The organism is Cupriavidus sp. 05N38 (genome assembly GCF_056397345.1).
The window spans coordinates 1-112361 of sequence record NZ_JBFTNF010000030.1 but is presented as its reverse complement, the minus strand read 5'-3'; the positions used below and the strand labels follow the sequence as shown (position 1 = coordinate 112361).

The following is a 112361-nucleotide window of genomic DNA, read 5'->3' as shown; positions in this document are numbered from 1 at the left end:
GCACGGCCGATACCGAAGCCTACGAGTTCCAGGAAATCTACGGCCTCGAAGTGGTGGTGATCCCGACCAACCGGGCCGCCCAGCGCAAGGACTTCCAGGACCAGATCTACAAGACCTCGAACGAGCGCTACGACGCCGTGGTGCGCGATATCCGCGACTGCTTCGACCGTGGCCAGCCGGTGCTGGTGGGCACGACCTCGATCGAGACTTCGGAATACCTCTCGGGCCTGCTGAACAAGGCGCAGCTGCCGCACCAGGTGCTCAACGCCAAGCAGCACGAGCGCGAAGCCGAGATCGTGGCCCAGGCCGGCCGGCCCAAGATGATCACCATCGCCACCAATATGGCGGGTCGCGGCACCGACATCGTGCTGGGCGGCAACGTGGAAAAGCAGGCCGGCTTCATCGAAGCCGACGACAGCCTGTCCGAGGCCGACAAGGCCGCGCGCGTCGCCCATCTCAAGGACGAATGGCAGTCGCTGCACGACCAGGTCAAGGCCGCGGGCGGCCTGCATATCGTCGGCACCGAGCGCCATGAGTCGCGCCGTATCGACAACCAGCTGCGCGGCCGTGCCGGCCGCCAGGGCGACCCGGGCTCGTCGCGCTTCTACCTGTCGCTGGACGACCAGCTGCTGCGCATCTTCGCCGGCGATCGCGTGCGCGCGATCATGGAGCGCCTGAAGATGCCCGAAGGCGAGCCGATCGAAGCCGGTATCGTCACGCGCTCGATCGAATCCGCCCAGCGCAAGGTCGAAGGCCGCAACTTCGACATCCGCAAGCAGCTGCTGCAGTACGACGACGTCGCCAACGACCAGCGCAAGGAAATCTACAAGCTGCGCAACGAGGTGCTCGAGTCGCAGGACGTCGGCGAGATGATCAAGAACCTGCGCGAGAGCGTGCTGGTCGAGATGTTCCGCGACCACGTGCCGGCGGATTCGATGGAAGAGCAGTGGGACATCGCCGGCCTGGAGGCCAAGCTGCGCGACGAATGGTCGCTCGACGTGCCGCTGGCCGCCACCATCGAGGCGGCGCAGAGCATCGAGGACGAGGAACTGCTGAACCAGATCGTGCGTGCCGCCGACGAACGCTATGAAGGCAAGGTCGGCCAGGTCGGCCGCGAATCCTTCGCGGGCTTCGAGCGCTCGGTCATGCTGCAGAGCATCGACACGCACTGGCGCGAGCACCTGGCCGCGCTGGATCACCTGCGCCAGGGCATCCATCTGCGCGGCTACGCGCAGAAGGATCCCAAGCAGGAATACAAGCGCGAGTCGTTCGAACTGTTCGCGCGCCTGCTGGACGTGATCAAGGTCGAAGTCACGCGCGTGATCTTCAACGTGCAGATCCAGTCGCCGGAAGAACTCGAGCAGGCCTCCGAGCAGATCGAGGAAGGCCTCCAGCACCTTGGCAACGTGCAGTACAAGCACGAGGAGTTCGACGAGGTCAGCCAGGCCGCGGAGCCCACCAGCGCGCCAGAGCGTGCCGGCATTGCCTACGCGGCCGCCGCCGAGGCGGCCGGCATGGCCAAGGTGGGGCGCAACGATCCGTGCCCCTGTGGCTCAGGCAAGAAGTTCAAGCAGTGCCACGGCAAGCTCAGCTGAGCCGCGCACGGTGAAGTCAGCAAACATGCCCGCGCAAGCGGGCATGTTCGTCAGGGGAGGGGCAAACGGCATGCCATGCGGCATGCACCGCGCCGCCGCCTGACACCAGAAACCAGCAACGACGAACGCATCGAGGAACGCAAATGGCCGTCAACCTGCCCCTGCCGCTGGCAGAGAACCTGAAACCTGTCGCCGGCGTCGAGCTCGGCTGGGCCGAAGCGGGCGTCCGCAAGGCCAACCGCAAGGACGTGCTGGTGGTGCGCGTGGCCGAGGGCAGCACCGTGGCCGGCGTGTTCACCCGCAACCGTTTCTGCGCCGCGCCGGTTCAGGTCTGCCGCGAGCACCTGGCCGCGGGCAAGGGCATCCGCGCGCTGGTGGTCAACACCGGCAACGCCAATGCCGGCACCGGCGAGCCCGGCCTGGCCGCGGCCCGCGCGACCTGCGATGCACTCGCCGCGCAACTCGGCATCGCCGCCGACCAGGTCCTGCCGTTCTCGACCGGCGTGATCCTGGAACCGCTGCCGGTGGACCGTATCGTCGCCGCGCTGCCCGCCGCCATCGCCGGCGCGAAGCCGGACAACTGGCTGGCCGCGGCCGAGTCGATCATGACCACCGACACCCAGCCCAAGGCTGCCTCGCGCACCGTGCAGATCGGCGGCAAGACCGTCACGCTGTCGGGCATCAGCAAGGGCGCCGGCATGATCCGCCCGAACATGGCGACCATGCTCGGCTTCGTCGCCACCGATGCCACGGTCGCGCAGCCCGTGGTGCAGGCGCTCGTGTCCTACGCGGCTGACCACTCGTTCAACAGCATCACCATCGACGGCGACACTTCGACCAACGACTCCTTCTTGCTGATCGCCAGCGGCAAGGCCGGCGCGCCGGCCATCGAGCGTGCCGAGGGCGCCGATTTCGAGGCGCTGCGCGCCGCGCTGACCGAGCTGGCGCAGGAACTGGCGCAGATGATCGTGCGCGATGGCGAAGGCGCCACCAAGCTGATGACCATCCGCGTGGAAGGCGGCAAGGACGTGGCCGAATGCCGGCAGATCGCCTATGCGGTGGCGCATTCGCCGCTGGTCAAGACCGCCTTCTACGCCTCGGACCCCAATCTCGGCCGCATCCTGGCCGCGGTGGGCTATGCTGGCGTGGACGATCTCGAAGTCGAGCGTGTCAACCTGTGGCTGGACGATGTCCTGGTGGCGCGCGACGGCGGGCGCAATCCCGACTATCGTGAAGAAGACGGCCAGCGCGTGATGAAGCAGGCCGAGATCACCGTGCGCATCGCGCTCGGCCGCGGCGCTGCCGCCGCCACGGTGTGGACCTGCGACCTGTCGCACGACTACGTTTCGATCAACGCGGACTATCGTTCGTAAGCCATGCCGCGCGGCGGCTCCCGCGCAGGGAGCCGCCTGGTCCTGCATCCCCGTATTTCCGCCTTCCTGCCCAGCTGCCATGTCCGACCTCGCCTCCCGCCTCGACAGTTTTCTCGCACGCCTTGAACAATGGTTGCCGCCCCAGCTGACCGATTCGGACTGGGAGCAGGCCGTCGCGTTTCGCTGGCGCAAGCGGCAAAGCCTGTTCGGCAACATCGGCTACCTGCAGGCGATCCGCCAGCTGCCGCCGATCCATCTCGACGACCTCAAGAACATCGAGCGCCAGAAGGACGCCATCGTCGCCAACACGCGCCAGTTCGTGCAGTGCCTGCCGGCCAACAATGTGTTGCTGACCGGTGCGCGCGGCACCGGCAAGTCGTCGCTGATCAAGGCCTGCCTCAACGCCTTCGTCAAGGACGGGCTGCGCCTGGTGGAAGTGGACAAGGATGACCTGGGCGACCTCGGCGATATCGTCGAGCAGCTGTCCGGCCGGCCCGAGCGCTTCGCCATCTTCTGCGACGACCTTTCCTTCGAGGAGGGCGAGTCGGGCTACAAGTCGCTGAAGTCGGCGCTCGACGGCTCGGTGGCGGCGCAGTCGGACAATGTGCTGATCTACGCCACCTCCAACCGCCGCCACCTGCTGCCCGAGTACATGAAGGACAACGAGACCTACCGCCACACCGACGACGGCGAGATCCATCCCGGCGAAGTGGTGGAAGAAAAGATCTCGCTGTCCGAGCGCTTCGGCCTGTGGCTGTCGTTCTACCCGCCCAAGCAGGACGAATACCTGGCCATCGTGGGCCATTGGCTCGGCCACTTCGGCTGCAGCGCCGAGGACGTTGCCGCGGCGCGCGGCGATGCGCTGGTATGGGCGCTGGAACGCGGCTCGCGCTCCGGCCGCGTGGCCTGGCAGTTCGCGCGCGACTGGGGCGGCAAGCATGGCAAGCCGTTCGTCGCCTCGCCGGAAGGCCAGGCATGAGCGAGACCGCGCAGGATGGCGCCGCGGCAGGCGCGGCACGGAAGGTGACCGAGGTAGCTGTCGGCGTGATGGTGCAGCCTGGCGGCCGCTTCCTGCTGGCGCAGCGCCCGGCCGGCAAGCCCTACGAAGGCTACTGGGAGTTTCCTGGTGGCAAGCTCGAGCCGGGCGAATCGGTGGAAGAAGCGCTGGCGCGCGAGTTGCACGAGGAACTCGGCATCGAGGTCTCGCAATGCGTGCGCTGGCATGTGCTCGAGCACGACTACCCGCACGCCTATGTGCGCCTGCATTTCTGCAAGGTCACGGCGTGGTCGGGCGAACTGGTAGGACGGGAGGGGCAGGCTTTTTCGTGGCAGTCGGCGCCGGTGGCCGTCGGGCCCTTGCTGCCGGCCACGGTGCCGGTGGTGGACTGGCTGGCCGAGGAAGGCAAGCGCTAGACATCAGGGCGGAGCCGCGGCTTGCGGCCCTCTTTGCCCTAGTCTTCGTCTTCTTCCTGTCCCGGGGCGGGATTCTCGCCGGGCTTGCCGCCGATCACGTACTTCTCCGAAGCCCACGCGCCCAGGTCGATCTGCTTGCAGCGCTCAGAGCAGAACGGACGGAATTTGTTCTCGGGTACCCAGGCCACGTCCTTGGCGCAGGTGGGGCATTTGACTGTTGCCATTGCTTCAGAAATTGCAGAGTTTGAGCAGGAAGGGAATGTCGGCATCGACCGAGCGCGGGCGCAGGTCGCCGTCCTGCTGCGTGAAACGGACCCACAGCATGTACTTGTTGGCGCTCATCTCCGGGATGAAGGCCAGCAGTGAGTCGTCCAGCAGCACCTGCATCAGCTGGTAGCTGCGGCCGGACAGCATCTGCTGGTAGCTGCCGCCGGTGGCGATCACCTTGCCGCTCTGGCCAGACTCGCGCAGCAGCCGCAGCACGGTGTTGGTGCCCATGCGCAGCGGCACCAGCGGACGCGCCCACTTGAGGATGTCCGAGCGGCGGTCGTCGGCGGGGCGGTGCTGCCAGGCGTAGTAGGCCGGCAGGTCGAATTCGCAGGTGCCGCCGGGGATGATGGCGCGGCTGCGGATGCTGGTCAGCCACTCGTTGTCGGTCAGCAGCTGGCCGGCCTTGCCCACCAGCTGGTTGAGCTGCGACATGGCCTGCTCAATCTCGCCGATGATCGCGTCCAGCGCGCCCTGGTCGATCTGCGGGTTGGCGCGCAACGCGGCCAGTGCCTGGCGCTGGCGCTCCAGTTCCTTGAGCAGGTCGGTCTTCAGGTCCGCGCGGCCGGCCACGTCGATGATCTCGAACAGTGTCGTCAGCGCCACGTGATGCTGCAGGGCGTGATCCTGGCCGAGGAAATAATCCAGGCGATCGAACAGGTCTTCCAGGCGCAGGAGGGTCCTGATGCGTTCGTTGAAAGGATATTCGTACAGAATCAAGTGATATGTCCGGGCAGCAGGGGCAGATTGGCAGGGAGTCGAAAGGACCGATCGGGGCGGACCCGCGATCCGGCCAGTATGCGGCCATTTCCCGCGTGTATCCAGCGCATTCTATGCGAGTCCGTGTATGGCGACAACGAAACGGCCGACTAAAGGTGCATCGCGCGCCACCGGGTATGGCCGGTGCTCAGCCGGGGGCGAGGCTGCGGTAGAGCCGGTCGAGCCGTTCCACTTGCGGGGCGAGGGCGTCGGCCGGGCCATCGTTGTCGACCACGTCGTCGGCACGGGCCAGGCGCTCGCCGCGTCGGGCCTGCCTGGCCATGATCGCCTCGACCTGTTCGCGCGTGAAGCCGTTGCGCGCCATCACGCGGGCCACCTGCGTGGCTTCGCTGCAGTCGACCACCAGCACACGGTCCACGCGCGCCGCCCATGAGCCAGACTCGACCAGCAACGGCACCACGTAGATGAGATAGGGATGCAGTGCCGCCGCACGGATGCTGGCGGCGCGGCTTTCGGTCAGCTGGCGGATCAGCGGATGGGTGATGCCTTCGAGCCGCGCCTTGGCGGCCGGGTCGGCAAACACCAGTTCGCGCATGGCGTTGCGGTCCATTGCGCCGTCCGCGCGCAGGCAGCCGGGGCCGAAGGCTTCGCGCAGCGCGGGAATGGCCAGGCCGCCCGGCGCGGTGATCTCGTGCGCGAGCAGGTCGGTGTCGATCAGGGCGGCGCCGCGCGCGGCGAACAGGTCCGCCACGCGGGTCTTGCCGGAGCCGATGCCTCCGGTCAGTCCGATTTGCAGCATGTCTATCTCGAGGCTTGCGTGGGTTGGCGGCGTGCCGGTCAGCCTGCGATGCCCAGCGGCAGCACATTGGCGCCGAAGAACAGCACCAGCATGCCGGCGCCGGCGATATAGGGGCCGAAGGCGAAATGCGTATCGCGATCCTGCCGGCGCAGCGCGATATTGGCAAGGGCGAATACCAGTCCCACCACTGACGACAGTAGTACCAGCGCCGGCAGCGCCTGCCAGCCGAACCAGCCGCCCAGCGCCGCCATCAGCTTGAAGTCGCCGTATCCCATGCCTTCCTTGCCGCGCAGCAGCTTGAACACCCAGTAGACCGTCCATAGCAGCAGGTAGCCCGCGGCCGCACCGATCACGGCATCGGCCAGCGGCGCGAACAGGCCACCCAGGTTCAGCAGCAGGCCCAGCCACAGCAGCGGCAGGGTGATCTGGTCCGGCAGCAACTGGGTGTCGGCGTCGATCAGGGTGAGGGCGATCAGGGCCCAGATCAGGGCGATGGCCGCCAGCGCCTGCCAGGTCGGCCCGAAGTGGGCGGCGGCCAGCGCGGTGAGCAGCGCGGTGCCGGCCTCGACCAGCGGATAGCGCTTGCCGATGGGCGCGCCGCAGGCCGAGCAGCGCCCGCGCAGCACCAGGTAGCTCAGCACCGGGATGTTCTCCAGCGCGCCGATCGCGTGGCCGCAATGCGGGCAGGCCGAGCGCGGCACCATCAGGTTATAGGTGTCGGGGTGGGGCAGCGGATCATCGCGCAGCGAGGCGATGTAGTTGGCCTCGTCGTACTCCATCATGCGCGGCAGGCGGTGCACCACCACATTGAGGAAGCTGCCGACCATCAGGCCGAGCAGCGCGGCGCCGGCAAGCAGGAACCCGGGCGGCAGCACCGCCAGCGTTTCGATGGCGTGCGCGGGCGCCGCCAGCGAGGAGATCGCGCCAGCGGCGCCGTCCGTCGAAAACAGCCACTGCATGCCTTAGACCACCTGTCCCAGTTTGAAGATCGGAAGATACATCGCCACCACCATGCCGCCGATCAGCACGCCCAGCACCACGATGATGAGCGGCTCGATCAGGCTGGAGATGGCGGCCACGGCGTCGTCCACCTCGCGCTCGTAGAACTCGGCCACCTTCAGCAGCATATTGTCCAGCGCGCCGGATTCCTCGCCGATCTGCGTCATCTGCAGGACCATGTTGTCGAACACATGGGTGGCCTGCATGGCGTTGGTCAGGCTGGTGCCGATGCGCACCGACTGCTCGATCTCCTTGGTGGCGTCGTAGTAGACCCAGTTGCCGGCGGCACCGGCCACGGATTCCATCGACTCCACCAGCGGCGTGCCGGCGGCGAACATGGTGGCCAGCGTGCGCGTCCAGCGCGCGATCACGGCCTTGCGGAACAGCGAGCCGAAGATCGGCAGCCTGAGCAGCATGCGGTCGCTGGCGCGCTGCACCTTCTCCGAGCGTTTCAGGCTGCGCACATAGAGCCCGATGCCGAAGATCGGCACGCCGATCACGATGTACCAGTTGTCGACGAAGAAGTCCGACATGGCGATCACGGCCAGGGTCGGCGCGGGCAGGTTGGCGCCGAAGCTCGAGAACACGCCCTTGAACGCCGGGATCACGAAGATCATCAGGATCACCGTCACGGCGAAGGCCACCGTCAGCACCGCGATCGGGTAGATCATGGCCGACTTGATCTGGCTTTTCAGCGCGATGGTCTTTTCCATATAGAGCGACAGGCGCTCCAGCAGGGCGTCGAGGATACCGCCCTGTTCGCCGGCATCGATCAGGTTGCAGTAGAGCGTGTCGAAATAGCGCGGGTGGCGGCGGAAGGCCTGCGCCATGCTGCTGCCGGATTCGATGTCGAAGCGGATCTCGGACAGCAGCTGGGTGAAGTTGGGGTTGGCGTGGCCGCGCGCGATGATGTCGATCGACTGCAGCAGCGGGATGCCGGCCTTGAGCATGGTCGAGAGCTGGCGCGTGAAGTACGCGATGTCCTTCTCGGTGATCTTGCGCCCGCGCGCGGCGCGCCGCTTCTTGAGCTTGACGACGGTGAGGCCCTGCTTGCGCAGCGTGGCGTTGACCTCGGCCTGGCTCTCGGCACGCAGCTCGCCCGAGAAGGCCTTGCCCTTGCGGTCCTTGCCTTCCCACTCGAAGATGTACTGCGTGGGCGCTTTACGCCCCGATTTCCCCTTGGGCGCAGCCGCCTTGCGAGCGGCGGCGGCTGGTGCGCGTGTCGCCATGATTGACCCCTAATGACATTCTTTGTTGTTTTACATATTGGTTGTGGCCAGCACTTCTTCCAGCGAGGTGACACCCAGTTTCACCTTCGCCAGGCCGGCTTCGCGCAACGATAGCACGCCATCGCGACGCGCCTGTTCGGCGATCTGCAACGCCGAGCCGTGCGCCAGGATGATCTGTTGCATGGCCTCGGTGATGGGCATTACCTGGTAGATGCCGCAGCGGCCCTTGTAGCCGCTGCCGTTGCAACGCTCGCACCCGACCGGGTGGTAAGGCTGCCAGCTACCGTCGAGATCCTGTTCCCGGAAGCCTGCATCGATCAGCACCTCGGGCGCCAGATCGCCGGGCCGCTTGCAGGTGCACAGGCGGCGCGCCAGCCGCTGCGCCGTGATCATGAGCACGCTCGAGGCGATGTTGAATGGCGCCACGCCCATGTTCATCAGGCGCGTGAGCGTGGTCGGCGCATCGTTGGTGTGCAAGGTGGAGAACACCAGGTGACCGGTCTGCGCGGCCTTGATCGAAATGTCGGCGGTTTCCAGGTCGCGGATTTCGCCGACCATGATGATGTCGGGATCCTGCCGCAGGAACGAGCGCAGCGCGGCGGCGAAGGTCAGGCCCGCCTTGTCGTTCACGTTGACCTGGTTGATGCCGGGCAACTGGATTTCCGCCGGATCCTCCGCCGTGGAAATATTGATGTCGTCCTGGTTGAGGCGGTTCAGGAAGGTGTACAGCGACACCGTCTTGCCGCTGCCGGTGGGGCCGGTTACCAGCACCATGCCGTAGGGACGCTTGATGACTTCCAGCAGCATCGCCTTCTGCGCCGGCTCGTAGCCGAGCTGGTCGATGTCCAGCTTGTCGGAGGACGACTCCAGGATCCGGATCACGATCTTCTCGCCGAACAGGGTCGGCAGCGTGGAGACGCGGAAGTCGATCGCCTTCTCCACGACTTCCTTCGCTTCCTTGCTGTCCTTGTCGGCGTTCTTGTCCTTGGGCAGCGCGATCAGCAGCTTCATGCGGCCGTCCTGCGGCACGCGCTTCTCGGAGATGTCCAGGCGCGACAGCACCTTGATGCGGGTGGCGATCTTGTCGCGGATGTCGAGCGGCGGGCGTGCCACTTCCTGCAGCACCCCGTCGACGCGAAAGCGGATCCGGTAGAAGGTCTCGAATGGCTCGAAGTGCAGGTCGGAGGCGCCGCGGTGGAAGGCTTCGGTCAGCAGCTTATGGAGGAAGCGCACCACCGGCGCGTCGTCGATATCGCCTGCGGTCTTGTTGCGCAGCGCGGCGGCGGAAGCGACCGGGTCGTACTCGATCCTCTTCTGCTCAGCCTGCACCGGCGTGAGCGACTTGAGCGTGCCGCCGCTGTCGTCGCTGGCCGAGCGCACATATTGCATGAGCTTGTCGTGCTCGACCACGACCGCATCCACCGGCAGGTTGTACTTCTGCTTGATGGCGTCGAGTCCGGCCTGGTTGCCCGGGTCGGACAGCGCCAGCAACAGCCGGTTCTCGCGCCGGCCCAGCGGCAGCAGCCGGTGCGCGTGGAACTCGCGGTTGCCCGCCAGCGTCGGCGGCACCTTGTTGAGGTTGTACTGATTCAGATCGATCAGCGGCAGCTGATATTTATCAGCCGCGAAGATCGCCACATCATGTGCAGTCATGGTGCCGCTGGCGATGATCTCGTCGATCAGCTGCGACTTTTTTTCTCGTGCCGACTGTTCAAGCTGGGCGAGCAGGGCCGGCGCGATGCGCCGGCTCTGTGCAAGAGCTAGACCAAGTGTCATGGCAAAAAACTAACGGCCGGCAAGCGACCGAAGGACCCCGAATCGGGGCAGTTTGCCGGCGGGGTCACTTTTTGTAAAGGCGAGGCGGGACCGGCGTTGGCGTTTGCGCGACACGGGCGCAACCCTACTTGCGCGGGGGGAGGGCAGGCTGGCCGGGAAATCGATGGCGCCGAATAAAGGCGCGCCAGACGGGGGCCAGACGAAAAAAAGCCGCACATTGCTGTGCGGCTTTTTCTCTTACGGTCTTGTCGACCGTGAAACTGGTCGGGGTGAGAGGATTCGAACCTCCTCATTCCCTTGCAAATCAAGGACTTAGCCTTGATGTGGTGTTACAGTTGGAACACTTTAGTGTAACATCGCAAGTCGGTCTTGCAAAGGGCCTGACGCGCAGCCCCCGACTGGCATTCCCACTACTACTTTACCAAGCATGGCAAAGTCTCAAAAACCTGATGTGATCGAGCGTCTCTACGATACGCTGTTGGATAAATCGACCGGAAACCTTTCGCGAACGGTCGTCACCAATGGGGACATTATTGAGGCCATCGCGTGGTGCAAAACCAACAAGGAGTCGACGCTGTCGGTAAAAAACCCCGCGAATTTCCTGAAGGACATTATTCGCGGGAAAAACGCATCAAACATGTGGCCGGATCGCTTGAAGGACTTGAGGATCGGGGCGCGGCAGGTTACCGGAAACGGAAATGTGTTTGAATTCGTGCCCTATGCGGCCGATCAGACCGAGCCGTTTCCAAGCCGATTTGGCTATCACGCAGACGTTTGGCACCATCAAATCCAAAGTATCTCGATGCCACAGGCAAGCAAAGCCTTGGGGCGCGATGATGAGACGTATTTGATTCAAGTGGCGGTGAAACTGGCCGTCGTCGAAACACATTTCGCCTTGCGATCACCGATTGATGTTGTCGAGCTTACTCACCTTCAAATCGGCATCAAACTACGTCTTTGCGAAGTGGACGCGCTTTTTGCTGCAACTTACCGAGACGAGCATGGTGACTTGCAGCGCATGATAATCACTGCCGAAGCGAAAAATAAGGATCAACGTATCTTGGAGGAGCAGATAATCCAGCAGGTGAAAGCTGCATTCAATGAAACGTCCGTTGATCTGGTTGTGCCAATCGCCTTGACGGCTGCTGCAACGGGCATCTATGTAGCCGAATTTAAAGGCGTTTATCGGGACGCCCTTAAAGACTTCGATGCCCTTGAGTTGGAGCAGGAGGCGCTGTACGAACTCAAGCCGTCTGTTCAAGGAGTTTGATCTCCTCCTCCGCTTCTGGCCTGTCGTCCCACTGTTTCCGCTTCGGTGCACCTTTCTTGTCGCGTTTGCCAATCGGAGTCACGATGCCGAAGTAGGTCGAGGCTTCGCCCATGTCCATCCTGAGCAAGTCTGGGTCGCCCAGGCGTACTACAGCGTCGGGTATTGAGGGCTCGTAGCCTGCGGCCTTAATAAGTGCAGAAGCGACGGCGCGTGCGAGGGGCGCGGGGACAGCGTTTCCGATTTGGCGGGCGCCGTGCCACTTCGTGTGGTGCAACCTGAACCAATCGGGAAATCCATGAAGGCGCGCCATTTCCCGCACGGTTATGCAGCGTTCGAATTCGTAGTGTATGGGGCGTGGTGACGTGAACGCTCCTCGGGCGCTGTCCGTCCCGGCGCGCAGAGTATTACTGACCCCGTTACGGGGGAGCTTAAAAAAGCGAGAAATAGGCTCGACGCTACCTTCCTCCGTCTCTCCAAAACGGCGACGGGAGATGGCAGTGTGGTCCGTACGCATGCTGCTTGTTAGAAGCGACCGATTCCACTCGCGGGGGTAAGAGAAATCCCACGCTGCACGTTTAGCACCGCGAAGATGCTTGGCATACTCGCTTGCCTTGCCCCATTTGACTTTTGCTGTGTCCGATACCAGCAATTCGTCAAACGCTTCTGCGTCCGGAATGTCATTGAGGGCGTCATAACAAGAGGGCCCTTCCGGTAGCCCGAGCAGTACTTTCTGCGAGCCGGCTGGGCGGAACAATTCCGGAGGGTACTCAGGGAGCGTGCAGCCCTTCTTGCACCCCATCAGGATCAGGCGTTCGCGGTACTGCGGCGTGCCAAAGTGAGCCGCATTGAGCACTTTCCATGGCAGGCGAATCTCATAGCCAATCGACGAAAATGCTTCGATCAACTCTTGTAAGAATTGGGCGTGCTTGCCGACTGTGATGCCTTTGACGTTCTCAAAGACGAAGGCCTGCGCATCAAGTTCGTGCACCAGTCGCACGAAGTGACGCACCAGTGCGTTGCGTGGGTCGTCTAGGGCGCGGCGCCCGATCATCGAGAAGCCCTGGCACGGAGCGCCGCCGAATACGACGTCCACCCGGCGTTTGCCGATGCCAGCAGCCTTTCGGATGTCTCGGCCCGATAGGTGTTCGACCGAGCGTGGAATCACCGCGCAGTGCGGGAAATTGAAAGCGTGGACGGCGGCATGGATGGGGTCGATTTCGACGGCTGCTACCACGTCAAAGCCCGCTTGCTCGAAGCCAAGGGACAGTCCCCCTGCTCCGGCGAACAAATCAATCCCAATCGGTCGGCTCATCTCTCTTCCTCTACGGCAATTTACTAGAGCCGAATCGTACCGGAATGTCATGCTGATGTCGATCGAATCTTGGACGGCGACCCCAAGAATGCGACAAGTCTCAACTCTAGCAGTTGGGTGTCTTTTAGTTCGCATTGCCATACCGTCAATACACGCCAGCCTTCATCTTGAAGCGCAGCGAGGTTCCTTGAGTCTCTCGCCCGATTGGCCTGGATTTTCGGCGCCCAGTAGTCCAGCGACGATTTGGGAAGCCTGCCCTTCTTGCACCCGTGTCCATGCCAGTAGCATCCATGGATAAATACAGCGACTTTTCGCCCTGAGAACACGATGTCAGGCGTGCCGGGCAGCCCCCGAACATGGATGCGGTAGCGGTAGCCCAGCCGGTGCAGAAGTCTCCGTACGACCAACTCTGGCCCCGTGTTTCGAGTGCCAACTGATCGCATGATCTTGCTTCGCTGATCTGGGGTTCGTGTATCAACCATTGATTGCGGGCTGCGGACTTCGTTTTCGCTAGCTTAGCGCGACGCGGCCCGACCCAAATTTTGATTGGCATTTCTGCGAGGCCACGCACCGCGCACGCGAGGCAGTTTTCCCCCGTATGCACCCTCCCTAACGCCTCCGCGAATCGACGCAGGCACGCACATGAAACGCGTAGCGCCCGCGCCCGCATGAAACGCGACACACGCGTAGGCCGCACCGGGCCGTAGTCTGCTCCGAATACGACCGATTACGGAGCAGCGCGAAACCGCTCCGTTGGTTGTCACGAAAGTCCTTGACGCGAGATTCGGAGCGCATACAATTCGGAGCACCTATTACGGAGCAACACCATGACTGCACGCACCTACCTCTACACCCGCGTCTCGACGGACGGACAGACCACCGAGAACCAGCGCCTACTGGCCGAGCAGGCCGGATACCGAGTCGAGCCGAAGCGCGTTCATTCCGAGGTAATCAGCGGCACGGTCCCGGCAATGGAGCGGCCTACGTTTGCCAAGCTGGTAGACAAACTGGAGGAAGGGGACGCCCTTGTAGTCGCCAAGCTGGACCGCCTGGGCCGGAATGCATCTGACATCGACCGCACGGTGGAGATGCTGCGCGGCATGGGCGTGCGGGTGGTGGTGCTGGACTTGCCTGTCATGGAAGTCACCAGCGCGGCGGGGGACTTGGTGCGCCGCATGTTCGCCGCCTTCGCGCAGTTCGAGAGGGACCAGCTTGTAGAGCGCACACACGCGGGCTTGGCGAGGGCAAAGTCCGAGGGCAAGGTGCTGGGCCGGAAGCGCGGCCTAGCCAAGTACGCTGAGGAGCACGGGCGCGAATTGGCCGATGTGGTGGCCGAGGTACTGGCCCGCAAGGCGGCAGGCGAGTCCCTGCGCGAGCTTGGCACGGCCTACGGCGTTAGCGGACAGACGATCCTGCGTGAGATTCAGCCTGCCGGCTGACGGTGGATAGCTCGCGCCCTGGATGCGGCGGCGGGCAGTGCCCGCGCTTGCGCGAACGGCTGCACCCCTCCCGTACAGACTATTGCAGGTCCGCCAACGCCCCGCGCTGTTACAAAAAAGTTAGGCAGGGGACACAAGCGGCGCACAGCAGCCGGACCGAAGTTGGTCAATCCGTCCACTTCGCCTACCCGAAAACCCTTATGGGGAGCCAATTCCTACATTTTTCCCGAATACATACAACGTCGAAGCGACGCGGAATCCAGCGTCACCTGCCTTGCAATGTGCCTGCGGTGGGTACGTAGAGAGACGTTGATTAGGGATGGCTGGGCCGCCTAGTATTCGGTCCTCGCGTAGACAGACGCGAACGGGCTTGGCCGCCTGGAACCCAAAGACGCACAGCCGCCACGCGCGGCGCTATCATCTGTGCGCTGCCTCCGCACGCCCCCCCCCTCAATGGCGGGCCGGGGGCGGGGACACCTTCGGGTGTGCCGGTATCCTTTGGGGCCGGTCGGCCAACCCCGCCTTCGGCCCGCCGCCCGTATCTTGGCCGATGCACGGCGGGCCTCCAACGATCCCAAAGGAGGCCGCACCATGCGCCACGCAGTAGCACAAGCACGCGAGCAAGTTACCCAGCAAGCCCCCAGCACATACAGCCAAGCCGAGTACGACGCCGCCTACGGCATCGGCCAATTCGGAGCCAAGTATTGGCCCGCCGCACGCAAGGCCATGCCCGAGGGCAGCACCATGCTGGACTGGCGGGACAAGTGCGCACGGGACTTCATCGCCAGCATGAGTGCGGAGGGTCACGGGCTGCTGCCGTCGATGCTGGCGGGGTTCTACGATGAGGCGGAGGACCGTTTTGGACTGAGCCGGACGGCCGGTGAGTCGCATTGCGTCATTTCAGCGGGGGATACGGTGCTGTGCATCGACGTGGAGGACGCCGAGGACTGGCTGACGCTGGGCAAGGCGTACCCGGTGCAGGCCGTTATCGGGACTGCGCTGGTCATCACCGACGACAGCGGCGACCCCGAAGCACGGCACCACGCCTCGCACTTCGTGGCCGTCTGAGACACCGGCCTTGCGCCGGGATGGATTCCATGGGGCTGGCCTGCGGGCCAGCCCATTTAGCTTTCTGAAGCGTACCGACAGGCGCATGCCGGCATTGATTCCCCGGATTCCATTCCGTCCTCTGACCGAGACAGAACCACCCGACCACTTTCCGGGCAGCGTGCGTCCGGCATCTGTTTTTCGTTTCTCTCGCCGCGTGCCAGACACCTCGACCCATGAAGACGCGCCTGCGGGGCAACAGATCCCTCTCTTTTGTTTTCGTCCTCTGACCGAGACAGAGAAACGCAGTACGACTGGCCCGCGTCAAGGGCACGACACCCACAGGGGGATGGCTGCGAGGCTATCGGGTGCGCAGGCAGGGCACTACAAGGAACACCAAGCTCATCTCAGGGTCAGGAATCCGCGTATCCCGCTTTCGATGCGAACAGGCAAGGAGAATTATCTGTTCGAGCAGGAGGCAGGCGAGGGATACAGGAAAAACCAGCTATCTAGGGTCAGAGGTGCTAACCCCGAGGAGTAGAGACTGGCGATTCCACGCTGTGGCGCTATCAATTGCTGCCATGTCTCGGTAGCCCATTTACCCATCCAACTGAAATTACGGCGCACAAGATGCGCCGCACGACCCCATTGAGGAGAGAGTATGAACACTCAGGTACACCCCCTTGAACATGACACGAGCGAGGCGGCCCGCTTTGCCGTGCAGTCGCACCCGAGCACCCGAGCCGAGTACCGCCGCCTGGTAGAGAAGCTGACCGGCCACCTGCCGACCTGGGCCGCACGAAAGAAACCGGGGCGAAAGCCCAACGCAGAACGGTCCCCGCTGAGCGTAGCCATCGGCGGGGCCGCTGAGTGACGGGCCGTACCGACAAACCAGCGTGGCCTAACGGCGAGGCACACTCGATGCGCGAGCATCAAGCACGACGATACAGGGCGAGACGGGCCGCGGAACTGAGCGTGTCGCTTCAGCAGGCGGCGCGGCGAAACGCCGCCATTATCGAGGACAGACTCGCGGGGATGAGCACACAAGAGATTGCAGGGAAATACAACGTGTCCGCCAGCCTTGTGTCCCTCATTACAGCCACCTGCGAACCGTTTCGTGCGTAGCCACCGCGTCGCCCCAATCGCCCCCTCAACCCACCTTCAAGCCCCGGCCCAGCGCCGGGGTTCTCATTTTATGGCGTTGCATCAACCGGCGCGCCTGACACAAGGAGATTCACAATGGCAATTCCCGATTCCTTCGCCCTCAACTCCAGTGGGCAGGTAGTTCTTCAGGACTCGGTGCAGGCGAGTGGTCTGGCCACCCAGCTAGACGGTAGCGGCAGCAATGCCGTACCGACGGCGGTGGGCGCAGGCGTCCCGACGACCGACTTCGCCGGCATCGCACAGACTGGCATGAAGACGCTGGAGGCAGTGAACAAGCTTGCGGAAGGCGCTCTGAAGCCGTACGTCGAGCGCATGGAGAAGCAGCAGTACTACGAGGGGATGTCCAAGGTCGCGCAGGGGCAGGCTCTCCAGCAGATCGAGAAGGACGACCCGTGGTACATGAACATCTTCGGCCCGTCGGCCACGGTGCGCGGCGCGCAGGCTATGACGGCCACGACCGCGCTCCAGCAGGCCGAGACGGAGTTCATGGGCAACATGGAATCGCTGCGCCAGCAGTCCCCGGATGCGGTACGGAAGTTCCTCGTGAACCAAGCTGCGACGATGGGCAACACTGGCGACCCGCTGGTGGACGCCACGGTACAGGCCAAGCTGGCCGAGTCGTGGGGACCCATGCTCAAGACGCACATGCGGGAGCACCTCGCGTGGCAGCAGACGGACATGATGGACAAGCAGACGAACCAGAACCTGTCCATCGGAAACGGGCTGACCGCGCAGCGGAAGGCTGCTTCCACCGGCTGGGACCCGACTGAGCAGGAGACGGCGTACGCCAACGCGGTCGCAGCCTCCTCGCCAGCCCCGGGCCAGACCCGTGACTCGTGGAATCGCGGCATGACGCAGTCGCTTGTGGCGAATCTCCGCAATGGCAACTTCGACTACTACAACGCGGTAAAGGCCAGCCCGCTGTGGGGCCAACTGGACGTGAAGGTGCGGGAGCAGATCGAGGACTCCATGCCGCAGTACGTGGCGAAGGATGCGCAGCAGAACCCGGCGACCACGACCATCACGAACAACATCGCCGGCTTCGAGTTCAACCTCGCACACGGTGCCACGGGCATCACGACCGAGCACGAACTGGATGCTCACATCGACGGGTACAACGAACAGTTCAAGAGCCGCACGGGCGCGAGCGAGCCGTTCATCAACAACACGAAGCGGGCCGCGCTGCACAAGCAGTGGCTAGCCGGCCAGGACGCGATGCAGAAGGCCACGGCCAAGGCAGGCGCAGCGGACAGCAAGTACCTCGACTCAGCGAACGTCGCCGCTATGGCCTTCACCACGGGCAACTACGCCAGCATCAAGGGTATCGAACTCGACCCGAAGGCCGTGGCCGACGTGATGAACGAGTCGTTCGACCGTGAGGTGGGCAGCGGGGACGCGGGGCGCACGACGAACTACTTCCGCCGCGCCGCACAGGCGTCCCCGGATGAGAAGCTGCAAAGCCCCAAGTTCAAGATGATGCTGGATTCCGGCATCAGCGGGTTCCTGACGGGCGGCAGCGCGGCCCCGTCCAAGGCGCAGATTCAGGCGCTGGGCTGGGCCGCTGAACTGTACAAGTCCGGCGAGAACGGCCCGGAGGCACTGACGAATTACCTCGGCGCGGAGAAGGCGGCGAAGGTGGCCGGTTTCCTGAGCAGCGGCGTGGACTTGAACGACCCGAAGGGCGTTGTCGAGTTCCGCACCGCGCTACAGAAGGGTCGCGCCGACCTGTCGCCCACCTCGGACGAGCGCAAGGCGGTGCGGTCGGTGATCTCTGCGGAGAACCCCGGCTGGCTCAAGCAAGTCGTCCCGTTCATGGGTCCCGGCCAGCTTACCAAGTACAAGCTGACGGACGAGGTGGTAGCCAACCTTGCGAAGACGGTGGCCCCGGATGCGGTGCGCTACGCCACGGCGTACAACGTGCCGCTTGAGACGGCCACCAAGATCAAGCTGGCCGACACGATCAAGAACGCCGACCTGCTGCCAGGCACGATCATCCCCGCGCAGCACAACGTGCAGGGCGAATCGTCGCTGAACGCCGCAGTCAACCGGATCATCCCGGGCGGCGGTGTGCAGTCCACTCAGGTGTACCAGTCCGCCGTGCAGAACGTCATCGACGCGCAACTCACTGCCGGCGTGAAGGCGAAGGGCGGCGACATGGCGAACTTCGACCCGAAGGAGTACGTCATCCGCAGTGGTCGGCAAGTCGGCAACGGCGTGCTCACCGTGTTCATGTTCCCGAAGGACGACACGAAGGCCGCGCTACAGGGGCCGACCATCGTGAATCTCATGCCGCAGCCGGTGGCTGATGAGATTACCCGACTGACCAAGGAGAAGGGGACCCGGAAGACACCCGCTCCGGGCACCAATCCCGGCCTCGACCCAACGTTCGAGGACCGCCGCAAGGAGGCCATGCGCAGGGCTGGTATAACCGACTAATAGAGCGACTCCAACAGATGGAAGCTGGCGGGTTTCTCTTCCCGAAGGAAATCCGTCAGTCATCGTGCGGCCTAGATTTGCGGGGAAGGGTGTGAGAGGGTCGCCCTTCACTGGGCGCAGTGCGGCCCGACTCAAGCTAGTGCTGTTGTATTCAGCAGTTCATCCATCCGGCTGTCTATTCTCGCCTTGAGTGCAGCATCCGTTTGTGCAGCGCTAGTGAATGCTGCGACGGCTCGGAAGTAGTCTCGGATGAGCGTGGCCACGCTTATCAAGACGAGATCACCGCCATCCGTTCGATGCGGCCCATTGTCAAGGTAGCCGAATTTCTTCGGCGGCGCTTTCTGGCGGTGTAGATCGGCAACTGTAGAGAACTGGTGCAGGACGGCGCAACGGGCAGCGTACACGTCTTTGCCGGCGTATTGGTATGCCCCGGTCGCATCCGCTTTTAGGTAGGAGTCTACCCATCGATAGAAGTCCGTCCTACCCTGTTTCTCCGTGCCCACAGGGAGCGAGAGCCATGCCATCGTGTCAATACCGACGTAGACCATCGCCAGTGCGGCTATCGTCGCCCCGCCATCTTGTGCCTTTCGCACTTGGTCGAGCATGTCCAGAATTGGCTTGTAGCCATTGTTTGGTGACGTTGCCATCGTGCGAACCCTCGTGCGACATCCGATTCGGAGATTCTAGCTGAGCAGCCAGTAAGCCCTTACCACTATGGGCGGCTGCCACCCGCCTGTAGTGGGGTGTTGGGGCTGCACAACGCGAGCGCGCAACATTCTCGGGTAGATTTGCAGCAGGCGCGCGTTTCATCCGCGTCTGCAGCGCTATCGCGCCGCTCACAGAACAATAAGAGGTAGGGGCAATGGGTCGAAGGAGAAAAGAGGCGGCGTTGAGCGATGTATTGCTGCATGCCCCTTGGTGGGTGTCCATCATGCTTGCCATAGCCAGCTACATCGCCCTCTATGGGCTTCTGCCCTCGATGTTCGCGGCGAATCCGTACCTACTCGGTATTGCCATGATGAGCCGAGGGTTAGCCTGGATTCCGGCGACGCTACTCTGTTTCATCGCGCTCTTGTCTTACATCCGCGAGCGACGGCAGAGCCAAGGAGCGACCACGCCACTCAAGCCATCGCCCAAGGCGCGGCGTGCACAGACTGCTCGAAGCTCTCAAGCGCCTTCCAGGCCCGCGTCGAAGGTCTCGCCCGCTGACACCGTGAGGGACATGTTGAGGCAGGGCGTCGATGGTGCGGCACAGGCGGTAGCGGAGCCAGTACGTCCGGAAGTCAATAGTTGGTCCCTTGATGCGCTCCGACTCCTAGAGTGGAAGCGATTCGAGTTACTTTGCGTCGGGTACTACGAGGCAATGGGGTTCACCGTCAAGACTGTCCCGCACGGCCCGGACGGCGGGATCGATGCCACCTTGTACAAGGCGGGGCTTGAGACTCCGGTGGCTGTCGTCCAATGCAAGGCATGGAACAAGCCGGTGAAGGTGGAGCAGGTCCGCGCCCTCGGCGGCGTTATGCATGAGCATAAGGTGAAGCGAGGCGTCTTCTGGTCACTGTCCGGCTATGTCGGGCGGCCTGTGCAGGAGTCGGCCGAGCGGGCCGGTATTCAATTGCTTGACGGGGATGCCATTGTTGAGCGGATTCGGGCACTCGATCATTACAAGCAGGCGACGTTGCTGGCGCAGGCATTCAAGGGCGACTACTGGACGCCGACATGCGCCGCCTGTGGGGTGAAGTTGGTTGAGCGCGAAGGGAAGGGCGGGCCGTTTTGGGGTTGCAGGAACTATCCCCGTTGTAAGATCAAGCTGGCCCGCGCCGCATGACTGCTGAATCAGTCCAGCTTGGCCGCCAAGTCTTTGACTTGCAGGTGCGTGTACCGAGCCAGCATTCGTATGTCCTTGTGGCCCGTGATCGTCGCCACCTCCATTTGTGACAGACCCTTCTCGAAGAGCCGGCTGGTGGCCTCGTGGCGCAGATCGTGAAAACGGAAGTTCTCCAGCCCGGCGCGCTTCACCATGCGTGTGAACGCGAGTTTGAATGCGTTGACCGTGAGGCCGGGGAAGACGGGGCCGGAGTCGAGTTCTCCAGCGCCGCCGAGTTCGTGGGCGGCGACTCGCCTCAGAGCGATGAGCACCTCCATTGCGCGCCTGGACAGAGGGACGCCGCGCGGCGTGCCGTTCTTCGTCGCGATGAGTTGGATTGACCGATGGGCGAGGCTGACGCGATTCCACTGAAGGTCGAGTATCTCGCTACGGCGCATGGCAGTTTCTAGTGCTAAGTCTAAGATCGAAACGATGTAGGGGTTCCGCGTCTCCTCGCCTGCCCGCCGCAGGGCTGTCTCCTCGGGCGGAGATAGTCGGCGCACGCGCCCCGGTGGGTTCTTGGGGCGGCGAACGGAAATCAGGACGCTCTTGCAGAGGGCTACATCCCACTCATAGACGGCCAGCTTGAACACCGCGTTGAGGATGTTCAGTTCCCGGTTGACTGTGCTTGGCGCGACATGTTGTAGCCGCTGCTCCGTCCATTCCTTGATGTCCCGACGAGTGAGGTTCTCAAGGTGGACGCGGGCGAGTGGGTACTTCAGGATGCTGCGCGTGTGGTTGACCTCGGCCTCTGCTCCCTTCTTGTGGGCAGTCTCCTCGTGCAGGTTCCGATGCAGCAAGTCGGCCACAATACGCGGACGCTGCTTGAACTCAGCTATTAGCTTTACGTGGGCTTGTTCTCTGGCGGCTTCACGCGAACGCGCCCTCAGTTCAGGCTCAGTGGCCCGCAGCCACGCCTCTGCCTCCTCCCGGCTGGGAAAGGAGCGTGAAATGATCTTGAAGCCTTTGAGGCGTATCTTGGCTTGATACGTGACGATGCCCTTGCTGTTTGTGCGCTTAACGAGCGTGCCCATTCGTTGTCATCCTTCTGAAAGTGGATGCACAGGTAATGGGTGCTTTGCGCTCCGGTCCTCGGTGCAGATTGTGTGCCCCGAGTTGTTGGGGGCCGCGACAATTGTGCCACCGGCCCAGGGCGCTGCAAGCGGCACTCGGAATCAGCGCGGCGCGGGCAGCACCAAGCCCGGTATCCTGTACTGCGACATTGCCTCTACCAGTGGCCGAAGCGGGTAGTTCACCCCACCATAGTTCCGGGCCACGCTTCCGTTGCTGTGCCCGGTCAGCGCATCGGACACATCCTCTGCAATGCCTGCCTCCCGTGCGGCATCCTTGAACTTGTGCCGGAAGCTGTGGAAGACCATCAGCTTGTCTGTGACCTTGACCTTTCGCAGGTATTTGCCAAACCACTTGGACCAGTTGCCGCTCTCTGCGCCCATCGTGTCGGGGCGTAGCTCATGGAAGATGCGTTCCCGGCCCTTGGCTTGCTGCGCGTACTTGATGAACCCAAGCCGCTGTAACTCGGCGTGTACTGGCACTCGGCGGCGGCTGGCAGCGTTCTTTAGCCCCTGACCCTCTCCCCTGTCCGTGATGGCGATAACCCATGCCGTGCGCTCTGTCCCGTCTGAGTCGCGGTACGACTCCGGGTAGACGTTTTCGGGCCGAAGCTGCGCCAGTTCTTCGAGCCGGGCACCGGTGAACAACCCGAGCAGCGGTAGCCAGTACGCCGCCTCGCCCGCTCCACCTTGGGGCCGTGCCCCTTGGGCATGAACCGGCCCGTCGAAGATGGAGGTCAGCGCAGGCAAGTCAAACGGAAGACGCGCCTCCTTGGCCCGCTTCTGTTCCAGTACCTTGACGCCAGACGCCGGGTTCGCGGGCAGTAGCAGATTGCTTGCCGCATAGTTGAGCAAGGTGCTTAGGTTCGTAAGCTGCTTGTTGGTGTTTGTCGCGGTCTGCCCCAAGTCGAGTAGCTTGTCCTTGAACTGGACGACATGCCGCCGCTCAATCTGCTCAACGGGGAGTTTCCCGACAAGATCATGGAAGCGACGGACTACGCGGTTCTGGATGCTGATGGTACGGGTATCGGGGTTACGTTCTGCCGCCCACTTGCCCACCAATTGCGGGAGGGGCGTCCCTGGCCCCTTAGACGGCGCGGCAGGCGCTTCCGGCACGGGAGGTGCGGACACGCTGCGCACGCTGCCGTCACCCGTCAGAAAGGCCCGTAGCGCGTTCCTGTGGGCCTCATGGACGGACGGCGGGTGATGGGGGTCCAGTTCCCCATTTAGGACCGCTTCCTGTGTGATCAAGCCCCAGCGCTGCCGATCCATGAAGTCCGTGACGGCCTCATGCCCCCGCGCAAGTGCGTCATCACGGCGGCGGCGGATAGCGGCGAGGGTTCGGGAGGCGACGGCGTCAACGTCGATCTGCGGGGCAGGTGGTGCGGCGGGCGGGGTATCGACAGCGCCAGCGGTTGCGGCGGCAGCCAGCCCGGCCCGAGCCTGTTCGAACTCGGCATCAAGGGCCGCACCGGCAACGCGGCAGAGGCGTTCGGCCTCTCGGCGGTCGGACGTGCCCAAGGCCCGCATGATCTCCATGCGCCCGTAATGCTGGACTAAATCAGTAGGGATTCTGCGGCGGACGTAGTAGCGGGAGCCGCGCTTGGAAAGATGAGTACACATGGCCTGATTATCTCCGGCTTGTGTAACACCCACATGAGACATAGCAATGAAAAAGCCTTGATCCACAACGTTTCCATTGTAAATCAAGGCTCTTGATTTGGTCGGGGTGAGAGGATTCGAACCTCCGGCCTCTACGTCCCGAACGTAGCGCTCTACCAGGCTAAGCTACACCCCGTTTTGTTTTTATCGCCGCGCCAGAAATATTGTTGCTGCGAGAAAGAACAAAAGTTTAGCAGCCTTTTTTCCGCTTGGGAAGGGGTAGCTGCGCATTCCGTGTGTTCCGCGTTCAGGACTGGCGTTGCAGCGAGAACGCGCACAGGTCGATGAGCGTCTGCTTCAGCGGCGATTCGGGGAACAGCCGGGCGGCTTTCTCCGCCGCCTCGGCCTCGCGCTGCGCGGCCTGGAAGGTGACTTCCAGCGCGCCGCAGTCGTGGATCGCCGCGAATACGGCATCGAAGTGCTCGGTGCCGCCCTGCAGGATGGCTTCGCGGGCGAGCGTGCGCTGCTGGGCGGTGCCATGCTCCATCAGATGCAGCAGCGGCAGGGTGGGCTTGCCCTCGCGCAGGTCGTCGCCGGCGTTCTTGCCCATCTGCTCGGCGCTGGCGGTGTAGTCCAGCATGTCGTCGATCAGCTGGAAGGCGGTGCCGATGCGGCGGCCGTATTCGGCGGCGGCTTCCTCGGTGGCGGCGTCGGCGCCGGCCAGCACGGCGCCGAGCTGGGCCGAGGCCTCGAACAACTTGGCCGTCTTGTAGCGGATCACCTGCAGGTAGCGCTCCACGGTGACGTCGGGGTCATGCATGTTCAGCAACTGCAGGACCTCGCCTTCGGCGATCACGTTGGTGGCGTTGGAGAGAATCTCCATGATGCGCATGCTGCCGGCGTCCACCATCATCTGGAAGGCGCGCGAGTAGAGGAAGTCGCCGACCAGCACGCTGGCGGCGTTGCCGAACACCGCATTGGCGGTCTCGCGGCCGCGGCGCAGCTCGGACTCGTCGACGACATCGTCGTGCAGCAGGGTGGCGGTGTGGATGAACTCCACCACCGCGGCCAGGTCGTGGTGACGATGGCCGTCGTAGCCGAAGGCCCGCGCGGACAGCAGCAGGATCACGGGGCGCAGGCGTTTGCCGCCCGCGCTGATGATGTACTCGCCGATCTGTTCGATCAGCGGCACTTCCGAAGCGAGGCGCTGGCGGATAACCGAATCAACGGCGCGCATGTCGGCAGCGACCGGGGCAAGCAAGGCAGTGGCGGAAGACTGGGACAAGATGTTCACCGTTACGCAAAACCCGCCGATTATAAGCGATGCGGGTGTATGTATGTCCCCTGAACGGGGGGTGCCGCCACGTCGCAGGCGGCTTGCTGCCCGCGGGCCAGCGGGTCCGGCGAGCCGCCCCGCGGCCTATAATGCGGGCATGACCGATCGAGATGCCGCTTCGCGCCGCCGGCTGCGGCGCACCGCCTGGTGGGCCGCCTTCGCCGCATTGGCGGGGTTCCTGCTGGCCGACCTGATCTGAGCCGCCACCTCCCGCTCGCCGGCACAATGTGCGCCCGGCGGCGCCGGGCTAGCTATGTGCCTGTTTTCTTTGTACTTTTCCCGGATCTCATATAGAATCACGGGTTTCCTCCGGCCGCTTTGCGTTGTTTGCGGTTGCGCCGGCGGGAGATAACCGGCGCCAATTGGGCTGTCCGGGCTGCCGGCTTCATCCCGCACCACGCGGGGCGAACGGGCGCCAGGGCAAGCTGGCATTGGCTTTCGGCGTTTTATTTCACATCGAGAGGTTCGACAATGTACGCGGTCGTAAAAACCGGCGGCAAGCAATATAAGGTTGCTGCTGGCGAAAAACTTAAAGTAGAACAGATACCGGCAGACATTGGCGCAGAAATCACGCTCGACCAGGTGCTCGCAGTGGGCGCAGGCGACCAAATCAAATTTGGCACGCCGCTGGTTAGCGGGGCTTCCGTCAAGGCTACCGTTATCTCCCAAGGTCGTCACGATAAAGTGAAGATCTTCAAGATGCGCCGTCGCAAGCACTATCAAAAGCGTCAGGGCCATCGTCAAAATTACACCGAGCTGCGCATCGAAGCGATCGTTGCCTGAGCCTTGCTCAGCGATCATCGAAATCAAGCGTAACTAGGTAAAGTAAAAGCGACAGGAGTTAGTCATGGCACAGAAAAAGGGCGGCGGTTCCACACGGAACGGCCGCGATTCCGAATCGAAGCGTCTGGGCGTCAAGGTGTTTGGTGGCCAGGCCATCAACGCCGGCAGCATCATCGTGCGTCAGCGCGGTACCCGCGTGCACCCGGGCGAGAACGTTGGCATTGGCAAGGACCACACCCTCTTTGCCCTGGTCGACGGTCACGTGCAGTTCGCCGTCAAGGGCGCTGCCAAGAAGCAGCAGGTCAGCGTCGTTCCGGCAGCCTGATCACCGCCTTTGCAGCACGAAGGCCCCGCAGTACTTGCGGGGCTTTTTCATTTCTGGCGACAATGACATCGTCGCCATTCGCCGCGCCCGTGTCTCCTGCCATCCCGGCCGGACGCACGTCTTGCGGCCGCTCCACCACGGAAGGTCATCATGAAGTTCATCGACGAAGCCAGAATTGAAGTCATTGCCGGCAATGGCGGCAACGGCAGCGCATCGATGCGGCGCGAGAAGTTCGTGCCTTTCGGCGGCCCGGACGGTGGCGATGGCGGCCGTGGCGGCAGCGTGTTCGCAGTGGCGGACCGCAACATCAACACCCTGATCGATTTCCGCTACGCCAAGAAGCATGTGGCGCGCAACGGCGAGAACGGCCGCGGCGCGGACTGCTACGGCGCGGGCGGCGAGGACGTGACGCTGCGCATGCCGGTCGGCACGCAGATCCTGGACATGGATACCGGCGACCTGATCGCCGACCTGACCGAGCACGGCCAGACCGTCTGCCTGGCCGAGGGCGGCATGGGCGGCTGGGGCAACCTGCACTTCAAGTCCAGCACCAACCGCGCGCCACGCCAGCAGGTGGACGGCAAGCCGGGCGAGCGCCGCATGATCAAGCTCGAACTGAAAGTGCTGGCCGACGTTGGCCTGCTGGGCATGCCCAACGCCGGCAAGTCGACGCTGATCTCGCATATTTCCAACGCGCGCCCGAAGGTGGCCGACTACCCCTTCACCACGCTGCATCCCAACCTGGGCGTGGTGCGGGTCGACCACGAGCAGTCCTTCGTGGTGGCCGACATCCCCGGCCTGATCGAAGGCGCGGCCGAGGGCGCCGGACTGGGCCACCAGTTCCTGCGTCACTTGCAGCGCACCGGGCTGCTGCTGCATATCGTCGACCTGGCGCCGTTCGACGAGAACGTGGATCCGGTGGCGGAAGCGCGCGCCATTGTCAACGAGCTGAAGAAATACGACGAGAGCCTCTACGACAAGCCGCGCTGGCTGGTGCTCAACAAGCTCGACGTGGTGCCCGAGGAAGAGCGCGAAAAGCGCGCGAAGGACTTCGTCAAGCGCTACAAATGGAAGGGCCCGGTGTTCCGCATCTCCGCCCTGACCGGCGAAGGCTGCCGCGAGCTGATCTACGCGATCAAGGACCACCTCGCCGCGATCAAGGCCGAGGAAGCGGCTGCACTCGAGGAACCGGACATCCGTTTCGACGAGCGCCTGCACAATATCGACCAGGGCGGCAACGCGCAGGACTGAGCCAGGCGCGGCCCGCCACTGACAATAACGGCATCACCCAGGAAGTACCCAGGAGACAGGATCCCGCCATGCAATCGGTCATCGCCCAGGCAAAACGTATCGTCGTGAAGGTCGGGTCCAGCCTGGTGACCAACGACGGCAAGGGGCTCGATCACGACGCCATCGCGCGCTGGGCGGCCCAGATCGCCAAGCTGCGCATGGCCGGCAAGGAAGTCGTGCTGGTCAGCTCCGGCGCCATTGCCGAGGGCATGCAGCGCCTGGGCTGGGTGCGGCGCCCCAAGGAAATCCACGAATTGCAGGCCGCCGCCGCGGTGGGCCAGATGGGGCTCGCGCAGGTCTACGAAAGCCAGTTCGGCCGCTACGGCATCCGCACCGCGCAGGTGCTGCTGACCCACGCCGACCTGGCCGACCGCGAGCGCTACCTCAATGCGCGCTCGACCCTGCTGACCCTGCTGTCGCTCGGCGTAGTGCCCATCATCAACGAGAACGACACCGTGGTCACCGACGAAATCAAGTTCGGCGACAACGACACCCTCGGCGCGCTGGTCACCAACCTGATCGAGGGCGATGCGCTGGTGATCCTGACCGACCAGCGCGGCCTGTACACCGCCGACCCGCGCCGCGACCCGCAGGCCGCCTTCGTGGACGAGGCGCTGGCCGGCGCGCCGGAACTCGAGGCCATGGCCGGCGGCGCCGGCACCTCGATCGGGCGCGGCGGCATGCTGACCAAGATCCTGGCCGCCAAGCGCGCCGCCAAGTCGGGCGCGCATACCGTGATCGCCTCGGGGCGCGAAGCCAATGTGCTGGAGCGGCTGGCCGGCGGCGAAGGCATCGGCACCCAGCTGCTGGCGCCGACGGGCCGCCTGAACGCGCGCAAGCAATGGATGGCCGATCACCTGCAGATGCGCGGGCGCGTGGTAATCGACGCCGGCGCGGTCGAAAAGCTCACCAGCGGCGGCAAATCGCTGCTGCCGATCGGCGTGGTGGAGGTGGAAGGTGAATTCGCGCGCGGCGAGGTCATCGCCTGCGTCGACGCGGGCGGGCGCGAAGTGGCGCGCGGCATCACCAACTACTCCAGCGCCGAGGCCCGCCTGATCGCCCGCAAGCCGTCCTCGGAGATCGAGCGCGTGCTGGGCCACCAGAACGAGCACGAACTGATCCATCGGGACAACCTCGTGCTGGTCTGAGGGGGCGGGCGGGGCAAGCAAAAAGGGCTGCACATCGTGCAGCCCTTTTTGCTTCGCACCGGCGCGTGGCCGGCGCGTGTCAGCGCACGTTCAGGCTCTTGCGCGGCGCTTCGCCACGCAGTTGCTTGACGATGTCCTGTGCCTTGCCGGACGCGGAGCGTCCTTCGCAGAAGAAATCGGTGGCCAGCGCGCCGGCGTAGTTGTTGCGCACGCCGTTGACGATGCGGATCCAGCCGTCGCGGTCGTCGCTGCCGTTGCGCACCCATTCCTTGGCACCCTTGGGCAGCGTGGCGAACAGCTTGCGCTCGTACGAATCGCAGCGCAGGCCCTCGAAGCTGGTGGTGCGCACGCCGCTCGGGCCGGTGATGACCACGGTGTAGCGCACGGCGCCGTCCACGCCGACCGAAATCGACTTGGCATCCACCCAGAAGTTGAAGTTGCCGGTCGGGCTGACTTCGAACGGGATCAGGTCGGCGTCCTGCGGCGGCGCCGGCAGCTGGGTCGCGACCTCGTTGAACTGGCGCGGGCCGAACGGATCGAGCAGGCTGAATTCCTTCTTGGGCGTGTAGTCCTCTTGGTCGGCGTCCGGATCCACCTTGGTGTAGGTGGGGGCGCTGCCGCAGCCGGCCAGGCCCAGGGACAACATTGCCGCCAGCAGGCAGGCGGCGGGCAGCCGGGCGCGCAAGCCCCGGCCGGCAGATTCAATCATCGGTACTCCGTTCTGTGGACGCCGGGTCGGCCGGCGATGTTGCGCCCTGTTCGTGGGCGTGGTGGTCCTGGTTGCCGTGCGCCAGGTGGGCGATGCCGTCGGCATGTGCGTCAGGTGTCGCGTAGGCAGATCCCGGGCGCGCCGGCAAATGCCTGCCGTGCGCGCCATGCGTGCCGTAAGGGCTCAGTGGCGCGCGGGTATTGCGCTGCAGGAAGCGGGACAACTCGTTCAGCGCGAGCTGGTACACCTCGCGCTTGAACTCGATGACCGCATCGAGCGGCACCCAGTAGTGGCTCCAGCGCCAGGCATCGAACTCCGGGTGGTCGGTGGCACGCAGGCGGATGTCGCAATCGCGGCCCGCCATGCGCAACAGAAACCAGATTTGCTTCTGTCCCCTGTAATGGCCGCGGATTTCGCGGCGGATGAACTTGTCCGGCACCTCATAACGCAGCCAGTCGCGCGTGCGACCGACAATCCTGACATGCTCGGGCAGCAGACCGACTTCTTCATGTAGCTCGCGGTACATCGCCTGTTCCGGCGTTTCGCCGTATTTGATGCCGCCTTGAGGAAACTGCCACGAATGTTCGCCGATACGCTTGCCCCAGAACACCTCGTTCCGTGCGTTGATGAGGATGATGCCGACGTTCGGGCGAAAGCCTTCACGATCGAGCATGACTGCACCTCGAATCCTTTAGAATTACGTCGATTATAAAGGAAGCGCGTAATGCGGCTTTATGCAACGGGGTGCTGGTTTTCCCCGAGCAAAAAGCGCTGTTTCAGGCGCACGCGCGCAACGGATTCGCGCCATCCTCCGCCCGCGGCTTGCGGCAGCGGACATGGCCTCACGAGAAAGCAACGGATGAAAGCCTCGCAATTCTTCATTTCCACCCTCAAGGAAGCCCCTTCCGACGCGGAAATCGTCTCGCACAAGCTGATGATGCGCGCCGGCATGATCAAGAAGCTCGGCGCCGGCATCTATAACTACATGCCGGTGGGCCTGCGGGTGATCCGCAAGGTGGAAAACATCGTGCGCGAGGAAATGAACCGCGCCGGCGCGGTCGAGCTGTCGATGCCGGTGATCCAGCCGGCCGAGCTGTGGCAGGAAACCGGCCGCTGGGACAAGATGGGGCCCGAGCTGCTGCGCCTGAAGGACCGCAACGAACGCGATTTCGCCGTGCAGCCCACCTCCGAGGAGGTGGTCACCGACATCGCCCGCAGCGAAATCCGCAGCTACAAGCAGCTGCCGGTCAATTTCTACCAGATCCAGACCAAGTTCCGCGACGAGCGCCGGCCGCGCTTCGGCATCATGCGCGGGCGCGAGTTCACCATGAAGGATGCCTATTCCTTCGACCGCGACACGGCCGGGCTCAAGGTGTCCTACGACAAGATGTTCGACGCCTATGTGCGCATCTTCCAGCGCTTCGGCCTGGAGTTCCGCGCCGTGGCGGCGGACAACGGCGCCATCGGCGGCTCCGGCTCGCATGAGTTCCACGTCATCGCCGACACCGGCGAGGATGCCATCGTCTATTGCCCCACCTCGGACTACGCCGCCAACATGGAAGCGGCCGAGGCCCTGCCGCTGCTGGCCCAGCGCGCCGCGCCGGCGCAAGACATGGTGAATACGCCCACCCCGGGCAAGGCCAAGTGCGAGCACGTGGCAGAACTGCTGGGCATCCCGCTGGCGCGCACGATCAAGTCGCTCGTGCTGGCCACCGACGGCGAGGCCGGCGCGCAGATCTGGCTGCTGCTGCTGCGCGGCGACCACGAGCTCAACGAGGTCAAGGCTTCCAAGGTACAAGGCCTGGCCGAGTTCCGCTTCGCCACCGAGGCCGAGATCGTCGAGACCTTCGGCACGCCGCCGGGCTACCTGGGCCCGATCGGCGCCAAGAAGCCCATCAAGGTGGTGGCGGACCGCACCGTTGCCAATATGAGCGACTTCGTCTGCGGCGCCAATGAAAAGGACTATCACCTGACCGGCGTGAACTGGGGCCGCGACCTGCCGGAACCGCTCGTCGCCGACCTGCGCAACGTGGTGGCCGGCGACGCCTCGCCGGACGGCAAGGGCACGCTGGAAATCTGCCGCGGCATCGAGGTGGGCCATGTGTTCATGCTCGGCACGCGCTATTCCGAGTCGATGGGCGCCACCTTCCTGGACGAGAACGGCAAGACCCAGCCGATGCAGATGGGCTGCTATGGCATCGGCGTGACCCGCATCCTGGGTGCGGCCATCGAGCAGAACTTCGACGAGCGCGGCATCATCTGGCCGGCCGCCATCGCCCCGTTCGCGGTGGTGATCTGCCCGGTTGGCTATGACCGTTCCGAGGCCGTGAAGGCCGAAGCCGACCGCATCCACGCCGAACTGCTGGCAGCCGGCGTCGATGTGATCCTGGACGACCGCGGCGAACGCCCCGGCGCCATGTTCGCCGACTGGGAGCTGATCGGCGTGCCGCACCGCGTGGTGGTGGGCGACCGTGGCCTGAAGGAAGGCCGCGTCGAATACCAGGGGCGGCGCGACGCCGAGGCCACGCAACTGCCGCTGGCGGACGTGGTCGGGCACGTGCGCGGCCTGCTGTCCGCCTGAGCCCATGCGCGCCCCGGGCCGCAGCCTTGGCGCTCGCTGCCGTCATCTGCGCCTGGCGCAGGCCGGCGCGGCTTTGCTGCTTGTGCTCAGCGCGGCTGCGCATGCGGGCGCCCAGAAGGAAGAAGACCTGGCCGACTCCGTGCGCGGCGCGCTGGCCGCGGCCATCGCCGACAGCCGCCCGCTGCGCCCGGCTTTCGCCACCGGCGGCGAGCAGCTGGCCTACGTGAAATGGCTGGAGGAGATGTCGCACCGGCTCGCCGCGCGCATCCCCGAGCCGCAGGTGCGCATCGAGCTGATCGAGACCGCCTACTACGAGGCCAAGCGTGCCGGCCTGGAACCTTCGCTGGTGCTCGGGCTGGTGCAGGTCGAGAGCAATTTCCGCAAGTACGCGATCAGCGGGGCAGGCGCGCGCGGGCTGATGCAGGTCATGCCGTTCTGGTCGCGCAGCATCGGCGACGGCGATGCGCGCAAGCTGTTCCACCTGCAGAGCAACCTGCGCTACGGCTGCACCATCCTGCGCCATTACCTGGACCGCGAGCAGGGCGACCTGTTCCTGGCGCTGGGGCGCTATAACGGCAGCCGCGGCCGGCCCGAGTATCCCCATGCGGTGCTGGCGGCGTGGAAGCGCTGGCAGTATTCCGAGGCCACCGTGACCGTGGCCGGCGAAGCCGATCCCGGCACGGCGGCGCGCGCGCGCGCGCTGCCGCCGGAGGCGCCATCGCGTAATCCGTTCTCGCCGCAGCGGCTGGCCAATCCCTCATGAGCACGCCTGGCACGACCGGTGGCGGCAGCGGCGCCGGCAAGCCCGGCTACGCCAGTTCCTCGCCGGACCTCGAGCGCTGGCTGCAGCGCCATATCGCGCAAGGCTTCGGTGCCGAAGCGCTGGTGCAGTCGATGTGCCAGTCGGGCTACGATCCCGCCTTCGCGCGGACCACGGTGGGTGTCGCGCTGGCGGCGACGCGCGGCGTGGCCCGGGGCGAGAGCGCCGGGGGCGAAACGGACACCGGCCAGTCCGCCGGCAAGCCGCAACCTCCTGCCGAGGCCCGCGATCGCGCCGCCAATTTCCCCGCCCGCAACGCCGCGCACCATGCCGGGCGCGACATCCCGATCCTGTTCGCGCTGTCCGCGCCGCGCGTGGTGCTGTTCCAGCAATTGCTGACCGATGCCGATTGCGACGCCCTGGTGGCGCTGGCGCGCGGCCGCCTGGCGCGCTCGCCGGTGATCAACCCCGACACCGGCGACGAGAACCTGATCGATGCGCGCACCAGCATGGGGGCGATGTTCCAGGTGGGCGAGCATCCGCTGATCGAGCGCATCGAGGACTGCATCGCCACCGTGACCGGCATTGCCGCGGAGCGCGGCGAGGGCCTGCAGATCCTCAACTACAAGCCCGGCGGCGAGTACCAGCCACACTACGATTTCTTCAATCCGCAGCGCCCCGGCGAGGCGCGCCAGCTCAGGGTGGGCGGGCAGCGCATCGCCACGCTCGTGATCTATCTCAACAGCCCGCCCGCGGGCGGCGCCACCGGTTTCCCCAAGCTCGGCCTCGAGGTGGCGCCGGTGAAGGGCAACGCGGTCTATTTCAGCTACCGCAAGTCCGACGGCACGCTGGACGAGCGCACCCTGCACGCCGGCCTGCCGGTCGAGGAAGGCGAGAAATGGATCGCCACCAAATGGCTGCGCGAGCGGCCCTACCGGACCGGGTGATGCCCCGGGCGATCTACCGGACGGCGCAAGGGCCGGCGGGCATGCAGCCCGGTCGCTACTGGTCCGACCCGGCCATGCCCTTCGTCGAAAGCCGCTGCGCCAGCGACAGCGGCGCGGCCTACCTGCCGCATACCCATCCCACCCTGTCGATCGGCGCCGTCGACGGCGGCCACAGCATGTTCAGCACACAGGCGGGAGCGGTGCGCCTGTCGCCGGGTGACGTGGTGGTCATCCCGGCCGGGCAGGTACACGCGTGCAACCCGGCGCCGGATGGGTGCTGGAGCTACCAGATGCTGCACATCGACCCGGCATGGGCGGCCGCGGCGCTGGCCGCAGGCGGCGTGGCGCCTGCTTTGCCGGCGGCGCTGGCGCGCGTGCGCGTCACCAGCGCCGCCGACACCTACGCGGGCCTGTGCGCGCTCAACCGCCTGCTGTTCTCGGCGGCGCCGGGCGCCCGCAAGGAAGCCGCGCTGGCCGGGTTTGTCGCGGCGCTGTTCGGCGGCGACGACCGGCGCCAGTCCGTCGGCGCGCCGCCTGCGCCCGGCGAGCGCGGGCGCCTGGCCGGCCTGGTGGCGACCCTGCGCGAGCGCCATGCCGAGCCGCTGCCGCTGGCCGAGATGGCGCGCAGCGCCGGCATGAGCCGCTACCAGTTGATCCGCGCCTTCCGCGCCGAGACCGGCATGACCCCGCACGCTTACCAGCTCGACCTGCGCATCAACCACGCGCGCCTGTTGTTGCAGGCGGGCGGCGCGCCGGCGGACATCGCCCAGATGCTGGGCTTTTCCGACCAGAGCCATTTCCAGCGCGCCTTCAAGCAGCGCGTCGCGCTCACGCCGCGCGGCTTCCAGCGCCGCGCCGGCTGAGCCCGCGCGGGCCACCGCGTGCAATTTTCTCCAATACACCTGCCTGCCGCGCCGCCCACACTGGCTGCCTTTCACGAAAGGACCAGCATGGATTTCCTCGTCGCAGCGGGCTTCGGCCAATTCGCCCTGGTGGCGGGCGCGCACTTCCTCGCGCTGCTCAGCCCGGGGCCCGATTTCTTCCTGGTGGTGCGCAGCTCGCTGGTGCACGGCGTGGCCCGTGCCAGCGCCGTCTGCCTCGGCATCGCGCTGGGCAACGGCCTGTTCATCGCGCTGGCGATGGCCGGGCTGGCGGCCACGCGCGCGAGCCACGGGCTGTTCATGCTGCTGCAGTGGGGCGGCTGCCTGTACCTGGCGTGGCTCGGCTGGCGGCTGCTGCGCTCGGGCGGCGAGACCTCGCTGGCGCAGGCCGGCGGGTCGCCGCCGCCGGGCGACTACGCGGCGCAGTTCGCCACCGGCTTCCTGTCGGCCGCGCTCAACCCGAAGAACGGGCTGTTCTACGCCAGCCTGTTTTCCATGCTGGCCGGCAGCCGCACGCCGATCGTGGCGCAGTTCGGCTACGGCCTGTGGATGTTTGCCGTGGTCTTCGGCTGGGACCTGCTGGTGGCCTGGGGGGTACGGCTGCCGCCGGTGCGCGCGCGCTTCGCGCGTTCGGTGCGCGGCGTGGAGCGGGTGACGGGGCTGGTGCTGTGGGGCATCGCGCTGCTGGTGGCCCTGCATGCCTTGCGGGCTGGGGCCTGAGCCTTCGCAAACGCCGGGCGCAGGTGCTCGTGCCCGTACTGCCAGTTTTCAGGTCAACTGTACCGGTACTGTACTGAGTCATCTGGCTAGACTGGCTTGCATCGTTGTCCCAGATGGAGTCAGTCATGGTCGTGCCCCCGTTCGCCGCCGGATCCGGCGTGTTTGCCGCTTTCGCCTTGTTCGCGCTGGTCTCGTCGATCACGCCCGGTCCCAACAACACCATGGTGCTGGCTTCGGGCGTGAACTTCGGCTTTGCCCGCACCGTGCCGCACATCCTCGGCATCAGCGCCGGTTTCGCGCTGATGGTGGCCGTGGTGGGGCTCGGGCTGGGTTCGCTGTTCGCCGCCTTGCCCTGGACCTGGACCGTGCTGCGCGTGGTGGCAGCCCTCTATCTGGCGTGGCTGGCCTGGAAGCTGGCTACCTCGGGCGGGCTGCAGGAGCGCCAGGTGGCGCGGCCGATGGGCTTCCTGCAGGCCGCGGCGTTCCAGTGGGTCAACCCGAAGGCGTGGGTGATGGCGGTGGGCGCGTGCAGCACTTATGTGCTGGACGGCAATGTGTGGCTCAACGTGCTGTTGCTGGCCGGGATGTTTGCCGTGATCAACCTGCCCAGCGTGGCAATGTGGGCGGTGTTCGGCTCGGCCATGCGGCGCTGGCTGGCGCAGCCGCGTGTGCTGCGCCTGTTCAACGTGGCGATGGCGCTGCTGCTGCTGGCCTCGCTGTGGCCGATCCTCAGCGCAAGGCCCTGATGGCGGGCAGGTTGCGCCAGTAGCCGTGGGCGTCCATGCCGCAGCCGAAGACATAGCGCTCCGGCACGGTGAAGCCGCAGAAATCGGGGTGCATGGGCTTGGCCTTCTGCAGCGCCTTCTCGCACAGCACCGCCGCGTAGACGTTGGTGGCGCCCATGTCCATGATGCGCTGGCGGATCGCCGCCATGGTCTCGCCTTCGTCGAGGATGTCGTCCAGCACCAGCACGGTGCGGCCCTTGACGGACTCGCGCGGCGCCACGCGCCATTGCATCTCGCCGCCCACCGTCTTGTTGTTGTAGCGCGAGAGGTGGATGTAGTCGAACTCCAGCGGGAACGCCAGCTTGGGCAGCAGCATGCCGGTGAAGACCACGGCGCCGCCCATCACCGACAGCACCAGCGGAAAGGTGTCGCCCATCTTTTCCGTGATCTCGGCCGCCATGCGGTCCAGCGACTCATGCACGGCTTGCGCGCTGACGATTTCCTCGGAGTTGGCCCACAGTTCGCGGGCCTGTTCGGCGCTCATCATGATGTCGATCCTGTCTCTGACTGTCTTGTAGGTAGCTACCGGTGGCCGCTCAGCGGTTGAAGAGGCCCTTCATGCCGCCCTTCATGCCGCCCATCGAGCGCATCATCTTCATCATGCCGCCGCCCTTGAGCTTCTTCATCATGCCTTGCATCTGGTCGAACTGGTTGAGCAGGCGGTTGACTTCCTGCACCGGCACGCCGGCGCCGGTGGCGATGCGGCGCTTGCGGCTGGCCTTGATCAGATCCGGCTTGGCGCGCTCGGCGGCGGTCATGCTGTTGATGATGCCCTCCATGCGGCGCACCTGCTTTTCCGCCACGTCCATGTTGGCGCCCTGGGCCTGCTGGGCGAACTGGGCCGGCAGCTTGTCCACCAGGCTGCCCAGGCCGCCCATCTTGCGCATCTGGCCGATCTGGGCCTTGAAGTCTTCCAGGTCGAAGTCGCCGGTCTTCTTGATCTTCTTGGCCAGCTTTTCGGCGGCTTCCATGTCCACGCCGCGCTGGGCTTCCTCGACCAGCGCGAGGATGTCGCCCATGCCCAGGATGCGCTGGGCCATGCGATCGGGGTAGAAGGGCTCGAGCCCGTCGAGCTTTTCGCCGACGCCGACGAACTTGATCGGCCGGCCGGTGATATGGCGCACCGACAGCGCGGCGCCGCCGCGTGCATCGCCGTCCAGCTTGGTGAGCACCACGCCGGTGAGCGGCAGCGCGTCATGGAAGGCGCGCGCGGTGTTGACCGCGTCCTGGCCCAGCATGGCGTCGACCACGAAGAGCGTTTCGGCGGGCTTGAGCTCGGCGTGCAGCGCGGTGATTTCCTGCATCATCACCTCGTCGATGCCGAGGCGCCCGGCGGTGTCGACGATCAGCACGTCATGGTAGTGCTTGCGGGCCCAGTCGACCGCGGCGCGGGCGATGTCCACCGGCTTCTGGTCGGGCTGGGAAGGGAAGAAGTCGGCGCCGACCTGCTCCGAGACGGTCTTGAGCTGGGCGATGGCGGCGGGGCGGTACACGTCGCACGATACCGTCAGGACCTTCTTCTTCTTGTTTTCCTTGAGCCATTTGGCCAGCTTGCCCACGGTGGTGGTCTTGCCCGCACCCTGCAGGCCGGCCATCAGGATGATCGCGGGCGGCTGCACGGCCAGGTTGAGCTCGCCGCTCTTGTCGCCGGCCGAGAGGCTTTCCACGCCGCCGATGACCGCGGTCAGCTCGCGCTGCACCACGCCCACCAGCGCCTGGCCGGGGGTGAGGCTGGAAACCACGTCCTCGCCCAGCGCCTTTTCCTTCACGCGGGCGATGAATTCGCGCACCACCGGCAGGGCGACGTCGGCCTCCAGCATGGCCAGGCGCACTTCGCGCAGCATTTCGGCGGTATTGGCTTCGGTCAGGCGAGCCTCGCCGCGCATGGTCTTGACGACCCGCGCCAGGCGTTGAGTGAGATTGTCCAGCATGGCAGAAGTCCGGGGGATAGGCTTTATCGAGGCTTGAGGCTGGCGTCGGGCCCGGCTCAAGCGGGGCGCCACCGGGGCGGGGCGCTAAGGTAAACTGTGCAAATGGCCATTGTACTGTATGCCTTGACGGCACTTCTCTATTGCGGCCTGGCCTTTCATGGCTGGGCGACGCGCAACCCGCAGCTATCGGCTGCCGGCGCCGCCAGCGGCGCCCTGGGGGGCGCGGCAGCTACCGTGCTGCTGCAAGGCGCAGGCGGGGGGCGCGCCGAGGCGCGCCCGGCCTGGTGGCACGCGCTGATGCTGGCCGCGCTGGCCAGCCACGGGCTGCTGCTGCACGAGACCATCTTCCCGGCCGACCGCATGATGTTCGGCTTTGCCTTCGCGCTCTCGGCCATGCTGTGGCTGGGCGTGGGCATCTACTGGATAGAGAGCTTCTTCTTTTCGCTGGCCGGGCTCGGGCTGATCGTGTTCCCGGTGGCGATGCTGGCCAGCCTGATCCCGCTGGCCTTTCCCGGCGCGCAGATCCTGGGCTACGCGGCGGCGCCGCTGTTCAAGCTGCATTTCGTCATTGCCAACGTGGCCTACGGGCTGTTCACGCTTGCCGCCTTCCACGCCTTCCTGATGCTGCTGGCCGAGCGCCGGCTGCACGGCTTCAACCGCGCACCCCATGGCAGGCAGTCCGGGCAGGGTGGGCAGGGCGAGGATTCGGCGCAATGGATGGGGCGCTGGCTGGACCTGCTGCCGCCGCTGCTGACGCTGGAGAAACTGCTGTTCCGGCTGATCGGCGCCGGCTTCGTGTTGCTGACGCTGACCATCCTGTCGGGCCTGCTGTTCTCCGAGCAACTGTTCGGGCGCGCCTTCCGGCTGGACCACAAGACCGTGTTCGCACTGTTGTCCTGGGTGATGTTCGCCGGCATCCTGGCCGGACGCACCTTCTACGGCTGGCGCGGACGCACGGCCCTGCGCTGGGTGATCGCGTCCTTCGGCATCCTGCTGCTGGCCTACGTGGGCAGCCGCTTCGTCATCGAAGTCATCCTGCACCGACTCTGAACCCGGCATGGCACGCATCCTTCTAGTCCTGGCCGTGCTGCTGGGCTTCTTCTGGTGGTTGCGCCAGCGCGCGGAACGGCGCCAGGCCGGGCAAGACACCGTGCGGCCGCGCCAGCCCGCGGCGCCGCAGGAGGCCATGGTGCAATGCGCGTACTGCGCCGTGCACCTGCCGCGCGGCGAAGCCATCGCCTACCGCGGCCTGCATTATTGCCGGCGTGCCCACCTGCCGGCCGACAGCGACGCGGACAATCCCGCCGCATGAAGAGACCCGCCGCGCTCTCGTCCACGCCCACGTCCTCGCCAGGGCCCGGCCTCAAGGCCTGGCACATCGTCGCCGCCATGTGGCAGCGACCGGAACCGCCGGAATTCCACTGGCGACTGCTGCGCTATTTCTCCTGGACCCGGCTGGCGGTGGCCCTGCTCCTGCTCGGCTACGCCTGGCTGCCGTCCCAGCGCGCCGAGAGCGAGCGGCTGGCCGTGGCGGTGGGCCACGGCCTGGCGTCGCTGCCGCTGGCCGTGCCCTATGCCGTGATGGCGCTTGCCATGGCCGCCGCCGCCCTGTGGTGGCGCCGCGGCTTTCACCTGCGCGTGCATGCGCAGGTGCTGGCCGACCTTGTCCTGCTGGGCCTGATCTTCCTTGCCCAGGGCTATCGCGGCGAGGGCATGGCGATGATCTTCCTGCTGCCGGCGCTGCAGGCGGGCGCGCTCACCAGCCTGCTGTTCGCGCTGTCGGTCGCGGCGGCCTCGGCGCTGGTGGTGATGAGCGCCCCGTTCGCGCAGACCTTGCTGCTGCACCAGGCCGATGCGGGCCTGCTGGGCTCGGGGCTGTACGGCCTGGTGTTCATGATCGCGGCGTCGCTGATGTACCTGCTGGCCAACCGCCAGCTTGCGCAGGAACACCTGGCGCTGGCGCGCGAGCAGGAGCTGCGCCTGCAGCAACTGGTCAACCGGCTGATGGTCAACGACATGCAGGACGGCGTGATGCTGCTGCGCGCCAACGGCGCCGTGGTGGCCGCCAACCCGGCCGCGGTGGTGCTGCTCGGCGTGCAGCCGGCCGAGCGCGGCAAGCCTTCGGCCACGCCCGGCACCGGGCGCGACGCGCTGTTCGACGTGCGCCAGATCCCGCGCCTGCAGCCGCTTATGGAGATGCTGCGCGACTGGGTGCGCAGCAAGGATGATGCGCCACGCATCCTGCAGTTGCTGCCGCTGCCGTCGCGGCCCTCGTCGGCCCGCGGCCCGATCCTGCATACGCGCCTGCGGCTGCGCTTCCTGCTGCCGGGGCTGGCCAGCCTGCGCTCGACCTTCGCTTCGTCGCTGTCGGTCTCGCTGAGCGCGCAGCAGGCCATGAACACGGCCACCTGGAACGAGCTCACGCCTGAGGCGGCGGCGCGGCTGCGCCTGGCCATCGCGCAGAGCGAGGCCATGGCCTGGCGGCCCGAGGACGAAGCGCTGCTGCGCAGCGAGATGCGCGACACCGTGCTGGTCCATATCGAAAGCTGGGAGCGCATCGCCGAGCAGGTACAGCAGGAGAAGCTGGCCGCCATGGGCCGGCTGGTGGCCAGCGTCGCGCACCAGATCCGCAATCCGCTGGCCGCCATCAGCCAGGCCAGCGAGCTGCTTGCCGAGACCAGCCGCGGGCGCCCCGAAGGCGATGTCGACGCGCGCCTGCTGCGCATCATCCATGACAATGTGCAGCGGCTCGACCAGGTGGTGTCGGACGTGCTGCAGATGTCGCGCCGGCCGCGCACCGAACGCACCGCGGTGGACCTGAACCAGGCGCTGCCGGAGATCGTTGGCCGCTGGCGGCTGGAAATGCGCGCCCGCTCGACCAGCCATGACCCGGTCGGCGCGCGCCGCACGCCGCGCCCGGCCGAGATCAACGCCAACGCGGTGCGGGTCACGGTGGACGTGGCACGCCCGGTCATCTTCGATCCTTCGCAACTGCAGCAGGTGCTGGGCAACCTGCTCGACAATGCCTGGCGCTATTGCAGCCGCCTGCCCGGCGCGATCCGCCTGCTGGCCCACGCGCTGGACCAGCACCATGCCGAGCTGATCGTCTGGAATGACGGCGTCGAAGTGTCGCGCGAACACCAGCGCACGCTGTTCGAGCCGTTCTTCACCAGCAACGCGCAGGGCACCGGCCTAGGCCTGTTCATGGCACGCGAGCTGTGCGGCGCCAATGATGCCCAGGTGCGCTACGGCACCATCTCGCTCGACGCGCTGCTGGCGCAGACCGGCATGCTGGCCCCGGCGGCACGCGATACACTGCCGGCCAAGGCCTTTGTCCTGACCCTGCGCATCGATGCGCAGGACCAGGCGGGCGGCTGACTCGCCCCGGATCTGCCGATCCCGTTCCGCCAGACCGCACGACTACCACCAGACCCATGCCCGCCAAGACGCCAGGCTCCGATCCGATTCTCGTCATCGACGACGAGGCTGACCTGCGAGAGCTGCTCGATATCTCCATCCGCCGCATGGGCCACGACGTGGTCCTGGCGGGCTCCCTGGCCGAAGCGCGCGAGCAGCTCGCGGCGCGCCGCTACAGCCTGGTGCTGACCGACATGCGCCTGGGCGATGGCCTGGGCATCGACATCGTGCGCCAGCTGTCGAGCGCGCCAGAACGCGTGCCGGTGGCGGTGATCACCGCCTACGGCAGCGCCGACAACGCGGTGGAGGCACTCAAGGCGGGCGCCTTCGACTACATCGCCAAGCCGGTCTCGCTGGACCAGCTGCGCAGCCTGATCCTCAATGCGCTCGGCCGCCAGCAGCGCGACCACGCAGACGGCGGCGAGGGCGCCGCCGGGGCGGGCACGGCGGACCGCGCCTTCAACCTGCTGCCCGGCCATTCGCCGGCCATGCACGACGTGCGCCGCGCGCTGTCGCGGCTGGCGCGCAGCATGGCGCCGATCGTCATCAGCGGGGAATCCGGCAGCGGCAAGGAGCGCGCCGCGCGCGCCATCCACGCGATCAGCACGCGCGCCGCGCATCCCTTCGTGGCGGTGAACTGCGGCGCCATCCCCGAGACGCTGATGGAGTCGGAATTCTTCGGCCACGTGAAGGGCGCGTTCACCGGCGCCGACGCCGAGCGCGGCGGCTTCTTCCAGGCCGCCAACGGCGGCACGCTGCTGCTCGACGAAGTGGCGGACCTGCCGCTGGCCATGCAGGTCAAGCTGCTGCGCGTGCTGCAGGAGCGGCGCGTGCGCAAGATCGGCGCCAGCCGCGAGGAGAACGTGGATGTGCGCGTGCTGTGCGCCAGCCACAAGGACCTGGCCGCGATGGTCGCGGCCGGCCAGTTCCGCCAGGACCTGTTCTATCGCCTCAATGTGCTGGCGCTGCGCATGCCCACCCTGCGCGAGCGCCGCGAGGACCTGCCGGTACTGGCCGGCGCCATCCTGGAGCACCTGGCGGTGCGCTACGGCGACACCCACCCCAAGCGGCTGGCGGTGGCCGCGCAGCAGCGCCTGGCGGACTATCCCTTCCCGGGCAATGTGCGCGAACTGGAGAACCTGCTCGAGCGCGCGTACGCCTTTGCGGAGGGCGAGTCCATCGAGGTGGACGACCTCGGCGCGCTGGATGCCGGCGCGGCCGACGTCGCGCTGGTCGCGCCGCGCGGATACCAGTACCAGCCCGATCCACGCTACGCCGGACGCCACGATGCACCCGCGGCGCCGGCCGCGCCGGTCGATGCGGCGCCGGCGGGTGCCGTGCGCGAGGCCGCGGGCGAGGCTGGCCGCGTCACCTTCCCGATCGACCTGCCCGGCCGCCTGGAAGCGCTCGAGCGCGACCTGATCCTGCAGGCCTTGCAGCAGACCGGCTTCAACCGCACGGCAGCGGCGCCGCTGCTGGGCCTGAGCTTTCGCCAGCTGCGCTACCGCATCCAGCAGCTCGGCATCCGCGAAGGACGCGACGATGGTGCCGACGCGGGCGAGATGGCGGATGGCGTGGCCGGCGAAGGCCTGCGCGAGACCGCGCGCAGTGCCGTGGACGCCACCAGCGGAGTGCGCGATGCCTGAGCACGACATCGGCGGGCCGGCATCTGCGGCCACGCCCGGCAGCGCCGCCACTGACGCTGCTGCTGCTGCTGCTGCCTTCAGCCCCGACCCGTCGGGCTGGGTCCCGGCCGCGCGCCGCGTGCCGTCGCCCAATTTCGATGCCCGTCCCGCCGGCATGCCGGTGGACCTGGTGGTCATCCACAACATCAGCCTGCCGCCCGGGCAATTCGGCAGCGGCGATATCGAAGCGTTTTTCCAGAACCGGCTCGACCCGTCGCGCCATCCCTTCTTCGCCACTATCCATGAGGTGCGTGTTTCGGCGCATTTCCTGGTGACGCGCACAGGCGAACTGGTGCAGTTCGTGTCGTGCCGGGACCGGGCCTGGCATGCCGGTCAGTCGGCGTTCTTCGGCCGGACCCGCTGCAACGATTTTTCGATCGGCATCGAGATCGAAGGCAGCGACGACCAGCCGTTCACGTTGGCCCAGTACCACACCACCGCGGCGCTGGTGCGTGCGCTGCTCGTCGCCTATCCGGTGCGCGCGCTGGCCGGGCACAGCGATATCGCGCCCGGCCGCAAGACCGATCCGGGCCCGCATTTCGACTGGATTGGCTTCGCGGCCGCCGCCGGCCTGGCTCGGGCCATGTTGCCCTACCGCAAAGACGGGCCCTGAGGCAAGGGCCCGGCACGCGGTCTAGGGGGATCGAGCGATCTCGGGAAAACCCTGATAAAGTCCGGCCCCTATCGAAGCGGTCCGGGCAATCAAAAAAATTTCTTTTCATTGTGCGGTAACACACCGTCAGGCGGGATTCCTTACGTCTCTTGGGCTGGCGGGTTTGGCGCGGTGCCGCATGCCGTGGCCGTCACCGGCTTCGGCTCAAAAAGACGCTTGTCAAGACTGGTCAAGCCGCTTCGTTTCACTATACTTAGTCCAGTTTTTCGTATCGACCACTATATCTAGTGGTGCTTTCGGGGAGCCAGCCTAGGTGTGCAGTTACCGCCGCAGCGCTTTACAGCGTTTCACTGCGGCCCCGCCTAAGGACTGGCGCGTCACAAGAGTCCCAGCAGAATCCAGCAATGCAGCCCGCCCCCGGCCGTTCACGGCCCGGCGAATCTTTTCTGTCTTGCGCGTTTTGCTCGGGGCTCTTTGTCACTCATAAAACACGGGTCAGAACAGGAGTTCCTCATGCAGACAGCCCAGAACGAATTTTCCACCGGCGCCACCGCCGCCGGTGTGGCAGCGAACCCGCAGTCGAGCCCCGCTGCTGCCGGCGCTGGCGACTACCAGGACTACAAGATCATCCGACGCAACGGCGCCGTGGTGGCGTTCGAGCCGAGCAAGATCTCGGTGGCCGTGACCAAGGCCTTCCTGGCGGTCAACGGCGGGCAGGGCGCCGCTTCCGCGCGTGTGCGCGAAGTGGTCGAGCAAGTCACCCAGAATGTGGTGCGCGCGCTGCTGCGCAGCCGCCCCAGCGGCGGCACCTTCCATATCGAAGACGTGCAGGATCACGTGGAACTGGCGCTGATGCGCTCGGGCGAGCATGAGGTGGCCCGTTCCTACGTGCTGTACCGCGAGAAGCGCACCCAGGAACGCGCCCAGGCCAATGCCCAGGCGGTTGCCCGCGTGCAGGAAGGCGGCGTCACGTTCAACGTGACCGACGGCGGCGTGGCCCGCGTGCTGGACGTGAGCTCGCTGCATGCCCTGATCGACAATGCCTGCTCGGGCCTGGGCGACGCCGTCAGCGCCGAGCCGATCCTCAAGGAAACGCTGAAGAACCTGTACGACGGCGTGCCCATGACCCAGGTCTACGACTCGGCCATCCTGGCCGCGCGTACCCTGATCGAGAAGGACCCGGCCTACAGCCAGGTCACCGCGCGTATCCTGCTGCACACCATCCGCAAGGAAATCCTGGGCGCCGAAGTGACCCAGACCGAAATGGTGTCGCGCTACGCCGACTACTTCCCCAAGTTCATCGCGCGCGGCATCGAAGCCGAGCTGCTGGACGAGAAGCTGGCCACCTATGACCTGGCCCGCCTGGGCGCCGCGCTGGACGCCCAGCGCGACTTCCAGTTCAACTACCTCGGCCTGCAGACCCTGTACGACCGCTACTTCCTGCACATCGACGAAGCGCGCATCGAAATGCCGCAGGCTTTCTTCATGCGCGTGGCGATGGGCCTGGCGCTGGGCGAGAAGGACCGCGAAGCGCGCGCCATCGAGTTCTACCAGCTGCTGTCGTCGTTCGACTTCATGTCGTCCACGCCGACCCTGTTCAACTCTGGCACCCGCCGCTCGCAGCTGTCGTCGTGCTACCTGACCACCGTGTCGGACGACCTCGAGGGCATCTACGAAGCGCTCAAGGAAAACGCGCTGCTGTCCAAGTTCGCCGGCGGCCTGGGCAACGACTGGACCAATGTGCGCGCGCTCGGCTCGCACATCAAGGGCACCAACGGCAAGTCGCAAGGCGTGGTCCCGTTCCTGAAGGTCGTCAACGACACCGCGGTCGCGGTCAACCAGGGCGGCAAGCGCAAGGGCGCGGTGTGCGCCTACCTGGAGACGTGGCACCTGGACATCGAGGAATTCCTCGAGCTGCGCAAGAACACCGGCGACGACCGCCGCCGCACCCACGACATGAACACGGCGAACTGGATTCCCGACCTGTTCATGAAGCGCGTGATGGAAGCCGGCGAGTGGACGCTGTTCTCGCCCGCCACCTGCCCGGACCTGCACGACAAGGTCGGCCGCGCCTTCGAAGAAGCCTACCTGGGCTATGAAGCCAAGGCCGCCCGGGGCGAGCTGAAGCTGTTCAAGAAGATCCCCGCCATGCAGCTGTGGCGCAAGATGCTGGGCATGCTGTTCGAGACCGGCCATCCCTGGATCACCTTCAAGGATCCGTGCAACATCCGCAGCCCGCAGCAGCACGTGGGCGTGGTGCACAGCTCCAACCTGTGCACGGAAATCACGCTCAACACCAACGAGAGCGAGATCGCGGTATGCAACCTGGGTTCGGTGAACCTGGTCGCCCACCTGAAGCAACTGGCCGACGGCACCCAGGTGCTCGACCACGCCAAGCTCGAGAAGACCATCCGCACCGCCATGCGCATGCTCGACAACGTGATCGACATCAACTACTACGCGGTCGACAAGGCGAAGAACTCCAACCTGCGCCACCGCCCGGTCGGCATGGGCATCATGGGCTTCCAGGACTGCCTGCACCTGCTGCGCCTGCCGTACGCCAGCGACGCCGCCGTGCAGTTCGCCGACACCTCGATGGAAGCGGTGTGCTACTACGCCTACCGCGCCTCCAGCGAGCTGGCCGAGGAACGCGGCCGCTATAGCACGTACGAAGGCTCGCTGTGGGATCGCGGCATCCTGCCGCAGGACTCGCTCAAGCTGCTGGCCGAGGAACCATGGACTGGGACAGCCTGCGCGCGCGCATCAAGCAGCACGGCATGCGCAACTCGAACTGCATCGCGATCGCGCCCACGGCAACGATCTCGAACATCATCGGCGTGTCGGCCTGCATCGAACCGACCTTCCAGAACCTGTACGTCAAGTCCAACCTGTCGGGCGAGTTCACGGTGGTCAACGACTACCTGGTGCGCGACCTGAAGGCACGCGGCCTGTGGGACGAAGTGATGGTCGCCGACCTGAAGTATTTCGACGGCAAGCTGGCCCGCATCGACCGCATCCCGCAAGACCTGCGCGACATCTACGCCACCGCCTTCGAAGTCGAGCCGAGCTGGCTGGTGGAAGCCGCCAGCCGCCGCCAGAAGTGGATCGACCAGGCCCAGTCGCTGAACATCTACATGGCCGGCGCCTCGGGCAAGAAGCTGGACGACACCTACAAGCTGGCCTGGCTGCGCGGCCTGAAGACCACGTACTACCTGCGCACCATGGCAGCCACCCACGTGGAGAAATCCACCGTGTCGCGCGGCTCGCTCAACGCCGTGTCGTCGGGTAGCGACAGCGGTATCAGCGCCGCCGGCATCGACCAGGCCGCCGCCGCCGCCCCGGCCATGCCGGAAGCCGAAGGCGCGGTCTGCACGATGCGCCCGGGCGACGCCGGTTTCGACGAGTGCGAAGCCTGCCAATAAGCTGAAAGCCGCCCCCGTTAGCCCAGAGTGGGCCGCGGGTGCGGCCCACTGAAGAATTCCACGGAGAACCACATCATGCTGAGCTGGGACGACGACGTTCAAGCCACCCCGCAGGCCGCACCGCAGCCTGCTCCCCAACCCGCCCTGCCGGCCGGCCTCGCCGCCGACCAGCAAGGCGTGCTGCCGCCTGCCGCCACCCAGCCGGCCGGCTCGGGCATCCTTGGCAACCACCCGAACGCCGCCGCCGTGCAAAGCGACCGCCGCGTCAACGCTGCCGACAAGCGCGTGATCAACGGCTCGACCGACGTCAACCAGCTGGTGCCGTTCAAGTACAAATGGGCCTGGGAAAAGTACCTGGCCGGCTGCGCCAACCACTGGATGCCGCAGGAAATCAACATGTCGCGCGACATCGCGCTGTGGAAGGACCCGAACGGCCTGACCGAAGACGAGCGCCGCGTGATCAAGCGCAACCTCGGCTTCTTCGTCACCGCCGACTCGCTGGCCGCCAACAACATCGTGCTGGGCACCTACCGCCAGATCACCGCGCCGGAATGCCGCCAGTACCTGCTGCGCCAGGCCTTCGAGGAAGCGATCCACACGCACGCCTACCAGTACATCGTGGAGTCCCTCGGCCTCAATGAAGCCGAGATCTTCAACGCGTACCACGAGGTGAAGTCGATCCGCGACAAGGACGAGTTCCTGATCCCGTTCATCGACACGCTGACCGATCCGGCCTTCAAGACCGGCACGCCCGAGAACGACCAGAAGCTGCTCAAGTCGCTGATCGTGTTCGCCTGCATCATGGAAGGCCTGTTCTTCTACGTGGGCTTCACGCAGATCCTGGCCATGGGCCGCCAGAACAAGATGACCGGTGCCGCCGAGCAGTACCAGTACATCCTGCGCGACGAGTCCCTGCACTGCAATTTCGGCATCGACCTGATCAACCAGATCAAGCTCGAGAACCCGCACCTGTGGACCAACGAGTTCAAGGCCGAGATCACCGAGCTGTTCAAGAAGGCCGTGGACCTGGAATACCGCTACGCCGAGGACACCATGCCGCGCGGCGTGCTGGGTCTGAACGCGCCGATGTTCAAGGGCTACCTGCGCTTCATCTGCAACCGCCGCTGCCAGCAGATCGGCCTGGAGCAGCTGTTCCCGAACGAGGAAAACCCGTTCCCGTGGATGAGCGAGATGATCGACCTGAAGAAGGAACGCAACTTCTTCGAGACGCGCGTCATCGAGTACCAGACTGGCGGCGCGCTGTCGTGGGATTGAGTTGTTGTCGGCCGGCTGCCGGCGGTAGCGTAGCGATACGCCGAGCGGCACGAGGGCGCACTGGATAGCCGGTCTCGGGTCCGGACGCCAGGCTGACGCAGATGGGGGGTGGCAATCAACGGATTGCCACCCCCTGTTTTTTTGTCGCTTCGCCGGTCTGCGCGACGACTGACAAGGCGCAAAGGCGGCAGTCCTGGTGCCGCGGCGCGGCTCCCCATGCGGCCCGCCGGCTCAGGCGCCGATCTGCCGCAGCGCCTTCTCGATGGCCTCCGCGCTGTCCGGGCGTACCAGCCGCGCCACTTCCGCGCCGTCACGCATGAACACCAGCGTCGGCCACAGCTTGACGCGGAACGAGCGGCCCAGGGGCCTGCCGCTGCCGTCCTCGACCTTGAAGTGCTGCACGCCGGGGTGGCTGGCCAGCGCGCGGGCCAGGTGCGGCTGGGCGCGCAGGCAGTAGCCGCACCAGGGCGCGCCGAATTCGATCAGCGCCGCGCCCTTGATGGCGTCGATATCGGTTCGCGCGGGCTCGCGCGCGGCGTATTGCTCGGTCATCGTCATGCTGGAGTCTCCTGGTGCGTGGCGCATGCAGTGCGCATCGCGCCGCCGTCGCCGGCAGTCATTCTGGCATGAGGGCTGCGAAGCCGTGAAACGCATCCGGGAGCCGGCACAAGCTCACGCCTGCGATTGCCGGGGCAGCCCTGCGGGCGCGGAGGGCGGCGTGCCTTCGGCTGCTGCCTTGCCCCAGCGCACCGTCGCCAGCAGCGAGGCCGCCACGATGAGACCGCCGCCGATCCAGGCCGTGGCCGTGATCCGCTCTCCCAGCCAGATGGTGGCGAACACGGCGCCGAACGCGGGTTCGCTGCCCATCAGCAAGGCCACGCGCGTGGGGTTGCTGCGCTTGATGGCGTAGTTCTGCGCGAAGAAGGCGAACAGCGTGCAGGCGAGCACCAGGTAGAGCACGCTGGCCCAGAACGGGGCATGGCCGGCCAGCGAGGGCAGCGGCTGCCAATGCGCCGGCATCAGCACCAGTGCGGCCAAGGCGCTGCCGCCCGCCACCACGCCGGCCTGTACCGCGGTCACCGTCAGCGCCGGCAGCGGCGTGGCGCGCAGCACGCGCTTGGTTACGCAGACGATCACCGCGCGCAGCGCCGCGGCGGCCAGGATCAGCGCATCGCCGGGGTTGAAGGCAACGGCGCCGTCGCCGGCCAGCAGCCATGCGCCCGCCAGCGAGAGCGCCACCGCGGCCCATTCGATGCGCGCGGGCCGGCGCTTGAGCAGCAGCCATTCGGCCAGCGGCGTCAGCACCACGCACAAGCTGATGAGGAAGGCCGCGTTGGCCGCGTGCGTGAGCAGCACGCCGAAGGTCTCGCACAGGAAGATGCCGAGCAGCAGCACGCCGCTGCCGAGCACGCCGCGCAGCGTCGCGGCGTCAACGCGGCGCAGGGCGCCCAGCGCGGGCGAGAGGATCACGAAGGTGATGCCGAAGCGCAGCGCCAGCAGTCCCAGCACCGGATAGAAGAGCAGGGCGCCCTTGACGACGCCGTAGCTGCTGCCCCAGACGACAGCGACCGCGAGCAGCATGAGGTCGGACAGTATCAACAGGCGCTTTGGGGTAGGCATGATGGGTTCGGAGGTCGCAAGGGCGCGCAAAGGCCGGGAGAAGCATTGTCTGGCTTTGCGGCGGCGATGATAATCATGGTTGCATGCACATCTTTTATGTCGTGGGTGCATCAATGCCGGCTGACTCGCCTGGCCGTCGCCTCCGGAGCCATCCCTATGAACCCGACCGATTTCCTCGCCTTGCTGCCCGACATGGCCGTGTTCGCGCGCGTGGTGGACGCGGGTAATTTCTCGCTCGCCGCGCGCCAGCTCGGCAGCACGCCGTCGACGGTGAGCCGCCAGATCAAGCGGCTGGAGGAGGCGCTGGCCACGCGCTTGCTCGAGCGCTCCACGCGCCGGGTGCGCGTGACGGAATCCGGTGCGCAGGTGTACCGCTACTGCCGCGACATGGTGGGCGCGGCAGCGGGTGCGGTCGACGCGGCGGGCCAGTTGTCCGGCCGGCCCCAGGGCAGGGTCAGCGTGAGCGCGCCGACCGCGTTCGCCAAGACGGTGATCCATCCGCTGGTGGCGGGCTTCCTGCGCGCCTACGGCGAGATCGACCTGCAGTTGATGTTCACCGACCACGAGGTCGATCCACTCGAGCACGACCTCGACCTGGTGATCCGGCTGACCGAGCGGCCGCCGCCCGGTCTGGCCGGGCGCCGTCTCGGCGCGGTGCGCTGGGTCTTGTGCGCGTCGCCGGCTTACCTGGGCGCGCGCGGCACGCCCGTGCATCCGCGCGAACTGGCCTTGCACGACTGCCTGTACCTGGGGGAGACCGCCGACGACAACCGCTGGCGCCTGCGGCGCGAGGCGGAGACCCATACGGTGGCGGTGCGGGGGCGCTACATTGCCAATCACGCTGGCGCGCGCCTGGAAGCGGCGCAGCAGGACCTGGGCATCGCCTCGCTGCCCGAGTTCACCGCCGCCGGCGCGCTGCGCGACGGCACGCTGGTGCGCGTGCTGGCCGACTGGGAGTTGCAGGCGCGCGCCTATGTCGGGCCGGTGTGGCTGCTCTATCCGCCCAATCGCTTCCTGCCGCCCAAGGTGCGTGTGCTGATCGACTACCTCGCCGCGCATATCGGCGGGGCTGGCTGAGCGGCGGCGCAACGGCGTGGCGCGGTGCGGTGCGGTGCGGTTTTTCCCGCGCGCCGATCGGCGTGCGAGGAAAGTGAACGGCGCGAGCCTGTAGACTCATATTCCGTTTCGCCGTCTTGCTGTTTTGCAGTTTCGTTATTTGGCGCAGTTCTTCCCATCGTCCCCCGTTTTCAGGAGCCACAATCCATGTCGCAGCCCGAAATCACCCTGTACCACTCCCCCAACACGCGTTCCACCGGCGCGCTGATCCTGCTCGAGGAACTGGGCGTGCCATATCGCCTGCACCCGCTCAATATGAAGACGGGCGAGCAGCGCGAGCCGGCCTACCTGGCCATCAACCCGATGGGCAAGGTGCCGGCGATTCGCTACGGGGACGCGCTGGTGACCGAGCAGGCCGCCATCTTCATTTTCCTGGCCGACCTGTTCCCGCAGGCCAGGCTCGCCCCCGCGCTGACCGATCCGTTGCGTGGGCCGTACCTGCGCTGGCTGGCCTTCTACGGATCGAGCTTCGAGCCGGCGATCGTGGACCGCTCGCAGCAGCGCGAGACCCCGCGCGCGATGTGCCCTTACGGCGACTACGACACCGTCATCGGCACCCTGCTGGGGCAGCTCGAAAAGGGTCCTTACCTGCTGGGCGACACCTTCAGCGCGGCCGACGTGCTGTGGGGCACCGCGCTGGCCTGGATCACCCACTTCAAGCTGGTCGAGGCGACGCCGGCGGTGAAGGCGTATATCGAGCGCACCACCTCGCGGCCGGCGGTGGCGCGCGCCCGCGAGATCGATGCGAGGCTGGTGGCGCAGCAGGGCGCCTGACAGGCTGACAGCCCGGCACGCGCCGGCGCGCCGGCCCTGGCTATAGCTCCAGCACCAGCCGCTTGCAGGCAGCGCGCGAGCAGCAGGTCATCATCCTGCCGTTGGCCTCGCGCTCGGCGCGCGTCAGCACCACGTCACGGTGGTCGATCTCGCCGGCCAGCACACGCACCTCGCAGGAGCCGCACAGGCCTTCCTCGCAATCGCTCTGCATGTCGATATTGGCGGCGCGCAACGCCGCCAGCACGGTCTGGTCCGCCGCTACCGTGACCACGATGCCGGAGTCCTTCAGCTCCACCTCGAAGGCCTGCTCCCTGGCGGGGTCGAGCGTGCCCAGGGCGGATTCGAAATGCTCGATGCGCAGCGCGTCGCCGGGCCAGCTGGCGCAGCATTCCTGCAGCGCGCGAAGCATGGGCGCCGGGCCGCAGGCGTAGATCTGCGTGTGCGGGTCGGGCTGGCCGAGCAGTGCCTGGAGATCGGCGCGGCGGCCCTCGTCGCTTGCGTGCACGTGCAGGCGGTCCGCGTGCAGCGCCGCGAGTTCGTCGAGCAGCGCCATCGACGCGCGCGAACGGCCGCTGTAGTGCAGGGCGTAGTCGATCCCCAGCTGCCTTGCGCGCCGCGCCATCGCGCTCACCGGCGTGATGCCGATGCCCCCGGCGATGAAGATCAGCTTGCGCGCGCTCTCGTCGAGCCGGAAGTGATTGCGCGGACCGCGGATCTTGAGGCGGTCGCCTGGTTTCACATTGTCGTGCACCCAGGCCGAGCCGCCGCGGCCCTGCGCCTCGCGCAGCACGGCGATTTCCAGCGCGCTGCTGTCGGCCGGGTCGCCGCATAGCGAGTACTGGCGCGACAGCCCGGTGCCGCCGCATTCCACGTCGATGTGCGAGCCCGGTGTCCAGCGCGGCATCGGCCGGCCGTCGGGCGAGACCAGCCGCAGCCGGACGATGCCGTTGGCCGCGCGGCTCACGGCCTGCACCACCACTGGCCGGCTGGCCGCGTGCGCGGACGGTTCGCCGATGCGCACCTGCGCCTGCGCATCGAGCAGGGCGCGATCGGCGCGCTCGGGGTTCCGCGCGGGATCCCATTCCACCCACACATGCTCGGGGCCGCGGAACGAGGTGTTGGGCACGTAGCTGAAGCGCTGCTCGGCCAGGCGCATATGGGGCAGGCGCCGCGTGAGCTCCTGCAGGAAGACCTGCATCTCCATGCGTGCCAGGTTCTTGCCCATGCACTGGTGCGAGCCGTAGCCGAAGGTAAGCTGGTCGCTGGCGTTCTCGCGGCGGATATCGAAGAGATCGGCGTCGGTGAAGTGCCCTTCGTCATGGTTGGCCGACGAGGTCACGATCAACAGTTTCGAGCCGGCCGGGATGTCCACGCCGCCGACCTGCACGTCGCGCGTGGCCAGGCGCCGCCACGCCGCGACCGAGCCGTTGTGGCGCAGGCATTCTTCCACCGCGTTGGGGATCAGGCCGGGGTCTTCGCAGATCTCCTGCCAGGCGCGCGGATGCTGCAGCAGCAGCTTGATCGCATTGGCGGTCGCATTGGCCGTGGTCTCGTGCGCGGCGACGATGCCGGCCATCATCATCGAGTGCAGGTAGGAGTCGGTGACGACCTCCGGATGCTCCTGCTGCTTGCGGATGCCGTAGCGCATCCAGCCCGGGCCGGACGGATCCTGCCGCATCTTGTCGAGTATCTTGCCGGCGAGCTGCCAGAAGTTGCCCACCGCGTGCGCGACCTCCACCTGCTCCTCCGGCTTCGGCCGGCCCCAGGTGTTGACCGTATGCGCGATGGAATACTTGCGCAGCAGGTCCATGTCTTCCTCGGGCACGCCGAGGAAGTGCAGCGCCACCGTCAGCGGCACTTCCCACAGCATCTGATCGACCAGGTCGGCGCGGCCGTCATCGATGAAGCGGTCGACGTATTCGCGCGCCAGGCGGCGCACCATGGGCTCGTGGTGCCTGAGCTCCTCCGGTGTGAAGGGTTCCATCAGCACCCGGCGGCGCGGCATGTGGGCAGGCTCGTCCTCGTTGACCAGCGTGCGGTTCATCGCGTAGCCGTACGACGCGAGCACCGCGTTGGCCTCGGGCCCGGTGGGCGTGATCTTCTCCAGCGCGATCGACGGGCTGAAGGTGAGGTTGTCGCGGAAGATGGCCTTGATGTCGTCGTAGCGGGTCACCACCCAGTAGCCGAGCTTCGGGCTGTAGAAAACCGGCTCCTGCTCGCGCGCCCAGCGCACGTACTCGGGCGGGTCCTGCTGGTAGCCGTCCCCGAACGGGTCGAATTCCGCGGCGCGCGCGCTGACCGGGCAGCCGCTCGGCGTGCGCTGCGCCGTCAGCAGGCTGTGGTCAACGGGGCATCCCGATGCGCGCGGATTGTGGGTGTCGTTGGCCATCTGTGCTGCTCCGGTGTTCGTTGCTCAAAGGTTCAGGCGTTGCGCCGCTTGCTCAGTCCAGCGTGATCTTCAGGTCGCGGATCAGCTTGTGCCAGCGCGTGGTCTCGCTGCGCAACAGGTCGGCATATTGGGCCGGCGTATTGCCAACCGGCTCCACGCCGAAGTCCACCAGCCGCTTGTTGACGGCCGGCTCCCTGATGGCGGCAACCACTTGCTTGTTCAGCGTGGCGATCACTTCGGGCGGCGTGCCGGCGGGCACCACCATGCCTACCAGCGCCGCCGCTTCCACATTCTTGTAGCCGGCTTCGGCGAAGGTCGGCACGTCCGGCAGTTGCGGCAGGCGGGTCGGGTTTGCCACTGCCAGCGCCTTGACCTTGCCGCCCTTGATGAAGCCCGCGCCCGCGGCCAGGTCGACCATCATGGCCGGGACCTGTCCGCCGGCCACGTCGGCCAGTGCCGGCGCCGCGCCGCGGTAGGGCGCGTGGACCATGTTCAGTCCGGCCTCCACCTTGAGCAGTTCCATCGCGAGGTGGTGCGGGCTGCCGGCGCCGGCGGAGGCGTAGTCGATGCCGCCGCTCCTGGACTTGGCCTTGGCGATGAACTCCTGCACGGTGTTGACCGGCATGCCGGGACCGACCACGAGGATCATCGGGAACTTGCCCAGCAGCGTGACCGGCGCCAGATCCTTGACCGGGTTGTAGGAAAGCGTCTTGTACAGCGCCGGGTTGAAGACCAGCGTGCCGTTGTCCGCCGACAGCACCGTATAGCCATCGGCCGGTGCGCGCGCGGTCTCTGCCGCGGCGATCGCGGTGTTGCCGCCCGGCTTGTTGTCGACCACCACCGGCTGGCCCAGCCGGGCCGAAAGCGCCTGGCCGATCGAGCGCGCCAGGAAGTCCGAGCCGCCGCCGGCGGCGTACGGCACGATCCAGCGCACCGGCTTGGTCGGGAAGGCGGGGTCGGCAAAGGCGGCGCCCGGCAGCCAGGGAAGGGCGGCCAGGCCCAGGCCGAGGGCCATGAATTTGCGGCGGACGATGATCATCTTGTCTCCTGTTTCCGGTTCTCTTGTTTTTCCGGTCTGGATTCGTCCCGGCGTGCTTGGCGTCCGGGTTGTGTTTTGCGTAAATGATATACGCATTGCGTAATTTGGTGATGCGGGTTAACGTGAGGATCGGCACAAGGGGCCAGATGACGGCCAGTTGACGGCCATATGGCTACGCCGGCCTCGCCGCACGGCATTCTCCGCACTAGAATCTCCGCCCATGACGACATCACCCGATCCCATCGAAGCGGGCGCTCCCGCCGGCCCGCAGGCGCGCGAGCGCCGCCAGCGCGTGCAGTCCGCGCAGACCGGCATGGCCGTGCTCAAGGGCCTGGCCCGGCTCGGCGGGCGCGCCACGCTGACCGCGCTGGCCGCGCATGTCGGCGAGAGCCCGGCCAAGGTGCACCGCTACCTGGCCAGCCTGGTCGAGGAAGGGCTGGTGGCGCAGGAGGCCAGCACGCAGCAGTATTCCCTCGGCATGGAAGCCATGCTGATCGGGCTGGCGGCCATGCGGCAGGTCGATCCGGTGCGGGTGGCCGAGCCTTCCCTGGTCCGCCTGCGCGAGGCGCTGGGGGTGACGTGCTTCGTCGCGGTGATGGGCAACAAGGGGCCGACCATCGTGCGCTTCGAGGAGCCGGGCCTGCCGGTGACGGTGAACGTGCGGGTGGGTTCGGTCATGCCGCTGCTGTGGTCGGCCACCGGCCGCACCTTCCTGGGCATGCTGGACGAGCCGCCGGTGCTGGCGATGGCGGAGGCGGAACTGGCGGTGGCGCCGGCCGAGCTGCGCGCGCAGCTCGACGCCGGGGATCCCATCGGGCAGCTGCGGCGCGAAGTGCAGGCCGCCGGCTGCGCGGTGGTGCGCGATACCAACCTGAAGGGCATCAGCGCGGTGGCCGCGCCGCTGTACGACTACACCGGCCGCGTGTGCGCGGTGATCACGGCGCTGGGCGCCACGGGCGGCTTCGATGCCGCGATGGACGGGCCGGTCGGCACGGCAGTGCGCCGGGAGGCGCGGGCGGCCAGTGCGTTGCTGGGCCATCCGGGGGCGCCGCCTGCCGCATGACCTGGCGCCCGGACCAGCCGGGCAGGGGGCTCAGGCGGCCTTGCGTTCGGCGGCTTGCGCGCCGGCGGTGTCGGCCGTCTTGCGTTCGCCGCCCAGCGCTTCGGTCAGGTCGGCCAGCAGGCTGGCCAGCTCGCCCGCCATCATGGTGAAGTCGCCGTCGAAGCGTTCGTCCTCGTCGCGCGCGCTGGCGTCGGCCTGTTCCTTGATCACGTCGAGCGGGGCCACTCGCTTGATGGTCAGCGACTCGGTCAGCACGAAGGACACGCGGTCGTTCCAGGTCATGGCGAGGCGCGTGCAGCGCTTGCCCGCGGCAATGTGGCGGCGCAGGTCCTCGGCATCGAGCGGATGGCGCACGTAGCGCACCGTGGCCTTGCTCTCGGCGCTCGATTGCAGCTCGATTTCCTGGTCCACGGTGAAGCCGGCCGGCGCCGTGTCATTGGCCAGCCAGTCGGTCATGGCGGCGACCGGCGACTGGTTCACATGGAGGTTTTCCAGCGGCAGCGGGTCGATCGCCTTGAACAGCAGGCCCCGCACTTCGTCGGCCTTGGCCGGGGCGGCGGCATCGATGGCCAGCCAGCCGTTGACCGGGTCGATCCACACCCGGGTATCGCGGCGGATGCTGAAGGCGCGCGGCAGCAGTTCCTCGGTGACCTGCTCCTTGAGCTCGCGCATTTGCTTGCGGCCGGGCTTGAAGCCTTGCTGTTCCTCGAGTTCGAGGGCGCGCGCCTTGGTGACCTGGTTGACCACGGTGGACGGCAGCAGCTTCTTCTCGGTGCGCATGGTCAGCAGCATCTGCTTGCCGACCTGGTGGACCAGGGCGCCGTTTTCACGCGGCGAGGCCCAGCCCTGGGTCTGCATTTCCAGGCTGGTGCCCGGGAAGAAGGCATGGCGCGCCAGGCAGGCCTCGACTTCGTCGGCGGCGAGGGACCACGGTGCGGACAGACGGTGCAGCTGGAGATTCTTGAACCACATGGGAATTCGGCCAAAGGGACCGATTCTAGCCGGTTAGCGTGGCCGATGCGGTAACAATGCGTGAAAGCGGCGGATAGAAGGGCTGCACGGGCAACGGAGCGGCGCCGGGCGGGCCGGCGGAATGCGGCAGGGGCCGGGCTGCCTGCCGCAACCCGGCCCCTGCCGCGTGCCGGAGCCTCAGATGTCGAGCTTGCTGATCTTCGAGCCTTCCAGCGACAGGCCTGCCATCAGGCCGGCGTTGGTCACCACGAAGCCGATGATCGGCTGCTGGGCCGTGTTGGTGTCGATGGTGCCGTTGGCGCCGATCGTGGCCAGCGCCACTGTGGCATCGCCGCCAACGGTCCAGCCGCTGCTGTTGACGAACTTGTCGAGCGAGTCCTGAGTCATGAACATCAGGATGATGGCCTTGGACTGCGCGCCGATCTGCCAGCCCACCGAACCCGAGATGATGCGGTAGTAGCCATGCGTGGCGCCGCCCGCGCGCAGCGAGCCGTCGCCGTATTCGCCGCCCACCACGAAGCCGGCCGAGATGGTGTTGGGAAAGACCAGGATGCCGCGCGCGCGGTTGGCCAGCTGCCGCGAGCTGCTCGCCGTGGCGTACAGCTTGCTGAGCGCGCCGTCCACGCCGCCGTCGATCTCGCGGCGCTTGGCCGCCTTGTCCGTGGGGGCGCCCGGCGTGGTGGTGCAGGCACCCAGCAAGCCTGAAGAAGCCAGCACCAGGCCTGCGCCCGCCGTCAGAAACGATCTGCGTTCCATACTCACTCTCCTGATTGTTTTACGTCACAATGCACCGCTAACAGAGCACCGGTACCGGAGCCTTCCGTCCCCTCTCGCCTGCAAACTCGCTTTATCCAAGGATAGGCGTAATCGGCACTTGTAGAAACGTGAAATCGCAGGGCAGGAATTCCTCTCGGTTTTCCCTAAAGTGCCACTGGAATCCTCCGTTTCTGGAGAAATATACAAGCCTGCAGACCGAAGCGGTGTAGGACGAAGCTGCATTTCGCGACGAACCTGTCCTACAGATTCGTGCCCGACGCGGCGACATGTCCGTGGCCCGGCGGCGGGCCAGGAACCCGGGCGCGCCAGGCGTGTCCATCAAAGATGAAATCCGTGAAATTCCTCAAATCCGTGAAGTCCCTGACGTCCCTGAAGTCCAGTTTCGTCCTGATCCCCGTCACCCTGCTGGCCGCTGCCTGTGCCTCGCATTCGCCCGCTCCCGACCCGCAAGCCGCAGGCGAAGCCAATGCGCAGTGGCAGTCGCTGCGTGCCGACTACACCGCCTGCGCCAAGGGCCAGACCGACGCCGGCTTGTCCGGCAGCGCCTCGCCGCAGGATCTCGCCGGCGCCGCGCTGAAGGCGTGCCAGCCGAAGCTGGATGCCATGCGCAGCGCGTTCCGCGAATACCTGGATGCGCAGATGGTGTCCGCGCACGGGCGCGACGGCGCGCGCCAGGCCGCCGACCGCGTTTCGCGGGATACCGAGGCCAAGACCCGCAGCTACCTGGTTCGCTATGTAGAGGTGGAACGCTACAACGCCAAGCCGCACTAGCCCGCAAGCTGACCGGCCGGCGCGGGCCGCCGCGGCCTGCTGTGGTGTAATGCGCGGACGCGTCCCCTCAACACCCATGGCAGTCCATCCCGATGACCCTCTCCCCCGAACGCCTGCAGCTCGCCCACGAGCGCTTCCTTGACGAAAATCCCGAAGTGGTTTCGCTGCTCAAGGCCATCACCGAGCGTCATGCGCGCGCAGCCGGCATGAGCGTGGAAGCCTTCCAGCTTTCCGAACTGGAGCGCGCCATCGGGCGCGAAGCGCGGCTGCGGCGCATGACTGCAGACGAACTGTTGCTGGTCTACCTGGGGGAGCGCACAGCGCCGGCGCCCCGCCGCTGATGCGCATGGCCGCGCCGCCGCCTCAGGGCTTGGCCGGCGGCGCGCCAGCCGCATCTTCAGCCGCATCCTCTTGCGCCGGCCGCAACAGCAGCCACGCGCACGCCGCGCCACCGGCCGCCAGCAGCGCGGACAGCAGCATCACCCGGCGAAAGCCCGCCACGAAGGCATTGCTTACCGCATGACGGACGGCCTGCGCCGCCCGTGGCTCCGCCGTCGCGGGGATCTCGATGGCGGCAAGGCGGCCGCGCTGCGCCTGCACCGCCTGCACGACCTGCGCCGGCACCACCGCGCCGGACCCCGCCAGCGCGCGCTCCAGCCTGCGATCGAACACATTCGCCATCACGATCCCCAGCACCGCGATCGCCAGCAGCGTCGCCACCCGCGCGGCGGCATTGTTGATGCCGGATGCCGTGCCGGCCGAGCCAGGCGGTACCGCATTCATGACCGTGGTCGTCAACGGCGCCACGCTGATCGTCATGCCCGCGCCGAGCACCAGCACGGCGGGGAAGAACGTCGTCCAATAGCTGCCGCCGCCTGAGCCTGGCAGTGCGAACAGGGCAAAGCCCGCCGCCGCGACCAGCGGCCCCACGATCAGCGGGCCGCGCGCACCGTGCCGGTCCACCAGTCCACCCGCCCAGCCCGAGAGCAGGAACATCAGCAGGATGAAGGGCAGCAGCGCGGCCCCCGCGGCGGTCGATGAATAACCCTGCACCTGGATCAGGTTGAGCGGAAAGAAGAACAGGCCGCCGCCGAGCGCGGCGTAGAGCAGCAGGGTCAGCAGATTGGCCCCGAGAAAGGCGCGCGAGCGGAACAGCGCGGGCGGCATGATCGGATTGGCGACCCGCGTCTGCACCCACGCGAACAGGCCCAGCGCGAGCATGCCGGCGGCGCCGGGCAACCATACTTGCGCATGGCCCCAGCCCTGCCCCGGGGAAGCGATCAGGGCGTAGACCACACCACCCAGCCCCAGCGCCACCAGCAGGCTGCCCGCCCAGTCGAGCGACCCCGCCTGCCCGGGCGCGCGGCTTTCCGGCACGCGCCAGAACGCGATCACCAGCACCGCCGCGGCCAGCGGCAGGTTGACCAGGAAGGCGGCACGCCACGACAGATGCTCGATCAGCCAGCCGCCCGCCACCGGGCCGAGCGCGGCGGTCATGGCGGTGGCGCCGGACCAGGTGCCGATGGCCTTGCCGCGCCGGCTCTGGTCGAATGACGCGGACAGCAGCGCCAGGCTGCCCGGCACCAGCAGCGCGGCACCCACGCCCTGCGCCGCACGGGCCGCGACCAGGTGGCCGATATTGCCGGCCAGCCCGCACCAGGCCGAACTGGCGGCGAAAACCGCCACGCCCAGCGCGAACACGCGGCGCCGGCCGAAGCGGTCTCCCGCCGCGCCACCCACCAGCAGCAGCGCCGCCAGCAGCAGCGCATAGGCCTCCACCGCCCATTGCATGCCGCTCAGGCTGGCACCGAGATCCTTCTGCAATGCCGGCAGGGCCACGTTGACCACGGTGCTGTCGATGAACGCCATGCTCGACGCCAGGATGGTCGCGGCCAGCACCCATGGCTCGTCGGCGCGCGCGCAGCCGGCGCCGCCAGGCCGGGCCCGGATCGCGCTGTCGTCGCAGGGGCCCTGGGCCAGCGGCGTGGTCGACATGGCCGGCGACGCGCGGGCGCTATGCCACCGGCGCCAGCGGGCGCAGCTCGCCCAACATGGTCGGCACCAGCTCCGCTACGGTGGGATGGATGTGCATGGCGCGCTGGAGCACCGCGTAGGGCGCGCGCGCATACATGGTGTCGAGAATGCAGTGGATGACTTCGTCGCCGCCCACGCCCAGCACCATCGCGCCCAGGATCTCGCGGCTGTCGGCATCGACCAGGATCTTCATGAAGCCCAGCGTCTCGCCTTTTTCCACGGCGCGCCCCACCCGGGTCATGGGGCGCGTGCCCACCAGCACCCGGCGCCCGGACTGTCTTGCCTCGTGCTCGGTCATGCCGACGCGGCCCAGCGGCGGATCGGTGAAGAGCGCATAGGCAGGGATGCGGTCGTCCACGGTGCGCGGCGGCTCGCCTGACGCCGTGTCCAGCAGGTTCGCGGCGACGATCTCGAAGTCGTTATAGGCGGTATGGGTGAAGGCACCGCGCCCGTTGCAGTCGCCCAGCGCCCAGATCCCGGGCACATTGGTGCGCAGCTGCGTATCGACCTGGATATACCCGTGCGCATCGGTGGCGACGCCGGCGCGGTCCAGGCCGAGATCGTCGGTGTTCGGCCGGCGGCCCACCGCCAGCAGCACGTGCGAGCCGGCGATCTCGGGCGCGCCGTGCACGCAGTCCATCTTCACCACCACTTCGCCGCCGCGCTGCTCCAGCGCGATGCATTCGGCATCCAGGCGCAGGCCGATGCCCTCGGCCGCCAGGATGTCGCGCACCGCCTCGGACACTTCGGGGTCTTCGCGCTCGATCAGGCGCGGGCCGCGCTGCACGATGGTGACTTCGCTGCCGAAGCGGCGGAACATCTGGCCGAACTCCAGCCCGATGTAGCTGCCGCCCACCACCAGCAGGTGGCGCGGCAACTGGTCCACGCGCATCATGCCGGTATTGGTCAGGTAGTCCACCTGGTCCAGCCCCGGCATGGGCGGGGTGGCCGCGCGCCCGCCGACATTGATGAAGATCTGGGCGGCCCGCAGCACGGCATCGCCCACGCGCACGGTGTCCGGGCTCTCGAAACGGGCATGTCCAAGATAGACGGTGCCCCCTTCCAGCCTGCGCACCCACGCTTCCACGCCCCGGCTGGAGTTGCCGACCACGCCGTCCTTGCGCGCCTTGACGCGCGCCATGTCGACCGTCACCGGTCCGCCGGTGATCACGCCGAAATCGGCGCCGCGCCGCGCCAGATGGGCCGCGTAGGCGCTCGCCACCATGGTCTTGGTGGGGATGCAGCCATTGTTGACGCAGGTGCCGCCAAAGGCCAGGCGCTCGATCACGGCGACTTTGCGGCCGGCCGCGGTCAGGCGCTCGGCCAGCGGCGGGCCAGCCTGGCCGGTGCCAATGATGATGGCGTCGTAGTCGGTGGGCATGGCGAGGCTCCTGTGACTGCAAAGCGTGGTGCGCGGCCCGCGCGCGGGGTCAGAGCATATCCAGCGGGCGCGGGCCGCGCGGCGGCGGGAAGGCGGCATCCAGCGCCGCCAGCTGCTCCGGCGCGAGCCGGCAGGCGAGCGCGCCGTGGTTCTCGCGCAGGCGGTCGCGGTGGCTGGTCTTCGGAATGGCGACGACATCGTCGCGCGCCAGCAGCCAGGCCAGCGCGGCCTGGGCCGGGCTCATGCCGTGCTGCTCGGCAAAGCGCGCCAGGCGCGGGTTGCGCAGCAGCGCCGCCTGCTCGATCGGCGAGTAGGCCATGAGCGGCACATGGTGGCGTCGCAACCACGGCAGCAGGTCCCACTCGATGCCGCGGCGCGCGAGGTTGTAGAGCAGCTGGTTGACTGCTACCCGGTCGCCGCCAGGCACGCGCCACAGCGCTTCCATGTCGCCGAGGTCAAGGTTGCTGACGCCGAAATGACGGATCTTGCCGGCCTGCTGCAGAGCCAGGAAGGCGGCCACGGTTTCCGCCAGCGGCACGCCGCCGCGCCAGTGCAGCAGGTAGAGATCGAGGCGGTCGGTGCCGAGCCGGCGCAGGCTGTGCTCGCAGGCCGCCACCGCCCCCTTGCGCCCGGCGTTGTGCGGGTAGACCTTGCTGACCAGGAAGACCTCGTCGCGGCGCCCCGCAATGGCTTCGCCCACCAGTTCTTCCGAGCGGCCCTCGCCGTACATCTCGGCGGTGTCGATCAGGCGCAGGCCAAGTTCGAGGCCGAGGCGCAGCGTGGCGAGCTCTTCCGCGCGCGCGGCCGGATTCTCGCCCATGTTCCAGGTGCCCATGCCCAGCGCGGGAACGGCTTCGCCGCCGGGAAGATTCACGGTTTTCATGCTGGTATCCGTCGGGGGAGGGGGGGATGGCGCGCGTGCCGTGCAAGGCACGCGCCGCCGCGCGCCTACCCACCCAACACTAGGCAAGGACGGCGCGATGCACAAGGACAGCGGGGCGGGGGCGGCGGCCTGCCGCCGTGCTCAGACCAGGCCGGTCGCGTAGTAGGCCGTTTGCGTGCTGTTCGGGGCTTGCCGGCTCATCCGTGGTGATAGCGGTATTCCTGGGTCAGCCCGCCGTAGCCATAGGTGGCGGCGCGCGCGTCCACCACATGGATATACGACACCGGGTGCACGTTGCCGATCAGCTCGGCCATGGTGTCGAACACTTCGCGCAGGAACTGCGCTTTCTCGGCCTTGGTATTGGTCTCGTCGGTCACGCTGATATCGAGGTGGAAGGCGTTGCGCTTTTGCTCCGACAGCGGCGCGCCGCCGACGATCCAGGCGTCGTGGTCCACGTACTGCACGGCCACGACGATCACCTCCGGTTTCTTGCCGAGCACGCGCTGCGTGATCTCCGCCACGGCGGCGGCGGTGCGGCGGGTGAGGGCGGCGTCGGGTTTGCCGGAAATCTGCAGATTGATGTGGGGCATGGCTGGCTCCTGTTGGTCCGGGTCGGCGGCTGGGGATTCAGCCGCCTGGTGATGCCAGTCTAGGGCTTCCTGTTCAATCGAAAAAACGGGAATTTGCGATACTATCCATCGGAATATACGAAACATGCCGGAGATAGCCATGCGCGTCCTCGAACTCGATCAGCTACGTACCTTCGTGACGGTGGCGGAGGCCGGCAGCCTGTCGGCCGCGGCGCCACGGTTGTTTCTTTCGCAGTCGTCCGTCAGCGAGCAACTGCGCAAGCTGGAGGAGCGCGCCGGCGTGCCGCTGCTGGTGCGCGGCAAGCAAGGTGCCGCGCCCACGCCTGCCGGGCTGCGCTTGCTGGAACACGCACGGCGCATCCTTGCGCTGTCCGAGCTGGCGCTGCAGGATCTGCGCGGGCATACGCTCGACGGTGAACTGCGGCTGGCCGTGACGGACTACTTCCGCCCCGGCGAGATCGCCGGCATGCTGCGCCGGCTGCGCGAGCGCTATCCCTACCTGCGCCTGCACGTGACCGTGATGAAGAGCGGCATGATCGAAGCCGGCGCCGAGACCGACGCCTTCGACATCGGCCTGTCGATGCGCTTTCCCGGCGCGCGCGCGGCCGACAAGACGGGCAAAGGCGAACGGGGCGCGCGCGGCACCGTGCTGCGTCGTGAAACCCTGGCCTGGGTGGCTGCGCCGGGAGAGGCCGAAGGGGCCGAGGGCGCCGGCGCGCCGCTGCCGCTGGTGCTGCTGCCCGATACCTGCTCCCTGCATCAGTACGTGGTGCAGACCTTGTTGCGGCGCCGGCTCGACTACGTCATCGCGCATTCCGCCTCCGGCGTGGCCGGCCTGCAGCTGGCGCTGGCCGCAGGCCTCGGTATTTCCTGCCTGAACGAGTCCGCCATCGGGCCCGGCGTGGCGCGCATCGATGCCGCCACGATCGCCCGTCTCAGGCTGCCTGCGTTGCCGACGGCGGAGTTCTTCCTGCTGCCCGCGCGGGTGGGCGAAGCACCGCTGGTGGGCCAGGTGCGGGCCGCGCTGGCGGAACAATTTGCCTGAGCCCGCGGCGCCGGAGCCCCTCTGTTGCAGGGCGTGATCAAAAAAGAGCTTCATCAGCCGCTTTAATAAAAGATCACCATACTGCGCTTCGTTCCCATTGACATCTGTTGTAAATGAAAATGATAATGCGTCGCATTTGTAGTAAAACTATTACAATTCATTACACATGCGACTTAATCTACGCCCGATCCACGCCGCCGTATTGGGCGCCTTCGTTTCGCAAACCGCCGTGACCGGCACGGCCCTGGCACAGGAAGCCGGCGCCGCCAGCCTGCCGGAGGTGACAGTCAAGGCTGCGGCCGCCAGCGATCCGGGCGTGGGCTACAACCCGCCTTCCACCCGCAGCGCCACCAAGATCGATGCGCCGCTGCGCGATATCCCGCAGACCGTCAACGTGGTGACCGCCGAGGTCATGCGCGACCAGCACGCCACGTCGATCCAGGATGCCCTGAAGAACGTGCCAGGCGTGAGCTTCTCCACCGGCGACGGCCAGCGCGACCAGGTCAGCATCCGTGGCTTCTCGGCCATCGCCGACCAGTTCGTCGACGGCATCCGCGACGATGCGCTGTACTTCCGCGATCTCTCCAACGTAGACCGGATCGAAGTCATCAAGGGACCCGCGGCCGTGCTCTACGGACGCGGCTCGTCGGGTGGCCTGATCAACCGCGTCACCAAGAAGCCCGGCTTCGACGTCACCGATTTCGCGCTTAGCTACGGCTCCTGGCAGAATCGCCGCGCCGAGGCCGACGTAGGCCGCGTGATCAACGACGCTGCCGCATGGCGCATCACCGGCGCGGCGGAGCGGGGCAACAGCTACCGCGACCAGCAGTTCATCGACCGCTTCGCCGTGGCGCCGTCACTGGATCTGCGCCTGGCGCCCGAGACAACCCTGCTGCTGCAGGCCGACTACCTGCAGGACCGCCGCGTGACCGACTTCGGCATCCCGGCCTACCGGGGCCGCCCGGTCAACGTGCCGGCCTCCACTTACTACGGCGCGGCCAATGCGCGCGATGTGGACTACAGCCAGTCGCGCATCTATTCGGGCACCGCCACGCTGGACCACCGCTTCAACGAGCAGTGGTCGCTGCGCAACGCCACGCGCTACTACCACTACACGCTGGACCGCAACAACACGCTGCCGGGCGTGGTCAACGAAGCGCGCCAGACCGTCACGCTCACGCGCTCGAACGTGGCGCGCGCCGAGCGCGGCTGGTTCAATCAGACCGACCTGACGCAGAAGGCTTCGCTGTTCGGCATGAAGCACGAACTGCTGTACGGCGTGGAAGTCGGTCAGCAGAACAAGGACCTTGTCAGCTATTCGTCCGGCACGGTGGCGACCGTAGCGCTGTTCAACCCGGTGCTGCCCACGCTGCCGCTGCAGGGCGGCGCGCTGACCGCCAACAGCCTGGGCACGTTCAAGACGCTCGCCTTCTATGCGCAGGACATGGTGTCCCTGACGGAACACTGGAAGGCGCTGGTCGGCCTGCGCCATGACCGCTTCCAGCAGGAGACGGTCGACCACCGTCCCGGCCAGCCGGGCCTGTCGCGCACCGACAATGCCTGGAGCCCGCGCGCCGGCCTGGTGTGGCAGCCGAGCAAGGCACAGTCCTACTATGTGTCGTGGAGCCGTTCGTTCCAGCCTTCGGGCGAGGCCTTCGCGCTGGCGGCCAACAATGCCGACATCGCGCCGGAAAGCACGCGCAATACCGAAGTGGGCGCCAAGTACGACTGGCTCGATGGCCGCGCCAGCACCACGGTGTCGGTGTTCCGCCTCGAGCGGACCGGCATCAAGGCCACCAACCCGCTCACGCTGCAACTGGTGCCGATCGGCGAGCAGCGCACCGACGGCGTGGAGCTGTCCACCTCGGCGGACCTGTCGCAAGGCTGGCGCGTGCTGGCCGGCTATGCCTACCTCGATGCGCGCGTGACGCAGTCGGTCGCGGTCGACGCCGGCCAGCAGGTGCAAGGCAAGCGCGCCACGCTTACGCCGATGCACAGCGGCAATGTGTGGCTGACCAAGGCGCTCGGCAACGGCTTCGGCGTCGGCGGCGGCCTCAACCTGGTCGGGGCGCGCTTCGCCAATCCGGGCAACACCGTCACGCTGCCCGGCTACGTGACCGCCGACATGATGGCGTGGTACCGCCGCGGCCCGTTCGAAGCCCAGCTCAATCTCTACAACATCTTCAACCAGGGCTATATCGTCTCGGCCCACGGCACCAGCCCCAACCTGAACATGCCGGGCGCGCCGCGCAGCGTGATGGCGACCTTGCGCTATCGCATGTAAGAAAGCGAAAAGGCCTCGCAGCAAGCGAGGCCTTTTCGTATCGACGGTGCCGGAGCAAGGGGCGCGGAAATCGTAGCGGGCATCGCAGGGCCGGTCGCGCGCCGTGCGGCGGATCCATCCGTGCCTCTCAGGTCTCCGACCACTGGCGCAGCAGGTTGTGGTAGCAGCCGACCAGCGAGCGCCGCGCGCCTTCGTCGGCGCCGGTCTGGTTCAGTTTCTGGATGGCATTGTCCATGTCGAACAGCAGCGCACGCTGGCCATCGTCGCGGATCAGGCTCTGGATCCAGAAGAAGCTGGCCACGCGCGTGCCGCGCGTGATGGGGGTGACCTGGTGCAGGCTGGTGGCCGGGTAGACCACCATGTCGCCCGCTTCGAGCTTGACGCTGTGGATGCCGTAGGTGTCTTCCACCTGCAGCTCGCCCCCGTCATAGCTGGCGGGATCGCTGAGGAACAGCGTGGCGGAAATGTCGGTGCGCAGCTTGCGGCCGTTGTGCGGATGGATGCGCACGCTGCCGTCCACGTGGGCGCCGAAGGTCATGCCCTCGCCGTAGCGGTTGAACATCGGCGGGTAGACGATATTGGGCAGCGCCGCGCTGATGAACAGCGGATTGCGCTCCAGCATGGCGAGGATCAGCTGCTGACATTGCAGCGCCACGTCCGAACGCTCGTCGATCTGCTGGTTGAACTTGACGGGGGCGCCGGAATAGCCGGCGGTGACGCGGCCATCGACCCAGGCCTCGCCGGCCGAATCGAGCTGCTGGCGCAGCATGGCGAGCTGCTCGGCGTTGAGGACCTTGGGAATGCAGACAAGCATGGCGATCTCGGCAGGGTGTTGCGCCGGCGCCGGCAGGGGATGCGGCGCCGGGTGGCGTGACTTGGCGTCACGCCACTTTACCTCAGCTTATTGCCTTGGCTGCTTGCCTCGGCTTTACTGGCCCAACTTACATGCGATAGACGAAGGACAGCATGGCGGTGCGGCCCGTACCCGGCACCGAACGGCCACCGTCCGACTGGATCAGCGCATCGTAGTACTTCTTGTCGAAGATGTTGAACAGGTTCAGGCGCACATCGTACTTGGGCTGGTGGTAGGCGATCATGCCGTCCCAGCGCACGTAGCCGCCGACCTGCACGGTGTCGGTATTGTTGGCATAGCGCTGCGACATATAGAAGGCGCCGCCGCCGACTTCCCAGTTCGGCAGGACGGCATAGCTGGTCCAGGCCGTGGCGGTGTGCTTGGGCGTATTGCCCGGGATCTTGCCCTGCGTGCCGGCGGCGATGCCGTTCTCGATCACCGCATTGAGGTAGGTGTAGCCCGCGAAGACCTGCCACTTCGGCGTGATGCGACCCGTGGCGCCAAAGCGGAAGCCGTCCACCTGGATCTTGCCGGTCAGCGCGTAGGTGGTGGCGTCGATCTGGCTGCGCGCGTTGTCCTTGGTGATGCGGAAGATCGCCGAGCTCAGCGACAGATCGCCGCCGGCCAGGTCCCACTTGCCGCCCGCTTCATACGACTTGTTCTTTTCCGGGTCCAGGTTCTGCTGGCCGACGGTGCCGACCAGTTGCTCCAGCGAAGGATTGAACGAGGTGCCATACGACACATAGTAGGACTGTGCCTCGGTCGGCTGCCAGATGCCGCCCAGGCGCACGCTGGTGAAGTTGACGGTCTGGTCCGCATTGGCCAGCGCGGTGTTGCCAAGCGTGTTGGTCGAGTTGACCGAGTTGGTGATGCTGGCCATGTAGCGGTCATAGCGCAGGCCGGCCACCAGTTTCCACTGCTTGGTGAACTCGATCGAGTCGTTGGCGTAGACGGCGACGGTGTTGGCCGAGGCGCCCTGCAGGTTGCCGGTCGACTTCGGCACGTTGCTGGGCGAATCCATATACGTCGGGTTCACCACCGGCTCGCAGGCCACATAGCCGGAAGTGCCGGCCGCCGCCGTGGCCGTTGCCGGCGGGTTCAACGGCACGCCATTGCAGGTGCCGTTGCGATAGAAGTTCTGGTTGTTGTAGCCGTCGTGCCCGAGCTCCACGCCGGTCAGCAGCGTGTGCTTGATGGAGCCGGTTTCGAACTTCGCGGTCAGCTCGGTCTGGTTGAACACCGAGTAGTCGCGGATGCTGCGGTCATGGCTTTGCTGGCGCACGTACAGCGCGGACAGCGGCAGGTTGGTGGTGGTCAGCGGGATGAAGCCGGTGGCGCCGCCCAGCGTGCCGACCGCGTTCGGCGCGGTTTCGCGCGCATCGGTCTCTACATAGTTGAACTGGGTCTGGTTGCGCAGGCGCAGGTTCGGCGAGAACTTGTGATCGATGCCGGCGGACAGCGTTGCGATGTTCTGGCGCGTGTGATCGTTGTTGAAGCCGTAGAAGGTCTTGCGGTCCACATTCACCGGATGACCGTTGATGGCCGGCAGGCCGTAGTCGGGCATGTCCTCGTTGTGCTGCAGCAGCGCGGACAGGGTGATCTCGGTGGAGGTGCCGATGCCGTACTTCCACGACGGCGCAATGCCGAAGTCCATCACGGTCATCGCGTCGCGCGTGCTCGGCGGGCCATCCTGCGCCATGGCGGAGATGCGGAACGCGGAGGTGTCGCCGGTCGGCGTGTTGACGTCGGCGGTGGCGCGCACCAGGCCATTGGTGGTGACCGAGCCCGTCACTTCGGTGGCCGCCTTCAGCGACGGCTTCTTGGTGACCTGGTTGATCACGCCGCCGGTCGATCCACGTCCGAACAGCATCGACGACGGGCCCATCAGCACTTCCACGGAATCCAGCGCATACACGTCGCGATAGTACTGGCCGCGGTCGCGGAAGCCGTCCAGGTAGATGTCGGTGCGCGCGGAGAAACCGTTGAGGTTGATGTTGTTGCCAATCTGCCCGCCCTCGGCGCCGCCGATGGTGATGCCCGGGACGTTACGCAGCGCATCCGCCAGCGAGGTGGCGCCCTGTGCGTCGATCAGTGCCTTGTTGACCACCGTCACCGACTGCGGGACGTCGCGCAGTTCCGCGGGGAGCTTGCTCAGCGACGTCTTGCCCGTGTTGTAGTCGCCGGTGGACCGGTCGCCTTGCACCACCACCTCTTTCAGCGTCGCGGGGCTCTGCGCCGTGGCCGGCTCGGTCGCGGCCGTCTGGGCCAGGGTCACAACGGGAGTGGCGAAGAGCGCGAGCAGTGCGGTCGCGATCGGAGTGCGGCGATTCATGTCGTTTCTCGATTCCGGGTACGGCCGTGGGAGCGATCCGGCGGCTGCGGGAGAGACGTTGCATGCTTTCGGTTCGGCCAACGGCGGGGGCAAATTGGTTGGGCGAGGCGGAATATAAATGCGAATGATTTGCGTTGCAATTCAGCTTGGCTTTTTTATCACAGACATTACAAGCACACGCTGAATGTACTAAGTACAAAACAAAGCAATTACAGATAGTTACAAGGCCTCACATTTATTTCGCAAAGAGCCGCATAAGACGCAAACCGGAAATAAAAAAAGGCCTGTGTGTAACAGGCCTGATACAGACAATTGCCGCCGCCCAGCCGGGCGGCCGAAAATATTTCTTAATCTGCCGTCATATTGGCGGCCTTGGCGATGCGGCCCAGGCGTTCGCGCTCCGACTTGATGAAGGCGACAAAGCTCTCCTGGGAGCCGCCGGCGGGCTCGATGCCGTTGGGAATCAGGCGGTCGCGCGTTTCCTGCGTCTGCATGGCGATGCTCATCTCGGCGTTCAGCTTCTTCAGGATGGCGGGGTCGGTGCCCTTGGGTGCGAAGATGCCCGCCCAGTGGCCGATGCGCACTTCCGGCATGCCCTGCTCGGCGGTGGTCGGGATATTGGGTGCCGCGCTCATGCGCTTGTCCCAGGTTGCGCCGAGCGCCTTGAGCTTGCCCGCCTTGATGTTGGGCAGCACCACCACGCTGGCTTCCGAGGTGGCAGCCACCTGCCCGCCGATCACGGCGGTGATGCTTTCCGAGCCGCTCTTGTACGGTACCACCGTCAGCACCGCGCCTTTTTCCTTGAGCATCTCCTCGACGAAGTGCGGCGTGCTGCCGCTGCCCGCAGTGGCGAAGTTGGCGCCCGCGGCGCCCTGTTTCTTGGAGTACTCGACCAGTTCCTTCAGGTTGTTCACCGGCAGCGAGGGCGAAGCGACGATCACCGACGGGCTCACCGCGACCAGCGACACGGGGATCAGGTCGTCTTGCGCGTAAGGCATCTTGCTGCGGATCAGGCCGTTGGTGACGGTGCCCACGGCGCCAACCAGGAAGGTGTAGCCGTCCGGCTTGGCCTTGGCCACATAGTCCGCGCCCACCACGCCGCCGGCGCCGGGGCGGTTCTCGATTACCACGGCCTGCCCGAGCCGCTTGCCGACCGCATCGGCCGCGGCGCGCGCCACCAGGTCGTTGGCGCCACCGGCGGTGAACGGCACCACGAACTTGATCACGTGGGTGGGCCAGGCGTCGGCGGCGTGCGCGGGCGCGCCGGCGGCGAACAGGGCGCAAAGGGTGGGCAGGGCGAGCGCCAGCGCGCGGCTGGTGGGGGAAATACGCATGGTTGTCTCCATTGGCACTATTGCCACTTTCGGCATCGATAGTTCTGGTTGCCGCGCGCCGTGCTCCTGGTCCGGAGCCGGCACTGCGGCTTGCGAGCGATGATAAACAGCAAAGCTGTCAATTTGCTGAACCCGCCGCAAGGACAGACCCTACTGGCCTTCCGAACTCTGTTGCGCCAGCCAGTGGCGGAAGGCGCGCGCCGCCGCACCCTCGGCGCGGTCCTGGGGCCACACCGCATAGTAGCCACCGCCCAGGCTCGCGCTGGCGTCGCAGGCGCGCACCAGCAGCCCCTGCGCCACGCAGCGGTCGATCATGTGGCGCCATCCCAGCGCGATCCCCTGGCCTTCCATCGCCAGCTGCAGCAGGATCGGATACTGGTTGGCCACCAGCGTGTGCGTCGCGCGCGCGTCGGCCACGCCGTTTTGGGCCAGCCAGACCTGCCACGACATCCACTGTCGCTGGCCATCCTCCAGCATCAGCAAGGTCTCGCCGGGCAGGTCGGCCGGCGCGAGCCGGCGGCCGCCAAGATAGCCCGGCGCGCAGACGGGAAATACCTCCTCGTCATACAGGCGGCGCGAAGCGAGACCCGGCGGCGGGCCCTCGCGCAGGAAATACATGCCGACATCGAACTCCGCGGGCGAGAGCGAGGCCAGGCTGTCGTTGACCAGCAGGCGCAGGTGGATGTCCGGATGAGCGGCGCGGAATCTCGGCAGCCGCGGCGTCAGCCACAGCACGGCCACGCCGGACGAGCATGCAACCGTCAGCTCGCCGTGGCCCTTGCGCTTCATCACGTCCTCGGTGGCCGCGGCGCATGCCGCCAGCAGGCGCTGCACCTCCTCGGCATAGGCCTGGCCGCTGACCGTCAGGCGCAGCGCGCGCGGCTCGCGCACGAAGAGCTTCTTGCCGAGGAAGCGCTCGAGCTGCGCGACCTGCCGGCTGATCGCGCTTTGCGTGAGATGCAGTTCGCTGGCGGCACGGGTGAAGCTGCCATGCCGCATGGCGGACTCGAAGGCGACCAGGCAGGGCAGGGGAGGGAGCGGAGAGATGCGCATGGCGGCAGGCGAGACGGTCCAGCCGCCATGATAGTCCGCGATGCCAGCCGCCCGCGTTGCGCGGGCGCAGGCGGGACACCGGTCAGGCGGGCTGGCGGTGCAGCCGGCCGGCCTGCATCACCAGCGCGAGATGCTCGCCCTGGCCGCACAGCAGACCGATGTCGGCGAGCGGGTTGCCGTCCACGGCGATCAGGTCGGCCAGCGCGCCGGCACGCACGGTGCCGAGCTCGCCCTCGCGCTGCAGGATCGCGGCGGCGACAGAGGTTGCGCTGCGGATCGCCTCGAGGTTGCCGAGCAGTTCGGCGCGGATGCGGAACTCGTCGGACTGGTCGCGGTGCATTTCCCCCAGCAGGTCGGAGCCGAAGCCCATCGGCACGCCGGCCTCCGCGTAGATGGCCAGCGAGTCGCGCCCGGCCTGGCGCACGGTCTCGATCTTGGCGACCGATTCGGCCGGCAGGCCGAGCCGCGCGCCGTCGCGCGCAAGCGACTCGTAGGTGACAAGGGTGGGCACCACGAAGGCGCCATGCTCGCGCATCACGCGCGCGGCCTCGCGGTCGACCAGGTTGCCGTGCTCGATGGTGCGGACTCCGCAGCGCACCGCGCGAGCGATGGCGCGGCCGGTGTAGGCGTGCGCCATCACGTAGGTCTGGGCGGCCTCGGCCTCGGCCACGATGGCGCGGATCTCGTCCTCGCTGTATTGCGTGTTGCCGATCGGGTCGGTGGGCGAGGCCACGCCGCCCGACGCCATGATCTTGATCTGCGTGGCGCCCTTCTGGATCTCCTCGCGCACCGCCAGGCGCACGGCATCCACGCCATCGGCCACACGGGCGATGGCGCCGGCGCGGAAAGCGCAGGAACATGGCTCGAGCACGTCGGCGCGCGGGCGGAAGTCGCCATGCCCGCCGGTCTGCGAGAGCGCCCTGCCCGAAGGGAAGATGCGCGGGCCGGGCACCAGGCCGGTCTCGATGGCTTGCGACAGGCCCCAGTCGGCGCCGCCGGCATCGCGTACGGTGGTGAAGCCGCGCTCGAGCATGGCCTTCATGATCGGCATGGCGCGGAACGCCACCAGCACATTGGGCTGCACCGCGTTCAGGCCAAGGTTGGCGAGCGACGCCAGCACGTGCACATGGCAGTCGATCAGGCCGGGCATCACGGTCTTGCCGGCCAGGTCGATCACCTGCGCGCCGGGCGCGTGGACCGGCGTGGCCGACACCTGGGCGATGCGCTCGCCTTCGATCAGCACGTCGTGGCGTTGCAGGAGCGTGCCGTGGGCGGGGTCGAGGACGTTGCCGCCCCTGAGGAGAATCTGTTTCATGCGATGACGCTCGATCTATGCGGGTTGGGTGGCGCGGCTGGCCTGCGCCGTGCGCAGGTAGGCAGGCTCGCGCACGAAGCGCGTGCCGGCGAGGCTGATGGCGGCGGCGAACATCACGTAGAACGCCGGCGCCATGGTGCTGCCGGTGCTGGCGATCAGCCAGGTGATGATGAACGACGCGAAGCCGCCGAAGATGGTGACCGCCAGGTTGTAGGCGACCGAAAGGCCGGTGGACAGCACCTTGGCGGGGAACAGCTCGGAGAACGCAGCGAGGATCGGACCGGTGTAGGCGGCGATCAGCACGCCGAACACGAGCTGGAACACCAGCAGCGAAGCCAGCCCCGGCGCCTGGTTGATATAGACGAACATCGGGTAGGCCAGCAGCAGGATCAGCAGGGCCGAGCCGGACAGCAGCACGCGCCGCCCGATGCGATCGGCCAGCAGGCCGACCAGCGGCGAGCACACCATGATGGCGAGGCCGCCGACCATGCCCGCGACGAAGCCGGTCGACTGCGGCACATGGAGCACTTTGACCGAGTACGTCGGCATGTAGAACAGCAGCACGTAGGTGCAGACCGTCCACAGGATCACCATCGAGAAGCTGGCCGCGGTCTGGCGCGGGTAGTCGCGCAGCACTTCTGCCAGCGGCGAGTCGGACTTGTCGTCGCTGTCGCGGAACGTCGGGGTCTCGTCGAGATGATGGCGGATGTAGTAGCCGACCGGCCCGATCACGATGCCGAGCAGGAAGGGCAGGCGCCAGCCCCAGCTGTTGAGCGCTTCGGTGCTCAGCGCGGAGGTCACAAAGGTGCCCACTGCCGCGCCCAGCAATACGGCGACGCCGATGCTGGCCTGGATCCAGCTCGAGTAGTAGGCGCGCCGCTCGGCGGGTGCGTACTCGGTCAGGAAGGCGGTGGCGCCGCCCATCTCACCGCCGGCGGAGAAGCCCTGCAGCAGCCGCGCCACCACGATCAGCAGCGGCGCGAAGATGCCGATGTGCTCGTAGGTGGGCGCCAGGCCGATCAGTGTGGTGCCCAGCGCCATCAGCAGGATGGTCAGCGACAGCGCGGCCTTGCGGCCCACGCGGTCGGCGTAGACGCCGAGGATGATGCCGCCGACCGGCCGCATGAAGAAGCCCACGCCGAAGGTGGCGACCGCCAGCAGCAGTGACGAGAGGTCGTTGCCGGTGGGGAAGAAGAGCTTCGCGATGATGACGGCGAAGAAGCTGTAGACGGTGAAATCGAACCACTCGAGACCGTTGCCGATCACGGTGGCGACGATGGCGCGGCGGCGTTGCTGGCCGCTGACGATCGGTGGCGCTTCTGGGCGGGCGCTTGCGTGCATCACTTCCTCCTGGTTGTCGGACTGCGCTGTGCGGACCGCGGGATGCCGGGCCGGCGTGGCAGCGCCGCCCGGCGCGGTCGGGAGATACATCGGCGCACGGCAGGTAGAGCCGATGTTAGGAGCAGCGCGGCCGTGCCGGAAACGAATTCTGCGCATGTCGCCATGCGGGCAGCGCATGGCAGGCGGGGACGCTGCGGGGACGCTGCGGGGACGCTGTGGAGATGCTGTGGGGGTGAGACCAGGGCGTGCGGCGGGAGGACGCGGAAGGAAGAGACGGAAGGAAGAGGCGGAAGGATGCGGAGCCGGCGCCGCCGCGGGCGCCGGCTCCACCGCGGGCGAGACTAGCGCTCGCGCTCCCAGGTCTGGGTGCGGCCAAGCAGGCTGATGCCGATGAAGCCGCGCACGTTGAGCTTGTTGCCGTCGTTCGCCAGCGACAGCTTGGTCTTGTAGACCTTGCCATTCTCAGGGTCGAGGATCTCGCCGCCGCCCCATTCGTTGTCGGCGGTCTTGCGCACGCCGGTGATGATGGTCAGGCCGATGATGGGCTGGTCGTGCCGTGCGTCGGTGCACTTGTCGCACACCTTGGACTTGCCCTCCATGTCGACGAAGCTCTTGACCAGCTTGCCGGTGTAGACGCCGTTGCTCTCGGTGATCTCCACCAGGCCGCGCGGCTTGCCAGTGGCATCGTCGATGGTCTTCCACGAGCCGGCTGGCGAGGCCTGGGCCAGCGCCGCGGCGCTACCCAGCAACGCGCCGGCAAGCACGGCAATGCGCGCCGCCATGACGGCGCCGCGTGCGGCGCGGCGGGGGGCAGTAAAGTGCATCGGGTTCTCCTCTGTTCAAGTTGGTGGACGCGCCAGCGTGGCGCGCTCACGCCAATCTACTGGCGAAGCGCGTCAGCCGCAATCCGAGGGGCGCATTTGCGTACGCACCAAAGCAACCCTGGGAGCCGGCCGCAAACCGGCGCCGTTGCTGGAAGAGGGGATATTTTGTCGTGCAGCAAAACCGACCCCTTCACCGCCCCCGAAGCAATCCTCTAGGCGTTCGTTTCAAGTGAGGGCAGGGCGTTGCGCCGTCACGCATCTGCCCGGGCCGCCTGGTGCGCGCCGCTGCGGTTGAACTCCTGCCCGGCATGGCTCGCGTGTCGAAGCGCGGGACTTCGATCAGTGCGCGGTACTTGCGCGCTCGCGCGCAGCGCAACGACATCGCGGGAACGAACGCGGCGTGGCGCGTCGGCGCGAGTCGGACGAAGGCCGGCAAGCAGAGGAAGCGATGAGCGATCGTGCGGCAGCACCGGTGCATCGCCGCGCCCGTCTCGAGAGGGCATTCGTTCTTCGCGGTGTTCGCGACGATGGCGTACGACGATGCGCGACGCACGCTTCGTGCTGCTCGCATCGCGGTGACGATGCGCCGACCGTTGCGTCGACGCATCACTGTTCGCGCTGCTCGCGGGCACGCGCGGTGCGCGTCGAAGCAAGCAGCGCGCGCGCAGCGCCGAAGCGTCGTGGCGAGACGGCGCGCGCAACGTCGCGACGATGCGCGACGCGTCCGCCGGCGATGCTGCGGAACACGCGCGCGCCAACGCGCGACGTTACGCGTCGCGCTTTCCCAGGAAATTTCCGACTTCCCGGAAAGCCTTTATTCATGCGGGTTCCGGTGATCGCGACGAGAGACGGCGAAGGTGTTGCCGCTGCGTGTTGCCCGCAAGCGCGACGATGCGCGCACGGAAAATTCCGAGTCGCGTCGACGATGACTGCGCGCTCGCGCGGCGCTGTTTTTTTTCGCGGCGCCGAGTTCGTGCCAGGCGATTTTCATGTGCGATGGAACGCGTCGAGAGTGCGTCGCGCAGGTGCGAAGTCGAGGAAGGCGAAGCGCAACGCTGACGATGAAGAAGTTGTCATGCGCGTGCGCAAGTTTTTTTGCACTTTTTTCTTAACATCGCCCAACAAACGAATTATGATTCGCCTTGACAAGAGTCTCACTTCATTGCATGGCTGTGGTTGTAGTTGTGATGGTGGTTGGCAAGATCGATGCTGATCGAACGATGATGTTGGACGCGATGCAGAACGATGAGCGCCACCAGATTCGATGCAATGGAACAGGTAGCTCAGGAGCACTAGAACTTTGACGCAGACCAAGCCGTACTGGTTTTCAAAAACGCGTGCAGTCTCCTTTGGCCCAGTAACGGGATGGGCGAACTACCCCCAAACGAATGCCGACCGCGGTGCGCGTGGCTTAGCCCGCATCGCGGCAGTGCCGGCCGATAACTCTTCAATTCATGCTGCGCGCCGATCCGACGGATGGCGCGGGCAGATCGAATATTCCAGGGCGCGGCAAGCGTCAGAAGCCCGGCTGCGGGCTCCGCTTGGCCACTTTCGCACCGCGCGCCGCGGTGCCCCTGCCACCGAATTCATTAGCGTGCGGACGCCGTGTAGCCGCGCGCCGATGAATCGCTCGCTCGATTGGGGTCGCAGCGCTGTATCGCGCCTCGGGTCGGTCGGGTCGCCAACTTAGGTCATTCGATATTCACTCTCTAGTGAAGGAGTTATCCATGGCAACGACTGCAAAGAAGAAACCGGCGGCCAAGAAGGCCGCCAAGCCTGCCGCCAAGAAGGCAGCAGCCCCGGCCAAGAAGGCCGCAGTGAAGAAGGTCGCCGCCAAGAAGGTCGTGGCGAAGAAGGCTGCGCCGGCTGCTAAGAAGGCTGCACCGGCGAAGAAGGCTGCTGCCAAGAAGGTCGTAGCGAAGAAGGCAGCGCCGGCGAAGAAGGCCGCACCGGCCAAGAAAGCCGCCGCCAAGAAGGTCGTAGCGAAGAAGGCCGCACCGGCCAAGAAAGCTGCCGCCAAGAAGGTCGTAGCGAAGAAGGCCGCACCGGCCAAGAAGGTTGCTGCTAAGAAGGCTGCGCCGGCCAAGAAGGCTGCTGCTGCCAAGAAGGCCGCGCCGGCCAAGAAGGCTGCACCGGCCAAGAAGGCTGCTGCCAAGACGGCCCCGGCCAAGAAGGGTGCTGCCAAGAAGGCTGCGCCTGCCGGCAAGCCTGCCGCGGCCCCTGCCGTTGCACCTGCTGCGGCTGCCAAGACCGCGCTGAACCCGGCCGCGGCATGGCCGTTCCCGACGGGTACCCGTCCGTAAGCGTGCCGTTGTCGACGGCTCTCGCTGGGAATCGCCAAGGCACGCATGGCGTGCCGCACTGACCGGATACTGCGTATCCGGTCCGCAAGACGCTAGTCTTGCCAACCCGCCGATGGTGCAAGCCCGGCGGGTTTTTTCATGGTCGCGCAGCATCGCTGCGGGAGACGGCGCGGGCAAAGAAAAAGGCGCCGTTCCGTGCCGGGAGCGGCGCCTTCGCAAGGCCGGTACGACAATCCTGGGGCCACCGCGGCCAAGGCCGCGCAACGGCGCCGGAAACGTTCCGGGGAGCCCGCTTAGTGGGTCACGCGGGTGGTACCGCCCGAGGACAGCAGGCGCACCCGCTCGCCCGGATGGAAGCCTTCGTCCGCATCCTGCACGATCGCACGCATCTCGCCGTTGTCCAGCCTGACGGTGATCTCCAGGCCACGGCGCTGGCTGATCTTGTTCTCGGCCATGCTGCCCGCGATGCCGCCAAGCACGGCACCCAGTACGCCGGCGGCGACCGAGCCGCCGCCGCCGCCGATGGTGCTGCCGGCGGCGATGCCGCCGATCGCGCCGCCCGCGATGGTGCCGGCGCCGGTCTGGTCACCCTGAATCAGCACTTCACGTATGCTCTCGACCACGCCATAGCGCAGGGTCTGCTCGCGCTGCGCCTGCCCAGGCGTGTAGATGCTGGCGGAGTTCGATTGCGATGCGCAGCCGGCCACCAGCGTGGCGGCGACGGCAAGCGCGAGGGCGCTGGTGCGAATCAGGGTGTGCATAGGATCGATCCCGGAAAAGTGTTACTCGTACCGATAGCCGAAAGCCGCCTCGAAGCGCTGGCCGATTTCGTCGCGCGACAGCTTGTGGTTCTGCGGACCCTGGTGCGCGATCTTGATGGAGCCCATCAGGCTGGCGAGGCGGCCGGTGGTCTCCCAGTCGAAGCCCCGCTCGATGCCGTACAGCAGTCCGCCGCGGAAGGCATCGCCGCAGCCGGTCGGATCGACGACGCGATCCGCTTGCACGGCCGGAATATTGTACTGCTGACCGTTGGCGTGCACGGTGGCGCCCTTCTCGCCGTGGGTGACGATGTAGGCGCGGACCTGCGCGGCAACCTGCTCGCTGGTCCAGCCGGTGCGCGACAGCAGAACCTGGGCTTCGTAGTCATTGACCGTCACGTAGCTGGCGAGTTCAACGAACTGGCGCAGGTCGTCGCCGTTGAACAGGGGCATGGCCTGACCCAGGTCGAAGATGAACGGCACGCCGGCATCGGCGAACTGGCGCGCGTGGTGCAGCATCCCCTCGCGACTGTCGGGGGCGACGATGCCCAGGCCCGGCGGGGTGCCGCCCTTGAGCGCGTCCTGCACGTGCGAGAGCTGCGACTGGCTCATTGCGCCCGGGTGGAAGGCCGTGATCTGGTTGTTGTCCAGGTCGGTGGTGATCATCGCCTGCGCGGTGAAGGTGTCGGGCAGGGTGCGGATGTGCTCGGTGCTGATGCCGAGCGCGCGCAGGTATTGCAGATAGGGCTCGGCATCGGTGCCGACGGTGGCCATGACCACCGGATCGCCGCCCAGCAGCTTGAGCGTGTAGGCGATGTTGCCTGCGCAGCCGCCGTACTCGCGGCGCATGGCCGGGACCAGGAACGACACGTTCAGCATATGGATCTGGTCGGGCAGGATGTGTTCGCGGAAGCGTCCCTCGAACGTCATGATGGTGTCGTAGGCGACGGAGCCACAGATCAGGCTGGACATGCTCTCTCCAAATGCTGGCAAAAATGCGTGATGGCGTACGCCGTCACGATCGCTGGCGGCCGCCGAAAAAAAGGCCACCCATGATACAGGGTGGCCGGGGCCTGCTGGCGGGGCGCTTACTTCAGCGCGGCCAGGGCGGCGTCGTAGTTCGGTTCGTTCTTGATTTCGGACACCAGCTCGCTGTACTTGACGGTGTCGTTCTCGTCCAGCACCACCACCGCGCGCGCGGTGGCGCCGGCCAGCGGGCCGGTCTTGATGTCGACGCCATAGCTGTCCTTGAAGCCGGCGCCGCGCATCAGCGACAGCGTCACCACATTGGCCAGGCCTTCGGCCGTGCAGAAGCGGCCCATGGCGAAGGGCAGGTCGGCCGAGATGGTCAGCACCACCGTGTTGGCCAGGCTGCTGGCGGCCTCGTTGAACTTGCGCGCCGATGCCTGGCACACCGGGGTGTCCAGGCTGGGGACGATGTTGAGCACCTTGCGCTTGCCGGCGAAATCGGCCAGCGCGACGTCCTTCAGGTCCTTGCCGACCAGTGAGAATGCGGGGGCCTTGTCGCCGGCTTGCGGAAACTTGCCGCCGATTTCGATGGCGTTGCCGCCGAGGGTGACGTTGCTCATATGTGCTCCTGTAGCAGAAGGGGGCCGCATGTCGGGGATGCGAGCCGGGGAGGCAAATCGGGGCGCCCGGCACTGGCGGCGGCCCCGGCGGAATTCAGGGGTAGAAGATCAGCACGCGGTAGTTGGCGGCCGCCTGCTGCGTTCGGAATCGTACCCGAACCGGCAGCTCCGTGCCCGCGCGCAAGCCTTGCGTGGCGAAGGCCTTCTGCCCGGGTTCGAGGTAGTCGGCCGGTTGCAGGACCTTGCGCAGCAGGAGCTGGTCCTGCAGGTCGGTCATCACCAGCTCGATGGCGGGCAGCGCCACGGTGGCGCGGCTCTGGTTGCGCATGGTGACGGCGAGCAGGAAGACGTCGGATTCCTCGTCCTGCTTCTGCAGCTGCGAGCTTTCGATGCGCAGGGCGTCGATGTCGCGCCATGGCGCCACCTCGCAGCCGAGCGGCGCGCACAGCGCCTCGAAGGCGGGACGCAGCGCGGGGAACTGCCCCGACAACTGGCTGCGGGCAAGGAAGGCGATCTGCGCCAGCGCTGCCGCCACCAGCACGCCGATCGCCAGCTTCTGCAGCGTGCGCTTGCGCCTGGCGGGGCCGGGATCGCGCTCGCGCGCATGGCGCAGGAAGTCGGGCGCGAACACCGGCACGTCGGGTACATCCTGGCGCGTCCACTGGCGCACGGCCTGCTCACGGGCGATGGCGGCGGGAATCTCGGGAAAGTCGTCCTGCGCCTCCGCGCGCAGGTAGCCGCTCGCGCTCGGGACGGGCGCAGGTGCTTCGTGCGCGGCGGGCGAGGCTTGCCTGGCAGGCGCTGGCCCGGCGTCGTCCTGCCGTGCGAGAGCCGGCTCGGCGGGCCTCTGCGTGTCGGCGCTGTCCGTGATGTCCGCGGTGTGCGTGGCATCGTCGATGCTGGCTTCCAGGGGCGGCAGCTGCGGCAATTGCGCGGCGACGTCAGGGCTGACCTCGGGCGCGACCTCGGGGCCGACTTCGGGGGTGGCTTCCAGAACGCTGTGCGCGGCAGCCTGCGCCTCGCTTGCGATGTCTTCGGCCGACGCCAGGGATCCGGGGGCGACAGCGGCATCCGGTGCCTGGGCCATTGCCCATGCTCCGGATGCCGCGGGAGGCAGATCGTCCGACAGCGTGCGGGGATCCAGTGCGGGCCAGGGCGTCGCTGCCTCCTGGGCGAGGATTGCCTCGGCAGCGGCTTCGTCGACGTGCGGCTCCGCGGTGGACTGGCTGCTGGCGGTCTCGGTGGTCTCGGTGGTATCGGTGGTTTCAGTGGTCTCGGCGGTACCTGCTGTACCGGCGGCACCGGCCGCATTGACGGTATCGGCGACGTCCTTGACCGCGTCAGCCTCGCCAGGGGTCGCGGGCATGCTGTCGGTGCCGGCGCGCTCGAGGCTTTCGGCATTTTCAGCGCTTTCTGCCACTTCGGCCTGCCCGGCGATCTCCGCGGGCATGGCGTGATCGTCGTAGGCAGCCTGTTCGAGAGGCTGGCCCGGTTCGTCCTCGATCACGCCAGGAACGAAGACTGCGGAGGGCGCATCGTCTTCGGCGCTGGCCGCGCTGGCTTCGCTTGCGGCCTGCCGCCTGGCCATCCCGGCGGCTTCCGCGGCCTGGTCGGCTTCGGCCTGTGTCTGGTACAGCATGATGGTGGGCGCATCGAGCGCCGGCACGTCATAGCCTGGGTCGAAGGGCGGGACGAAGGGCGAGGCGGGGGCGGGCGCGGCGGGAAGCTCGCCGTGCGCGTCGCCCGCTTTCGCCTCTGCTTCGGGATGCGCCGGAGCATGCGCCCGCTTGCGCGGGGCGCGCGGCGCACGCGCATGCGCATGCGCGGCCTCGTGCGGGCTTTCATGGGCGCCCTGGTGATCGTCCTGATGGCCGTCCTGATGGCCATCCTCATGGGTGCTGTCGTGGGCGCCGTCGCGGGCATCCTCGAACGTCTTTTCGTGCGGTGTGCGCGGGGCCCGGCGGCGCGCGCCGGCGTGCGCAGGGGGAGATGCCGGCGCCACTGCTTCCTGGCTGGCTTCCTGCGCGGGTTCCTGCGGAGCGATGGCGACGGGGCTTGGCTCGGGACTTGGCTCGGGACTGGGGACCGCCTCAGGCGCCGGCAGCTCGATCAGGTGTTCGCGCGCATCGAAGACAGTGTCGCACTGGCCGCAGCGCACCAGCCCCTGGCGCAGGCGCAGCTGGTCTGCTACCAGCCGGAAAGCGGTGCGGCAAGCCGGACAACGCGTGACGAGCTTGGCTGCGGCCATCGGCGGCGCTCAGTGCTTGACGCCGGGGCCTTCGCCGCGGGTGCCGTGCAGGCACACCCAGCCCTCCTCGCTGCGCCAGACCGACATGGCGAGCCAGGGCGCATAGGCGGCGGCGACTTCGTCGGCCTGGCGCTCCAGCACGCCGGACAGCACCAGGCGTCCGCCCGGGCGGACCCGCGCGCTCAGCATGGCGGCCATCAGCTTGAGCGGATTGGACAGGATATTGGCCACCACCAGGTCATAGCTGGCGTCGGAGACGCTCTCCGGCAGCGCGAAGGCGGCTTCCACGCGGTTGCGCTGCGCGTTGTGGCGCGAGGCTTCCACCGCGTTGGGGTCGATATCGATGCCGAGCGTGTCGCCCGCGCCCAGCTTCTTCGCCACGATGGCGAGGATGCCGGAGCCGCAGCCGTAGTCGAGCACCGACTCGCCGGACTTGATGTTCTGTTCCAGCCACTGCATGCACAGTCGCGTGGTGGGATGGCTGCCGGTGCCGAAGGCCAGGCCCGGATCGAGCTCCAGCACCACTGCGTCGGGTTCCGGCGCTTCATGCCAGGATGGCACCACCCAGATGCGCTCGCCGATGCGGATGGGCGTGAACTGGGATTGCGTCAGGCGCACCCAGTCCTGGTCCTCGACCGGGCGCAACTCGTAGGGGGGCACCTCACCGGCGCCTAGCGCGTTGGCGGCGGCGGCCACCACCAGCGCGGGATCGGTGACGTCGTCGAACAGCGCCACCACGCGCGAGCGGTTCCATGCCAGGCGGGTGGGTTCCAGCCCGGGCTCGCCGAACAGCGGCTGCTCGTCGGGCGTGTCGGCATCGGCGTCTTCCACCGAGACCGACAGCGCGCCGAGGTCGAACAGCGCGTCAGACCAGGCTTCGGCCTGGTCTTGTGCGATTTCGATCACACATTCCTGAAATGCCACAGGCGATCCTTGTCGATCCGTTGTTGCTTGGCTGCGCCGGGCTTCAGATCTTGCCGCCCTTGGCCACGTTCTTCTGGGCCAGGCGGTGCTCGAGATAGTGGATGCTGGTGCCGCCTTCGACGAAGTTGGCATCGAGCATCAGCTCGCGGTGCAGCGGTACGTTGGTCTGGATGCCGTCCACCACCATTTCCGACAGCGCGATCCGCATGCGGGCGATGGCCTGCTCGCGGGTGGCGCCGTAGGTGATGATCTTGCCGATCATCGAATCATAGTTGGGCGGCACGAAGTAGCCATCATACGCGTGCGAGTCCACCCGCACGCCGGGGCCGCCCGGCATGTGCCAGGCGGTGATGCGGCCCGGCGACGGAGTGAACTTGAACGGATCCTCGGCGTTGATGCGGCATTCGATGGCGTGGCCGCGCAGTTGCACGTCCTTCTGGCGCCAGCGCAGCTTCTCGCCGAAGGCGATGCGGATCTGCTCCTGCACGATGTCGATGCCGGTGATCATCTCCGTGACCGGGTGCTCGACCTGCACGCGCGTGTTCATCTCGATGAAGTAGAACTCGCCGTTCTCGTACAGGAACTCGAAGGTGCCGGCGCCGCGGTAGCCGATTTTCTTGCAGGCCTCGGCGCAGCGGTCGCCGATGCGCTCGATCAGGCGGCGCGGGATGTGGGGTGCCGGCGCCTCCTCGATGACCTTCTGGTGGCGGCGCTGCATGGAGCAGTCGCGCTCGCCCAGCCAGATCGCCTGGCGGTGCTGGTCGGCCAGGATCTGGATCTCGACGTGGCGGGGGTTCTCCAGGAATTTCTCCATGTAGACCTCCGGGTTGCCGAAGGCACGGCCGGCTTCCTCGCGCGTCATGTTGACCGCGTTGACCAGGGCCGCCTCGGTGTGCACCACGCGCATGCCGCGTCCGCCGCCACCGCCAGCCGCCTTGATGATGACCGGATAGCCGACGCTGCGGGCAGTCGCCAGGATTTCCTTCGGGTCTTCCGGCAGCGCGCCTTCGGAGCCCGGCACGCAGGGCACGCCGGACTTGATCATGGCTTGCTTGGCCGAGACCTTGTCGCCCATCAGGCGGATGTTCTCGGAGCTCGGGCCGATGAAGACGAAGCCGGATTTTTCCACGCGCTCGGCGAAGTCGGCGTTTTCCGACAGGAAGCCGTAGCCCGGATGGATGGCTTGCGAGTCAGTCACCTCGGCGGCCGAGATGATGGCCGGCATGTTGAGGTAGGACAACGGCGAAGGCGCCGGGCCGATGCACACGGCTTCGTCGGCCAGCTTGACGTATTTGGCTTCCTTGTCGGCTTCCGAATACACCACGACGGTCTTGATGCCGAGTTCGCGGCAGGCGCGCTGGATGCGAAGGGCGATTTCACCGCGGTTCGCGATCAGAATTTTTTCAAACATAGTCACTCTCTGCGAGGAGAAGGGCAGTCCCACCGCTGCGGATCGTGGCGCCCCCGGCGGCGCGGCCGGTATGGGGGCGGGGGAACTGGCACCGGGACGAGATGCGTCCGGTTCGCCTGCGCCGGCGCGGCCGTTCCGGAATCTCCGGCGCAGGCTGCGGGCGGCGCGGCATGCCGATCAGTATCAGCCGATGATGAAGAGCGGCTGGCCGTATTCGACCGCCTGGCCGTTCTCGACCAGGATTTCCTTGATCACGCCGGCCTTGTCCGATTCGATTTCGTTGAGCAGTTTCATCGCTTCGATGATGCAGACCGTCTGGCCTTCCTTGACGGTGTCGCCCACGTTGACGAAGGCGGCGGCGCCCGGCGACGGCGCCCGGTAGAAGGTGCCGACCATCGGCGAGGTCACGACATGGCCGGACGGCAGTTGTGGCGAAGCGGGCTCGGCGCTGGCGACTGCGGCGGGCGCGGCGGCCGCGGGCGGCAGTGCCTGCATCGGCTGCATGGCCATCGGCGCGGCGATCACCTGGGGCGGTGCCTTGACGATGCGCACCTTGCCTTCGCCTTCGGTGACTTCCAGCTCGGAGATGCCGGACTCGGCCACCAGGTCGATCAGCGTCTTCAGCTTGCGCAGGTCCATCTTCTATCCTCCTGAATCGGGTTGTCCGGCGCGCGCCGCTGTGGCGGCCGCATCCGGGTAAATTTCATGCTTTCATGCGTCCGGCAACCTGCTTGCGTGCACCGCGGTCAGCGGGGCCGGGCAGCGCCAGGGCGCGGTCATCGTCTACGAAATCGAAATCAGCCGGCGGGCTCAGGCCTTGGGCGGCGCCTGTTCAGGCTCCTGCCCGAGGACATAGTCCAGCGCCAGCAGGTAGCCTTGCCAGCCAAGTCCGCAGATCACTCCCACCGCGATATCGGAGAAGAAGGAGTGATGACGGAAGTTCTCGCGGCGATGCACGTTCGACAAATGGACTTCCACGAACGGAATCGCCACCCCGGCCAGCGCGTCGCGCAAGGCTACGCTGGTATGCGTATAGGCGGCCGGGTTGATGATGATGAAGTCGACTCCCTCGTCGCGTGCCGCGTGGATGCGATCCACCAGCGCGCCCTCATGGTTGGACTGGAACGTTGCCAGGGCGAGGCCGGTTTCCCGTGCACGTTGCGCCAGGGCCAGGTCGATGTCGACGAGCTTCGTATGCCCATAGGTTTCCGGCTCGCGCGTACCCAGCAGATTCAGGTTGGGCCCGTGCAGGACCAGCACCTTGCGGTAGCGGGCGGAGCGGCGTTCTGGAGGCGTATCGATCACGGCGGCTCGACCATTTCAACGAAATTGCGCGGAGATTACCGTAGCTTAGAGTGATTTGTCTAGCAGCGCAGACATAGGAAAGCCCGCATGCGGCGCGCTCCCTGAGCATTCTGGCGACGCAGCCGGTACTTTTCACTGCGATGGGCGAATTTCACTCAAATTGCGGGACGATTGATGAAGGTTAGTTTAAATTCACCGCAAATCAAGGATCTTGCCACTATCCGCGCGGCAGGGCGGCGCGCAGCTCATCGGTGGAAACCCTACCCATTTTTCGGTAGGTGACAGTGCCGTCCGGCGCGATCACGACCGTATAGGGCAGGCCGCCGGCCGCGTTGCCGAAGTTTCGCGACAGCTCCGTGCCAGCAAAGCCGGCGACCGCGAGCGGGTACGCAACCGGCACTTTCTTGATGAACTGCTGGATATTGCTGGCAGAATCGATGCCGATGCCGACAAATTCCACCTTGGGGCCCGACACCTCCTTATAGAGCGCGGTCAGGTCCGGCATTTCCTCCACGCAGGGCCCGCACCAGGGTGCCCAGAAATTCACCACCACCGTCTTGCCGCGGAAATCGGCCAGGCTGAGCTTGCCCCCCTGTGGGTCGGGTAGTTCGGTGCGCAGGAACGTCTCCACCGCGGCATCGGACGCAGGCTTGGGCGAGAACACGTAGTGGCTGGCAAGGGCACCGGCCACTGCCGCGGCGACGGCGACGAGCCAGATCCAGAGGCGGCTGCGGCGAACGGGTTGGCTGGAAGAGGTCATGGCAATGGGTGGCGGGTGGCGTCGGAGGTCGGTGAAGTCGTGTGGGCCGGAAGCGAGGCGACGGCCCTCTCTCTATCTATATGACTGGACGATGGCTGTGACGATAGCGGGACCAGCCTGGCGGCCCGGCCAGGGCGTCAGGCGGCGGCGGGCGTGTCCGGCATGTCCGGCACGCTGGCTGCCAGCGCCTGCACCGCGGCCAGGTCGGCTCGGGCCACGCGGCCACCGGCATCGGCCCTTACCGCGCCGCGTTCGTCGTCCGCATCATACAGGGCGATATGAATGCCGACCGGCTGGCCCAGTTCCGCACGGATCTCGCCGGCCAGCACGCGCGCTTCGCGCTGCGCCGGCCACTGGCCTTTCCACAGGAAGCTGAGCGTCTCGACCTCGCCGCGGCCGGCAAAGTGACGCGTTTCGCTGGTATCGAAATCGACACCCGCGTTCAGCAGGTGCAGGGTTAGGTCCTTGGGGCTGTCGCAAAAGCACTGCAGGTACACGTCCGAGTGCTCGGTGGCGGTGCCGTTGAGCACCGCGCCGGCCAGATAGGGCCGGAAGGCGGCCAGGTCGCGCATGGCCAGCAGCGCCAGGCGCCGCAGCAAGGCCAGGATGCGCGGCTGGCTCTCGCCATGGAACAAGGCCTGGTACGCGCGCACTTCCGCCTCCACCATCTCGTTGTCCGGCAGCCACTCGCCCGCCACGCGCACGTCACCCAGCAACTGGCGGGCAGCCTTGCGCTTGGCTGAGGCGTAGTCGGCGCCGTCTTCCGCGATCATGCGGGCGGCGGCCTGGGCGATCTCCTCGCGCAGGCGGATGGGGTCGAGGCTGGGGCGGCGGGACATGGGGGGATCATACCGGAGGGAGTGGCCTGGACTTTTAGAGTTTTTGCCTCTGCAAGGGTTCTGTCCAGGCTGACAAAAGTCAAAGACCGTCGCCCCGGCGGCCAGGCGCGGGGGTGGCCCGCCATACCCCTCAGGTACAATTCGTCTCCATCCCGTAGCAACAGGGGCCAGGCCGCCCAGGCCCGCCCCGAGACCCAAATTCCCATGCATATTCACATCCTCGGCATCTGTGGCACGTTCATGGGCGGCCTGGCCGTGCTGGCCAGGCAGGCTGGCCATCGCGTGACCGGTTGCGACGCCAATGTCTATCCCCCGATGAGCACCCAGCTCGAGGCGCAGGGCATCGACCTGATCGAGGGGTTCGATCCGGGGCAGCTGTCGCTGGCGCCGGACCTGTTCGTGATCGGCAACGTGGTGTCGCGCGGCAATCCGTTGATGGAGGCCATCCTCAACTGCAACCTGCCCTATGTCTCGGGCCCGCAGTGGCTCGGCGAGCATGTGCTGCGTGGCAAGTGGACGCTGGCGGTGGCGGGCACGCACGGCAAGACCACCACCACTTCGATGCTGGCCTGGATACTGGAAGACGCGGGCTACCAGCCCGGTTTCCTGGTCGGCGGGGTGCCGCAGAATTTCGGCGTGTCGGCCCGGGTGACGGAATCGGACTTCTTCGTGATCGAGGCCGATGAATATGACACGGCGTTCTTCGACAAGCGCAGCAAGTTCGTCCACTACCGTCCGCGCACGGCCATCCTGAACAATCTCGAATACGATCACGCTGACATCTTCCCGGATCTTGCAGCGATCGAGACCCAGTTCCATCATCTCGTGCGCACCGTGCCCGAGCAGGGCCGGCTTATCGTGAATGGCCTGGAGGAAAGCCTGGCGCGCGTGCTCGAGCGCGGCTGCTGGAGCGAGACAGAACAGTTCGGCCTGGGCGACTGGCGCGCGGGCGAACCGGCCGAAGCCGCCTTGGGGCCCCAGAGCCAGGACCGCTTCGACGTGTGGTTCGGCGATGCCTTGCAGGGCCGGGTCGAATGGGCGCTGCAGGGCATCCACAACCGCATGAACGCGCTGGCCGCGATCGCCGCGGCGCGCCACGTGGGCGTGCCCCCCGCGCAGGCCATTGACTCGCTGTCGCGCTTCGCCAATGTGAAGCGCCGCATGGAAGTGCGCGGCGTGGTCGGCGGCATCACGGTCTATGACGACTTCGCCCATCACCCGACCGCCATCCAGACCACGCTGGAGGGCCTGCGCAAGCGCGTCGGCGACGCGCGCATCCTGGCGGTGCTCGAACCGCGTTCCAACACCATGAAGCTGGGCGTGATGAAGGCCCAGTTGCCCGCCAGCCTGGAGGCGGCCGACCTGGTGTTCGGCTACGGCGCGGCCAGCGGCAAGGACGCGCTCGGCTGGGACCTGGCCGATTCGCTGGCACCGCTTGGCGAACGCGCCGCTGCCTTCAGCGACCTGCCTGCGCTGGTGCAGGCGGTGCGCGCCGTCGCGCGCCCGGGCGACCACGTGCTGGTAATGAGCAACGGCGGCTTCGGCGGCGTGCACCAGAAGCTGCTGGACGCCTTCGCCGCCGGCGCAGCGGCCTGAGCGGGGCACGGCATGTTGCTGTACCTGCACGGTTTCCGTTCCTCGCCGCAATCGTTCAAGGCGCGTATGGTCCAGGAGCGCATGCGCGCATGGGGCGTGGGGCGCTACTACGCCTGTCCGGTCCTGAACGTGTCGCCGGCCGCGGCCATCGCCCAGGCCGAGGCCGCTATCGCGGCTTCGCAGGCGGGCGGCGCCCAGCCCCTCACCATCATCGGTTCCTCGCTCGGCGGCTTCTACGCGCGCTGGCTGGCCGAGCGCCACGGCTGCCGCGCGGTGCTGCTCAATCCCGCCACGCATCCGTGGACCGACCTGGAGCATTACCTGGGCGACCAGCCGCTGTGGCACGGCGGCGGCTCGGTGCGGGTGGAGCGCCATCACCTGGACGAACTGCTGGCGCTGCGGGTGGAGCCGGTCACCCGGCCCGAACGCTATTTCCTGCTGGCTGCCACCGGCGACGAAGTGCTGGATTACCGCGAGATGCTGGCCGCCTTTCCCGGCGCGCGCACACGCGTGATCGAGGGCAGCGACCATGGCATCAGCGAATTCGCCGACTACGTCGATGAAGTGCTGGCTTTCTGCGGCTATGGACCGGCCGGCCTGATCGAACCGGAGCCGCTGGCATGAGCGCAGCATGAACGCGGCGCAAGTGCGCCGCTGCGCGTGGCATGCCCATTTGCCCGAAGATCCCGCCATCGACGCCAATCTGCGGCGCTGGGTATGCGCTGAGGGCTCGCTGACGGCCAGGCTGGTGGCCGCCTCGGACCGTTTCCGCGTGCGCCGCCTGGCGCAGCACATGGAGCTGGCCCTGCCCGATGAATGGCAGGCCCTGGGCCTGCCGGCGCAGCGCCGCGCGCTGGCGCGCGAGGTGCTGCTGCTGTGCGACGGCACGCCCGCCATCTTTGCCCACACCGTGGTGAAAGCCGAGCATGCCCGGCGCGACTGGCCCTTCCTGCGCGGCCTGGGCGAACGCCCGCTGGGCGGGGCGCTGTTCGTCGACCCGCGCGTGCGGCGCGAGCCGTTCGCCTTCGCGCGCCTGCGGGCGCATCACCCGCTGCGGCTGCGGCTGCAGCAGGCGGTGCCCGCCATGCGCGAGCTGGATCCCGGCGCGGCGCTGCCGGCGCGGCGCTCGGTGTTCCGGCGCGGCGGCGGCGTCATGCTGGTGACCGAGGTCTTCCTGCCGGACCTGCTGGCGCGCCGCGCGCCGGAGCTTGCCGGCAAGCGGTGAAACAGTCATCGTAGCAAGAACGCCAGCAAGAACGCCAAAAAGAACATCAACAAGAGCATCAACAAAAACGCAAACAAGAACGCAAACAAGAAGAAGAGACCGACATCATGAAATTGCAGGGACGAGTTGCCATCATTACCGGCGCGGCTGCCGGCATCGGCTTTGCCACCGCGCAGCGTTTCGCCGCCGAAGGCGCGATCGTGGTGCTGTGCGACGTGCAGGAAGAGCGCGTGCGCGCCGCGGCCGCGACACTGGCCGCTTCCGGTGCCGACGCGATGGCATGCAAGGTGGACGTGACGCGCCGTGACGAGGTGGATGCCGCGGTCGCCGCCACGCTGGCCAGGCATGGCCGCATCGACATCCTGGTCAACAACGCGGGCATCACCAAGGATGCGCGCCTGACCAAGATGAGCGAAGCCCAGTTCGACTCGGTCATCGACGTCAACCTCAAGGGCGTATTCAATTGCGCGCAGGCGGTGGCGGACATCATGACCGAGCAAGGGCGCGGTGTGATTCTCAATGCATCCAGCGTGGTCGGTCTCTATGGCAACTTCGGCCAGACCAACTATGCCGCCAGCAAGTTCGGCGTGATCGGCTTTACCAAGACCTGGGCGCGCGAGCTGGGTCCCAAGGGCGTGCGCGTGAACGCGGTGTGCCCGGGCTTCGTGTCCACCGAGATCCTGCAGACGGTGCCGGAGAAGGTGCTGGAGGGCATGAAGTCGTCGTGCTGGCTGCGCCGCCTGGCCGAGCCGGCCGAGATCGCCAGCATCTACACGTTCCTGGCCAGCGACGACGCCAGCTACGTCAACGGTGTGGCGATCGAGGCCAGCGGCGGCATGTCGCTGTAAGGTCCGGGCGTTGCTTTGTCCCGCGCCGGGCTTGTGCACGGCGCGGTGCGGTATCATCTGAGGTCCGGTCGCCGCCTCGCCTGAAGGCGGCCTCGCATCATTTCTCTCCCCGGGCCGTTCCCGAGAGGCGTCACTTAGCGCCAGGGCGCGCTGGTTCGCCAGGGCGGCTCCCGGCATTTCTGAAAGTACCGATCCATGCAGTTGCTGTTCGAAGAAGGCGGCGAGATTCGCGCCGGCACCGTGCTGACCCAGCAGGGCGAGGCTTACCAGGTGGAGTTGCCCGCGGGCAAGCGCACCAAGGTGAAGTCGCGCGATGTGCTGTTGCAGTTTGCGCAGCCCTCGGCGATCGAGCTGGTGCGCCAGACCGCCGAGCTGGTCGGCGAGATCGACCTGGATTTCCTCTGGGAATGCGCGTCGGACGAAGAATTCGGCTTTGCCGACCTGGCCGCCGAGTATTTCGGCGCGGGTGCCGGCGTGGTGCAGCAGGCCGCACTGGCGCAGGCACTGCACGGCAATCCGGTCTATTTCCGCCGCAAGGGACGGGGGCGCTACCAGCGCGCGCCGGAAGACCAGCTCAAGGCGGCCCTGGCCGCGCTCGAGCGCAAGAAGCAGCAGGCCCTGGTCCAGGCCGAGTACGAAACCCAGCTCAAGGCCCTGACCCTGCCCGACGCCTTCCGCGGCAAAGCGCTGCAACTGCTGTTCAAGCCCGACAAGAACAGCCTCGAGTACAAGGCGATGGACGCTGCCTGCACGGCGCTCGGCATGTCGCCGATGCGGCTGATGGTGGCGGTGGGCGGCATCGCCAGCCCGCGCGCGCTGCACGAGGCCAAGTTCCTCTCGGAATGCTTCCCCAAGGGCACCGGCTTCCCCGACGTGGTCGTGCCGGAACCCGCCGGCGAGCTGCCGCGCGCCGACGTGCAGGCGTTCTCGATCGACGACGTCACCACCACCGAGATCGACGATGCGCTGTCGGTCACGCCGCTGGACGGCGGCAAGATCCGCGTCGGCATCCACATCGCCGCGCCGGGCCTGGGTATCCGCCGTGGCGAGCCGCTTGACGCGGTGGCGCGCCAGCGCCTGTCCACGGTCTACTTCCCCGGCGACAAGATCACCATGCTGCCCGACGCGGTGGTGGAGCGCTACACGCTGCAGGAAGGGCGCGAATGCCCGGCGTTGTCGCTTTACGTGGACTACGACCCGGCCCTGCAGATGATCCTCGGCAGCCAGACCCGCGCCGAGATGGTCATGATCGCGGCCAACCTGCGCCACAACCTGCTGGAAGACGTGGTGACCGAGGCCGCGCTGACCGACGGCACCGGCGACTACGCGTTCCGCGCCGAGCTGGCCCAGCTCTGGCATTTCTCCGGCTGGCTGCACGACGAGCGCCAGAAGGCGCGCCTGGCCAGCGGCCTGCGCCCGGAATCGCACAATCGCGCGGACTACAACTTCTACCTCGACGATCTGCCCGACGGCGGCGAGCGTGTGCGCATCGAGCAGCGCCGGCGCGGCTCGCCGCTGGACAAGATCGTGGCCGAGCTGATGATCCTGGCCAACAGCACCTGGGGCAAGCTGCTTGCCGACCACGGCGTGCCGGGCATCTACCGCACGCAGAAGGCCTGGGGCATGCACCGCACGCGCATGCAGACGTATCCGGCCCCGCACGAAGGCCTGGGCGTGGCGCAATATGCCTGGAGCACCTCGCCGCTGCGCCGCTATGTCGACCTGGTCAACCAGTGGCAGATCCTGGCGGTGGCCCAGCACGGCGTCACGGCCAAGCTGGTGGCGCCGTTCAAGCCCAAGGACGCTGACCTGCTGGCGGCCGTGGCCGACTTCGAAGGCACTTATGCGGCCTATGCCGACCACCAGTCCACCATGGAACGCTACTGGTGCCTGCGCTGGCTGGGCCAGGAAAAGCGCGAGCGCCTGATGGCCTCGGTGCTCAAGGAAGGCGCGGTGCGCTTTACCGAGATCCCGCTGGTTACGCGGGTGCCGGAGCTGGTCCAGGCTTCGCGCGGCACCCAGGTGCTGCTGGAGATCGGCGCCACCGACGAGATCTCACTCGAGGTATCGTGCCGCGTGCTGGAGGTGTTCGCCGGCGAAGGCGAACTGCCCTCGGAGGAGCTGGAAGGCGATGACGAGGCTGCCGAGGTGTCCGCTGAGGCAGCCGCCGAAGCCGCTGCCGAGGAGGCCGCGGAAGCGGCGGCCGAGGGCGCCGGCGACGCCGCCGCCCGGTCTGCCGATCAGGCCGGCCCGGATGGTCCGGATGGTCCGGAAGACCTGGCAAGCGCCGCCGACGGCGCTTCGTCGGGCGCGCGCGACACCGGCACCGGCGAGGCCGGCTGAGTCCCTCGGAAAAAACGGGGCGCTCCCTTACAATCGCAGTCTGAACCGGGGCTGGTCCGAGAGGACCCCTGCCCCGGCCCGGTTCCGCCTTCCCGACGCCCCATTCCAACCACGCCAGCCATCGTGAAAGCCGTCTTTTCTCCCCGCCAGTGGTGGAACGCCAGCAGCACGATGAGCAAGGCGCTGGCCGTTTCGGTGCTGGCCCATGTCCTGCTGCTGACCGTGCGCGTGGTGGCTCCCGAGGCCTTCGAGATCAAGCGCACCGATGCCGCGCTCGACGTGGTGCTGGTCAACTCCAAATCCGCACAGCGCCCGCAGAACCCGACCGTGCTGGCCCAGGCCAATCTCGACGGCGGCGGCGAGCAGGACCAGCAGCGCGCCACCACGCCGCTGCCGGCCCAGACCAACACCAAGGACGGTGACCTGGTGCGCCAGATGCAGCGCCGCGTGGACCAGCTCGAGCAGGAGCAGCAGCGCCTGCTGACGCAGGCGCGCGAGGCCGCGCCCGCGGTCCACAGCCAGCCGCTCAAGCCCGGCCAGCAGCGCACCGAGACGCCGCTGCGCGGCCAGGACGAGCGTACCTCGCTCGACGAGATGGCCAAGCTCGAGGCCGAGATCGGGCGCAACCTCGAACAATACGCCAAGCGGCCCAAGCGTTACCAGCTCACCGCCACCAGCGCGCAGGAGGTGGAATACGCGCAGTACTACGACCGCCTGCGCCAGAGGATCGAGGCGCGCGGCACCACCGATTTTCCCCAGCGCAACGGCAAGCCGCTGTACGGCCAGCTGATCCTGGTGATCAACGTCAACCGCCAGGGCAGGCTCGGCTACAACCGCGATGGCTACAACATCGAATCGATCGACGTGGCCAAGAGCTCGGGCGACCCGGCATTGGACCGCCAGGCCGTGGCCATCGTGCGCGCGGCCGCGCCGTTCGGCTCCTTCACCCCGCAGATGCAGGCGCGGCAAGATATTCTCGAAGTGATCTCTACCTTCAAGTTTTCGCGCAACGGCCTGGACATCCGCCTACAGGCCAGATGACGCAAGATGATGTCTACAGAAAACACGCAGATCCCCGCTGATACCGACCGCTATGTGGTGGTTGGCAATCCCATCGCGCACAGCCGTTCGCCGGCCATCCACGCCGCGTTCGCGCAGCAGACCGGCGAGGCCATCTCCTACGAGCGCCTGCTGGCGCCGCTGGACGGCTTTGCCGACACCGTGCGCGCGTTCTTCGCCGGCGGCGGCCACGGCCTGAACGTGACGGTGCCGTTCAAGCTCGAGGCCTACGACCTGGCCGACCGTCTCACGCCGCGCGCGGAGAGCGCCGGCGCGGTCAACACCATGTGGATCGAGGATGGCCTGATCCACGGCGACAACACCGACGGCGTCGGCCTCACGCGTGACATCGAGATCAATCTCGACACGCTGCTCGAAGGCCGCCGCATCCTGCTTCTGGGCGCCGGCGGCGCGGCCATGGGCGCCATGCTGCCGCTGGTGATGTGCCGGCCGGACCGGATCGTGGTGGCCAACCGCACGCCGGAGCGCGCCAGCTTTATCCTCGAAGACGTGGCGCAGCAGGCCGACGAATACGGCGTGGAACTGTGGGGCGGCGGCTTCGACGCGCTGGCCGCGCTGACGGGCGACGACGCCTGCGACGTGGTCATCAACGCCACCAGCAGCAGCCTGCAGGGCGAATTGCCGCCGGTGCCGGCGGAACTGCTGGGCAAGGATGTGCTGGCCTACGACATGATGTACGGCGCCGAGCCCACCGTATTCCTGAAGTTCGCCGCGCAAAGCGGCGCGCGCACCAGCGACGGGCTGGGCATGCTGGTCGAGCAGGCCGCCGAGGCCTTCTACAACTGGCGCGGCGTGCGACCCGCCACTGCGCCCGTGCTGGCGAAGCTGCGCGCGGAGCTGCAGGCCGAAGCGGCACGCTGAGCGCAGCAGGCTGCCGCCCGCAACCACCATGGCAGAGCTCAGGCGCACCGCCCGCTCCAGCGCCGCGCCGCGCAGCGGTGGCTTCAATCCACTGCGCTGGCTGGCCTACCTGATCGGTATCCTGGTGGCCGGCGTGCTGGCCATGCAGGTCTATTTCTTCCTGCAGATCGCGGCCTGGCAGTACGTCGATCCGTCTGCCACCTCGTTCATGCGGGCCGAACGCTGGCGCCTGTGCGGCTTCAACTTCTGGAGCTGCCAGGTGGACCGGCGCTGGGTCGGCTACGACGAGATCTCGCGCAACCTCAAGCGCGCGGTGATCGCCAGCGAGGACGCCGACTTCGTCAACCATCCCGGCTACGAACTCGACGCCATGCTCGATGCCTGGGAGCGCAACAAGAAGCGCGGGCATATCGTGCGGGGCGGGTCCACCATCACCCAGCAGCTGGCCAAGAATCTCTTTCTCTCGTCCGAGCAGCACTACCTGCGCAAGGGGCAGGAGCTGGCCATTACCTGGATGCTGGAATTCTGGCTGGACAAGCAGCGCATCTTCGAGATCTACCTGAACTCGGTGGAGTGGGGCGAGGGCGTATTCGGCGCCGAGGCCGCCGCCCAGCACTACTTCAAGACCAGCGCGGCGAAGCTCAACGTGGGCCAGGCGGCGCGCCTGGCCGCCGCGCTGCCGGCGCCGAAGTGCTTCGACAAGAAGCAGTACTGCGCCAATGTGCGGGTCAACTTCAAGGTCAAGGCCAACATCATCGCGCGCCGCATGGGCGCGGCCACGCTGCCGGACTGAGCGTCCCTTCACGCCGGGCGCGGTCTTTCAGAGGCGTGATCGGAATGAAGCGAAGCGGTCCTGGCCAGGCGCGCGGCCGCACACAGTGCAAACCGGCACGGCAAGGCCGCGCAACGACGCCAGGATCTGTTCGATTGCGCCGTTCAGCTGAGCCAGCCCTTGCGGCGGAAGTAGATCAGCGGCACCGCCGCCGACACCGCCATCAGCGCGATCGCCCACGGATAGCCGGCGACCCAGTCCAGCTCCGGCATCAGCTTGAAGTTCATGCCGTAGATGCTGGCGATCAGCGTGGGCGGCATCAGCGCGACCGACACCACCGAGAACAGCTTGATGATCTTGTTCTGGTTGATGTTGATGAAACCGACCGTGGCATCCATCAGGAAGTTGATCTTGTCGAACAGGAACGCGGTGTGGTTCTCGATCGAGTCGATATCGCGCAGGATCTGGCGCGCTTCGTCCTGCTGCTCGGCCGACAGCAGCTGGCTGCGCATCAGGAAGGAGACCGCGCGGCGCGTGTCCATGACGTTGCGGCGGATGCGGCCGTTCAGGTCTTCCTCGCGGGCGATGGTTTCCAGCACGTCGGCCGCGGCGGCGTCGGTCACGTTCTCGGCCAGCACGCGCTTGCTGGCTTCCTCGAGCCGCTCGTAGACTTCCTCGATGGAGTCGGCCGAATATTCCGCGTCGGTGGCGTACAGATCCATCAGCACGTCCTTGGCGTTGCGCACCGAGCCCGGACGCATGCGCGCGCGCAGGCGCACCAGCCGGAACACCGGCAGGTCTTCGTCGTGGATGGAGAACAGCACGTCGCGCGTGAGCACGAAGGCCACGCGCACGTTGCGCGAGATGTCTTCCTCGTCGAGCAGGAAGTCGGTGCGGATATGGATGTTCTCGTCCTCGCCTTCGAAGTAGCGGGCCGAGGCTTCCAGGTCGCCCAGGTCTTCGAGTTCGGGCAGGGCTACGCCGTACGCTTCCTTGATCCAGGCGAGTTCCTCGTCATCAGGGCTGATGACGTCGATCCAGATCGGCTTGTGCTGCAGCAGTTCATTGCGGTCATCGACCTGCTCCTGTGCGAGCCGGCCTTTCTGCAGGACGAACAGGTTGATCATCCCAGGGCTTCCTTGTTGCGTTTGGCGAAGAAACGCGCAGGCGTGGCTTGCCGGGCCCGGAGGCGAACCAGTCCTTCGCGGCGAGGCGACGAAGGCGGAATGCCGCTGGCAAGCGTGATCGCGCTGCGCGTCGCAAAGGCGCGCGCAAGGCGATGGCGTTTGCCGTTCATGGCTGGCAAGCCGGGAGAGGGAAGGTCCGGGACGAGGCGGCGCGCACAGGCGGTGCGCCGGCTGGGACACGGAAAAACGCTCACCCGCAGTATTTTCTGCGGGCAAGTCCGACGAGGCGGTGGAAGCGGCGTGGGCCGGCTCCGGCGGTCGTCGTTACGCAGCCCGCAGTGACATGGCATTCGGTGCAGTCGCAGTCTGGTTGCGGCAACTCGAACACCCGATGCTACTGCCCACGTAGTTTCTCCGGGATTATGATGGCCGCGAGTGTAGCCCAACGAGGGGGGCTTGTTAAGTGAAATCTGGGTGAATGCCGCCGCCGCCGCACGTTGTGCGACGGGTCCGCGCCAGCGCCCCGGATCATCCGGCGCGCGCGCGCACGAGCCGGCGATGCAGCAACGGCACGAGCAGCACGGAGGCCAGCGCGGCGAACATCAGCACGATGGCCGCATAGTCCTGCCAGTGCGGCTGTTCGCCCAGCATCCACATGCCCGAGAACACGCCGACCACCGGGATGAACATCACCGACAGGCTCGACACCACCGGCGGCAGGCTGCGCGCGAGCACGAACCACACCAGGTGGCAGTAGGCGAACACCACCACCGCGTTGTAGGCGATGGCGCCCCATTCCACGGCGTTGGGAAGGCGCCAGCCTTGCTCGAGCAGCAGCGTGCCCAGCAGCAGGAAGGGCAGCGTCACCACCAGCATCCAGAAGGTCAGCACGCCCACCGACATCTCGATCCGGCTGCGCTTCATCAGTTGCGTGCCCAGGCCCCAGCCGGCCGCGGCGCAAAGCATCAGCAGCGTACCGGCCGGGCTGCCGGTCAGGGCGGCGATCTCGCCGGACAGCAGCAATACTGTGCCGGCCAGCGCGCAGGCGATGCCCACCCAGGCCGCGCGGCCGATGCGCTCGCGGTACAGCACCAGGCCCCATACCACGGCCCAGATCGGCATGGTGTAGCCGAGGATGGCGGCGCGCCCGGATGACAGCATCTTGACCGCGCAGATCGCCAGCAGGTGCCAGATCACCATGTTGAACAGGGCGAGCTTGAAGATGGTGGGCCACTGGCCCGCCGGCACCCGCAGCGTCTCGCCGCGCACGCGCAGCGCCACGCCCAGCGCCAGCACGCCGCCGGCCATGCACAGCAGGCGAAAACCCATGGCGGGGAAATGCGCCACGCCGATTTTCATGACGGGCCAGTTGACGCCCCAGGCGATGGTGAGGACGACGAGCAGGATGATGCTGCGGCGGTCGAGAGACATGGCGGGCAGGCGGCTGTGTGCGATGCCGCTCTTTGTATCCGGGAAGAACGGCAGAAGATAGCACGCAGCGGGTAAAATCGCAGGCATCGATCGTTGCCGCGCTGCGCCGGCCCGGCCTCCGGGGCCGCCAGCCAGCCGCCGCGGCACACCCAGAATAGCGAGCATCCCATGACCTTCACCGAGCAGCTGGCCTCAGCCTGGCAGCGCAACGATTCCCTCCTGTGCGTCGGGCTCGATCCCGATCCCGCCAAGCTGCCCCTGTCCATGACGGGCACCGGCGGCGCGATCTTCTCCTTTTGCCGCGAGATCGTCGACGCCACCGCGGACCTGGTGTGCGCCTTCAAGCCGCAGATCGCGTACTTCGCCGCGCAGCGCGCCGAAGACCAACTCGAACAGCTGGTGGCCTATATCCACGATGCCCATCCGGGCATCCCCGTGATCCTGGACGCCAAGCGCGGCGATATCGGCTCGACCGCGCAGCAGTACGCCATCGAAGCCTTCGAGCGCTACCGGGCCGACGCCGTCACGGTGAACCCGTACATGGGCCTGGATTCACTGGAGCCTTACCTGGCCTACGGCGACCGCGGCGTGATCGTGCTGTGTCGCACTTCCAACCCGGGTGGCTCGGACGTGCAGTTCCTGCCGGTGGACGGCAAGCCGGTCTACCAGGTGGTGGCCGAGGCGGCCGCCACGCGCTGGAATACCAACGGGCAGATGGCGCTGGTGGTGGGAGCGACCTTCCCGGCGGAGATCGCCAAGGTACGCGAGATCGTGGGCGACATGCCGCTGCTGATTCCGGGCATCGGCGCCCAGGGCGGCGACATCGAGGCCACCGTCCGTGCCGGGCGCACGGGCGCCGGCGTCGGCATGATGATCAACTCGTCGCGCGCCATCCTCTACGCCAGCCGCGAGAAAGACTTCGCCGCGGCCGCGCGCAATGTCGCGCTGCAGACGCGCGAGACCATCAACCGCTTCCGTTCGGCCTGAGGGCCGGCGCGGCGCTTCAGGCTTCGTTGCGGACCAGTTCGAGCAGGCCGCGAATGGCGTGCTCGGCCGCCTGGCGCCGGATCTGCTGGCGGTCGCCGCGCAGGCGCTGCGTCTCCACCTTGGTGGTAATGCGGTTGCTCCAGCCGAAGCAGACCATGCCGACCGGCTTGTCCGGCGTGCCGCCGTTGGGGCCGGCCACGCCGGTGATCGACAGCGCCACCTGGGCGCGGCTGTTGAGCAGCGCGCCTTCGGCCATGGCGCGGGCAACCTCCTCGCTGACCGCGCCGTGGTCGCGGATCAGCTTGGCTGGCACGCCCAGCATGGTGGTCTTGGCTTCGTTCGAGTAGGTGACGAAGCCGCGCTCGAACCAGCCCGAAGAGCCCGACACATCGGTGATCGCCGCGGCCACCAGGCCGCCGGTGCAGGATTCCGCCGTGGCGAGCAGCAGCGATTTCTCGTTCAGGGAGATGCCGGCCTGGACGGCGAGTTGATCGAGCAAGCGGCTGACGGACATGATGGCGGATTCGGTAGAAATGGTTGCAGGGGAGGCGTGTAGGCCGGCGTAAACCAGTGTGAGGCGGGCCCGCTCAGAGCGAACGCCACAGGGCGAACACCAGCAGCGTGTAGAACGCGGCCATCACGTCGTCGAACATCACGCCAAAGCCCCCGCGCAGGCCCGGACCCTTGAGCGTGCGGTCCAGGTGGCCGATCGGGGCCGGCTTGACGATATCGAACAGGCGGAACCACAGGAAAGCGGCGAGCTGGCCCCAGAAGCCGGTCGGCATGACGAAGAGCAGCACCAGCCAGAACGCCACGATTTCGTCCCACACCATGCTGCCATGATCGTGCACGCCCATGTCGCGCGCGGTGCGGGCGCAGGCCCACAGCCCGAGCAGGAAGCCGCCGCCGATGATCCACAGCCAGGTTTCCGGCTGCACCCACATCGAGATCACCAGGTAGGACAGCCACGCGTAGAGCGTGCCGACCGTGCCGGGGCCGGCGGGCGAAAGCCCGGAGCCGAAGCCCAGTGCGATCAGGTGGGCCGGGTGCGACAACATGAAGCGCGCGGTGGGGCGCAAGACCTTGGCGGCTTGGCCGGCTTCGAGGGTCAGGGCGGGATCGTGCGCGGCGGGCCCGGGCGGGTAGGCGGACATCAAGGGTTGGCTCGTCTGGTTTGGATGGGATTGTCCCGGGCGCCTTGGCCCGGGCGGGGTCTGGCGCCCCGCATGGCAACATCATGACACGGCCGCATGCCGCTTGTCAGGGGGATGCGAAGTGGTCGAAGCTGTTGCCGCTGTATGCGCAGGGATTGCCCTCCCGGTCGACCAGGCGCAGGCCCGGCTCCGGCGTGATGGTGCCGGCGCGCGTTACCTGCAGCCCGAGCCGCGCGCCGATGGCGGCGATCTTCTCGCGGGCGCCCGCGGGCGCGGTGAAGCAGAGTTCGTAGTCGTCGCCGCCGGCCAGCGTGCATTCGCGCTGGAGCGCTTCCGGCTGGTCGGCCAGCACCGCCGAGCGCGGCAGCGCGTCGACGTCGAGCAGGGCGCCGGCTTGCGAACTCGCCAGGATGTGGCCGAGATCGCCGAGCAGGCCGTCGGATATGTCGAGTGCGGCATGCGCCACGCCACGTAGCGCCATGCCCAGTGCGATGCGCGGCGTCGGCATGTCCATGCGCGGGCGGACCTGCGTGAAGTCCGGCTCCGGCAGCAGCCATTCGCCGCGGCAGTCGCCAAGCGCGAGGCGCGCATCGCCGAGCGTGCCGGAAATCCAGATATCGTCGCCGGGGCGTGCGGCATCACGTCGCAGCGCCATGCCGGCAGGCACATCGCCGAACACCGTCAGGCTCAGCGTAAGCGGCCCGCGCGTGGTGTCGCCGCCGATCAGCTCGCAACCGTGGGCGTCGGCCAGCGCCAGCATGCCCGCGGCCAGTTCGGCCAGCCATTCCGGCTGCGCTTCCGGCAACGCCAGCGCCAGCGTAAAGGCGCGCGGCTCGGCCCCCATCGCAGCCAGGTCAGACAGGTTGACCGCCAGCGCCTTGTGGCCCAGCGCACGGGGCGCTACGTCAGGAAAAAAGTGACGCCCGCTTACCAGCATATCGGTGCTGATCGCCAGGTGGTGGCCCGCGCGTGCCTCGATGAGCGCGCAGTCGTCGCCGACGCCGAGCACCGCCTTGCGCGCGGGGCGGGTGAAATAGCGGCGGATGAGGTCGAACTCGGAGAGCGGGGCGCCCGGATTGCTGGAAGCGCTGGAATAAGCTGGCATGGAAAGGGTCGGGCGGGGAGAATCGGCAAGAGCCACGTGAGCGCCTGCAGGTTGCCGGCGCGGGGCTTGTCGATGCCGGTGACGCCCTGCTGTTCAGCGCTGGCGGCATGCGGCATATTGTACCGAAACGCAAAGCTGCCACGCGCAAAACGCTTATTGTGAAATAATATTTCACAATATAAAATGCCAGGTTCAAAAGGAAGAGAACGCGGGTACGTGGAACCGGCCCGCCCTTTCGTTTCCGACAACGTCAATAACGGTTCCACCGACCGGAAGATGCGCCGATGACCAGTCCCCAGCAGCCCACGCCCCAAGACGACCTGAAGCAGCAGCAGCGTGAGGCGCTGCGCAAAGCTGCCCTGGAATATCACGAGTTTCCGACCCCAGGGAAGATCTCGGTCACGCCGACCAAGCCGCTGTCGAACCAGCGCGACCTGGCGCTGGCCTACTCGCCCGGCGTGGCCGCTGCATGCGAGGAGATCGTGGTCGACCCGGCCAACTCCTTCCGCTATACCGCGCGCGGCAACCTGGTTGGCGTGATCACCAACGGCACTGCCGTGCTGGGCCTGGGCGATATCGGCCCCGCGGCCTCGAAGCCGGTGATGGAAGGCAAGGCCGGCCTGTTCAAGAAGTTCGCCGGCATCGACGTGTTCGACATCGAGATCGACGAGAAGGACCCCGAGAAGCTGGTCCAGATCATCGCCGCGCTGGAGCCGACCTTCGGTGGCATCAACCTCGAAGACATCAAGGCGCCGGAGTGCTTCTACGTCGAGCGCAAGCTGCGCGAGCGGATGAAGATTCCCGTCTTCCACGACGACCAGCACGGCACCGCGATCGTGGTGGGCGCGGCCGTGATCAACGGCCTCAAGGTGGTCGGAAAGGATATCGGCAAGGTCAAGCTGGTGGCGTCGGGCGCGGGCGCCGCGGCGCTGGCCTGCCTGGACCTGCTGGTCGACATGGGCATGAAGCTCGAGAACATCTGGGTGACCGACCTGGCCGGCGTGGTCTATGAAGGCCGCACCGAGCTGATGGACCCGGAAAAGGCGCGTTTCTCGCAGAAGACCGACAAGCGCAAGCTGGCCGAAGTCATCGACGGCGCCGACATCTTCCTGGGCCTGTCCGCCGCCGGCGTGCTCAAGCCCGAGATGATCAAGGGCATGGCCGACAAGCCGCTGATCCTGGCGCTGGCCAACCCCAATCCGGAAATCATGCCGGAGCTGGCCAAGGAGGTGCGTCCCGACGCCATCATGGCCACCGGTCGCACCGACTACCCGAACCAGGTCAACAACGTCCTGTGCTTCCCCTTCATCTTCCGTGGCGCGCTGGACTGCGGCGCCACCACCATCACGCGTGAGATGGAAATTGCTGCCGCCAACGCGGTGGCGGAACTGGCGCGCCAGGAGCAGAGCGACATCGTCGCCACTGCCTATGGCATCCAGGACCTGTCGTTCGGCCCCGAGTACCTGATTCCCAAGCCCTTCGATCCGCGCCTGATCGTCAAGATCGCACCGGCCGTGGCCGAGGCCGCCATGAAGTCCGGCGTGGCCGCGCGCCCGATCGCCGACATGGACGCCTACCGTCTGCAACTGCAGCAGTTCGTCTACCATTCGGGCACCCTGATGAAGCCGATCTATGCGGCCGCCCGTCAGGTCGACATGGAGAAGAAGCGCATCGTCTTCGCCGAGGGCGAGGAAGAGCGCGTGCTGCGCGCGGTGCAGGTGATCGTCGACGAAAAGCTGGCCAACCCGATCCTGATCGGTCGCCCGGCCGTGATCGCCCACCGCATCGAGCGCTTCGGCCTGCGCCTGCGCGGCGGCGTTGACTTCACCGTGGTCAACCCGGAGAACGACCCGCGCTTCCGCGACTACTCCGAGGCCTACTTCAAGATGATGGCCCGCCAGGGCGTCACCCAGCAGTACGCCAAGCTGGAAATGCGCCGCCGCACCACGCTGATCGGCGCCATGCTGGTCAAGAAGGGCGAGGCCGACGGCATGATCTGCGGCACGGTCAGTACCACTGCCGCGCACCTGCGCTATATCGACCAGATCCTGGGCGGCACCAATGAGGTCTACGCCGGGATGAACGGGCTGGTCCTGCCGGGCCGCCAGATCTTCCTGGTCGATACGCACGTCAACGTCGACCCGACCGCCGGCCAGCTGGCCGAGATCACCATCATGGCCGCGGAAGAGCTCAAGCGCTTCGGCATCGAGCCCAAGGTTGCATTGCTGTCGCATTCGAACTTCGGCACCTCGGAGGCCGCTTCGGCGCAGAAGATGCGCGAAACGCTGGCGATCCTGCGCGAACGTGCGCCGGAGCTCGAGGTGGACGGCGAGATGCACGGCGATTGCGCTCTCGATCCCAAGCTGCGCGAGACGCTGGTGCCGGATGGCGCGCTCAAGGGCGAGGCGAACCTGCTGGTGTGCCCGAATATCGACGCCGCCAACATCTCGTACAACCTGCTCAAGGTCGCGGCGGGCAACAATGTGGCGATCGGGCCGATCCTGCTCGGGGTCAAGGCGCCGGTGCACATCCTGACGCCTTCGGCCACCGTGCGGCGTATCGTCAATATGACGTCGCTGGTGGTGGTGGACGCGGCCGCCAAGCGCTAAGCCGCTACCTGCCGAGAAAAGCCGGGCTTGCCCGGCTTTTTTTTCGTCCCGCCCCTTGTGCCCCGGTGTGACGCAAAGCCTGGGGTAAGTGGGTGCACACATGTTAATAACACCTTGAAACAATTGGAGTTTTCGTCTGTTCCGAGGGGCGGGGATTGATTATTTAGCGGCATGCGCGTAACCTTATGGCCTTGAAGTGCGCGCGGAATGCACATTTGCGCGATGCCATCGTTATCGCGTCCTCCCCAACAAGACAAGCAACGTGGGTTCCCAGATTTCTCTGACGCAGCGCGCATCGCGATGGATTTCAGCCGCAGGGCTGGCACGGGCAGCAGGCCGGGTGCTGGCGGTCGCGGCGGTATCGTGCGCGCTGGCCCAGCCAGTGCTGGCGCGGCAGACGGCAGACGCCGGCACGGGAACCATCTCGCTGCAGCAGTTGCCCAACGAAGCGCAAACGACGATGGAGCGTATCGAAGCGGGTGGCCCGTTTCCCTACGCCAAGGATGGCTCGAGGTTCGGCAACTACGAGCGCATCCTGCCGCAGAAGTCGCGCGACTATTACCGCGAATACACGGTGAAAACTAACAGCCGGAACCGGGGAGCCAGACGCATCGTATGTGGCGGTGATCAACGCGCCACCAACGACTGCTACTACACGGACGACCACTACAACAGTTTCAAACGGATAGCCAAATGATGACTGACATTTTCGGATTGGGCGACGCCCTTGCCGCCCGCGAAGAGCGCGGCGCCGGAGATGGCTGGCAGCGGGCCCAGACCCAGGCCCAGAATCTTTACGACAACGTGTTGATGATGCCTCGCAACGAGCTCTCGCACCAACCGCCGCTCGCACCCGTTCCCGCAGCCGGCACCGACGGCAGCCAAGAGGGAGCCATGAACCTGTTCAAGACGGTGCGTCCGAACATCGTCCAGTCTATCCGCGCGTTCCGCGTGCCCGAACTCGCCCAGGCGGCGGCGGAGCTCGGCCAGCATTTCCTGTACGCCAACTGCGCGCATTGCCAAAGCAAGGCGGAGGTGCTGGACACCATCGCCACCAGCTTCCTGTTTCCGAAGCACTTCGGCAAGAACTTCGATGCCCTGGCTGACTGCCTGACCGACCTGATCCACAAGGCCGGTGCGCAGCCCGGCTTCGTGATCGTGCTCGAAGGCCTGCCCATTGCGCAGAAGTTCGACAAGGAAGGCCGCGAGGTGCTGCTCGACGTGTTCCGCGACGCGGCCGAGTTCTGGGCCGAGCGCAAGGTCCAGTTCCGCGTGTTCTACTCGTTTGCCTGACACCCGCCTCGCCTGATACCGCGCCAGCCGCGGCGGGCGCGCAGCAAAGACAAAGGCCCGCCTGAGCGGGCCTTTCGTCTACCCGGAGCCGGTCGGCGCCCTGCGTTTCAGCGCCGCCTTCGTCCGCACTTCACGCAGCAGGCGGTACGTGGCCCTGCGGGGTGAGCTTGTCGATCAGTTCGGGCAGGCCTTCGCTCAGGTGCGCGGCCACATCATCCGCGGACATGCCGGTGGAACTGGCCAGCGATTCCAGCGCGCCCGTGTCGCCGAGCGCCCCGGCCAGCTGTGACGGCGAGACCGGCTGATTGGCACCCGTGCCGATCCACGAATTGACCTGCTCGCCCAGGCCGGCCCGCGCCAGGACTTCCTGCAAGGCACCGATGCCGCCAGCCGCGGCGCCCAGCGCGGGCGCATCGCCCTGCTGGCCCTGGCCGCCGAGCAACCCGCCCAGCAAGCCGCCGAGGTCCATTCCGCCGGACGGGCCGCCGGCAGCGCCGCCACCGCCGCCGAGCAGGCCGCCCAGCAGGCCGCCGAGTCCACCAAGTCCACCGAGCCCACCGCCGCCTGCCGCGGACGGATCCTGCGGCACGGCCGCTCCCGCGTCGCCGCCTTTATGGCGCATTGCCAGCATGGCGATCAGGCCCAGCGCCATCATCATCTTCGGGTTCAGGCCGCCCGCGCCTGCTTCGCCGCTGCCGCGCTGCCCGAGCACCCCGCCCAGCACGCTATCGAGTAGTCCCATGGTCGACTCCTTCGGTGAAATGCGGCAACGGACCCGGATGGTCCCTTGCCGTCAAAATCCGCCCAGTACCGCGTTGAGCGCGGCCAGGCAAGCCAGCCCCGCGGTCTCGGTACGCAAGATGCGCGGTCCGAGTGACACGCCGGTGAACCCCGCGCGCAGCGCCGCCGCTTCTTCGTCCGGCGCCAGCCCGCCCTCGGGCCCGATCAGCAGCGTCACGCCGCCGTCCAGCAGGCGCTGGCGCTGCTCTGTTGCAAACGATACCAGCGATTGCGTGGCGCGCGGCGAGACCAGCAGGCGCGCGCCGGCGCCCGCCGCCGGCTTGCCCTGTTGCGCCAGCCAGCCTTCCAGGCTGGCCACCGGCGCCACGACGGGGAGCCGGTTGCGCCCGCATTGCTCGCAGGCCGCTTCCACCAGCGCCTGCCAGTGCGCCTGGCGTTTCTGTGCCCGCTCGGCCGACAGCCGCACCACCGAGCGCGCCGCCTGCAGCGGCTGGATCGTGCCGATGCCAAGCTCGACCGCTTTCTCGATCAGCCAGTCCATCTTGTCGCCGCCTGCCAGGCCTTGTGCCAGCGTGACGTGGAACGGCAGTTCGGTTTCGGCGGGATCGTGGTCGCCGATACGCGCCAGCGCGTGGCGCTTGCCGATATCGACCAGCGTGGCGGCGTGGCTGCCGCCACGGCCATCGAACAGGGTGACGTCGTCACCGGGGTTGAGCCGCAGCACCTGCACATGGCGGACCACGGCTTCCGGCAGCGACAGCTCGGTCTGCGCGGCCAGCGCGCCATCGACGAAGAAACGAGGCGGCATCAGACAGTTCCGTCCTGGCCGGTCGTGGCTAGCGTCTGCGCCGCCGCCGGATTGTCCAGCGGCTTGCCGAAGCCCCAGCGGTAGCCGTCGGGATCCTCGACCATGCAATAGCGGTCGCCCCAGAACTGGTCGGCGGGCGCCATCAGGCTGACCGCGCCGGCGGCGATGGCACGCGTGTGCATGGCATCGACATCGTCGCAATAGACGTAGAAGGTCTGCGGGCATTCGACGCCGAGCGAGCGCGGCGTGCGCGCGGTACTGCCCCAGGCGCCCTCGGGCGCGAACATCACGACCAGTTCGCCGCGATAGTGCATCTCGGCATGGGTGGGCACACCGTTTTCGTCGACTACGTTCCCCGCACTGAAACCGAAGGCGCGGTGATAGAAGTCGAGCGCGCTGCGCCCGTTACCCACCGTCAGGTAGGGAGTGAGCCAGGGGGTGTTGGCCGGTCTTGTCATGATCGTCTCCTGTCATCTCCGGTTGCGGGAAGCCGCGCGGGGCCTGCCTGGGCGGCAAGACCGGCGGTGCGAATGAGCATCTTACGCGGGTGCGCCAGCGCTGTCGAAGAGGGCCTGCAGGTGCAGGGGCAGGGCGAACAGCGCCGGGTGGGGCGCCACGTGGTGGCAGCGCAGCGCGCCGCAGCCGGATCGGGCCCGGCGTCGTGCCGATGCCGGGCGAGAGCCATCCGGTCCACTGCAGGCGGCCCCCGGGCGGCCCCGCCGGGGGGCCAGACTGCCGCGTTCCTTCTGGTAAAATTGCGCTTTTCCCGCCGCCAGGTTCCCGCCGCATGTCCCACCTCGCTCATCCCGCCGCCAGTCCGCACGCTTCGCAGCCCGTCCAACTCATGGCCAACGCCATCCGCGTCCTGGCCATGGACGCCGTCCAGCAGGCCAATTCAGGCCATCCCGGCATGCCCATGGGCATGGCGGATATCGCGGTGGCGTTGTGGGGCCGTCATCTGAAGCATAACCCGGTCAATCCCAAGTGGGCCGACCGCGACCGCTTCGTGCTGTCCAACGGCCACGGCTCGATGCTGCTCTACGCGCTGCTGCACCTGACCGGCTACGACCTGCCGCTGGCCGAGCTGAAGAACTTCCGCCAGCTGCACAGCAAGACCGCGGGCCATCCGGAATACGGCATCACGCCGGGTGTCGAGACCACCACCGGCCCGCTGGGCCAGGGCCTGACCAACGCGGTCGGCATGGCGCTGGCCGAACGCCTGCTGGGCGAGGAATTCAACCGCCCAGGCTTCGACATCGTGAACCATCACACCTATGTGTTCATGGGCGATGGCTGCCTGATGGAAGGCATCAGCCACGAGGCCTGCTCGCTGGCCGGCACGCTCAAGCTGAACAAGCTGATCGCCCTGTGGGACGACAACGGCATCTCGATCGACGGCGACGTCGAGCACTGGTTCGCCGACGACACGCCGAAGCGCTTCGAAGCCTACGGCTGGAACGTGATCCGCGCGGTGGACGGCCATGACGCCGCCGCCGTCGACGCCGCCATCGCGCAGGCCAAGTCCAGCGACCGCCCGACCCTGATCTGCTGCCGCACCCTGATCGGCAAGGGCGCGCCCAACAAGGAAGGCGGTCACGATGTGCATGGCGCGCCGCTTGGTGGCGCTGAAATCCTGGCCACGCGCGAGGCCCTGGGCTGGACCCATTCCCCGTTCGAAGTGCCTGCCGAAGTCTATGCGGCGTGGGACGCCAAGGCCCGCGGTGGCTCGCTCGAGAAGGCCTGGAACGCGCTGTTCGAGGCTTATGCCGAGCGTTTCCCGTACGAAGCCGGCGAATTCCAGCGCCGCATGCGCGGCGAGCTGCCCGGCGCCTTCGACGCTGCCGTGGACGCCTTCCTGGCCAAGTGCGAAGAGAAGGCCGAGACCATCGCCACCCGCAAGGCCAGCCAGAACACCATCGAGGCCTTCGGCCCGGTGCTGCCCGAGTTCCTGGGCGGCTCGGCCGACCTGACCGGCTCCAACCTGACCAACTGGTCGGGCAGCAAGGCCGTGCGCGCCGAAGCCTGGGGCAATCACATCAACTACGGCGTGCGCGAGTTCGGCATGAGCGCCATCATGAACGGCATCACGCTGCATGGTGGCTACATTCCCTACGGCGGCACCTTCCTGACCTTCTCCGACTACAGCCGCAACGCGCTGCGCATGGCGGCGCTGATGAGGATCCGCACGCTGTTCGTGTTCACCCATGACTCCATCGGCCTGGGTGAAGACGGCCCGACCCACCAGTCGATCGAGCATGTCGCCAGCCTGCGCCTGATCCCCAACATGGATGTCTGGCGTACCGCCGACACCACGGAAACCGCGGTGGCGTGGGCCCAGGCCGTGCGCCGCGAGAACGGCCCGAGCTGCCTGATCTTCAGCCGCCAGAACCTGCCGTTCCAGAAGCGCAGCGACGCCACCCGCGCCAATATCGCGCGCGGCGGCTATGTGCTGCGCGAAGGCAACAATCCCAGGACCGGCCTGCCGGACGCCGTGGTCATCGCCACCGGCTCGGAAGTCGGCCTGGCCGTGGGCGCGGCCGAGCAACTGGCCATCGACGGCGTGCACGTGCGCGTGGTCTCGGTGCCGGCGACGACGGTGTTCGACAAGCAGGACGCCGCCTACAAGACCTCGGTGCTGCCGGCGGGCGTGCCGCGCGTGGCAGTCGAGGCTGGGATCACCGATTTCTGGTGGAAGTACCAGGTCCAGGCCGTGGTCGGCATCGACACCTTCGGCGAATCGGCTCCCGCTGGCGTATTGTTCAAGCACTTCGGCTTCACGGTCGAGAACGTCGTGCGCACGGTGCGCGACACGCTCGGCCAGTAATACGCAGCTCCGGACCGATGTGGCGGCCGCGGCCGCCCGGTCCGGCAAACGCTTTCTTGCATCCATCGATCGTTAGCCTACTCAGGAGATAGACATGACCATCAAGATCGGCATCAACGGCTTCGGCCGCATCGGGCGCATGGTGTTCCGCGCCGCCGCCGCCAACTTCAAGGAAATCGAAGTGGTCGGCATCAACGACCTGCTCGAGCCTGACTACCTGGCGTACATGCTGAAGTACGACTCGGTGCATGGCCGCTTCGACGGCGAAGTGTCGGTCGACGGCAATACCCTGGTCGTCAACGGCAAGAAGATCCGCCTGACCGCGGTCAAGGATCCGTCCGAGCTGAAGTGGGGCGAGATCGGCGCCGACGTGGTGATCGAGTCCACCGGCATCTTCCTGACCAAGGAAGGCGCGCAGAAGCACATCGACGCTGGTGCCAAGAAGGTCATCATGTCGGCGCCGTCCAAGGACGACACCCCCATGTTCGTGTACGGCGTGAACCACGAGACGTACAAGGGCGAGGCGATCATCTCCAACGCCAGCTGCACCACCAACTGCCTGGCGCCCGTGGCCAAGGTGCTGAACGACAAGTGGGGCATCAAGCGCGGCCTGATGACCACCGTGCACGCCACCACCGCCACGCAGAAGACCGTCGATGGCCCGTCCAACAAGGACTGGCGCGGTGGCCGCGGCATCCTGGAAAACATCATCCCGTCGAGCACCGGCGCCGCCAAGGCCGTGGGCGTGGTGATCCCCGAGCTGAACAAGAAGCTGACCGGCATGTCGTTCCGCGTGCCGACCTCCGACGTGTCGGTGGTCGACCTGACCGTCGAGCTGGAAAAGGGCGCAACCTACGCCGAGATCTGCGCCGAAATGAAGGCACAGAGCCAGGGCGCGCTCAAGGGCGTGCTGGGCTACACCGAAGACAAGGTGGTCGCCACGGACTTCCGCGGCGATGCACGCACCTCGATCTTCGATGCCGAAGCCGGCATCGCGCTGGACGCGACCTTCGTCAAGGTCGTGAGCTGGTACGACAACGAGTGGGGCTATTCCAACAAGGTGCTGGAAATGGCCCGCGTGGTGGCCAAGTAAGCTGTAAGGCTGCCTGCGCCGGCAGGAAGTAGGCGCCGCCGTGGTCCGGGGTTTGCGGATCATCATGCTCGCTTCCTGCCGGCAATTCCGGCGATCGTGCGCTGGGGCGTGGCCGGCGATGCCAGTGGAAACGCTGTTCCGCTCCCGGCTTTGCTCTTACACTGATAAAGTGCTGGAAATACCAATGTGCAGCCTATGCAAGTGACCCATAATTCATTTGCAACTTCCAATCTAACCTGGGCGAGATCATGGTGAATGTGGATACCAAGCTTCTCGTGATTTTCACCGAGTTGCTGAGCAAGCGAAACGCGACCTATGTCGCGGAAAAAATGCACATGACCGCGCCCGCGGTATCGCATTCGCTGGGTCGCCTGCGCGAGATCTTCGACGATCCCCTTTTCATCCGCGTGCCGCACGGCCTGACGCCGACGCCGCGGGCCCTGGAGCTGGGCCCCAAGATCCGCGACATGCTCGACCTGTGGTCCTCGATCAACGAGGGCGACGCCGACAATTTCGATCCCGCCGTTGCCACTGGCACGCTCAATATCGGC

At 66.8% G+C, this 112361-nt stretch carries 103 protein-coding genes, 1 tRNA gene and 1 pseudogene (1 of these 105 running past the window's edge); 50 read left to right on the top strand and 55 right to left on the bottom strand.

All coding sequences use genetic code 11. From position 1 onward, the window contains the following. From secA to AC1DK4_RS22110, 4 genes are all read left to right on the top strand, one after another. Positions 1 to 1595: the 3' portion of a preprotein translocase subunit SecA gene (gene secA / locus AC1DK4_RS22125; RefSeq protein WP_441617855.1), read on the top strand. 1183 nt of this gene lie to the left of the window's left edge; the window shows 1595 of its 2778 coding nt (coding positions 1184-2778); its start codon lies beyond the left edge, outside the window; it ends in the stop codon at positions 1593 to 1595. A gap of 143 nt (positions 1596 to 1738) precedes the next feature. Then, positions 1739 to 2968 (top strand): bifunctional glutamate N-acetyltransferase/amino-acid acetyltransferase ArgJ, encoded by a 1230-nt coding sequence (gene argJ, locus AC1DK4_RS22120; protein WP_441617853.1) that lies wholly within the window; start codon positions 1739 to 1741, stop codon positions 2966 to 2968. A 79-nt stretch (positions 2969 to 3047) separates the two neighbouring features. Continuing rightward, positions 3048 to 3947 carry an ATP-binding protein gene (locus tag AC1DK4_RS22115; RefSeq protein ID WP_441617851.1) on the top strand — a complete coding sequence of 300 codons (900 nt, stop codon included), beginning with the start codon at positions 3048 to 3050 and terminating at the stop codon, positions 3945 to 3947. Continuing rightward, positions 3944 to 4381 (top strand): NUDIX domain-containing protein, encoded by a 438-nt coding sequence (locus AC1DK4_RS22110; RefSeq protein ID WP_441617849.1) that lies wholly within the window; start codon positions 3944 to 3946, stop codon positions 4379 to 4381. The genes AC1DK4_RS22115 and AC1DK4_RS22110 overlap by 4 nt, the downstream gene beginning before the upstream one ends. Before the next feature lie 38 nt (positions 4382 to 4419). Here AC1DK4_RS22110 and AC1DK4_RS22105 read toward each other — a convergent pair whose 3' ends face one another. From AC1DK4_RS22105 to pilB, 6 genes are all read right to left on the bottom strand, one after another. Further along, positions 4420 to 4605 (bottom strand): DNA gyrase inhibitor YacG, encoded by a 186-nt coding sequence (locus AC1DK4_RS22105; RefSeq protein WP_441617847.1) that lies wholly within the window; start codon positions 4603 to 4605, stop codon positions 4420 to 4422. A 4-nt stretch (positions 4606 to 4609) separates the two neighbouring features. Beyond that, positions 4610 to 5368, bottom strand: a complete 759-nt coding sequence (gene zapD, locus AC1DK4_RS22100) for a cell division protein ZapD (protein WP_441617845.1) — start codon at positions 5366 to 5368, stop codon at positions 4610 to 4612. Positions 5369 to 5555: 187 nt separating this feature from the next. After that, positions 5556 to 6167, bottom strand: a complete 612-nt coding sequence (coaE, locus tag AC1DK4_RS22095; RefSeq protein WP_441617843.1) for a dephospho-CoA kinase — start codon at positions 6165 to 6167, stop codon at positions 5556 to 5558. 38 nt (positions 6168 to 6205) lie between these two features. Continuing rightward, positions 6206 to 7126 carry a prepilin peptidase gene (locus AC1DK4_RS22090; protein ID WP_441617841.1) on the bottom strand — a complete coding sequence of 307 codons (921 nt, stop codon included), beginning with the start codon at positions 7124 to 7126 and terminating at the stop codon, positions 6206 to 6208. 3 nt (positions 7127 to 7129) lie between these two features. Further along, positions 7130 to 8395 carry a type II secretion system F family protein gene (locus tag AC1DK4_RS22085; protein ID WP_441617839.1) on the bottom strand — a complete coding sequence of 422 codons (1266 nt, stop codon included), beginning with the start codon at positions 8393 to 8395 and terminating at the stop codon, positions 7130 to 7132. A gap of 30 nt (positions 8396 to 8425) precedes the next feature. Next, complete coding sequence (gene pilB, locus AC1DK4_RS22080; protein WP_441643358.1) at positions 8426 to 10171, bottom strand: type IV-A pilus assembly ATPase PilB; 1746 nt, start codon at positions 10169 to 10171, stop codon at positions 8426 to 8428. A 427-nt stretch (positions 10172 to 10598) separates the two neighbouring features. On the opposite strand from pilB, the gene AC1DK4_RS22075 reads away from it, so the two are divergent. Beyond that, positions 10599 to 11441, top strand: coding sequence for a hypothetical protein (locus tag AC1DK4_RS22075; RefSeq protein WP_477131783.1), 843 nt, complete (start codon positions 10599 to 10601; stop codon positions 11439 to 11441). Here the strand turns inward: AC1DK4_RS22075 and AC1DK4_RS22070 are convergent. Together AC1DK4_RS22070 and AC1DK4_RS22065 are read right to left on the bottom strand one after the other, a co-directional pair. Further along, on the bottom strand, positions 11416 to 12753 hold the full coding sequence (locus AC1DK4_RS22070) for a DNA cytosine methyltransferase (protein WP_477117012.1): 1338 nt from the start codon (positions 12751 to 12753) through the stop codon (positions 11416 to 11418). The genes AC1DK4_RS22075 and AC1DK4_RS22070 overlap by 26 nt on opposite strands. Before the next feature lie 47 nt (positions 12754 to 12800). Beyond that, entirely contained in the window at positions 12801 to 13235 is a 435-nt protein-coding gene (locus AC1DK4_RS22065; RefSeq protein WP_477117013.1) for a very short patch repair endonuclease, read from the bottom strand. A gap of 345 nt (positions 13236 to 13580) precedes the next feature. On the opposite strand from AC1DK4_RS22065, the gene AC1DK4_RS22060 reads away from it, so the two are divergent. The 4 genes from AC1DK4_RS22060 to AC1DK4_RS22045 all read left to right on the top strand — a co-directional run bounded on the left by AC1DK4_RS22060 (position 13581) and on the right by AC1DK4_RS22045 (position 18839). After that, complete coding sequence (locus AC1DK4_RS22060; RefSeq protein WP_477131782.1) at positions 13581 to 14192, top strand: recombinase family protein; 612 nt, start codon at positions 13581 to 13583, stop codon at positions 14190 to 14192. Positions 14193 to 14783: 591 nt separating this feature from the next. Continuing rightward, positions 14784 to 15260, top strand: a complete 477-nt coding sequence (locus AC1DK4_RS22055) for a hypothetical protein (protein WP_477117015.1) — start codon at positions 14784 to 14786, stop codon at positions 15258 to 15260. 640 nt (positions 15261 to 15900) lie between these two features. After that, positions 15901 to 16113: a hypothetical protein gene (locus AC1DK4_RS22050; protein WP_477117016.1), complete on the top strand. Its 213-nt coding sequence runs from the start codon at positions 15901 to 15903 to the stop codon at positions 16111 to 16113. A 365-nt stretch (positions 16114 to 16478) separates the two neighbouring features. Continuing rightward, positions 16479 to 18839, top strand: a complete 2361-nt coding sequence (locus tag AC1DK4_RS22045; RefSeq protein WP_477117017.1) for a hypothetical protein — start codon at positions 16479 to 16481, stop codon at positions 18837 to 18839. 131 nt (positions 18840 to 18970) lie between these two features. Here the strand turns inward: AC1DK4_RS22045 and AC1DK4_RS22040 are convergent, their stop codons facing one another. Beyond that, the gene (locus tag AC1DK4_RS22040) at positions 18971 to 19486 is read right to left on the bottom strand and encodes a hypothetical protein (RefSeq protein WP_477117018.1); all 516 of its coding nucleotides are present in this window, start codon (positions 19484 to 19486) and stop codon (positions 18971 to 18973) included. A gap of 242 nt (positions 19487 to 19728) precedes the next feature. On the opposite strand from AC1DK4_RS22040, the gene AC1DK4_RS22035 reads away from it, so the two are divergent. Continuing rightward, the gene (locus AC1DK4_RS22035) at positions 19729 to 20667 is read left to right on the top strand and encodes a restriction endonuclease (protein WP_477117019.1); all 939 of its coding nucleotides are present in this window, start codon (positions 19729 to 19731) and stop codon (positions 20665 to 20667) included. Between the two features lie 8 nt (positions 20668 to 20675). Here the strand turns inward: AC1DK4_RS22035 and AC1DK4_RS22030 are convergent, their stop codons facing one another. The 4 genes from AC1DK4_RS22030 to ispB form a co-directional block, all read right to left on the bottom strand. Then, positions 20676 to 21740 carry a site-specific integrase gene (locus tag AC1DK4_RS22030; protein ID WP_477117020.1) on the bottom strand — a complete coding sequence of 355 codons (1065 nt, stop codon included), beginning with the start codon at positions 21738 to 21740 and terminating at the stop codon, positions 20676 to 20678. A gap of 141 nt (positions 21741 to 21881) precedes the next feature. Further along, the gene (locus AC1DK4_RS22025; RefSeq protein WP_477117021.1) at positions 21882 to 23465 is read right to left on the bottom strand and encodes a DUF6538 domain-containing protein; all 1584 of its coding nucleotides are present in this window, start codon (positions 23463 to 23465) and stop codon (positions 21882 to 21884) included. A gap of 32 nt (positions 23466 to 23497) precedes the next feature. Further along, positions 23498 to 23574 (bottom strand) — tRNA-Pro (locus tag AC1DK4_RS22020). Positions 23575 to 23685: 111 nt separating this feature from the next. Further along, positions 23686 to 24615: an octaprenyl diphosphate synthase gene (gene ispB / locus AC1DK4_RS22015; RefSeq protein WP_441617925.1), complete on the bottom strand. Its 930-nt coding sequence runs from the start codon at positions 24613 to 24615 to the stop codon at positions 23686 to 23688. A gap of 570 nt (positions 24616 to 25185) precedes the next feature. On the opposite strand from ispB, the gene rplU reads away from it, so the two are divergent. The 4 genes from rplU (at position 25186) to proB (ending at position 28260) form a co-directional block, all read left to right on the top strand. Continuing rightward, a complete protein-coding gene (gene rplU / locus AC1DK4_RS22010) occupies positions 25186 to 25497 on the top strand; it encodes a 50S ribosomal protein L21 (RefSeq protein WP_006576525.1) in 312 nt (103 codons plus the stop codon). A 64-nt stretch (positions 25498 to 25561) separates the two neighbouring features. Further along, positions 25562 to 25822, top strand: a complete 261-nt coding sequence (rpmA, locus tag AC1DK4_RS22005; RefSeq protein WP_441617834.1) for a 50S ribosomal protein L27 — start codon at positions 25562 to 25564, stop codon at positions 25820 to 25822. 150 nt (positions 25823 to 25972) lie between these two features. Beyond that, positions 25973 to 27073 carry a GTPase ObgE gene (gene obgE, locus AC1DK4_RS22000; RefSeq protein WP_441617832.1) on the top strand — a complete coding sequence of 367 codons (1101 nt, stop codon included), beginning with the start codon at positions 25973 to 25975 and terminating at the stop codon, positions 27071 to 27073. Between the two features lie 68 nt (positions 27074 to 27141). Further along, positions 27142 to 28260, top strand: a complete 1119-nt coding sequence (proB, locus tag AC1DK4_RS21995; RefSeq protein ID WP_441617830.1) for a glutamate 5-kinase — start codon at positions 27142 to 27144, stop codon at positions 28258 to 28260. A gap of 79 nt (positions 28261 to 28339) precedes the next feature. On the opposite strand, the gene AC1DK4_RS21990 is transcribed toward proB, so the two are convergent. Next, positions 28340 to 28969 (bottom strand): CNP1-like family protein, encoded by a 630-nt coding sequence (locus AC1DK4_RS21990; RefSeq protein WP_441617828.1) that lies wholly within the window; start codon positions 28967 to 28969, stop codon positions 28340 to 28342. Continuing rightward, the gene (locus AC1DK4_RS21985; RefSeq protein WP_441617826.1) at positions 28962 to 29642 is read right to left on the bottom strand and encodes an RNA pyrophosphohydrolase; all 681 of its coding nucleotides are present in this window, start codon (positions 29640 to 29642) and stop codon (positions 28962 to 28964) included. The genes AC1DK4_RS21990 and AC1DK4_RS21985 overlap by 8 nt, the downstream gene beginning before the upstream one ends. Positions 29643 to 29828: 186 nt before the next feature. Between AC1DK4_RS21985 and AC1DK4_RS21980 the strand changes: the two genes are divergently transcribed. The 6 genes from AC1DK4_RS21980 (at position 29829) to AC1DK4_RS21955 (ending at position 35604) form a co-directional block, all read left to right on the top strand. Next, positions 29829 to 31550: a proline--tRNA ligase gene (locus AC1DK4_RS21980; RefSeq protein WP_441617824.1), complete on the top strand. Its 1722-nt coding sequence runs from the start codon at positions 29829 to 29831 to the stop codon at positions 31548 to 31550. A gap of 4 nt (positions 31551 to 31554) precedes the next feature. Further along, complete coding sequence (locus AC1DK4_RS21975) at positions 31555 to 32313, top strand: lytic transglycosylase domain-containing protein (RefSeq protein ID WP_441617822.1); 759 nt, start codon at positions 31555 to 31557, stop codon at positions 32311 to 32313. Beyond that, a complete protein-coding gene (locus AC1DK4_RS21970) occupies positions 32310 to 33257 on the top strand; it encodes a 2OG-Fe(II) oxygenase (protein ID WP_441617820.1) in 948 nt (315 codons plus the stop codon). Before AC1DK4_RS21975 ends, AC1DK4_RS21970 begins: the two co-directional genes overlap by 4 nt. Next, entirely contained in the window at positions 33257 to 34120 is an 864-nt protein-coding gene (locus AC1DK4_RS21965) for an AraC family transcriptional regulator (RefSeq protein WP_441617818.1), read from the top strand. The genes AC1DK4_RS21970 and AC1DK4_RS21965 overlap by 1 nt, the downstream gene beginning before the upstream one ends. Positions 34121 to 34207: 87 nt before the next feature. Beyond that, positions 34208 to 34858, top strand: coding sequence for a LysE family translocator (locus tag AC1DK4_RS21960; protein ID WP_441617816.1), 651 nt, complete (start codon positions 34208 to 34210; stop codon positions 34856 to 34858). 125 nt (positions 34859 to 34983) lie between these two features. After that, positions 34984 to 35604, top strand: coding sequence for a LysE family translocator (locus tag AC1DK4_RS21955; protein WP_441617814.1), 621 nt, complete (start codon positions 34984 to 34986; stop codon positions 35602 to 35604). Here the strand turns inward: AC1DK4_RS21955 and AC1DK4_RS21950 are convergent. Together AC1DK4_RS21950 and ffh are read right to left on the bottom strand one after the other, a co-directional pair. Next, complete coding sequence (locus AC1DK4_RS21950) at positions 35588 to 36130, bottom strand: hypoxanthine-guanine phosphoribosyltransferase (protein ID WP_441617812.1); 543 nt, start codon at positions 36128 to 36130, stop codon at positions 35588 to 35590. The two genes, AC1DK4_RS21955 and AC1DK4_RS21950, sit on opposite strands and share 17 nt — an antisense overlap. A gap of 49 nt (positions 36131 to 36179) precedes the next feature. Beyond that, positions 36180 to 37574: a signal recognition particle protein gene (ffh, locus tag AC1DK4_RS21945; RefSeq protein WP_441617810.1), complete on the bottom strand. Its 1395-nt coding sequence runs from the start codon at positions 37572 to 37574 to the stop codon at positions 36180 to 36182. 102 nt (positions 37575 to 37676) lie between these two features. On the opposite strand from ffh, the gene AC1DK4_RS21940 reads away from it, so the two are divergent. From AC1DK4_RS21940 to AC1DK4_RS21910, 7 genes and pseudogenes are all read left to right on the top strand, one after another. Continuing rightward, positions 37677 to 38624: a cytochrome C assembly family protein gene (locus tag AC1DK4_RS21940; protein WP_441617808.1), complete on the top strand. Its 948-nt coding sequence runs from the start codon at positions 37677 to 37679 to the stop codon at positions 38622 to 38624. 7 nt (positions 38625 to 38631) lie between these two features. Further along, the gene (locus AC1DK4_RS21935) at positions 38632 to 38886 is read left to right on the top strand and encodes a PP0621 family protein (protein WP_441617806.1); all 255 of its coding nucleotides are present in this window, start codon (positions 38632 to 38634) and stop codon (positions 38884 to 38886) included. Then, on the top strand, positions 38883 to 40952 hold the full coding sequence (locus tag AC1DK4_RS21930) for a sensor histidine kinase (RefSeq protein WP_441617804.1): 2070 nt from the start codon (positions 38883 to 38885) through the stop codon (positions 40950 to 40952). Before AC1DK4_RS21935 ends, AC1DK4_RS21930 begins: the two co-directional genes overlap by 4 nt. Before the next feature lie 56 nt (positions 40953 to 41008). Next, the gene (locus tag AC1DK4_RS21925) at positions 41009 to 42637 is read left to right on the top strand and encodes a sigma-54-dependent transcriptional regulator (protein ID WP_441617802.1); all 1629 of its coding nucleotides are present in this window, start codon (positions 41009 to 41011) and stop codon (positions 42635 to 42637) included. Next, positions 42630 to 43289 (top strand): 1,6-anhydro-N-acetylmuramyl-L-alanine amidase AmpD, encoded by a 660-nt coding sequence (ampD, locus tag AC1DK4_RS21920; RefSeq protein WP_441617800.1) that lies wholly within the window; start codon positions 42630 to 42632, stop codon positions 43287 to 43289. The genes AC1DK4_RS21925 and ampD overlap by 8 nt, the downstream gene beginning before the upstream one ends. Positions 43290 to 43802: 513 nt before the next feature. Beyond that, positions 43803 to 46711 (top strand): annotated as a pseudogene (locus tag AC1DK4_RS21915) (ribonucleoside-diphosphate reductase subunit alpha). Between the two features lie 75 nt (positions 46712 to 46786). Beyond that, positions 46787 to 47986: a ribonucleotide-diphosphate reductase subunit beta gene (locus AC1DK4_RS21910; RefSeq protein ID WP_441617796.1), complete on the top strand. Its 1200-nt coding sequence runs from the start codon at positions 46787 to 46789 to the stop codon at positions 47984 to 47986. Positions 47987 to 48217: 231 nt separating this feature from the next. On the opposite strand, the gene AC1DK4_RS21905 is transcribed toward AC1DK4_RS21910, so the two are convergent. Continuing rightward, complete coding sequence (locus AC1DK4_RS21905) at positions 48218 to 48544, bottom strand: thioredoxin family protein (protein ID WP_441617794.1); 327 nt, start codon at positions 48542 to 48544, stop codon at positions 48218 to 48220. Between the two features lie 114 nt (positions 48545 to 48658). Continuing rightward, entirely contained in the window at positions 48659 to 49606 is a 948-nt protein-coding gene (locus AC1DK4_RS21900; RefSeq protein WP_441617792.1) for a DMT family transporter, read from the bottom strand. Positions 49607 to 49762: 156 nt separating this feature from the next. Here AC1DK4_RS21900 and AC1DK4_RS21895 point away from each other — a divergent pair, with 156 nt between their 5' ends. Beyond that, positions 49763 to 50683 carry a LysR family transcriptional regulator gene (locus AC1DK4_RS21895; protein ID WP_441617790.1) on the top strand — a complete coding sequence of 307 codons (921 nt, stop codon included), beginning with the start codon at positions 49763 to 49765 and terminating at the stop codon, positions 50681 to 50683. Between the two features lie 186 nt (positions 50684 to 50869). Continuing rightward, a complete protein-coding gene (locus AC1DK4_RS21890) occupies positions 50870 to 51496 on the top strand; it encodes a glutathione S-transferase family protein (RefSeq protein WP_441617788.1) in 627 nt (208 codons plus the stop codon). Positions 51497 to 51536: 40 nt separating this feature from the next. Here AC1DK4_RS21890 and AC1DK4_RS21885 read toward each other — a convergent pair whose 3' ends face one another. Continuing rightward, positions 51537 to 53885 carry a cytochrome P450/oxidoreductase gene (locus tag AC1DK4_RS21885; protein ID WP_441617786.1) on the bottom strand — a complete coding sequence of 783 codons (2349 nt, stop codon included), beginning with the start codon at positions 53883 to 53885 and terminating at the stop codon, positions 51537 to 51539. Between the two features lie 52 nt (positions 53886 to 53937). Then, positions 53938 to 54924 carry a Bug family tripartite tricarboxylate transporter substrate binding protein gene (locus tag AC1DK4_RS21880; RefSeq protein ID WP_441617784.1) on the bottom strand — a complete coding sequence of 329 codons (987 nt, stop codon included), beginning with the start codon at positions 54922 to 54924 and terminating at the stop codon, positions 53938 to 53940. Positions 54925 to 55144: 220 nt separating this feature from the next. Here AC1DK4_RS21880 and AC1DK4_RS21875 point away from each other — a divergent pair, with 220 nt between their 5' ends. Then, positions 55145 to 55987: an IclR family transcriptional regulator gene (locus AC1DK4_RS21875; protein ID WP_441617782.1), complete on the top strand. Its 843-nt coding sequence runs from the start codon at positions 55145 to 55147 to the stop codon at positions 55985 to 55987. A 30-nt stretch (positions 55988 to 56017) separates the two neighbouring features. Here AC1DK4_RS21875 and AC1DK4_RS21870 read toward each other — a convergent pair whose 3' ends face one another. Both AC1DK4_RS21870 and AC1DK4_RS21865 read right to left on the bottom strand, forming a co-directional pair. Then, entirely contained in the window at positions 56018 to 56959 is a 942-nt protein-coding gene (locus AC1DK4_RS21870; RefSeq protein WP_441617780.1) for a recombination-associated protein RdgC, read from the bottom strand. A 177-nt stretch (positions 56960 to 57136) separates the two neighbouring features. Then, the gene (locus AC1DK4_RS21865; RefSeq protein WP_441617778.1) at positions 57137 to 57715 is read right to left on the bottom strand and encodes a BPSL1445 family SYLF domain-containing lipoprotein; all 579 of its coding nucleotides are present in this window, start codon (positions 57713 to 57715) and stop codon (positions 57137 to 57139) included. 345 nt (positions 57716 to 58060) lie between these two features. Between AC1DK4_RS21865 and AC1DK4_RS21860 the strand changes: the two genes are divergently transcribed. Together AC1DK4_RS21860 and AC1DK4_RS21855 are read left to right on the top strand one after the other, a co-directional pair. Continuing rightward, entirely contained in the window at positions 58061 to 58507 is a 447-nt protein-coding gene (locus AC1DK4_RS21860; RefSeq protein ID WP_477131781.1) for a hypothetical protein, read from the top strand. A gap of 92 nt (positions 58508 to 58599) precedes the next feature. Further along, positions 58600 to 58848, top strand: a complete 249-nt coding sequence (locus AC1DK4_RS21855) for a DUF6388 family protein (protein ID WP_441617774.1) — start codon at positions 58600 to 58602, stop codon at positions 58846 to 58848. Positions 58849 to 58870: 22 nt separating this feature from the next. On the opposite strand, the gene AC1DK4_RS21850 is transcribed toward AC1DK4_RS21855, so the two are convergent. The 4 genes from AC1DK4_RS21850 to AC1DK4_RS21835 all read right to left on the bottom strand — a co-directional run bounded on the left by AC1DK4_RS21850 (position 58871) and on the right by AC1DK4_RS21835 (position 63395). Further along, entirely contained in the window at positions 58871 to 60502 is a 1632-nt protein-coding gene (locus AC1DK4_RS21850; protein ID WP_441617772.1) for a DHA2 family efflux MFS transporter permease subunit, read from the bottom strand. Positions 60503 to 60521: 19 nt separating this feature from the next. Next, on the bottom strand, positions 60522 to 61922 hold the full coding sequence (locus tag AC1DK4_RS21845) for an FAD-containing oxidoreductase (protein ID WP_441617770.1): 1401 nt from the start codon (positions 61920 to 61922) through the stop codon (positions 60522 to 60524). Positions 61923 to 61971: 49 nt separating this feature from the next. Continuing rightward, on the bottom strand, positions 61972 to 62805 hold the full coding sequence (locus AC1DK4_RS21840; protein WP_441617768.1) for an aldo/keto reductase: 834 nt from the start codon (positions 62803 to 62805) through the stop codon (positions 61972 to 61974). A 197-nt stretch (positions 62806 to 63002) separates the two neighbouring features. After that, positions 63003 to 63395, bottom strand: a complete 393-nt coding sequence (locus AC1DK4_RS21835; protein WP_441617766.1) for a tautomerase family protein — start codon at positions 63393 to 63395, stop codon at positions 63003 to 63005. A 139-nt stretch (positions 63396 to 63534) separates the two neighbouring features. Between AC1DK4_RS21835 and AC1DK4_RS21830 the strand changes: the two genes are divergently transcribed. Continuing rightward, complete coding sequence (locus AC1DK4_RS21830; protein ID WP_441617764.1) at positions 63535 to 64440, top strand: LysR family transcriptional regulator; 906 nt, start codon at positions 63535 to 63537, stop codon at positions 64438 to 64440. A gap of 166 nt (positions 64441 to 64606) precedes the next feature. After that, positions 64607 to 66724 (top strand): TonB-dependent receptor, encoded by a 2118-nt coding sequence (locus AC1DK4_RS21825; protein WP_441617762.1) that lies wholly within the window; start codon positions 64607 to 64609, stop codon positions 66722 to 66724. Positions 66725 to 66851: 127 nt separating this feature from the next. Here AC1DK4_RS21825 and AC1DK4_RS21820 read toward each other — a convergent pair whose 3' ends face one another. From AC1DK4_RS21820 to AC1DK4_RS21780, 9 genes are all read right to left on the bottom strand, one after another. After that, positions 66852 to 67538, bottom strand: a complete 687-nt coding sequence (locus AC1DK4_RS21820) for a Fe2+-dependent dioxygenase (RefSeq protein WP_441617760.1) — start codon at positions 67536 to 67538, stop codon at positions 66852 to 66854. Positions 67539 to 67665: 127 nt separating this feature from the next. Beyond that, on the bottom strand, positions 67666 to 69909 hold the full coding sequence (locus AC1DK4_RS21815) for a TonB-dependent receptor (RefSeq protein WP_441617758.1): 2244 nt from the start codon (positions 69907 to 69909) through the stop codon (positions 67666 to 67668). 347 nt (positions 69910 to 70256) lie between these two features. Continuing rightward, positions 70257 to 71243 (bottom strand): Bug family tripartite tricarboxylate transporter substrate binding protein, encoded by a 987-nt coding sequence (locus AC1DK4_RS21810; RefSeq protein WP_441617756.1) that lies wholly within the window; start codon positions 71241 to 71243, stop codon positions 70257 to 70259. A gap of 150 nt (positions 71244 to 71393) precedes the next feature. Beyond that, a complete protein-coding gene (locus AC1DK4_RS21805) occupies positions 71394 to 72296 on the bottom strand; it encodes a LysR substrate-binding domain-containing protein (RefSeq protein WP_441617754.1) in 903 nt (300 codons plus the stop codon). Between the two features lie 82 nt (positions 72297 to 72378). After that, complete coding sequence (locus AC1DK4_RS21800) at positions 72379 to 73611, bottom strand: metal-dependent hydrolase family protein (protein WP_441617752.1); 1233 nt, start codon at positions 73609 to 73611, stop codon at positions 72379 to 72381. Between the two features lie 15 nt (positions 73612 to 73626). Further along, positions 73627 to 74952: an MFS transporter gene (locus tag AC1DK4_RS21795; protein WP_441617923.1), complete on the bottom strand. Its 1326-nt coding sequence runs from the start codon at positions 74950 to 74952 to the stop codon at positions 73627 to 73629. Positions 74953 to 75293: 341 nt separating this feature from the next. Further along, positions 75294 to 75776: a DUF2147 domain-containing protein gene (locus AC1DK4_RS21790; RefSeq protein ID WP_441617750.1), complete on the bottom strand. Its 483-nt coding sequence runs from the start codon at positions 75774 to 75776 to the stop codon at positions 75294 to 75296. Between the two features lie 606 nt (positions 75777 to 76382). Then, positions 76383 to 76523 carry a hypothetical protein gene (locus tag AC1DK4_RS21785; protein WP_441617748.1) on the bottom strand — a complete coding sequence of 47 codons (141 nt, stop codon included), beginning with the start codon at positions 76521 to 76523 and terminating at the stop codon, positions 76383 to 76385. Between the two features lie 67 nt (positions 76524 to 76590). Further along, positions 76591 to 76767 carry a hypothetical protein gene (locus tag AC1DK4_RS21780; RefSeq protein WP_441617746.1) on the bottom strand — a complete coding sequence of 59 codons (177 nt, stop codon included), beginning with the start codon at positions 76765 to 76767 and terminating at the stop codon, positions 76591 to 76593. A gap of 736 nt (positions 76768 to 77503) precedes the next feature. Between AC1DK4_RS21780 and AC1DK4_RS21775 the strand changes: the two genes are divergently transcribed. Further along, positions 77504 to 78079: a histone H1-like DNA-binding protein gene (locus tag AC1DK4_RS21775; protein WP_477115885.1), complete on the top strand. Its 576-nt coding sequence runs from the start codon at positions 77504 to 77506 to the stop codon at positions 78077 to 78079. Between the two features lie 293 nt (positions 78080 to 78372). Here AC1DK4_RS21775 and AC1DK4_RS21770 read toward each other — a convergent pair whose 3' ends face one another. The 10 genes from AC1DK4_RS21770 to AC1DK4_RS21725 form a co-directional block, all read right to left on the bottom strand. Further along, positions 78373 to 78840 carry an outer membrane lipoprotein gene (locus AC1DK4_RS21770; RefSeq protein ID WP_441617742.1) on the bottom strand — a complete coding sequence of 156 codons (468 nt, stop codon included), beginning with the start codon at positions 78838 to 78840 and terminating at the stop codon, positions 78373 to 78375. Positions 78841 to 78861: 21 nt separating this feature from the next. Continuing rightward, complete coding sequence (locus AC1DK4_RS21765) at positions 78862 to 79809, bottom strand: carbohydrate kinase family protein (RefSeq protein WP_441617740.1); 948 nt, start codon at positions 79807 to 79809, stop codon at positions 78862 to 78864. A 116-nt stretch (positions 79810 to 79925) separates the two neighbouring features. Then, on the bottom strand, positions 79926 to 80426 hold the full coding sequence (gene tpx / locus AC1DK4_RS21760; RefSeq protein ID WP_441617738.1) for a thiol peroxidase: 501 nt from the start codon (positions 80424 to 80426) through the stop codon (positions 79926 to 79928). Positions 80427 to 80520: 94 nt separating this feature from the next. Further along, positions 80521 to 82674 carry a DUF3426 domain-containing protein gene (locus tag AC1DK4_RS21755; RefSeq protein WP_441617737.1) on the bottom strand — a complete coding sequence of 718 codons (2154 nt, stop codon included), beginning with the start codon at positions 82672 to 82674 and terminating at the stop codon, positions 80521 to 80523. 9 nt (positions 82675 to 82683) lie between these two features. Continuing rightward, positions 82684 to 83598 carry a 50S ribosomal protein L11 methyltransferase gene (gene prmA, locus AC1DK4_RS21750; protein WP_441617735.1) on the bottom strand — a complete coding sequence of 305 codons (915 nt, stop codon included), beginning with the start codon at positions 83596 to 83598 and terminating at the stop codon, positions 82684 to 82686. Positions 83599 to 83641: 43 nt separating this feature from the next. Beyond that, positions 83642 to 85009 (bottom strand): acetyl-CoA carboxylase biotin carboxylase subunit, encoded by a 1368-nt coding sequence (accC, locus tag AC1DK4_RS21745; RefSeq protein WP_441617733.1) that lies wholly within the window; start codon positions 85007 to 85009, stop codon positions 83642 to 83644. Positions 85010 to 85192: 183 nt separating this feature from the next. Then, entirely contained in the window at positions 85193 to 85648 is a 456-nt protein-coding gene (accB, locus tag AC1DK4_RS21740; protein ID WP_441617731.1) for an acetyl-CoA carboxylase biotin carboxyl carrier protein, read from the bottom strand. Positions 85649 to 85819: 171 nt separating this feature from the next. Further along, the gene (gene aroQ / locus AC1DK4_RS21735) at positions 85820 to 86314 is read right to left on the bottom strand and encodes a type II 3-dehydroquinate dehydratase (RefSeq protein ID WP_441617729.1); all 495 of its coding nucleotides are present in this window, start codon (positions 86312 to 86314) and stop codon (positions 85820 to 85822) included. A 217-nt stretch (positions 86315 to 86531) separates the two neighbouring features. Further along, positions 86532 to 87074 (bottom strand): TlpA family protein disulfide reductase, encoded by a 543-nt coding sequence (locus AC1DK4_RS21730; RefSeq protein WP_441617727.1) that lies wholly within the window; start codon positions 87072 to 87074, stop codon positions 86532 to 86534. A gap of 137 nt (positions 87075 to 87211) precedes the next feature. Beyond that, complete coding sequence (locus tag AC1DK4_RS21725; RefSeq protein ID WP_441617725.1) at positions 87212 to 87913, bottom strand: UDP-N-acetylmuramate--alanine ligase; 702 nt, start codon at positions 87911 to 87913, stop codon at positions 87212 to 87214. Between the two features lie 204 nt (positions 87914 to 88117). On the opposite strand from AC1DK4_RS21725, the gene mpl reads away from it, so the two are divergent. From mpl to mtgA, 8 genes are all read left to right on the top strand, one after another. Next, positions 88118 to 89509 (top strand): UDP-N-acetylmuramate:L-alanyl-gamma-D-glutamyl-meso-diaminopimelate ligase, encoded by a 1392-nt coding sequence (gene mpl / locus AC1DK4_RS21720; RefSeq protein ID WP_441617723.1) that lies wholly within the window; start codon positions 88118 to 88120, stop codon positions 89507 to 89509. A gap of 12 nt (positions 89510 to 89521) precedes the next feature. After that, on the top strand, positions 89522 to 90133 hold the full coding sequence (locus tag AC1DK4_RS21715) for a YqiA/YcfP family alpha/beta fold hydrolase (RefSeq protein ID WP_441617722.1): 612 nt from the start codon (positions 89522 to 89524) through the stop codon (positions 90131 to 90133). A 7-nt stretch (positions 90134 to 90140) separates the two neighbouring features. Next, positions 90141 to 90734 (top strand): chorismate--pyruvate lyase family protein, encoded by a 594-nt coding sequence (locus tag AC1DK4_RS21710; RefSeq protein ID WP_441617720.1) that lies wholly within the window; start codon positions 90141 to 90143, stop codon positions 90732 to 90734. Positions 90735 to 90841: 107 nt separating this feature from the next. Further along, positions 90842 to 91582 (top strand): 3-oxoacyl-ACP reductase FabG, encoded by a 741-nt coding sequence (gene fabG / locus AC1DK4_RS21705; protein ID WP_441617718.1) that lies wholly within the window; start codon positions 90842 to 90844, stop codon positions 91580 to 91582. A 195-nt stretch (positions 91583 to 91777) separates the two neighbouring features. Beyond that, positions 91778 to 93925, top strand: a complete 2148-nt coding sequence (locus tag AC1DK4_RS21700) for an RNB domain-containing ribonuclease (RefSeq protein ID WP_441617716.1) — start codon at positions 91778 to 91780, stop codon at positions 93923 to 93925. A 171-nt stretch (positions 93926 to 94096) separates the two neighbouring features. Continuing rightward, a complete protein-coding gene (locus AC1DK4_RS21695) occupies positions 94097 to 94966 on the top strand; it encodes an energy transducer TonB (protein ID WP_441617921.1) in 870 nt (289 codons plus the stop codon). Between the two features lie 6 nt (positions 94967 to 94972). Next, on the top strand, positions 94973 to 95866 hold the full coding sequence (gene aroE / locus AC1DK4_RS21690; RefSeq protein WP_441617714.1) for a shikimate dehydrogenase: 894 nt from the start codon (positions 94973 to 94975) through the stop codon (positions 95864 to 95866). A 91-nt stretch (positions 95867 to 95957) separates the two neighbouring features. Then, a complete protein-coding gene (mtgA, locus tag AC1DK4_RS21685) occupies positions 95958 to 96659 on the top strand; it encodes a monofunctional biosynthetic peptidoglycan transglycosylase (protein ID WP_441617919.1) in 702 nt (233 codons plus the stop codon). 143 nt (positions 96660 to 96802) lie between these two features. Here mtgA and corA read toward each other — a convergent pair whose 3' ends face one another. The 3 genes from corA to AC1DK4_RS21670 form a co-directional block, all read right to left on the bottom strand. Further along, positions 96803 to 97765 carry a magnesium/cobalt transporter CorA gene (corA, locus tag AC1DK4_RS21680; RefSeq protein WP_441617712.1) on the bottom strand — a complete coding sequence of 321 codons (963 nt, stop codon included), beginning with the start codon at positions 97763 to 97765 and terminating at the stop codon, positions 96803 to 96805. Then, the gene (locus AC1DK4_RS21675) at positions 97762 to 97935 is read right to left on the bottom strand and encodes a hypothetical protein (RefSeq protein WP_441617710.1); all 174 of its coding nucleotides are present in this window, start codon (positions 97933 to 97935) and stop codon (positions 97762 to 97764) included. Before AC1DK4_RS21675 ends, corA begins: the two co-directional genes overlap by 4 nt. 358 nt (positions 97936 to 98293) lie before the next feature. Then, positions 98294 to 99196, bottom strand: a complete 903-nt coding sequence (locus AC1DK4_RS21670) for a DMT family transporter (RefSeq protein WP_441617917.1) — start codon at positions 99194 to 99196, stop codon at positions 98294 to 98296. A 168-nt stretch (positions 99197 to 99364) separates the two neighbouring features. On the opposite strand from AC1DK4_RS21670, the gene pyrF reads away from it, so the two are divergent. Continuing rightward, positions 99365 to 100183 carry an orotidine-5'-phosphate decarboxylase gene (pyrF, locus tag AC1DK4_RS21665; RefSeq protein ID WP_441617708.1) on the top strand — a complete coding sequence of 273 codons (819 nt, stop codon included), beginning with the start codon at positions 99365 to 99367 and terminating at the stop codon, positions 100181 to 100183. Between the two features lie 16 nt (positions 100184 to 100199). Here the strand turns inward: pyrF and AC1DK4_RS21660 are convergent, their stop codons facing one another. The 3 genes from AC1DK4_RS21660 to thiL form a co-directional block, all read right to left on the bottom strand. Beyond that, positions 100200 to 100697 carry a CinA family protein gene (locus AC1DK4_RS21660; protein ID WP_441617706.1) on the bottom strand — a complete coding sequence of 166 codons (498 nt, stop codon included), beginning with the start codon at positions 100695 to 100697 and terminating at the stop codon, positions 100200 to 100202. A 73-nt stretch (positions 100698 to 100770) separates the two neighbouring features. Continuing rightward, positions 100771 to 101337, bottom strand: a complete 567-nt coding sequence (locus AC1DK4_RS21655) for a phosphatidylglycerophosphatase A family protein (RefSeq protein WP_441617704.1) — start codon at positions 101335 to 101337, stop codon at positions 100771 to 100773. A 106-nt stretch (positions 101338 to 101443) separates the two neighbouring features. Then, positions 101444 to 102442, bottom strand: coding sequence for a thiamine-phosphate kinase (thiL, locus tag AC1DK4_RS21650; protein WP_441617702.1), 999 nt, complete (start codon positions 102440 to 102442; stop codon positions 101444 to 101446). Positions 102443 to 102726: 284 nt separating this feature from the next. On the opposite strand from thiL, the gene AC1DK4_RS21645 reads away from it, so the two are divergent. The 3 genes from AC1DK4_RS21645 to AC1DK4_RS21635 all read left to right on the top strand — a co-directional run bounded on the left by AC1DK4_RS21645 (position 102727) and on the right by AC1DK4_RS21635 (position 106344). Beyond that, positions 102727 to 105051: an NADP-dependent malic enzyme gene (locus AC1DK4_RS21645; RefSeq protein WP_441617700.1), complete on the top strand. Its 2325-nt coding sequence runs from the start codon at positions 102727 to 102729 to the stop codon at positions 105049 to 105051. Between the two features lie 340 nt (positions 105052 to 105391). Then, complete coding sequence (locus AC1DK4_RS21640; protein ID WP_441617915.1) at positions 105392 to 105748, top strand: guanyl-specific ribonuclease; 357 nt, start codon at positions 105392 to 105394, stop codon at positions 105746 to 105748. After that, positions 105745 to 106344 (top strand): barstar family protein, encoded by a 600-nt coding sequence (locus AC1DK4_RS21635; protein WP_441617698.1) that lies wholly within the window; start codon positions 105745 to 105747, stop codon positions 106342 to 106344. Before AC1DK4_RS21640 ends, AC1DK4_RS21635 begins: the two co-directional genes overlap by 4 nt. A 130-nt stretch (positions 106345 to 106474) precedes the next feature. Here AC1DK4_RS21635 and AC1DK4_RS21630 read toward each other — a convergent pair whose 3' ends face one another. The 3 genes from AC1DK4_RS21630 to AC1DK4_RS21620 are packed head-to-tail and all read right to left on the bottom strand — an operon-like array spanning position 106475 to position 108351. Next, positions 106475 to 107086, bottom strand: coding sequence for a YidB family protein (locus AC1DK4_RS21630; RefSeq protein WP_441617696.1), 612 nt, complete (start codon positions 107084 to 107086; stop codon positions 106475 to 106477). 51 nt (positions 107087 to 107137) lie between these two features. Next, positions 107138 to 107893, bottom strand: coding sequence for a 16S rRNA (uracil(1498)-N(3))-methyltransferase (locus AC1DK4_RS21625; protein WP_441617694.1), 756 nt, complete (start codon positions 107891 to 107893; stop codon positions 107138 to 107140). Beyond that, positions 107893 to 108351 (bottom strand): VOC family protein, encoded by a 459-nt coding sequence (locus AC1DK4_RS21620; protein ID WP_441617692.1) that lies wholly within the window; start codon positions 108349 to 108351, stop codon positions 107893 to 107895. The genes AC1DK4_RS21625 and AC1DK4_RS21620 overlap by 1 nt, the downstream gene beginning before the upstream one ends. A gap of 329 nt (positions 108352 to 108680) precedes the next feature. On the opposite strand from AC1DK4_RS21620, the gene tkt reads away from it, so the two are divergent. The 3 genes from tkt to AC1DK4_RS21605 all read left to right on the top strand — a co-directional run. After that, the gene (tkt, locus tag AC1DK4_RS21615) at positions 108681 to 110717 is read left to right on the top strand and encodes a transketolase (RefSeq protein WP_441617690.1); all 2037 of its coding nucleotides are present in this window, start codon (positions 108681 to 108683) and stop codon (positions 110715 to 110717) included. A 94-nt stretch (positions 110718 to 110811) separates the two neighbouring features. Beyond that, positions 110812 to 111810, top strand: coding sequence for a type I glyceraldehyde-3-phosphate dehydrogenase (gene gap / locus AC1DK4_RS21610; RefSeq protein ID WP_441617688.1), 999 nt, complete (start codon positions 110812 to 110814; stop codon positions 111808 to 111810). Between the two features lie 248 nt (positions 111811 to 112058). Then, a partial coding sequence (locus AC1DK4_RS21605; RefSeq protein WP_477131780.1) for a LysR family transcriptional regulator occupies positions 112059 to 112361 on the top strand: 303 nt, incomplete at its 3' end.

Bases quoted from the DNA above. Each gene is read 5' to 3' on its own strand.
- argJ (WP_441617853.1), top strand. From the start codon at position 1,739: ATGGCCGTCAACCTGCCCCTGCCGCTGGCAGAGAACCTGAAACCTGTC.
- AC1DK4_RS22115 (WP_441617851.1), top strand. From the start codon at position 3,048: ATGTCCGACCTCGCCTCCCGCCTCGACAGTTTTCTCGCACGCCTTGAA.
- AC1DK4_RS22110 (WP_441617849.1), top strand. From the start codon at position 3,944: ATGAGCGAGACCGCGCAGGATGGCGCCGCGGCAGGCGCGGCACGGAAG.
- AC1DK4_RS22105 (WP_441617847.1), bottom strand. From the start codon at position 4,605: ATGGCAACAGTCAAATGCCCCACCTGCGCCAAGGACGTGGCCTGGGTA.
- coaE (WP_441617843.1), bottom strand. From the start codon at position 6,167: ATGCTGCAAATCGGACTGACCGGAGGCATCGGCTCCGGCAAGACCCGC.
- AC1DK4_RS22090 (WP_441617841.1), bottom strand. From the start codon at position 7,126: ATGCAGTGGCTGTTTTCGACGGACGGCGCCGCTGGCGCGATCTCCTCG.
- AC1DK4_RS22085 (WP_441617839.1), bottom strand. From the start codon at position 8,395: ATGGCGACACGCGCACCAGCCGCCGCCGCTCGCAAGGCGGCTGCGCCC.
- pilB (WP_441643358.1), bottom strand. From the start codon at position 10,171: ATGACACTTGGTCTAGCTCTTGCACAGAGCCGGCGCATCGCGCCGGCC.
- AC1DK4_RS22075 (WP_477131783.1), top strand. From the start codon at position 10,599: ATGGCAAAGTCTCAAAAACCTGATGTGATCGAGCGTCTCTACGATACG.
- AC1DK4_RS22070 (WP_477117012.1), bottom strand. From the start codon at position 12,753: ATGAGCCGACCGATTGGGATTGATTTGTTCGCCGGAGCAGGGGGACTG.
- AC1DK4_RS22065 (WP_477117013.1), bottom strand. From the start codon at position 13,235: ATGGTTGATACACGAACCCCAGATCAGCGAAGCAAGATCATGCGATCA.
- AC1DK4_RS22060 (WP_477131782.1), top strand. From the start codon at position 13,581: ATGACTGCACGCACCTACCTCTACACCCGCGTCTCGACGGACGGACAG.
- AC1DK4_RS22055 (WP_477117015.1), top strand. From the start codon at position 14,784: ATGCGCCACGCAGTAGCACAAGCACGCGAGCAAGTTACCCAGCAAGCC.
- AC1DK4_RS22050 (WP_477117016.1), top strand. From the start codon at position 15,901: ATGAACACTCAGGTACACCCCCTTGAACATGACACGAGCGAGGCGGCC.
- AC1DK4_RS22045 (WP_477117017.1), top strand. From the start codon at position 16,479: ATGGCAATTCCCGATTCCTTCGCCCTCAACTCCAGTGGGCAGGTAGTT.
- AC1DK4_RS22040 (WP_477117018.1), bottom strand. From the start codon at position 19,486: ATGGCAACGTCACCAAACAATGGCTACAAGCCAATTCTGGACATGCTC.
- AC1DK4_RS22030 (WP_477117020.1), bottom strand. From the start codon at position 21,740: ATGGGCACGCTCGTTAAGCGCACAAACAGCAAGGGCATCGTCACGTAT.
- ispB (WP_441617925.1), bottom strand. From the start codon at position 24,615: ATGCGCGCCGTTGATTCGGTTATCCGCCAGCGCCTCGCTTCGGAAGTG.
- rplU (WP_006576525.1), top strand. From the start codon at position 25,186: ATGTACGCGGTCGTAAAAACCGGCGGCAAGCAATATAAGGTTGCTGCT.
- rpmA (WP_441617834.1), top strand. From the start codon at position 25,562: ATGGCACAGAAAAAGGGCGGCGGTTCCACACGGAACGGCCGCGATTCC.
- obgE (WP_441617832.1), top strand. From the start codon at position 25,973: ATGAAGTTCATCGACGAAGCCAGAATTGAAGTCATTGCCGGCAATGGC.
- proB (WP_441617830.1), top strand. From the start codon at position 27,142: ATGCAATCGGTCATCGCCCAGGCAAAACGTATCGTCGTGAAGGTCGGG.
- AC1DK4_RS21990 (WP_441617828.1), bottom strand. From the start codon at position 28,969: ATGATTGAATCTGCCGGCCGGGGCTTGCGCGCCCGGCTGCCCGCCGCC.
- AC1DK4_RS21985 (WP_441617826.1), bottom strand. From the start codon at position 29,642: ATGCTCGATCGTGAAGGCTTTCGCCCGAACGTCGGCATCATCCTCATC.
- AC1DK4_RS21980 (WP_441617824.1), top strand. From the start codon at position 29,829: ATGAAAGCCTCGCAATTCTTCATTTCCACCCTCAAGGAAGCCCCTTCC.
- AC1DK4_RS21975 (WP_441617822.1), top strand. From the start codon at position 31,555: ATGCGCGCCCCGGGCCGCAGCCTTGGCGCTCGCTGCCGTCATCTGCGC.
- AC1DK4_RS21970 (WP_441617820.1), top strand. From the start codon at position 32,310: ATGAGCACGCCTGGCACGACCGGTGGCGGCAGCGGCGCCGGCAAGCCC.
- AC1DK4_RS21965 (WP_441617818.1), top strand. From the start codon at position 33,257: ATGCCCCGGGCGATCTACCGGACGGCGCAAGGGCCGGCGGGCATGCAG.
- AC1DK4_RS21960 (WP_441617816.1), top strand. From the start codon at position 34,208: ATGGATTTCCTCGTCGCAGCGGGCTTCGGCCAATTCGCCCTGGTGGCG.
- AC1DK4_RS21955 (WP_441617814.1), top strand. From the start codon at position 34,984: ATGGTCGTGCCCCCGTTCGCCGCCGGATCCGGCGTGTTTGCCGCTTTC.
- AC1DK4_RS21950 (WP_441617812.1), bottom strand. From the start codon at position 36,130: ATGATGAGCGCCGAACAGGCCCGCGAACTGTGGGCCAACTCCGAGGAA.
- ffh (WP_441617810.1), bottom strand. From the start codon at position 37,574: ATGCTGGACAATCTCACTCAACGCCTGGCGCGGGTCGTCAAGACCATG.
- AC1DK4_RS21940 (WP_441617808.1), top strand. From the start codon at position 37,677: ATGGCCATTGTACTGTATGCCTTGACGGCACTTCTCTATTGCGGCCTG.
- AC1DK4_RS21935 (WP_441617806.1), top strand. From the start codon at position 38,632: ATGGCACGCATCCTTCTAGTCCTGGCCGTGCTGCTGGGCTTCTTCTGG.
- AC1DK4_RS21930 (WP_441617804.1), top strand. From the start codon at position 38,883: ATGAAGAGACCCGCCGCGCTCTCGTCCACGCCCACGTCCTCGCCAGGG.
- AC1DK4_RS21925 (WP_441617802.1), top strand. From the start codon at position 41,009: ATGCCCGCCAAGACGCCAGGCTCCGATCCGATTCTCGTCATCGACGAC.
- ampD (WP_441617800.1), top strand. From the start codon at position 42,630: ATGCCTGAGCACGACATCGGCGGGCCGGCATCTGCGGCCACGCCCGGC.
- AC1DK4_RS21910 (WP_441617796.1), top strand. From the start codon at position 46,787: ATGCTGAGCTGGGACGACGACGTTCAAGCCACCCCGCAGGCCGCACCG.
- AC1DK4_RS21905 (WP_441617794.1), bottom strand. From the start codon at position 48,544: ATGACGATGACCGAGCAATACGCCGCGCGCGAGCCCGCGCGAACCGAT.
- AC1DK4_RS21900 (WP_441617792.1), bottom strand. From the start codon at position 49,606: ATGCCTACCCCAAAGCGCCTGTTGATACTGTCCGACCTCATGCTGCTC.
- AC1DK4_RS21895 (WP_441617790.1), top strand. From the start codon at position 49,763: ATGAACCCGACCGATTTCCTCGCCTTGCTGCCCGACATGGCCGTGTTC.
- AC1DK4_RS21890 (WP_441617788.1), top strand. From the start codon at position 50,870: ATGTCGCAGCCCGAAATCACCCTGTACCACTCCCCCAACACGCGTTCC.
- AC1DK4_RS21885 (WP_441617786.1), bottom strand. From the start codon at position 53,885: ATGGCCAACGACACCCACAATCCGCGCGCATCGGGATGCCCCGTTGAC.
- AC1DK4_RS21880 (WP_441617784.1), bottom strand. From the start codon at position 54,924: ATGATCATCGTCCGCCGCAAATTCATGGCCCTCGGCCTGGGCCTGGCC.
- AC1DK4_RS21875 (WP_441617782.1), top strand. From the start codon at position 55,145: ATGACGACATCACCCGATCCCATCGAAGCGGGCGCTCCCGCCGGCCCG.
- AC1DK4_RS21870 (WP_441617780.1), bottom strand. From the start codon at position 56,959: ATGTGGTTCAAGAATCTCCAGCTGCACCGTCTGTCCGCACCGTGGTCC.
- AC1DK4_RS21865 (WP_441617778.1), bottom strand. From the start codon at position 57,715: ATGGAACGCAGATCGTTTCTGACGGCGGGCGCAGGCCTGGTGCTGGCT.
- AC1DK4_RS21860 (WP_477131781.1), top strand. From the start codon at position 58,061: ATGAAATCCGTGAAATTCCTCAAATCCGTGAAGTCCCTGACGTCCCTG.
- AC1DK4_RS21855 (WP_441617774.1), top strand. From the start codon at position 58,600: ATGACCCTCTCCCCCGAACGCCTGCAGCTCGCCCACGAGCGCTTCCTT.
- AC1DK4_RS21850 (WP_441617772.1), bottom strand. From the start codon at position 60,502: ATGTCGACCACGCCGCTGGCCCAGGGCCCCTGCGACGACAGCGCGATC.
- AC1DK4_RS21845 (WP_441617770.1), bottom strand. From the start codon at position 61,922: ATGCCCACCGACTACGACGCCATCATCATTGGCACCGGCCAGGCTGGC.
- AC1DK4_RS21840 (WP_441617768.1), bottom strand. From the start codon at position 62,805: ATGAAAACCGTGAATCTTCCCGGCGGCGAAGCCGTTCCCGCGCTGGGC.
- AC1DK4_RS21835 (WP_441617766.1), bottom strand. From the start codon at position 63,395: ATGCCCCACATCAATCTGCAGATTTCCGGCAAACCCGACGCCGCCCTC.
- AC1DK4_RS21830 (WP_441617764.1), top strand. From the start codon at position 63,535: ATGCGCGTCCTCGAACTCGATCAGCTACGTACCTTCGTGACGGTGGCG.
- AC1DK4_RS21825 (WP_441617762.1), top strand. From the start codon at position 64,607: ATGCGACTTAATCTACGCCCGATCCACGCCGCCGTATTGGGCGCCTTC.
- AC1DK4_RS21820 (WP_441617760.1), bottom strand. From the start codon at position 67,538: ATGCTTGTCTGCATTCCCAAGGTCCTCAACGCCGAGCAGCTCGCCATG.
- AC1DK4_RS21815 (WP_441617758.1), bottom strand. From the start codon at position 69,909: ATGAATCGCCGCACTCCGATCGCGACCGCACTGCTCGCGCTCTTCGCC.
- AC1DK4_RS21810 (WP_441617756.1), bottom strand. From the start codon at position 71,243: ATGCGTATTTCCCCCACCAGCCGCGCGCTGGCGCTCGCCCTGCCCACC.
- AC1DK4_RS21805 (WP_441617754.1), bottom strand. From the start codon at position 72,296: ATGCGCATCTCTCCGCTCCCTCCCCTGCCCTGCCTGGTCGCCTTCGAG.
- AC1DK4_RS21800 (WP_441617752.1), bottom strand. From the start codon at position 73,611: ATGAAACAGATTCTCCTCAGGGGCGGCAACGTCCTCGACCCCGCCCAC.
- AC1DK4_RS21795 (WP_441617923.1), bottom strand. From the start codon at position 74,952: ATGCACGCAAGCGCCCGCCCAGAAGCGCCACCGATCGTCAGCGGCCAG.
- AC1DK4_RS21790 (WP_441617750.1), bottom strand. From the start codon at position 75,776: ATGCACTTTACTGCCCCCCGCCGCGCCGCACGCGGCGCCGTCATGGCG.
- AC1DK4_RS21780 (WP_441617746.1), bottom strand. From the start codon at position 76,767: ATGAAAATCGCCTGGCACGAACTCGGCGCCGCGAAAAAAAACAGCGCC.
- AC1DK4_RS21775 (WP_477115885.1), top strand. From the start codon at position 77,504: ATGGCAACGACTGCAAAGAAGAAACCGGCGGCCAAGAAGGCCGCCAAG.
- AC1DK4_RS21770 (WP_441617742.1), bottom strand. From the start codon at position 78,840: ATGCACACCCTGATTCGCACCAGCGCCCTCGCGCTTGCCGTCGCCGCC.
- AC1DK4_RS21765 (WP_441617740.1), bottom strand. From the start codon at position 79,809: ATGTCCAGCCTGATCTGTGGCTCCGTCGCCTACGACACCATCATGACG.
- tpx (WP_441617738.1), bottom strand. From the start codon at position 80,426: ATGAGCAACGTCACCCTCGGCGGCAACGCCATCGAAATCGGCGGCAAG.
- AC1DK4_RS21755 (WP_441617737.1), bottom strand. From the start codon at position 82,674: ATGGCCGCAGCCAAGCTCGTCACGCGTTGTCCGGCTTGCCGCACCGCT.
- accC (WP_441617733.1), bottom strand. From the start codon at position 85,009: ATGTTTGAAAAAATTCTGATCGCGAACCGCGGTGAAATCGCCCTTCGC.
- accB (WP_441617731.1), bottom strand. From the start codon at position 85,648: ATGGACCTGCGCAAGCTGAAGACGCTGATCGACCTGGTGGCCGAGTCC.
- AC1DK4_RS21730 (WP_441617727.1), bottom strand. From the start codon at position 87,074: ATGACCTCTTCCAGCCAACCCGTTCGCCGCAGCCGCCTCTGGATCTGG.
- AC1DK4_RS21725 (WP_441617725.1), bottom strand. From the start codon at position 87,913: ATGTCCCGCCGCCCCAGCCTCGACCCCATCCGCCTGCGCGAGGAGATC.
- mpl (WP_441617723.1), top strand. From the start codon at position 88,118: ATGCATATTCACATCCTCGGCATCTGTGGCACGTTCATGGGCGGCCTG.
- AC1DK4_RS21715 (WP_441617722.1), top strand. From the start codon at position 89,522: ATGTTGCTGTACCTGCACGGTTTCCGTTCCTCGCCGCAATCGTTCAAG.
- AC1DK4_RS21710 (WP_441617720.1), top strand. From the start codon at position 90,141: ATGAACGCGGCGCAAGTGCGCCGCTGCGCGTGGCATGCCCATTTGCCC.
- fabG (WP_441617718.1), top strand. From the start codon at position 90,842: ATGAAATTGCAGGGACGAGTTGCCATCATTACCGGCGCGGCTGCCGGC.
- AC1DK4_RS21700 (WP_441617716.1), top strand. From the start codon at position 91,778: ATGCAGTTGCTGTTCGAAGAAGGCGGCGAGATTCGCGCCGGCACCGTG.
- AC1DK4_RS21695 (WP_441617921.1), top strand. From the start codon at position 94,097: ATGAGCAAGGCGCTGGCCGTTTCGGTGCTGGCCCATGTCCTGCTGCTG.
- aroE (WP_441617714.1), top strand. From the start codon at position 94,973: ATGATGTCTACAGAAAACACGCAGATCCCCGCTGATACCGACCGCTAT.
- corA (WP_441617712.1), bottom strand. From the start codon at position 97,765: ATGATCAACCTGTTCGTCCTGCAGAAAGGCCGGCTCGCACAGGAGCAG.
- AC1DK4_RS21675 (WP_441617710.1), bottom strand. From the start codon at position 97,935: ATGAACGGCAAACGCCATCGCCTTGCGCGCGCCTTTGCGACGCGCAGC.
- AC1DK4_RS21670 (WP_441617917.1), bottom strand. From the start codon at position 99,196: ATGTCTCTCGACCGCCGCAGCATCATCCTGCTCGTCGTCCTCACCATC.
- pyrF (WP_441617708.1), top strand. From the start codon at position 99,365: ATGACCTTCACCGAGCAGCTGGCCTCAGCCTGGCAGCGCAACGATTCC.
- AC1DK4_RS21660 (WP_441617706.1), bottom strand. From the start codon at position 100,697: ATGTCCGTCAGCCGCTTGCTCGATCAACTCGCCGTCCAGGCCGGCATC.
- AC1DK4_RS21655 (WP_441617704.1), bottom strand. From the start codon at position 101,337: ATGTCCGCCTACCCGCCCGGGCCCGCCGCGCACGATCCCGCCCTGACC.
- thiL (WP_441617702.1), bottom strand. From the start codon at position 102,442: ATGCCAGCTTATTCCAGCGCTTCCAGCAATCCGGGCGCCCCGCTCTCC.
- AC1DK4_RS21645 (WP_441617700.1), top strand. From the start codon at position 102,727: ATGACCAGTCCCCAGCAGCCCACGCCCCAAGACGACCTGAAGCAGCAG.
- AC1DK4_RS21635 (WP_441617698.1), top strand. From the start codon at position 105,745: ATGATGACTGACATTTTCGGATTGGGCGACGCCCTTGCCGCCCGCGAA.
- AC1DK4_RS21630 (WP_441617696.1), bottom strand. From the start codon at position 107,086: ATGGGACTACTCGATAGCGTGCTGGGCGGGGTGCTCGGGCAGCGCGGC.
- AC1DK4_RS21625 (WP_441617694.1), bottom strand. From the start codon at position 107,893: ATGCCGCCTCGTTTCTTCGTCGATGGCGCGCTGGCCGCGCAGACCGAG.
- AC1DK4_RS21620 (WP_441617692.1), bottom strand. From the start codon at position 108,351: ATGACAAGACCGGCCAACACCCCCTGGCTCACTCCCTACCTGACGGTG.
- tkt (WP_441617690.1), top strand. From the start codon at position 108,681: ATGTCCCACCTCGCTCATCCCGCCGCCAGTCCGCACGCTTCGCAGCCC.
- gap (WP_441617688.1), top strand. From the start codon at position 110,812: ATGACCATCAAGATCGGCATCAACGGCTTCGGCCGCATCGGGCGCATG.